This window comes from Dactylosporangium sp. NPDC049525 (assembly GCF_040676755.1).
Lineage (GTDB): Bacteria > Actinomycetota > Actinomycetes > Mycobacteriales > Micromonosporaceae > Dactylosporangium.
This window is the reverse complement of the sequence record NZ_JBFAPO010000028.1, coordinates 16,273-131,615: the sequence shown is the minus strand read 5'-3', so window position 1 is coordinate 131,615 and position 115,343 is coordinate 16,273. Positions and strand designations below refer to the sequence as shown.

At 69.6% G+C, this 115,343-nt stretch carries 108 protein-coding genes, 1 tRNA gene and 5 pseudogenes (1 of these 114 running past the window's edge); 49 read left to right on the top strand and 65 right to left on the bottom strand.

Annotation, left to right across the window (positions count from 1 at the left end):
- Window positions 1–1,133 (top strand): annotated as a pseudogene (locus tag AB0K00_RS33315) (IS701 family transposase); it begins 8 nt to the left of the window's first position.
- A gap of 416 nt (window positions 1,134–1,549) precedes the next feature.
- Here AB0K00_RS33315 and AB0K00_RS33310 read toward each other — a convergent pair.
- From AB0K00_RS33310 to AB0K00_RS33275, 8 genes are all read right to left on the bottom strand, one after another.
- Entirely contained in the window at window positions 1,550–1,777 is a 228-nt protein-coding gene (locus AB0K00_RS33310) for a hypothetical protein (RefSeq protein ID WP_363528545.1), read from the bottom strand.
- Window positions 1,778–1,901: 124 nt separating this feature from the next.
- Window positions 1,902–2,636: a GNAT family N-acetyltransferase gene (locus AB0K00_RS33305; protein WP_363528543.1), complete on the bottom strand. Its 735-nt coding sequence runs from the start codon at window positions 2,634–2,636 to the stop codon at window positions 1,902–1,904.
- An 86-nt stretch (window positions 2,637–2,722) separates the two neighbouring features.
- On the bottom strand, window positions 2,723–4,180 hold the full coding sequence (locus AB0K00_RS33300) for an APC family permease (RefSeq protein WP_363528562.1): 1,458 nt from the start codon (window positions 4,178–4,180) through the stop codon (window positions 2,723–2,725).
- Window positions 4,181–4,409: 229 nt separating this feature from the next.
- On the bottom strand, window positions 4,410–5,039 hold the full coding sequence (locus tag AB0K00_RS33295; protein WP_363528540.1) for a GPP34 family phosphoprotein: 630 nt from the start codon (window positions 5,037–5,039) through the stop codon (window positions 4,410–4,412).
- Entirely contained in the window at window positions 5,023–5,442 is a 420-nt protein-coding gene (locus AB0K00_RS33290) for a hypothetical protein (protein WP_363528537.1), read from the bottom strand. The genes AB0K00_RS33295 and AB0K00_RS33290 overlap by 17 nt, the downstream gene beginning before the upstream one ends.
- 458 nt (window positions 5,443–5,900) lie before the next feature.
- Window positions 5,901–6,752: a helix-turn-helix transcriptional regulator gene (locus tag AB0K00_RS33285; RefSeq protein ID WP_363528535.1), complete on the bottom strand. Its 852-nt coding sequence runs from the start codon at window positions 6,750–6,752 to the stop codon at window positions 5,901–5,903.
- 31 nt (window positions 6,753–6,783) lie between these two features.
- Complete coding sequence (locus tag AB0K00_RS33280) at window positions 6,784–7,302, bottom strand: DUF6879 family protein (protein WP_363528532.1); 519 nt, start codon at window positions 7,300–7,302, stop codon at window positions 6,784–6,786.
- Complete coding sequence (locus tag AB0K00_RS33275; RefSeq protein ID WP_363528529.1) at window positions 7,280–7,507, bottom strand: hypothetical protein; 228 nt, start codon at window positions 7,505–7,507, stop codon at window positions 7,280–7,282. Before AB0K00_RS33275 ends, AB0K00_RS33280 begins: the two co-directional genes overlap by 23 nt.
- Window positions 7,508–8,065: 558 nt before the next feature.
- On the opposite strand from AB0K00_RS33275, the pseudogene AB0K00_RS33270 reads away from it, so the two are divergent.
- A pseudogene (locus AB0K00_RS33270) lies at window positions 8,066–8,709 on the top strand (ATP-binding protein).
- Window positions 8,710–8,784: 75 nt separating this feature from the next.
- Here AB0K00_RS33270 and AB0K00_RS33265 read toward each other — a convergent pair.
- The 6 genes and pseudogenes from AB0K00_RS33265 to AB0K00_RS33240 all read right to left on the bottom strand — a co-directional run.
- Entirely contained in the window at window positions 8,785–9,300 is a 516-nt protein-coding gene (locus AB0K00_RS33265) for a DUF6879 family protein (RefSeq protein ID WP_363528526.1), read from the bottom strand.
- Window positions 9,301–9,358: 58 nt separating this feature from the next.
- Window positions 9,359–10,591, bottom strand: coding sequence for a BTAD domain-containing putative transcriptional regulator (locus AB0K00_RS33260; protein ID WP_363528523.1), 1,233 nt, complete (start codon window positions 10,589–10,591; stop codon window positions 9,359–9,361).
- A 110-nt stretch (window positions 10,592–10,701) separates the two neighbouring features.
- The gene (locus AB0K00_RS33255) at window positions 10,702–11,895 is read right to left on the bottom strand and encodes an acetylhydrolase (protein WP_363528520.1); all 1,194 of its coding nucleotides are present in this window, start codon (window positions 11,893–11,895) and stop codon (window positions 10,702–10,704) included.
- Between the two features lie 121 nt (window positions 11,896–12,016).
- Complete coding sequence (locus AB0K00_RS33250) at window positions 12,017–12,697, bottom strand: response regulator transcription factor (RefSeq protein WP_363528518.1); 681 nt, start codon at window positions 12,695–12,697, stop codon at window positions 12,017–12,019.
- Complete coding sequence (locus tag AB0K00_RS33245) at window positions 12,694–13,854, bottom strand: sensor histidine kinase (RefSeq protein ID WP_363528515.1); 1,161 nt, start codon at window positions 13,852–13,854, stop codon at window positions 12,694–12,696. The genes AB0K00_RS33250 and AB0K00_RS33245 overlap by 4 nt, the downstream gene beginning before the upstream one ends.
- Before the next feature lie 68 nt (window positions 13,855–13,922).
- Window positions 13,923–14,177, bottom strand: a pseudogene (locus AB0K00_RS33240) (transposase); the annotation flags it as partial.
- Between AB0K00_RS33240 and AB0K00_RS33235 the strand changes: the two are divergent.
- Entirely contained in the window at window positions 14,088–15,296 is a 1,209-nt protein-coding gene (locus tag AB0K00_RS33235) for an HAD family hydrolase (RefSeq protein ID WP_363528512.1), read from the top strand. The pseudogene AB0K00_RS33240 and the gene AB0K00_RS33235 overlap by 90 nt on opposite strands.
- 113 nt (window positions 15,297–15,409) lie before the next feature.
- Window positions 15,410–15,601: a hypothetical protein gene (locus AB0K00_RS33230; protein WP_363528511.1), complete on the top strand. Its 192-nt coding sequence runs from the start codon at window positions 15,410–15,412 to the stop codon at window positions 15,599–15,601.
- Between the two features lie 213 nt (window positions 15,602–15,814).
- On the opposite strand, the gene AB0K00_RS33225 is transcribed toward AB0K00_RS33230, so the two are convergent.
- From AB0K00_RS33225 to AB0K00_RS33205, 5 genes are all read right to left on the bottom strand, one after another.
- The gene (locus AB0K00_RS33225; RefSeq protein ID WP_363528508.1) at window positions 15,815–16,378 is read right to left on the bottom strand and encodes an SMI1/KNR4 family protein; all 564 of its coding nucleotides are present in this window, start codon (window positions 16,376–16,378) and stop codon (window positions 15,815–15,817) included.
- Between the two features lie 51 nt (window positions 16,379–16,429).
- Window positions 16,430–17,809, bottom strand: a complete 1,380-nt coding sequence (locus tag AB0K00_RS33220) for a hypothetical protein (protein ID WP_363528505.1) — start codon at window positions 17,807–17,809, stop codon at window positions 16,430–16,432.
- Window positions 17,810–17,858: 49 nt separating this feature from the next.
- Complete coding sequence (locus AB0K00_RS33215) at window positions 17,859–19,634, bottom strand: RICIN domain-containing protein (protein ID WP_363528502.1); 1,776 nt, start codon at window positions 19,632–19,634, stop codon at window positions 17,859–17,861.
- 312 nt (window positions 19,635–19,946) lie between these two features.
- The gene (locus AB0K00_RS33210) at window positions 19,947–20,447 is read right to left on the bottom strand and encodes a hypothetical protein (RefSeq protein WP_363528499.1); all 501 of its coding nucleotides are present in this window, start codon (window positions 20,445–20,447) and stop codon (window positions 19,947–19,949) included.
- The gene (locus AB0K00_RS33205; RefSeq protein ID WP_363528497.1) at window positions 20,444–20,638 is read right to left on the bottom strand and encodes a hypothetical protein; all 195 of its coding nucleotides are present in this window, start codon (window positions 20,636–20,638) and stop codon (window positions 20,444–20,446) included. The genes AB0K00_RS33210 and AB0K00_RS33205 overlap by 4 nt, the downstream gene beginning before the upstream one ends.
- Window positions 20,639–20,870: 232 nt before the next feature.
- Between AB0K00_RS33205 and AB0K00_RS33200 the strand changes: the two genes are divergently transcribed.
- Complete coding sequence (locus AB0K00_RS33200) at window positions 20,871–21,587, top strand: IS6 family transposase (RefSeq protein WP_363528494.1); 717 nt, start codon at window positions 20,871–20,873, stop codon at window positions 21,585–21,587.
- Window positions 21,588–21,858: 271 nt separating this feature from the next.
- On the opposite strand, the gene AB0K00_RS33195 is transcribed toward AB0K00_RS33200, so the two are convergent.
- Together AB0K00_RS33195 and AB0K00_RS33190 are read right to left on the bottom strand one after the other, a co-directional pair.
- Window positions 21,859–23,553 carry a hypothetical protein gene (locus AB0K00_RS33195; RefSeq protein WP_363528491.1) on the bottom strand — a complete coding sequence of 565 codons (1,695 nt, stop codon included), beginning with the start codon at window positions 23,551–23,553 and terminating at the stop codon, window positions 21,859–21,861.
- Between the two features lie 105 nt (window positions 23,554–23,658).
- Entirely contained in the window at window positions 23,659–23,850 is a 192-nt protein-coding gene (locus tag AB0K00_RS33190; RefSeq protein WP_363528488.1) for a hypothetical protein, read from the bottom strand.
- Window positions 23,851–24,009: 159 nt separating this feature from the next.
- Between AB0K00_RS33190 and AB0K00_RS33185 the strand changes: the two are divergent.
- A pseudogene (locus AB0K00_RS33185) lies at window positions 24,010–24,532 on the top strand (IS6 family transposase); the annotation flags it as partial.
- A 38-nt stretch (window positions 24,533–24,570) separates the two neighbouring features.
- Here AB0K00_RS33185 and AB0K00_RS33180 read toward each other — a convergent pair.
- The 16 genes and pseudogenes from AB0K00_RS33180 to AB0K00_RS33105 all read right to left on the bottom strand — a co-directional run bounded on the left by AB0K00_RS33180 (window position 24,571) and on the right by AB0K00_RS33105 (window position 43,077).
- Window positions 24,571–25,245 (bottom strand): site-specific integrase, encoded by a 675-nt coding sequence (locus tag AB0K00_RS33180; RefSeq protein WP_363528485.1) that lies wholly within the window; start codon window positions 25,243–25,245, stop codon window positions 24,571–24,573.
- A gap of 17 nt (window positions 25,246–25,262) precedes the next feature.
- Window positions 25,263–25,601, bottom strand: coding sequence for a hypothetical protein (locus AB0K00_RS33175; RefSeq protein ID WP_363528483.1), 339 nt, complete (start codon window positions 25,599–25,601; stop codon window positions 25,263–25,265).
- Window positions 25,602–25,656: 55 nt separating this feature from the next.
- A complete protein-coding gene (locus AB0K00_RS33170; protein ID WP_363528480.1) occupies window positions 25,657–26,067 on the bottom strand; it encodes a hypothetical protein in 411 nt (136 codons plus the stop codon).
- 497 nt (window positions 26,068–26,564) lie between these two features.
- Entirely contained in the window at window positions 26,565–27,293 is a 729-nt protein-coding gene (locus AB0K00_RS33165; protein WP_363528477.1) for an ABC transporter ATP-binding protein, read from the bottom strand.
- A 149-nt stretch (window positions 27,294–27,442) separates the two neighbouring features.
- Window positions 27,443–29,266, bottom strand: a complete 1,824-nt coding sequence (locus AB0K00_RS33160) for a hypothetical protein (RefSeq protein WP_363528474.1) — start codon at window positions 29,264–29,266, stop codon at window positions 27,443–27,445.
- Between the two features lie 446 nt (window positions 29,267–29,712).
- A pseudogene (locus tag AB0K00_RS33155) lies at window positions 29,713–29,932 on the bottom strand (ribonucleoside-diphosphate reductase); the annotation flags it as partial.
- Window positions 29,933–30,101: 169 nt separating this feature from the next.
- Window positions 30,102–31,565, bottom strand: a complete 1,464-nt coding sequence (locus AB0K00_RS33150; RefSeq protein WP_363528471.1) for a hypothetical protein — start codon at window positions 31,563–31,565, stop codon at window positions 30,102–30,104.
- 64 nt (window positions 31,566–31,629) lie between these two features.
- Window positions 31,630–32,604, bottom strand: a complete 975-nt coding sequence (locus AB0K00_RS33145) for a DUF4238 domain-containing protein (RefSeq protein ID WP_363528468.1) — start codon at window positions 32,602–32,604, stop codon at window positions 31,630–31,632.
- Between the two features lie 203 nt (window positions 32,605–32,807).
- Entirely contained in the window at window positions 32,808–36,134 is a 3,327-nt protein-coding gene (locus AB0K00_RS33140) for a hypothetical protein (protein ID WP_363528465.1), read from the bottom strand.
- Window positions 36,135–36,232: 98 nt separating this feature from the next.
- Window positions 36,233–38,098: a hypothetical protein gene (locus AB0K00_RS33135; RefSeq protein ID WP_363528462.1), complete on the bottom strand. Its 1,866-nt coding sequence runs from the start codon at window positions 38,096–38,098 to the stop codon at window positions 36,233–36,235.
- 42 nt (window positions 38,099–38,140) lie between these two features.
- On the bottom strand, window positions 38,141–39,826 hold the full coding sequence (locus AB0K00_RS33130; RefSeq protein ID WP_363528460.1) for a hypothetical protein: 1,686 nt from the start codon (window positions 39,824–39,826) through the stop codon (window positions 38,141–38,143).
- A gap of 545 nt (window positions 39,827–40,371) precedes the next feature.
- Window positions 40,372–41,400, bottom strand: coding sequence for a tyrosine-type recombinase/integrase (locus AB0K00_RS33125; protein ID WP_363528458.1), 1,029 nt, complete (start codon window positions 41,398–41,400; stop codon window positions 40,372–40,374).
- Window positions 41,390–41,857: a hypothetical protein gene (locus AB0K00_RS33120; RefSeq protein WP_363528455.1), complete on the bottom strand. Its 468-nt coding sequence runs from the start codon at window positions 41,855–41,857 to the stop codon at window positions 41,390–41,392. Before AB0K00_RS33120 ends, AB0K00_RS33125 begins: the two co-directional genes overlap by 11 nt.
- 126 nt (window positions 41,858–41,983) lie before the next feature.
- Window positions 41,984–42,066 (bottom strand) — tRNA-Leu (locus AB0K00_RS33115).
- 183 nt (window positions 42,067–42,249) lie between these two features.
- Complete coding sequence (locus tag AB0K00_RS33110; RefSeq protein WP_363528452.1) at window positions 42,250–42,396, bottom strand: GPGG-motif small membrane protein; 147 nt, start codon at window positions 42,394–42,396, stop codon at window positions 42,250–42,252.
- A gap of 39 nt (window positions 42,397–42,435) precedes the next feature.
- Window positions 42,436–43,077 (bottom strand): hemerythrin domain-containing protein, encoded by a 642-nt coding sequence (locus tag AB0K00_RS33105; RefSeq protein WP_363528449.1) that lies wholly within the window; start codon window positions 43,075–43,077, stop codon window positions 42,436–42,438.
- A gap of 143 nt (window positions 43,078–43,220) precedes the next feature.
- Between AB0K00_RS33105 and AB0K00_RS33100 the strand changes: the two genes are divergently transcribed.
- The 3 genes from AB0K00_RS33100 (at window position 43,221) to AB0K00_RS33090 (ending at window position 46,220) form a co-directional block, all read left to right on the top strand.
- Entirely contained in the window at window positions 43,221–44,045 is an 825-nt protein-coding gene (locus tag AB0K00_RS33100; protein WP_363528446.1) for an SGNH/GDSL hydrolase family protein, read from the top strand.
- Window positions 44,046–44,126: 81 nt separating this feature from the next.
- Window positions 44,127–45,428, top strand: a complete 1,302-nt coding sequence (locus AB0K00_RS33095; RefSeq protein ID WP_363528443.1) for a M20/M25/M40 family metallo-hydrolase — start codon at window positions 44,127–44,129, stop codon at window positions 45,426–45,428.
- Between the two features lie 60 nt (window positions 45,429–45,488).
- A complete protein-coding gene (locus AB0K00_RS33090; protein WP_363528441.1) occupies window positions 45,489–46,220 on the top strand; it encodes a hypothetical protein in 732 nt (243 codons plus the stop codon).
- Between the two features lie 348 nt (window positions 46,221–46,568).
- On the opposite strand, the gene AB0K00_RS33085 is transcribed toward AB0K00_RS33090, so the two are convergent.
- The 3 genes from AB0K00_RS33085 to AB0K00_RS33075 all read right to left on the bottom strand — a co-directional run bounded on the left by AB0K00_RS33085 (window position 46,569) and on the right by AB0K00_RS33075 (window position 48,792).
- A complete protein-coding gene (locus tag AB0K00_RS33085; RefSeq protein ID WP_363528438.1) occupies window positions 46,569–46,760 on the bottom strand; it encodes a DUF5703 family protein in 192 nt (63 codons plus the stop codon).
- A 12-nt stretch (window positions 46,761–46,772) separates the two neighbouring features.
- The gene (locus AB0K00_RS33080) at window positions 46,773–47,384 is read right to left on the bottom strand and encodes a hypothetical protein (protein WP_363528435.1); all 612 of its coding nucleotides are present in this window, start codon (window positions 47,382–47,384) and stop codon (window positions 46,773–46,775) included.
- Window positions 47,385–47,820: 436 nt separating this feature from the next.
- Window positions 47,821–48,792: an aldo/keto reductase gene (locus AB0K00_RS33075; protein ID WP_363528432.1), complete on the bottom strand. Its 972-nt coding sequence runs from the start codon at window positions 48,790–48,792 to the stop codon at window positions 47,821–47,823.
- Window positions 48,793–48,897: 105 nt separating this feature from the next.
- Between AB0K00_RS33075 and AB0K00_RS33070 the strand changes: the two genes are divergently transcribed.
- The 7 genes from AB0K00_RS33070 to AB0K00_RS33040 all read left to right on the top strand — a co-directional run bounded on the left by AB0K00_RS33070 (window position 48,898) and on the right by AB0K00_RS33040 (window position 56,289).
- On the top strand, window positions 48,898–49,941 hold the full coding sequence (locus AB0K00_RS33070) for an LLM class F420-dependent oxidoreductase (RefSeq protein ID WP_363528429.1): 1,044 nt from the start codon (window positions 48,898–48,900) through the stop codon (window positions 49,939–49,941).
- A 266-nt stretch (window positions 49,942–50,207) separates the two neighbouring features.
- Window positions 50,208–52,049, top strand: coding sequence for a hypothetical protein (locus tag AB0K00_RS33065; protein WP_363528426.1), 1,842 nt, complete (start codon window positions 50,208–50,210; stop codon window positions 52,047–52,049).
- 22 nt (window positions 52,050–52,071) lie between these two features.
- Window positions 52,072–52,770: a histidine phosphatase family protein gene (locus AB0K00_RS33060; protein ID WP_363528423.1), complete on the top strand. Its 699-nt coding sequence runs from the start codon at window positions 52,072–52,074 to the stop codon at window positions 52,768–52,770.
- A 120-nt stretch (window positions 52,771–52,890) separates the two neighbouring features.
- A complete protein-coding gene (locus AB0K00_RS33055; protein WP_363528421.1) occupies window positions 52,891–53,454 on the top strand; it encodes a DUF3090 domain-containing protein in 564 nt (187 codons plus the stop codon).
- 5 nt (window positions 53,455–53,459) lie between these two features.
- A complete protein-coding gene (locus AB0K00_RS33050) occupies window positions 53,460–54,263 on the top strand; it encodes an SCO1664 family protein (RefSeq protein WP_363528419.1) in 804 nt (267 codons plus the stop codon).
- A 74-nt stretch (window positions 54,264–54,337) separates the two neighbouring features.
- The gene (mshC, locus tag AB0K00_RS33045; protein ID WP_363528418.1) at window positions 54,338–55,588 is read left to right on the top strand and encodes a cysteine--1-D-myo-inosityl 2-amino-2-deoxy-alpha-D-glucopyranoside ligase; all 1,251 of its coding nucleotides are present in this window, start codon (window positions 54,338–54,340) and stop codon (window positions 55,586–55,588) included.
- 152 nt (window positions 55,589–55,740) lie between these two features.
- Window positions 55,741–56,289 carry an isochorismatase family protein gene (locus AB0K00_RS33040; protein ID WP_363528416.1) on the top strand — a complete coding sequence of 183 codons (549 nt, stop codon included), beginning with the start codon at window positions 55,741–55,743 and terminating at the stop codon, window positions 56,287–56,289.
- A 12-nt stretch (window positions 56,290–56,301) separates the two neighbouring features.
- On the opposite strand, the gene AB0K00_RS33035 is transcribed toward AB0K00_RS33040, so the two are convergent.
- Window positions 56,302–57,168 carry a LysR family transcriptional regulator gene (locus AB0K00_RS33035; RefSeq protein WP_363528413.1) on the bottom strand — a complete coding sequence of 289 codons (867 nt, stop codon included), beginning with the start codon at window positions 57,166–57,168 and terminating at the stop codon, window positions 56,302–56,304.
- A 71-nt stretch (window positions 57,169–57,239) separates the two neighbouring features.
- Here AB0K00_RS33035 and AB0K00_RS33030 point away from each other — a divergent pair, with 71 nt between their 5' ends.
- The 3 genes from AB0K00_RS33030 (at window position 57,240) to mctP (ending at window position 60,193) form a co-directional block, all read left to right on the top strand.
- On the top strand, window positions 57,240–58,163 hold the full coding sequence (locus AB0K00_RS33030) for a pyridoxal-phosphate dependent enzyme (protein WP_363528410.1): 924 nt from the start codon (window positions 57,240–57,242) through the stop codon (window positions 58,161–58,163).
- 140 nt (window positions 58,164–58,303) lie between these two features.
- The gene (locus AB0K00_RS33025) at window positions 58,304–58,525 is read left to right on the top strand and encodes a DUF3311 domain-containing protein (protein ID WP_033357190.1); all 222 of its coding nucleotides are present in this window, start codon (window positions 58,304–58,306) and stop codon (window positions 58,523–58,525) included.
- A gap of 6 nt (window positions 58,526–58,531) precedes the next feature.
- Window positions 58,532–60,193: a monocarboxylate uptake permease MctP gene (mctP, locus tag AB0K00_RS33020; protein WP_363528407.1), complete on the top strand. Its 1,662-nt coding sequence runs from the start codon at window positions 58,532–58,534 to the stop codon at window positions 60,191–60,193.
- An 8-nt stretch (window positions 60,194–60,201) separates the two neighbouring features.
- On the opposite strand, the gene AB0K00_RS33015 is transcribed toward mctP, so the two are convergent.
- The 4 genes from AB0K00_RS33015 to AB0K00_RS33000 form a co-directional block, all read right to left on the bottom strand.
- Window positions 60,202–60,627, bottom strand: a complete 426-nt coding sequence (locus AB0K00_RS33015; protein WP_363528404.1) for a MarR family winged helix-turn-helix transcriptional regulator — start codon at window positions 60,625–60,627, stop codon at window positions 60,202–60,204.
- 155 nt (window positions 60,628–60,782) lie between these two features.
- On the bottom strand, window positions 60,783–61,880 hold the full coding sequence (locus AB0K00_RS33010; protein WP_363528401.1) for a hypothetical protein: 1,098 nt from the start codon (window positions 61,878–61,880) through the stop codon (window positions 60,783–60,785).
- Window positions 61,816–62,406: a sigma-70 family RNA polymerase sigma factor gene (locus tag AB0K00_RS33005; protein ID WP_363528399.1), complete on the bottom strand. Its 591-nt coding sequence runs from the start codon at window positions 62,404–62,406 to the stop codon at window positions 61,816–61,818. Before AB0K00_RS33005 ends, AB0K00_RS33010 begins: the two co-directional genes overlap by 65 nt.
- Before the next feature lie 170 nt (window positions 62,407–62,576).
- Window positions 62,577–62,876 (bottom strand): hypothetical protein, encoded by a 300-nt coding sequence (locus tag AB0K00_RS33000; RefSeq protein ID WP_363528396.1) that lies wholly within the window; start codon window positions 62,874–62,876, stop codon window positions 62,577–62,579.
- A 305-nt stretch (window positions 62,877–63,181) separates the two neighbouring features.
- On the opposite strand from AB0K00_RS33000, the gene AB0K00_RS32995 reads away from it, so the two are divergent.
- Window positions 63,182–63,685, top strand: a complete 504-nt coding sequence (locus AB0K00_RS32995; protein ID WP_363528393.1) for a hypothetical protein — start codon at window positions 63,182–63,184, stop codon at window positions 63,683–63,685.
- Between the two features lie 189 nt (window positions 63,686–63,874).
- Here AB0K00_RS32995 and AB0K00_RS32990 read toward each other — a convergent pair whose 3' ends face one another.
- Window positions 63,875–64,669, bottom strand: coding sequence for a GntR family transcriptional regulator (locus AB0K00_RS32990; RefSeq protein WP_203846685.1), 795 nt, complete (start codon window positions 64,667–64,669; stop codon window positions 63,875–63,877).
- A 118-nt stretch (window positions 64,670–64,787) separates the two neighbouring features.
- On the opposite strand from AB0K00_RS32990, the gene AB0K00_RS32985 reads away from it, so the two are divergent.
- Entirely contained in the window at window positions 64,788–66,002 is a 1,215-nt protein-coding gene (locus AB0K00_RS32985) for a pyridoxal phosphate-dependent aminotransferase (RefSeq protein WP_363528390.1), read from the top strand.
- A gap of 469 nt (window positions 66,003–66,471) precedes the next feature.
- Here AB0K00_RS32985 and AB0K00_RS32980 read toward each other — a convergent pair whose 3' ends face one another.
- Window positions 66,472–67,356, bottom strand: coding sequence for a PAC2 family protein (locus AB0K00_RS32980; protein WP_363528387.1), 885 nt, complete (start codon window positions 67,354–67,356; stop codon window positions 66,472–66,474).
- An 87-nt stretch (window positions 67,357–67,443) separates the two neighbouring features.
- Between AB0K00_RS32980 and AB0K00_RS32975 the strand changes: the two genes are divergently transcribed.
- Window positions 67,444–68,994 (top strand): DUF2142 domain-containing protein, encoded by a 1,551-nt coding sequence (locus AB0K00_RS32975; protein ID WP_363528384.1) that lies wholly within the window; start codon window positions 67,444–67,446, stop codon window positions 68,992–68,994.
- Between the two features lie 754 nt (window positions 68,995–69,748).
- Here AB0K00_RS32975 and AB0K00_RS32970 read toward each other — a convergent pair.
- Window positions 69,749–71,449: a hypothetical protein gene (locus AB0K00_RS32970; protein ID WP_363528381.1), complete on the bottom strand. Its 1,701-nt coding sequence runs from the start codon at window positions 71,447–71,449 to the stop codon at window positions 69,749–69,751.
- Between the two features lie 107 nt (window positions 71,450–71,556).
- On the opposite strand from AB0K00_RS32970, the gene AB0K00_RS32965 reads away from it, so the two are divergent.
- Both AB0K00_RS32965 and AB0K00_RS32960 read left to right on the top strand, forming a co-directional pair.
- Window positions 71,557–72,519 (top strand): 2-dehydropantoate 2-reductase N-terminal domain-containing protein, encoded by a 963-nt coding sequence (locus tag AB0K00_RS32965; RefSeq protein WP_363528378.1) that lies wholly within the window; start codon window positions 71,557–71,559, stop codon window positions 72,517–72,519.
- 53 nt (window positions 72,520–72,572) lie between these two features.
- A complete protein-coding gene (locus AB0K00_RS32960; protein WP_363528559.1) occupies window positions 72,573–73,208 on the top strand; it encodes an HAD family phosphatase in 636 nt (211 codons plus the stop codon).
- Between the two features lie 40 nt (window positions 73,209–73,248).
- Here the strand turns inward: AB0K00_RS32960 and AB0K00_RS32955 are convergent, their stop codons facing one another.
- From AB0K00_RS32955 to AB0K00_RS32930, 6 genes are all read right to left on the bottom strand, one after another.
- Entirely contained in the window at window positions 73,249–75,804 is a 2,556-nt protein-coding gene (locus AB0K00_RS32955; protein ID WP_363528375.1) for an FtsX-like permease family protein, read from the bottom strand.
- A 2-nt stretch (window positions 75,805–75,806) separates the two neighbouring features.
- Entirely contained in the window at window positions 75,807–76,562 is a 756-nt protein-coding gene (locus AB0K00_RS32950; RefSeq protein ID WP_363528372.1) for an ABC transporter ATP-binding protein, read from the bottom strand.
- A gap of 223 nt (window positions 76,563–76,785) precedes the next feature.
- Window positions 76,786–79,335 (bottom strand): FtsX-like permease family protein, encoded by a 2,550-nt coding sequence (locus AB0K00_RS32945; protein ID WP_363528369.1) that lies wholly within the window; start codon window positions 79,333–79,335, stop codon window positions 76,786–76,788.
- A 3-nt stretch (window positions 79,336–79,338) separates the two neighbouring features.
- Entirely contained in the window at window positions 79,339–80,124 is a 786-nt protein-coding gene (locus AB0K00_RS32940; protein WP_363528366.1) for an ABC transporter ATP-binding protein, read from the bottom strand.
- A 104-nt stretch (window positions 80,125–80,228) separates the two neighbouring features.
- The gene (locus tag AB0K00_RS32935) at window positions 80,229–80,900 is read right to left on the bottom strand and encodes a response regulator transcription factor (RefSeq protein WP_363528363.1); all 672 of its coding nucleotides are present in this window, start codon (window positions 80,898–80,900) and stop codon (window positions 80,229–80,231) included.
- Complete coding sequence (locus tag AB0K00_RS32930; RefSeq protein ID WP_363528360.1) at window positions 80,897–82,105, bottom strand: sensor histidine kinase; 1,209 nt, start codon at window positions 82,103–82,105, stop codon at window positions 80,897–80,899. The genes AB0K00_RS32935 and AB0K00_RS32930 overlap by 4 nt, the downstream gene beginning before the upstream one ends.
- 126 nt (window positions 82,106–82,231) lie before the next feature.
- Between AB0K00_RS32930 and AB0K00_RS32925 the strand changes: the two genes are divergently transcribed.
- Window positions 82,232–82,426: a hypothetical protein gene (locus AB0K00_RS32925; RefSeq protein WP_363528357.1), complete on the top strand. Its 195-nt coding sequence runs from the start codon at window positions 82,232–82,234 to the stop codon at window positions 82,424–82,426.
- Window positions 82,427–82,829: 403 nt separating this feature from the next.
- Here AB0K00_RS32925 and AB0K00_RS32920 read toward each other — a convergent pair whose 3' ends face one another.
- The gene (locus AB0K00_RS32920) at window positions 82,830–83,684 is read right to left on the bottom strand and encodes a RecB family exonuclease (RefSeq protein ID WP_363528354.1); all 855 of its coding nucleotides are present in this window, start codon (window positions 83,682–83,684) and stop codon (window positions 82,830–82,832) included.
- A 169-nt stretch (window positions 83,685–83,853) separates the two neighbouring features.
- Here AB0K00_RS32920 and AB0K00_RS32915 point away from each other — a divergent pair, with 169 nt between their 5' ends.
- From AB0K00_RS32915 to AB0K00_RS32905, 3 genes are read left to right on the top strand one after another with little or no spacing between them, the layout of a single operon-like run.
- Complete coding sequence (locus AB0K00_RS32915; RefSeq protein WP_363528556.1) at window positions 83,854–84,966, top strand: site-2 protease family protein; 1,113 nt, start codon at window positions 83,854–83,856, stop codon at window positions 84,964–84,966.
- Window positions 84,963–85,898, top strand: coding sequence for a tRNA (adenine-N1)-methyltransferase (locus tag AB0K00_RS32910; protein ID WP_363528351.1), 936 nt, complete (start codon window positions 84,963–84,965; stop codon window positions 85,896–85,898). Before AB0K00_RS32915 ends, AB0K00_RS32910 begins: the two co-directional genes overlap by 4 nt.
- A complete protein-coding gene (locus AB0K00_RS32905; RefSeq protein ID WP_033362888.1) occupies window positions 85,876–86,445 on the top strand; it encodes a hypothetical protein in 570 nt (189 codons plus the stop codon). Before AB0K00_RS32910 ends, AB0K00_RS32905 begins: the two co-directional genes overlap by 23 nt.
- A gap of 4 nt (window positions 86,446–86,449) precedes the next feature.
- Here AB0K00_RS32905 and AB0K00_RS32900 read toward each other — a convergent pair whose 3' ends face one another.
- Window positions 86,450–86,725, bottom strand: coding sequence for a ferredoxin (locus AB0K00_RS32900; RefSeq protein WP_327010789.1), 276 nt, complete (start codon window positions 86,723–86,725; stop codon window positions 86,450–86,452).
- A 146-nt stretch (window positions 86,726–86,871) separates the two neighbouring features.
- On the opposite strand from AB0K00_RS32900, the gene arc reads away from it, so the two are divergent.
- Complete coding sequence (arc, locus tag AB0K00_RS32895; RefSeq protein WP_363528348.1) at window positions 86,872–88,638, top strand: proteasome ATPase; 1,767 nt, start codon at window positions 86,872–86,874, stop codon at window positions 88,636–88,638.
- 219 nt (window positions 88,639–88,857) lie between these two features.
- Here the strand turns inward: arc and AB0K00_RS32890 are convergent, their stop codons facing one another.
- The gene (locus AB0K00_RS32890; protein ID WP_363528345.1) at window positions 88,858–90,126 is read right to left on the bottom strand and encodes a condensation domain-containing protein; all 1,269 of its coding nucleotides are present in this window, start codon (window positions 90,124–90,126) and stop codon (window positions 88,858–88,860) included.
- A gap of 107 nt (window positions 90,127–90,233) precedes the next feature.
- Between AB0K00_RS32890 and dop the strand changes: the two genes are divergently transcribed.
- The 7 genes from dop (at window position 90,234) to AB0K00_RS32855 (ending at window position 95,647) form a co-directional block, all read left to right on the top strand.
- Window positions 90,234–91,751 (top strand): depupylase/deamidase Dop, encoded by a 1,518-nt coding sequence (gene dop, locus AB0K00_RS32885; RefSeq protein WP_363528342.1) that lies wholly within the window; start codon window positions 90,234–90,236, stop codon window positions 91,749–91,751.
- A gap of 46 nt (window positions 91,752–91,797) precedes the next feature.
- The gene (locus AB0K00_RS32880; RefSeq protein WP_327010792.1) at window positions 91,798–92,013 is read left to right on the top strand and encodes a ubiquitin-like protein Pup; all 216 of its coding nucleotides are present in this window, start codon (window positions 91,798–91,800) and stop codon (window positions 92,011–92,013) included.
- A 97-nt stretch (window positions 92,014–92,110) separates the two neighbouring features.
- Window positions 92,111–92,950: a proteasome subunit beta gene (prcB, locus tag AB0K00_RS32875; protein ID WP_363528338.1), complete on the top strand. Its 840-nt coding sequence runs from the start codon at window positions 92,111–92,113 to the stop codon at window positions 92,948–92,950.
- A gap of 48 nt (window positions 92,951–92,998) precedes the next feature.
- Complete coding sequence (gene prcA / locus AB0K00_RS32870) at window positions 92,999–93,868, top strand: proteasome subunit alpha (RefSeq protein WP_363528335.1); 870 nt, start codon at window positions 92,999–93,001, stop codon at window positions 93,866–93,868.
- Between the two features lie 290 nt (window positions 93,869–94,158).
- A complete protein-coding gene (locus tag AB0K00_RS32865) occupies window positions 94,159–94,800 on the top strand; it encodes a hypothetical protein (protein ID WP_363528332.1) in 642 nt (213 codons plus the stop codon).
- Between the two features lie 254 nt (window positions 94,801–95,054).
- Window positions 95,055–95,330: a hypothetical protein gene (locus tag AB0K00_RS32860; RefSeq protein WP_203846664.1), complete on the top strand. Its 276-nt coding sequence runs from the start codon at window positions 95,055–95,057 to the stop codon at window positions 95,328–95,330.
- A complete protein-coding gene (locus AB0K00_RS32855) occupies window positions 95,327–95,647 on the top strand; it encodes a hypothetical protein (RefSeq protein WP_327010795.1) in 321 nt (106 codons plus the stop codon). Before AB0K00_RS32860 ends, AB0K00_RS32855 begins: the two co-directional genes overlap by 4 nt.
- 404 nt (window positions 95,648–96,051) lie before the next feature.
- Here the strand turns inward: AB0K00_RS32855 and AB0K00_RS32850 are convergent, their stop codons facing one another.
- The 4 genes from AB0K00_RS32850 to rfbB are packed head-to-tail and all read right to left on the bottom strand — an operon-like array spanning window position 96,052 to window position 98,987.
- Entirely contained in the window at window positions 96,052–96,753 is a 702-nt protein-coding gene (locus tag AB0K00_RS32850; protein ID WP_363528328.1) for a glycosyltransferase family 2 protein, read from the bottom strand.
- Window positions 96,740–97,147: a DUF2304 domain-containing protein gene (locus AB0K00_RS32845; RefSeq protein ID WP_363528325.1), complete on the bottom strand. Its 408-nt coding sequence runs from the start codon at window positions 97,145–97,147 to the stop codon at window positions 96,740–96,742. Before AB0K00_RS32845 ends, AB0K00_RS32850 begins: the two co-directional genes overlap by 14 nt.
- Window positions 97,144–97,980: a dTDP-4-dehydrorhamnose reductase gene (rfbD, locus tag AB0K00_RS32840; RefSeq protein WP_363528322.1), complete on the bottom strand. Its 837-nt coding sequence runs from the start codon at window positions 97,978–97,980 to the stop codon at window positions 97,144–97,146. The genes AB0K00_RS32845 and rfbD overlap by 4 nt, the downstream gene beginning before the upstream one ends.
- 29 nt (window positions 97,981–98,009) lie before the next feature.
- The gene (gene rfbB, locus AB0K00_RS32835; RefSeq protein ID WP_363528319.1) at window positions 98,010–98,987 is read right to left on the bottom strand and encodes a dTDP-glucose 4,6-dehydratase; all 978 of its coding nucleotides are present in this window, start codon (window positions 98,985–98,987) and stop codon (window positions 98,010–98,012) included.
- A 73-nt stretch (window positions 98,988–99,060) separates the two neighbouring features.
- Between rfbB and rfbA the strand changes: the two genes are divergently transcribed.
- The 5 genes from rfbA (at window position 99,061) to AB0K00_RS32810 (ending at window position 102,824) form a co-directional block, all read left to right on the top strand.
- Window positions 99,061–99,930, top strand: coding sequence for a glucose-1-phosphate thymidylyltransferase RfbA (rfbA, locus tag AB0K00_RS32830; RefSeq protein WP_363528316.1), 870 nt, complete (start codon window positions 99,061–99,063; stop codon window positions 99,928–99,930).
- Window positions 99,931–99,994: 64 nt separating this feature from the next.
- Window positions 99,995–100,594: a dTDP-4-dehydrorhamnose 3,5-epimerase gene (rfbC, locus tag AB0K00_RS32825; protein WP_363528313.1), complete on the top strand. Its 600-nt coding sequence runs from the start codon at window positions 99,995–99,997 to the stop codon at window positions 100,592–100,594.
- A 49-nt stretch (window positions 100,595–100,643) separates the two neighbouring features.
- Window positions 100,644–102,002, top strand: coding sequence for a Pup--protein ligase (gene pafA, locus AB0K00_RS32820; protein WP_363528310.1), 1,359 nt, complete (start codon window positions 100,644–100,646; stop codon window positions 102,000–102,002).
- Window positions 102,003–102,027: 25 nt separating this feature from the next.
- Entirely contained in the window at window positions 102,028–102,243 is a 216-nt protein-coding gene (locus tag AB0K00_RS32815; protein WP_327010803.1) for a hypothetical protein, read from the top strand.
- Window positions 102,240–102,824: a hypothetical protein gene (locus tag AB0K00_RS32810; protein WP_363528307.1), complete on the top strand. Its 585-nt coding sequence runs from the start codon at window positions 102,240–102,242 to the stop codon at window positions 102,822–102,824. The genes AB0K00_RS32815 and AB0K00_RS32810 overlap by 4 nt, the downstream gene beginning before the upstream one ends.
- Here AB0K00_RS32810 and AB0K00_RS32805 read toward each other — a convergent pair.
- Entirely contained in the window at window positions 102,786–103,892 is a 1,107-nt protein-coding gene (locus AB0K00_RS32805) for a DUF3866 family protein (RefSeq protein ID WP_363528304.1), read from the bottom strand. The two genes, AB0K00_RS32810 and AB0K00_RS32805, sit on opposite strands and share 39 nt — an antisense overlap.
- Window positions 103,893–104,005: 113 nt before the next feature.
- On the opposite strand from AB0K00_RS32805, the gene AB0K00_RS32800 reads away from it, so the two are divergent.
- The 5 genes from AB0K00_RS32800 (at window position 104,006) to tatC (ending at window position 107,989) form a co-directional block, all read left to right on the top strand.
- Window positions 104,006–105,067: a WYL domain-containing protein gene (locus tag AB0K00_RS32800; protein ID WP_363528301.1), complete on the top strand. Its 1,062-nt coding sequence runs from the start codon at window positions 104,006–104,008 to the stop codon at window positions 105,065–105,067.
- Window positions 105,064–106,029: a WYL domain-containing protein gene (locus AB0K00_RS32795; RefSeq protein ID WP_363528298.1), complete on the top strand. Its 966-nt coding sequence runs from the start codon at window positions 105,064–105,066 to the stop codon at window positions 106,027–106,029. Before AB0K00_RS32800 ends, AB0K00_RS32795 begins: the two co-directional genes overlap by 4 nt.
- A gap of 195 nt (window positions 106,030–106,224) precedes the next feature.
- Complete coding sequence (locus tag AB0K00_RS32790) at window positions 106,225–106,515, top strand: hypothetical protein (RefSeq protein ID WP_363528295.1); 291 nt, start codon at window positions 106,225–106,227, stop codon at window positions 106,513–106,515.
- A 188-nt stretch (window positions 106,516–106,703) separates the two neighbouring features.
- On the top strand, window positions 106,704–106,970 hold the full coding sequence (gene tatA, locus AB0K00_RS32785; RefSeq protein ID WP_363528292.1) for a Sec-independent protein translocase subunit TatA: 267 nt from the start codon (window positions 106,704–106,706) through the stop codon (window positions 106,968–106,970).
- A gap of 77 nt (window positions 106,971–107,047) precedes the next feature.
- Window positions 107,048–107,989, top strand: a complete 942-nt coding sequence (gene tatC, locus AB0K00_RS32780) for a twin-arginine translocase subunit TatC (RefSeq protein WP_363528553.1) — start codon at window positions 107,048–107,050, stop codon at window positions 107,987–107,989.
- A 120-nt stretch (window positions 107,990–108,109) separates the two neighbouring features.
- On the opposite strand, the gene AB0K00_RS32775 is transcribed toward tatC, so the two are convergent.
- Window positions 108,110–108,667, bottom strand: coding sequence for a peptidase inhibitor family I36 protein (locus AB0K00_RS32775; protein WP_363528289.1), 558 nt, complete (start codon window positions 108,665–108,667; stop codon window positions 108,110–108,112).
- Between the two features lie 319 nt (window positions 108,668–108,986).
- Here AB0K00_RS32775 and AB0K00_RS32770 point away from each other — a divergent pair, with 319 nt between their 5' ends.
- Window positions 108,987–109,865 (top strand): YegS/Rv2252/BmrU family lipid kinase, encoded by an 879-nt coding sequence (locus tag AB0K00_RS32770; RefSeq protein WP_363528286.1) that lies wholly within the window; start codon window positions 108,987–108,989, stop codon window positions 109,863–109,865.
- Here the strand turns inward: AB0K00_RS32770 and AB0K00_RS32765 are convergent.
- Window positions 109,862–110,236: an Hsp20/alpha crystallin family protein gene (locus tag AB0K00_RS32765; protein ID WP_363528283.1), complete on the bottom strand. Its 375-nt coding sequence runs from the start codon at window positions 110,234–110,236 to the stop codon at window positions 109,862–109,864. The two genes, AB0K00_RS32770 and AB0K00_RS32765, sit on opposite strands and share 4 nt — an antisense overlap.
- 110 nt (window positions 110,237–110,346) lie before the next feature.
- The gene (locus tag AB0K00_RS32760) at window positions 110,347–111,087 is read right to left on the bottom strand and encodes an HAD-IA family hydrolase (RefSeq protein ID WP_363528280.1); all 741 of its coding nucleotides are present in this window, start codon (window positions 111,085–111,087) and stop codon (window positions 110,347–110,349) included.
- A 21-nt stretch (window positions 111,088–111,108) separates the two neighbouring features.
- On the opposite strand from AB0K00_RS32760, the gene AB0K00_RS32755 reads away from it, so the two are divergent.
- Both AB0K00_RS32755 and AB0K00_RS32750 read left to right on the top strand, forming a co-directional pair.
- On the top strand, window positions 111,109–113,829 hold the full coding sequence (locus AB0K00_RS32755; RefSeq protein ID WP_363528277.1) for a DEAD/DEAH box helicase: 2,721 nt from the start codon (window positions 111,109–111,111) through the stop codon (window positions 113,827–113,829).
- 99 nt (window positions 113,830–113,928) lie between these two features.
- A complete protein-coding gene (locus AB0K00_RS32750) occupies window positions 113,929–114,852 on the top strand; it encodes an MHYT domain-containing protein (protein ID WP_363528274.1) in 924 nt (307 codons plus the stop codon).
- Window positions 114,853–115,343: the final 491 nt, after the last annotated feature.

The window sequence follows — 115,343 nt, the reverse complement described above, 5'->3', positions numbered from 1 at the left end:
GCTCGCCCCGCGGTTCGGTCGGGTGGAACCGCGCCGGCAGGCGCGCAGCTATCTGCTCGGGCTGCTGTCGCCGCTGGCGGACAAGAATGGCTGGACCCTCGCGGAGGCGGCGGGCGACCGGACGCCGGACAAGATGCAGCGGTTGCTGAACGCGGCCTGCTGAGATGCCGATGCGGTCCGCAACGACCTGCACGGCTATGTCGCCGCGCAGGTCGGCGATCCGGCGGGGTGCTCATCGTCGATGAGACAGGGTTCCTGAAGAAGGGCATCAAGTCCGCCGGGGTCCAGCGGCAGTATTCCGGCACCGCCGGCAGGATCGAGAACTGCCAGCTGGGCGTATTCCTGGCCTACTCCAGTCCGCGTGGGCGGGTGCTGCTGGACCGGGAGTTGTATCTGCCCCGGACCTGGTGCGACGACCTGCCACGACGGCGGGAGGCCGGCATCGACGACGAGGTCCGCTTCGCGACCAAGCCGGCGCTGGGCCTGCGGATGCTCGCCCGCACGCTCGACGCCGGCCTGCCTGCGAAGTGGGTCACCGCCGACGAGGCATACGGCAAGGACAGCAAGTTCCGGCTCTGGCTGCAGCAGCGACACATCAGTTACGTCCTGGCCGTGGCCAGCAACCAGAAGGCCCCGACCGAACGCGGCAATGCCCGCGCAGATGTCCTGGCCGCAGCCGCGCCCGACCTGGCGTGGAAGCGACGCAGCTGCGGTGACGGGGTGAAAGGCCCACGGGTCTACGACCGGGCGGTCGCCACACTGCCGGACACCGGCACCGCCGAACACGACCACACCCGCTGGCTGCTGGTCCGCCGCAGCATCGCCAAGCCCACCGAACGGGCCTACTACCTGTGCTACGGCCCAGCCGACACCGACGACGAGGACCTGATCCGGGTTGCCGGGACCCGCTGGGCGATCGAGGAATGCTTCCAGACATCGAAGAACGAGACCGGTCTGGACCACTATCAGGTCCGCCGCTACGACGCCTGGTACCGCACATAACTCTCGTTATGGTGGCCCACGCGTTCCTCGCCATCACCGCCGCACAAGCCGAAAAGGGGGCAGCGAACCAGAACGGGACGGCCTCATCCGCCTCACCCTCGGCGAGGTCCGACGTCTCCTGGCACACCTGATCACGATCGTCCGGCCCGTTGATCATATCGATCGATGGTCACGATGGCGCCGCCGCCACCAATTCAGAGCCAAGACCAGCCACTACCAGCGAAGACCCGGTCTACTTGAAGTGCGGCTGGAGTACTAAGGGTGCCTTCGCGCCTACCGAGGCAACACCCATCGGACCAGGACCGCACCACCCTGACACACATCACGACAGCAGCGGGCATCACAGCGGCGCACTCCCGCCGCGGGCCGGATCGGCAAGCCAGCCACGCGCCCATCGCATCCACTGGCACGGATACGGGGACCAACCGCGCCCACGTGCTCAGGCAGCCCTCGCACATGCCGTCACGCTCGACGTGGACGGCGACGACCGTACGGGCCTCATCGGCCAGGTCCGACAGATCCGTCAGTTCCGGCGGTCTGATGTGGGTCATCGTTGCAACTCCTCCTGACGGCCGGGTGTGCCGTCGCTCAGGCGCGACGCCTCGGCCATGCCGCGTTCGGTGACCTCGAACCGTCGGTAGCTGCGCGACTCCTGGATAGTGCTGGTGGCGCGGACCAGCCCGGCCGCTCGCAGCGCATAGAGGTCGGCCAGCGGGTACGGGCGCTGACCGACCCACGTGTGTGCTTTGACGTAGGTGTTGCACGGGCCGGTCATCGCCAGCAGCAGCTCAGCCTGTGGGCCGGTGAGGCTCAGCCGGTGCCGGTGCCGGTGCCGGTGCCGGTGGGCGGCGTGCGCGCAGCGATTGCGATGGGCCGGTTAGGGGCGGGGTTGTCGTGTATCACGGTGCTGACGGTCCGGGTTCGGTTGCGGTGAGTTCCCAGCGTCGTTGTGCGCCTTGTGATCGAATTGGTGTGCCGGATTCCACCAGGAGTTTGTGTGCCAGGCCGTAGGAGATTCCGAGGTCCTCGGCGATGTCGCGGATCGATGCCCTGCTGCCGGTGTAGCGACTGACCACCTCGCTGGCCATCTGCCGGCGTTTCGCCTCCGACAACAGCATCCGCTCGCCGCGATGTCGTGGTTCGCGCCACATCGGCCATAGGCGTGGCCCTCCGTCGGGCAGGTCGATCGGGTCACCGAGATCGGAGTAGCGGTGCCGCAGGTAGAAGTCGCGGCTGGGCAGACTGGACGCCTCCAGGTAGGCGGGTATGCCGTCCTTGTCCAACCGCTGGTGACTCCAGTGCATCAGGGCGGTGCCGAGGCCGAAGGTCTGGTGGTCGGGGTGTACGGCCAGGAACGCCAGGTGGTGATGCACCGCTGACGGATGACGTGCCTCGAACGCGGCGTCCAGGGCTTTGAACTGGGCGGTGTACGGACCGCAGGCCAGCCACTGTCGCCGTTCGTAGTCCTCGATCTCCGGCAGTGGGGTGTCGAGGGGGAACCACACCGCTGTCCCACATCGATCCTGGGTCACCAGCAGGTATCCGTGCTGGATGGCGTGATCGACGAAGATCCGGAAGTTGGCGTACAGCACCCGCTCCCGCTCGACCGGGTCGGGCACCAGCCAGGCGGCCACGTCCAGGCTGTGAAATGCGGTGGCAATCAGGGCTGTGGCACGGTGCGCGTCGCCGCGCCGTGCCCTGACGATGAACGCTGGGGTGGTCATCGGGTCGGCCGCCCGATGATCGCGGGGCTGATGGGGGTGGTGTCGGTTCCGGGCCGCTCACCCGGCAGGGTCAACCCGAGCCCGGACGTGGCCGCCTTGGCGCCCAGACCGATGTTGGCGTACACGTGCGGGCGGACGATCTTCAGGATCAGCGCCCAGCCGACCCCGAGGACCGCGACGGCCAGGTACGTCGCCGGGATGGCCCAGCGCAGCGTGGAGTCGGGGGCGACGCCGAGCAGGACGTCGAAGTTTGCCGACGCCAGATATGCGATGACCGCCAGTGCAGCCGCCGCGAGCAGCGGGGCGATCAGCCGTCGCCAGACGGACTCCAGCGCCCGCTGCCGGGAGAAGTACGTGACCACGGCGATCGAGGTGGCTGTCACCAGCACCAGCACCCCGTACCCGCCGCTGGTGCCGGCGGTGAAGAACAGGTGCACGAGCGGGTCCCAGCCGGCCACCGCGTACAGCACGATGACGACCAGCCCGACCAGGCTCTGCAGCAGCGACCCGATCTTCGGCGCTCCGGAGCGGGAGGTGCTGCCCAGCCAGGCCGGCAGCACCTGTTCCCGGCCGAGCGCGAACGTGTAGCGGGCGATCAGGTTGTGGAACGAGATCATCGCTGCTATCAGGGAGGTCAGGAACAGTGCGTGGCCGATGTCGGCCGCCGGCCCGCCGAGCTGCGCGGCGGCCAGGTTGAACACCACCTCTGGACCCTGTTCCTGGGAGGCGGCCACGATCCGTTCTGGGCCGACGGCGACTGTCATCGCCCATGCCGAACAGGCGTACAGGGCGGCGATGAGTGCCACTGACGTGTACGTCGCCACTCGCACCGTCCGGCGGGCGTCCTTGGACTCCTCCGCGTACACCACCGCCGACTCGAACCCGACGAAGCCGAGCACGGCCATGGACAGCGCCGCACCCACCCCCGCAGCTGTCAGGTTGCTCGGTGCGAGGGTGTCGAAGCTGACCGCCCCGCCCGCCGGGTGGAGCAGGTTGGCGGCGTTGAACACGAGCATGACGGCGATCTCGGCGAGCAGCAGGACGGCCAGGACGGTGCCGTTCACGTCGACACGCAGCACGCCGAGGACGGCGACCAGCGTCCAGACCACAAGGGCGATCACCCACCATGCGATGTTGACGCCGAACCAGGCGCTGAACAGCGGTTTCGCGGCGGCGCCGATTGCCCCGTACAGCGCCACCTGCAACGCGTTGTAGGCGACCAGCGCCACCCACGCCGCTCCGACACCGAACGGGCGACCCAACCCCTGGGTGATGTAGGCGTAGAACGCGCCCGCATTCGCCACGTGCCGGGCCATCGCCACATACCCGACCGAGAACACCGCCAGGACCACCCCGACGACCAAGAACGCCAGCGGAATGCCGGTCACCCCGGTCACCGCGAAACCGGTCGTGACCAGGCCCGCCACCACCGTCAACGGCGCAGCCGCCGACATCACGAAGAACACCACCGACGGCACACCCAGCCGATTACGGGCCAGGGTCCGGGCAACCACATCGGATCGAGAGAACACGCCAGTCCGAGACATCACAACACTCCGCAAATCGATGGACAACAACGGAAATCGGAGGAAACGCTAGGAACCGCAAGGAAGCCACGAAACGACCAAGCACCGGGCAGGCGGCAGCCAGCACGCTCGGGTACGCGCGGATAAGACCGGTCGGTCAACGAGGGGCGAGAACGGCGTCACCCACAGCGGCCTCGACAAACGCCAGCAGGTGCAACAGCGACTGGTCCAGCCGCGCCACCTCGGCCGACAACCGGGCCACTCCGACCTCGCGGTGCTCCGGTTGCCACAACACCGCACCGATCAAGCCGGTGACCGAGACCAGGCCAGCCAACACGACATCCGGCACGTCGATCGGCTCCAGTGAGATCAGCCGCCCGGCCAGCCGGATCGGTCGCCACGCAACCGCATTGACGTCCGCCGGTAGCCACGACACCCGGACACGACCCAACCGGCGGCGCTCCACACGCCGCCATACCCCAGCCCGCGCCAACCGCTGCCCTACCGCATCCGTTGCGGTCTCAGCCAAGTACGCCAGCCAGGTCCGCACCTCACGGTGCTGCGGCTGGGTCAGCAACTGCGTCAACGTCTCATGCGCCAACGGATCTGCAGGCGGATCGCGGCGCACCACATAGACCTCACCGTCGTCGATGACGATCCGGCCGAACAGCACCAGCTCGCCCAGCAGCGCGCCCGCCAGCCCCAGCCCCAGCGCCCGAGGATGCAGTAGCGGCCGCCCGTTCCAGTCCTCGCGGGCGATGCAGAAGTACTCATCGGCCAGCAGCACCCTCGTGCCTCCCCTCGGATGACAAGGACCGGACACGGGCCGCATCCGTAGGTTCGGTACGCGGGTCCGGGTCCGGCAGGTTTCCTCTGAACCGGATGGCGAGGAGCTCGGCGTAGTGCAGCGCCGCGGCGGCAAGCGCCCGCGCTCCGGCGACCGCAGCTTGTGGGGAGGCGCCGGCACCCGGCTGGAAGATGATGAGGCTGTCCCTGTCGTAGACGGTGAGGACCAGCTCGCCGTCGTCTTCGACCTCGGGGGTGGCCTTCAGGTCCCGCAGGTCGATGTCGACGAGAACGGTCGGCTCGTATGCGCCGCGCGCCGCGGCGGGTTCGTTTTGCAGGTCCTCGGGGCGGAGGCGGATCCACGCCGGCGTGCCAAGGACGGTCGGCTGCTGCGGGGCGCTCACCACGGCGTGCCTGCCCTGGCCGCCGCGAAGCCGGCACGGACCACCACGAGCACGTAGGCGCGAGCAAGCCGCCAAGACTGGCACGGGTGCGGCTCGCCGCATGCAGCACAGTTGGTTCCACCGAGGATCAGGCTGTGCGTGTGACGCTCCTGCACTGCTGCATCGAGGTTCGTGAAGGACACCGCCAGTCCCTTCCGCAGGGTGGAGTGAGGGCAGCGGCCGAGCTGTGATCCGCTCTCGCAGCAGGGTGGCGCATCGACCGCTGCCCTCAGCTTTGGGGGGCGCGGCAGTGTGTTCAGCAGGCTACGAACTACTCGGCTGAGCGTCGCACCGCTGAACCTGTCACCGCCGCGTTCCGGTTTGCTCGCCCGGGGAACAACGCCCCGGACGTGCTGGTCACGCTATGGCGGTCAACGGATCGGTCTCAACGAGTGTGCTCGAAGTTGCTCCAAGCGCAGTTAGGCGTCGAGGGCCGCGATCGCCGCGATGATCAACGCGCGGGCCTGCGCGCCGTACACCGCGACCGCGGCCTGCTCGGCGAACACCCCGCCGTACATGGCCACCTCGGTCGGCTGCGTGATCGTCAGGTAGCCGGAGACCAGCTCGACGGCGACCTGCTCGTCGTCGAACATCCAGAAGCTCTCGATCGGCCAGGTCGTGCTGCGGTCTGCTGTTGCTGGAATGATCCCGAGCGACACCGACGGCAGGGAGCTGACCGCGAGCAGGTGACCGAGCTGGCCCGACATCGTCTCCGCGCCGCCGATCCGGGATCGGAGGACGCTCTCCTCGAGCACGATTGCGAAACGGTGGTCACCTTCGTAGATGACGCGTTGCCGGAGCTCGCGTACCGCGGTGGCTTCGTTGACATCGTCGGGCAAGTTGCGCCGGACCATGATTCCGGACAGGACCGCAGTGATGTACGGCCCGGTCTGAACGGGCCCTGGTACGACAAACGAGGAGTAGATCCGGAAGTTCCTGGTCCGTTCCCACAGTGGTGCGACGGACTCCTGGGCAAGGCGCAGACCCGTGCGTTCCAGCCGGCGCCATTCGATGAACATACCCTCGACGGCGCGGAGCGACGCGATGAGCTCGCTGATCTGTTCGGGGGCGTTGCAGTGCTCGCACCACGTTCGCAGGTCCTGCACGGTCGGGTTGGTCGTTCCGTGCTCGATCTTGCTGACCTTCGATGGGTGCCAGCCTGCGAGGTGTCCGAGGCGCCGCGCCGTGAGACCCGCTTCGGTGCGGATCTCACGGAGCCGGCCGCCGAGGGCCTGTTTGGCCTGCTGGACGCTGGAGGATCTGGTGGGCACGGGACGCTCTCGGTCTGGCTCGGGCTGTCAGTCAGGCGGGAGTATAGGCGTCGTGCGGGATTGCCCGTTCCCACACTGCGTGGAACGCCGCATCGCACAGTTTGGCGAGTGCGGGGTCTTCGGTCACTTCGGAACCGGTCCAGTTGCCGTCGCCGGCGAAGTGGTTGAGCATGACGACCCGCTCGTCGAACAGCCAGAAGTCGTTACCTGGCAGCGCCAGGTCGGATGCTTGCCTGCGCGGGAGCCAGCGCACCTGCTCGCCGGCGGCAATGTTCGCGAAGGTCCAGTCGTACTCGCAGCGGATGTAGTCGCTGATCGGCTCGGAGATGATCCGTGTTCGGCGGATGCCGACGCCTCGCGCTGCGGTGTCTGCGGTCAGCTGCCACCATGCGTCCCACCAGGAGTCGCGATCCGCTGGGTTGGGGCGTTCGCCGGCGAGCCAGGCTTGGAAGAGGGGGTCGTCGCGCATGTAGCCGTCACGGAGTTCGAGGTGGAGCGCTGACCGTTCGCAACTGCGGAGAAGGTCCTCAAGTGTTGGGTCCTTCGCCAACGTTCACCTCCGGGAAGAACTGCATCATGCGGCGGGGTAGCTCGATGACCGTTTCGTGGTCGGGTAGGTCCAGTTGGGCAAGCCGCTCGGGCTCGGTGACCTTCCACGACTGGACGATGTAGGTGTCCCGTTCGTCGTCGTAGTAGACGGTCGGTGACTGCCCCTGCATGCTTTCGGGGTCCTTGCCGAGAAACACTAGTGCCATCGTGGCCTCCTTCGCGCGGATCGTGCTCTGGTGTGCTTGGTCGAGTCTTGTCGACGACCGCCAACATCACAAGAAGGAGTGGCCACGTTGCGGCGAGTTAGCGCCTGATGTGCGCTGCCACCAAACCTCAACTTCGAACCTCAACCGTCGCCGGCCGACCCTTCGCCTCGATGACGTAGCTGCGGCCCTCCTTCGCATTCCTGGCCAGCGTGGGACCTCGATGGGCCAAAGAACATCGAGCACTGCACGGCCGTACGGTTCATGCGCCGAAGGCACTCCTGATTTCGCCTGGAAGAGGCAATCCCGTAGTTGCGGGCTTGCCGGCGATCCCCGGCCATCAAGCGAATCGCCCACGGAGACACCGCCAGCACGAGCGACCACTGCCTGACCCTGCGCCGACCCTGCGCCGACCACCGAACAGAGGACACCGATGACTGTCGTTGATGCCGGTCTGCACACCTGCCTGCGGACCCTGAAGATGTCCGGGATGCTCGAGACCCTCGACGCCCGCCTCGCCCAAGCCGCAACGGTGAACTCGGGCATCCGGAGTTCCTGTAGATGCTCTGCCACGAGGAGTTCACCCGCCGGGAGAACACCGCCATGCACCGGCGGGTCCGCCGGGCCCGGTTCGAGCAACTGTCCACACTGGAGGAATTCGAGTTTGGTGCCGCACCGAAACTCCCCGCCGCGCAGATCCGCGACCTCGCAGCGCTGCGCTGGCTGCACGCCGGCGAATCCGTCATCCTCTACGGCCCGGTCGGCGTCGGCAAAGCCACATCGCCCAAGCCCTCGGCCTACTCGCGATCCGGCAACAAGCCGAGGTCCGATTCACCAAAACCAGCCGCGCCCTGGCCGACCTCGCCGGCGGGCACGCCGACCGGACCTGGGCCCGGCGCCTCGCCGAACTCGTCCGCCCAGCCCTGCTCGTCCTCGACGACTTTGCCATGCGCGAACTCACCCCTCAACAAGCCGACGACCTCTACGAACTGCTATCAGAACGCGCCCACAACGGCCGCAGCGCCATCATCACCGCCAACCGCGCACCCCAGGACTGGTACCCGCTCTTCCCCGACCCCGTCGTCGCCGAATCACTCCTCGACCGGGTGATCAACAACAGCCACCAAGTCTTCATGAACGGACCCGGCTACCGACCCAAGCGTCCCAAAGGGGCCGCCAGCGGTCCCCGCACCAGCAACGAGTAGAAATACCTCGAGGGCCAACCCTGGGGAATTACGTAGTCAAACAGCCTGGGGGAATAACGAGATCGTCGACAAAGGTCAGCTGGGCCGGTATTGCCCATGGGGCACGGCGCGCTCCCACACTGCGTCGAACGCTGACGCGCACACCTTGACCACACCTGGGTCGGTGGTCATCTCGTGGCCTGTCGACCTTCCGTCTCCGTCGAAATGGCCGACGCGGACGAGGGTGTCGTCGAACAGCCAGAAGTCGTTGCCGGGCAGGGCGATGTCCGTTGCCTGCCGTCGCGGGAGCCACCTGATGTCTTCGCCGGCGGCGACGTTGGTGAACGTGCCGTCGTACTCGAACTGGATGTATTCGCTGACCGGTTCGGACACGATCCGGGCCCGGCGTACGGCGACGCCCCGGCCGGTCGTTTCGGCGATCAGGTCACACCACGGTCTCCACCAGGAGTCCCTGTCGGCTGGGTCGTCGCGGTGGCCGGCCTGCCAGGCGGTGAACATCGGGTCGGTGCGGTCGTATTGGTCGCGGGTCTCGAGGTGCAGCGCTGTCCGCTCGCAGGTACGCAGCAGGTCCTCAATGGTCGGGACTGCCACCGTTCACCTCCGGAAGAACTGGATCATGCGCACGGGAAACTCGATCACGGCCTCATGGTCAGGCAGGTCGAGCTGCGCCAGCCGTCCGGGGTCGGTGACCTTCCACCCCTGGAGAATGAGGTTGCCGGTCTCCTCGTCGAGGTAGGCGGTCGGCGTCGCGGGCGCTGTCCAGGATGATCAGCACCCGCTTGCCGGCCAGGCTGCTGCGGAACCTGCCGGCCCGCTCGTCCAGCCCGGCCGGGACCTGGTCGCTGGGCACCCTGAACGCGTGCAGAAAGCCGCGCAGCGCCTCCGCCGGGTCCGTGACCGCGCCACGGTGATCGAAGCCGCGCAGGTTGACGTACAGCTGACCGTCGGGGTACCGGTCGGCGACGCGGTGCGCCCAGTGCACGGCGAGGCTGGTCTTGCCGACGCCGGGCGGCCCGGACACGGCACACACGACCGTGCTCCGGGCCGCGACGGCGCCCTGCACCAGCGCGTCGAGCCGGACGAGGCTGTCGGCGTGGCCGGCGAACCCGCGCACCGCCAGCGGCAGCTGGGCCGGCACCACGGCGGCGTGCGGCGTTCCCGGGTCTCCGCGCAGGATGGCCGCCTCGAGGTCGCGGATGCCCTGCCCCGGGTCGAGGCCCAGATCGCCGGCGAGTGCCTGCCGCAGCCGCTGATACGCCGCGAGGGCGTCGGCGGGCCGCCCGGACCGGTAGAGCGCGGTCATCAGGTGCGCGTGCAACCCTTCGTCGAGCGGGTGGTCGCGCGCGAGCCGCTCGAGGTCCGGCACGAGCTGGGCGTGCTCGCCCAGCTGAAACCGGGTCTCGACCAGCGCCGACTGGGCGTGCAGCCGCAGCACCTCGAGCCGCTCGGCCTCGACGTCCAGCTGGGCCAGGCCCGCGACGTCGGCGAGCGCCCTGCCCCGCCACAGCGCGAGGGCGGCGCGCAGGCACCGCACCCGCTCGGCCGGCTCGGCCGCCTCGGTCCCTTGTCGGATCAGGCGCTCGGCGACCGTGACGTCGGTGGCGTCGTCGTCGAGGGCGAGCAGGTATCCGGGTGGGCGCGCCACGATCGTGTCCCGGCCGCCGAGCACCTGCCGCAGGTATGACACGTGCCGCTGCAACGTGTTGACCGCCGTGGCCGGCGGGTCCTCGCCCCACACGGTGCCGATCAGCCGGTCGGTGCTGACCACCGCGCCCCGGCCCACCGCCAGCGTCGCGAGCACCGCCTTGCGCCGCAGGCCCGGCACCTCCCGGAGCGCCCCGTCGCGTGTTACGTCGACCGGTCCCAGGAGCCTGACCTGCATGCTTTCCCCCATACCCGGCCGACGACTGGTCAGGGTATCGGCCGGCCCCGAGGGTGCCGGTCGGTGACCTGACACCCCTGGGCTGATTCCGGTCAGGCCGCGGCCGTGACTCAAGGGATGAAGGCGACCTCCGGGAAGGCCGGGCTGGGACGGTCCAACAGGTGTCCACGGTGCCGCAGGTGCAGATCGAAGAACGCCAGTGGGTGCGCCTGCTGGATGCGCACCGCACGGACCGGGTCGAGGGTACCGATCCAACCGGCGAGCTCCTCGTCGCTCATGCCGACGATCCGGGCGATCTGGGGCATCAGGGTCTGGTAGTCGCTGTAGGAGGTGTGGACCGCACCGGCGGCCTGGATGTTGCGCCGCCATCCGCGCAGGTGCGACCAGAACTCCGCGACGCTGGGCTCGGCAGCCCTGGTGAAAATGGCGGTCATCATCAGGTACGGGCGGTCCAGGTCGGTGGTGATCGTCGGCTGCATCGGGCCCTCGATGCCGAGTCCCGCCCTGACCCGCCGGTCGGCGTTCATGACCAGCGCGGTCGCGGTCGCGCCCTTCGACCAGCCGAACATGCCGATGCGATGCAGGTCGAGCGCGCCGCAGAGGCCGGCCGGCAGCGGACGGTGCCCGGCGTCCGGGTTGACCCCGGCGGCGAGGTACGCGATGCGGTCGAGGACGAACCGGATGTCGTCGGCGAAGTCCGCAGGCTCCAGCGGGAGGTCCGGGACGATGATGCGGCCGTCGGGGAACTCGCTGAACGCGTCGCCCGCGTGGTCCACCGTGACCACCACGTACCCGTGGCTGGCGAACTCTTGCACCACGACGGTGTTCTCGGCCCGGTGGCCGTGCGCGCCGTGCGAGAACACGACCACCGGCAGCCGCCCGGTCTGTCGCCGGACCGGGGCGCTCTCGTGCCCCGACGTCAGCGGCGCCGCGACGGCGTCCGGGTCGAAGCCGGACGAGGCCAGCAGCGTCCGCAGGAGCGCGGCCGTCATCCACGGCGCCCGTGGATGGCGGCCGACGTCCCCGGCGGGGTACCAGATGCTGGCCATCAGCTCGCGGCGCTCGCCGGACCGCGACGGGTTGACGAGGTGCAGCGGCACCGTGCCGACCGGGAACGGGCCGGTGGGTGCGGGCAGTGTCAGCCGGGGCGGACCGGCGGTGGCCGGAGCGTCGGTGGCCGGAGCCGCCCACGCAGTGTCCGCGAACCCGATCGGCACGGCGGCCGCGACGCTCAGCGCGGCCGTGATCGCTTGCCGGCGCGTCAGCCGCGCCCCATCGTTGTGTACCGCGTCCAATCCTGGCATGTGCCCTCCCGTGGTGTAGGAACTGTGCCATCACCATGTCGGGCGGGGGACGCCGCGTCGTCGGCCTGTGGGCTGCATCCGGGGGCGCCGGCGTCGTCCCGCAGGCGTAGTCCGGGCAGCATCACGGCACGAGCCCGACCTCGTAGGCGCGGATGACGAGCTGCACCCGGTCCCGGGCGTCCAGCTTGGTCAGCAGCCGGGCCACGTGCGCCTTCGCGGTGGCGGCGCTGATCGTCAGGTGCGCGGCGATCTCGTGGTTGGACATGCCCCGGCCGACCAGCGTGAGCACCTCGGTCTCGCGGGGCGTGACGCTGTCGGGCAGCCGGAGCCCCGCTGCCGCCGACCGCGGCGGTGCGTCCAGCTCGGCGAACGCCGCGATCAGCCGGCGGGTGACACCCGGCGCGATGAGGGCGTCCCCGGCGGCGACGACGCGGATCGCCTGCACGATGTGCTCGAGGGCCATGTCCTTGACGAGGAAGCCGCTGGCGCCGGCCCGCAGCGCGGCGTAGACGTGCTCGTCCTCGTCGAACGTGGTGAGGATCAGCACCCGCGCGGTGCCCGGGTCGGCCATGAGCTGCCGGGTCGCCTCGATCCCGTCCATGCCCGGCATCCGGATGTCCATCACGACCACGTCCGGGCGCACCGAACGGACCAGCCGGACCGCCTCCTCGCCGGTGCCGGCCTCGCCGACGAGGTCGATGCCCGGCAGGTCGGCGACGAGCACGCGCAACCCCGCCCGGATCAACGGCTGGTCGTCGACCAGGACCAGCCGGACCGCGGCGGCGTCGGGCACCTGCGTCATATCGCGGCAACGGTCGCCGGCAGGGGAAGGCGGGCCGCGACCCGGTAGCCACCCCCGGGGTGTGGCCCGGCGGTGAAGTCCCCGCGCAACAGCGTCGCCCGCTCCCGCATACCGATCAGCCCGAACCCGCCGGCGGCCACCGTGCCGGTCCCGGTGCCGGCCCCCTGATCCATGATCTCGACGGTCAGTTCGTCGGCGCCGTGCCCGATCGTCACCTGGCAGGCGTCGGTGCCGGCGTGCCGCACGACGTTGGTGACCGCCTCCTGGATGATCCGGAACGCGGCGAGGTCCAGGTCCGGCGGCAGCGGGCGGCGGGCCCCCTGCCAGCACACGTCGACGGTGACCCCGGCGTCGGCGGTGGCGGCGACGAGCCGGTCGAGGTCGACCAGTCCGGGCAACGGCTCCAGCGGCGGGGCGTGCTGCCCGCCGGCGGTCTCATTGCCGCGCAACGCCCCGACCGCGCGGCGCAGCCCGGCGAGGGTCGCACGGCTCGTCGTCTCGATCGCCCGCAGCGCATTGCGGGCCTCGTCCGGCCGCGCGTCGATCACCCGGGCGCCCATGCCCGCCTGGATCGCGATGATGCCGATGCTGTGCGCGACCATGTCGTGCAGCTCGCGGGCGATGCGCAGCCGTTCGGCGGTGATCGCCCGCGACGCCTCCTGCGCACGGACCGCCTCGGCGTTTGCCCGGCGTTCCCGGTTGCGGTTGCCGACCAGCCACGCGGCGAGCATGGCCATGACCACGGCCAGGGTGAACGACGGTGCGCTGGCCATCCGGCCGGCGGCGATGGCGCCGATCTCGGCGAGACCCGCCACGACCGCCGCCGCGATCGAGATCCGTGGGCGGCGGTGCGTCGCGATGTACCCGACGGTGAGGTCGATCGTGATGAACTGCAGGTACCGCACGTCGCGCAGGAACCCGAACTCCCACGACCACACGAACGCGGCGACAATCAGACAGCCGGTGAGCATGAGCGCGAGCGCGGTCACCGGCCGCCGGGCCAGCAGCACTAGCGGGATGACCACGACCAGCAGCGGCAGCGCATACCGCAGCCCGGGCAGGCCGAAGCTGTCCTCCCCGCCGTTCAACGTGGCCGTGGCCACCACCAGCGGGTAGGTGCCCAGCAGGAGCCACCTGAGCGGCGTGCGGAGGTTCACCTGTCCACCGTAGTTGCCGGGCTCCCCGGGGTCATCGACCGCCGGGCGTACGCCCACGGGCCTAGAGATCAGGTCAGAATGAGTTGGCGTAGGCAGATCACTGAGCAGGCAAGGCTGATCAGTGCTTCGTGGATGTCGGCGCGGCGTTCGGTGCGCAGGCGTAGCTTCTTGAATGCGTGCAGCCAGGCGATGGTGCGTTCGACGTACCAGCGGTGCTTGCCCAGTCCTGAGCCGTGGCCGGTGTTGCGGCGGGCGATGTGCGGGACGATGCCGCGGGCTCGGACGAGGCGGCGGTACTTGTCGTGGTCGTAGCCACGGTCGGCCGGCTCTCCGCGGTGGAGACGCTCGGCTCGACGACGGTGATCTGCACCGACAAGACCGGCACCCTCACCGAGAACCGGATGCGGGTCACCCAGCTGTGGCTGCCCGGGGCGGGGTACGACACCACGACCACCACCACTGTCGACGACACCCGCGCCAAGGCGCTCGCTGCTACTGCGGCGGCGTGCACCACCGCGCAGCCGCCGACCGAGGCGCAAACAGCCGGATCCGGTGACCCGACCGAGCTGGCATTACTGCGCCTCGCAGAGGAACTCCACGTCGCCGTCACGCCGGCCGGTCGCGACGCGGCCCGCCGCGCCGTTCTCCACTTCGACGCCCACCTCAAACGCATGTCGACCGTAAACAAGGACGCCGGGACGCTGGTCATCCGCACGAAAGGTGCCCTGGAGACTGTCCTGCCCTGCTGCGACCAGGTACTGGACCCGCAGGGGCGGCTCCAGCCGCTGGACGACGGCATCCGCCTGGACCTCCAGCACACCCTGGACCGGTACGCCGCCCGCGGTCTGCGGGTGCTCGCCGTCGCCGCCCGCACCCTGGACCACGGTCAGCACGTCCCTACCGACCGGCAACAGGCCGAGTCCGGGCTCACCCTGCTCGGACTGGTCGCGATGGTCGACCCGCCCCGCGCGGGCGTCGCCGCCGCGCACCGCGCCGGCATCCGCATCCACGTCATCACCGGCGACTACGGGCCCACCGCCGCGGAGATCGCCCGACAGGTCGGCCTCGGCCACGAGGGCCGCAGGATCGTCGCCGGCGACGAACTCGACCGGCTCACCGACAGTGAACTCGACACGATCCTCGTCGGCGGCGACGAGATCGTCTTCGCGCGGGTGTCCCCGGAGGCGAAGCTGCGCATCTGCGAGGCACTGCGGGCCCAGGGCGAGACCGTGGCGATGACCGGCGACGGCCCCCAACATCCCTATGCCGCTGAACCCGGACGTCCTGCGCCAGGCTCTCGGTGCCGCAGATCCTGCCGGTTCCGCCCTTGCCGGACTACTGGTCTTCCACGGTGTCCGCCCACGTCAGCTGCGAGATCTGCAGGTCGTCAACGTCCACGACGGTCGGCTACATATCGGCGGCCAGGTCATCCTCCTCGCTGACGGAGCGCACGCGAGGCTGTCGGGCTACCTCGACTATCGCGCGATCCGCTTGCCGAGCACCGCGAATCCGCGTGTCTTCATCAACCACATCACCGCGAACCAGCTCACGGCCCGTGACTTCCAAGTGGGTCAATGCGCGACTCGGCGTCGCTGCCCAACTGCTGCGCGAGGACCGCATCGTTGACGAGATCACCGCTACGGGAGGCGACCTGATGCGCGTCTGCTCCCTGTTTGGCATGACCGTCGACGGCGCCCAACGCTACGCCGCAGTCCTCAACCACCCGGAACTGTCCGCTGACCGTTGAACAGGTTGTCCCGTCCAGGTGACGGAGGAAGAAACTGTTTCGGCTGGCGCGCTGCAGGTTGAGCGCACGGCTCCCGCGGCGGCGAAGGCTTGATCGGCTGCACACTCGCCGTGCAGGGCTATCCAGGCGACGTCGGCGTCCTGGGCGATGCGGGCCGCACCGAGCATGCTGATGTGGGCGTCGTTGACGCCGGTACGCGGGCACCCTGCCTACTCAGTCGGCCGCGTAGGTCCACTGCAATGCCGGGATGTTCGGCACCCGTCGCCAGCGCTGGGCGAAGAGGGTGTCGGTGGTGAGGGCCCGCAAGAGGTCGTCGGCCCAGGCGTCGAGTGACGGCCATCCTCGTTCGGGCTCGGCGCCGTTCTCCGCGGACTTTACGAACACACGACCACCGTGTTGACCGGCGGTCTCCACCACGACGTGGTCGCCGCTGCCGTCGTACGCGATGGGGAACCAGTGGGGTTGCCAGTGGCGGTAGTCGGGGTCTTCGGCGAGCTGGTCGGCCTCGTAATCGTTGAGGATGGTCCAGGCGTCGATGGCGTCGGCCAACGGGAGAAAGTAGCGGGACGGGTAGATCTCGAAGCGGTCGACGGCCGCGACGGTCCCGTCGTGCCAGAGGTAGAGCCGCTGCACATCGGCGGGCAGCGTCCGGCCGAACATCGAGGCCGTGTGGTCGAGCCGTTCGAGCGTGGCCGCGGGCGCGAGCGTCGCGGCGATCGCGGGGGTATGCGCCCGTAGCCAGCGTTCGATCTGTACTAGCGCGATGGTGATGGACATGTTGCCTCCTGGGTGGATGGCGCCCGAACGGGCGCCATCCACGCTATTACGTCAGACCGGCGGCCCGTTGATGATCTCGACGTAGAACGGATCCTTGTCGAGGAGGTGGTCGTATTCGTAGAAGAGTCGCAGCCGGTTCCCGCCTGCTTCCCTGTTGTGGGACGCGTCGATGACCTCGACGGCGTAACTCCGTGCCGAGGCGTTGCCGCTGTTCTGCGCCTGCCGCCAGTAGTACCCGCTCTGATAGGTGGAGGAGAACGGGTACTCGTCGCACTCTCGTGACTCGCCGCCCGGCACGGCGGGGTCGGTGTAGTTGGGTCCCCAGTTCGCGATGCAGGTGTTGCGGATCTCGGTGCGGTTGTCCGATCCGTGTTTGTTGCGGGTCAATGGCTCGAAGTACCCGGTGATCGGCTGTGCGAAGTATCCGCCCGGCACGTACGTGCCGGGGGTTCCCGGCTTCGTCTGGGTGATCTGGCGCTGGGCCCGCCAGATGAACTGAGAGGACTGGCTGTAGGCGGGGTCGTTGTAGTCGAGCTGGTAGATGCCTGCCGTGCCGGTGAACATGCAGCCGGCGCCGCTGATGTAGGTGGCGTTGTCGCACCGGCCGATGGTGCCCTTGGTGGTGTACCGGTCGCCGTTCACCGGGGTGACGAACGTCGGGACGTAATTGAAGTGGCCGCGCATCTCGTCGCGGATCGCCTGGGGATCTGACGGCTTCGGGCTCAGGGTCACCGGCGAGTCGTGCTGCAGGTAGTGGTTGATCTGCTTCCACTCCGCGATCTTTTTGGTGTCGCCGTTCGGCCGGTCGCTGCCGCAGTTCGTGTTCTCACCGACGAAGCTGGTGCAGTTGATGCCCACGTTGAGGAGGGTCTCCTCGTGCGATTCCCCCCACGGGGTCCAGTCGTCGAAGTAGATGTCCCAGTCAAGGTTGCGGGCGGTGTGCAGGCCGCGTCCGATGATCACCGTCCGGGCCGTTGTGCCGCCGACCGGGGGGCCGCAGGTGGGGTTGCAATGCCGGTAGGTGACAGTGAGCCGGAACACGTGGCAGGCGGAGTAGTGGTTCTTGTAGTGCCACGGACCGCGGAACCCGGAGATCCATTTGGTGAGGCACTCGTCCCGGGTGATCCAGTCCTCGCCGGGATAGGCGAGGACGCTGAGGCCGGGGGCCGGCGGCCGGTACACGTGGGTCTTGATGGTCTTGCGCTGCTCGGCGAGGGCCTCCTCCGCGGTCTGGGTGGACCGCATGCTGCGCTTCGAGTCCTCCCGCCGCGGCTCGAGTCCGCTGTCGGCGAGTGTCCCGGCCAGCGGAGCGATCGAGATGACCGGGGTGACGGTGCTCGGTGCGGGGGCGGCCGCGGCGTGCCCCGCGCTGGTGAGCAGGAGGCCGGCGGCGACGGCGAGGGCCAGAGCTGGGCGGTGAAAACGGATCACCTGGCTGCTCCTTCGGTGGCTGGGGGAGGGACCGGGACGGCGGCAGGCTTCACTGCGCGCATCTCGATCCGAGGCAGACGTGCAGCAGCGCGCCCGTGGTGGCGTCGAAGATGACCGTGAAGCCGGCGTAGGTCGCTGCCGCCGACGTGGTGAACGGCTCCGCCGGACCGTCGCCGCTGACGATGTGCACCTGGTCGACGCCGATCCCGGCGACCGCGGGAAGGCTTGCGGCAGGGACGGTCTGCGCGCGGAGCCGGGTGAGGTCGCTCGTAGCCCGCGCTCCGCCGGAACCGGTGGCCATCACCCGCAGCGCCTCCCGACGCGCCTGGTCAAGGCTCAGTGCCGAAGTCCCGGGCACCTTCGGATGGCTGGTCACGGTCGGGCCGGCGTGGCAGACCTGCTTGGCTTCGACGCATGCGGCGAGCCCAGGCACCGTACTCAGACACGACGCGCCGGTACGGCGCATGCAGTCGGCCAGAGCCCGCTGGTCGACACCGTTGACGGTGCTGGCCGGCGCGGCAGTCGGCGAGGCAGCGATCGTGGCGGCGGCGGACGGCTTGCCCACGACGAGCGAGTCGACCGCGGTGCCGTCGCCGCTGCTGGCACCGGACGTCCCGACGGCCACCGTGAAGCACCACGGCTTCATGTTGGCGGCGTCCGCGCCGGTGGGCGATGCGACGCCGTAGCCGAAGTCGTCCCACGTCGGTGGTGCGTCGCAGGTCTTCGGCTCGCCCGTGGCGACCTCCCGGACGAACGGATACCGCGTGCCGGTGTCACCCGTCGCCAGCTGGAGTTCGTTGGCAAAGGGCGTGTTGATGGTCGCGGCCCGCAGGTAGCGGATCGCCAGCCCGGTGCGCACGTCCCGGACCGGTCCGCCGGTCTGGAGCCTGGTGCTGGTGAGCGGGTTGTAGTCGTAGTACAGGTCGTACTGGTCACCGGAACCGCTGGGCAGCACGAGGTACGAGTGGGGCATCCCGTCGGGGTCCGATGAGCCCGGAGCGATCCAGCTCGGCACGACCGAATAGGTGTACTGCCCCGCGTTCCACTCGGACCAGTACAGGTTGTACGTCACCGCGGCGCCGACCTGGCCGTTGTGATCAGCCCGCCAGCCGTACTCGACGCCGCCGCTGCCGTCGGCCCGCGCGAACGACACGGAGTTCTGCACGGTGTTCGAGAGCACCCATTGCGCCGGGTTCAGCCGCTTGAGGGCGACCGGTGTGTTGGCCCATGCCGCTACCACGCCGTGGACGTCCTCCTCCGCCCTGACGCACAGGTCGGTGTGGATCCACTCGCTGTCGCGGGTCCCGCAGTCGAACGCACCGGTTCGTCGCTGCCAGGACTGGCTCCACACGTACGCGCAGTCCCACAACTGCATCGCGACGCCCGTGCCGGTGCTGAAGTCCGGGATGTCCAGGCACCGTGAGGAAGCCACGTTCCACATTGCCAGTCCGTCCGGATTGGACTCCGGCGGCATCGCCCACAACTGCAGGCTCGAGTCGGAGCAGTCAGCCAGGACTACAGGCGCCCCGTTGTCCTCGCCCGACGCGGTGAGACACCGCCCGGACGCGACGTGCTCGACGCGGTAGGTGAAGTCGTAGACGTCGAACACCCGGACCAAGGACCAGCGCTGGCGATCGATGTCACCGCCCCGGACACCCGGCAGGTATTCAACGATCTCGACAGGCGACTGATTGCTCGTGCCGTCTCCACCGACGCCGAGCACCCTGGTGTCGTCAGTGTTGACGACGCCGATGGCGACGGGCATTTGCGCGGCGGCGGCCTGGGCCTTGGGCTGCCAGAACAGGCTGCCTGCCGCGAGTGTCACGATCGTTGCCGCGATGGTTGCGCTGCGTGTGAAACGCTTTTTGCGCAGGCGAATGCGAAGCACCGTGCCTCCCCCGTAAGGACGTCGATGCGGTCATGCGGTGGACATGGACGGCGGTCATCTTCGTCCACCGCGGCAGCAGTTATCGGTGACTACTTCGACCGCGGTGCGCATTGACGCTATCAAATATGCATATGCACGGTAACCCCACCGGGCAATCAAGGACATCCGTCACTACCGCCCGCCGCGGCACGGTGCGGCACGGCGTGTCGAAGTGCGGGACGGGCGAGGCCGCCTGGCGGGCTGTCGCGGTCAGCCGCCGCTGTCGTCGAGTTCGGCGCCTTCGGGGATGGTGTCGTCGTCACGGTCGATGACCCAGTCTGGGGGAGGGCGACGCGCGCGGGGGTGTCGGTGCGGCCGCGGCTGGTAGAGAATCCCGAGACGCTCCACAGTGGACCACCCAGTCCTCACGCGACATACGGATTCCGCAACCGAAGCGGCTACGCTGCCCCAGACACCCTTCCACCTTCGGTTCGACGCCGAGTTGGCTTCAGAATTCGCGAACTCATGGAGGATGTGGGTGAGCCAGGCGACCGGGGTGCCGTCGGCGGACACCACGTACCAGATGGTGTCGGGTCCGGCGGGGGTGCCGAGCGGCTGGTAGACGCTGGCGTGCAACCGCTGGGCGGCTTCAGGGGCGAGCGTGCCAGGCGGGACGGGGTTGAACGTGGTGCGGCGCAGGCGGCGTCCGGCGGTGACGTCGAGGCAGGCGCTGATCTGCTGCCACGCCTCGTCCTGGGTTGTGCGGGTCATCGGCGGGTCTCCTTCGTCAGCTGGAGGTCGGCTGGGACGGTGCTGCGCCAGGTGTGCGTCATCGGGTCCAGAACGTGCCGCCGGTCGACGGTGATGGCCAGCCCCCGGTCGTCGCGGTCGGCTTCGTCGTCGGCGCTGGTGACGTCGATGTGTAGGTCGCCGGTGCCGCTGAGCGGTTGAGTGACGGTCACGGTGTAGGGGGTCGGCGGTGACGGTGCCGGTGAGGAGCCCGTACCGGTCCTCGGTGATGTCGGCGGTGAAGTCCCACGTCTCGTTGAGCAGAGGCTGTCCGCTGGCGGTGACGAGCTGCATGAGCAGGGCGACGACGTCGGCGCCGGACGGGTCCGCGGTGCCGTTGAGAAAGGCGGTGAGCTCGTCGGGGTCCGTTGCATAAGTCGATGCCTGGGCAGGCAAGCTCGAACGGTGAAGCACTCGAACCGTCGGCGTCCAGCCCAGCCACCACGGTCGGCGTTCGCCGGGTTCCGGTTCCCGCCGGACGTCATCATGGTGGCTGTCCGGTTGTACCTCCGGTACAACCTCTCCTTCCGCGACGTCGAGGAACTGCTGATCGAGCGTGGTGTCGAGGTCGATCACGTCACCGTCTTCCGGTGGGTGCAGCGCTTCACGCCGCTGCTGGCTGACGCGGCCCGGTGGTGCCGGCACGCGCCCGGCGACAGGTGGTACGTCGATGAGACGTATGTGAAGGTCAATGGGGTCTGGCGGTATGTGTACCGGGCTGTGGACCAGGACGGTCAGGTCATCGATGTGCTCGTCTCGGCCCGCCGTGACGCCGCTGCAGCACGGCGGTTCCTGCGCCGGGCGCTGACCACGTTGAAAGTGCGTCCTACCGAGGTCGTCACGGACGTGGCGCCGGTGTACCCCGTGGTCCTCGACGAGCTGGTTCCCTCGGCGTGGCACGTCGAACGGCATGCCAACAACCGGATAGAGGCTGACCACAGCCAGCTTAAGCACCGGCTCAGACCGATGCGCGGCCTGCGGACCGACCGGACCGCGCAGACGATCATCGCTGGACTCGCGTTCATGCAGAATCTCCGCCGCGGCCACTACGAACTCGGGCTCGACGCCCCACGCGGGCTCCGCGTCGCCGAGGCGTTCACCGAACTCGCCGCCGCCATCTGACGAATGGCCGCGCCCACGGCAAACGCACCCCCTCCAGTCGGCGAACGCATCAGCGCCCGTTGAGCTGTTCGGCCAGCCGGCGGATCACCGCCTTCGGGTCCGACTCCCGATACAGGCGCACCGCGCGCTGGCGAAGGTCGTCGGGGGTACTTCTTTGGTGCTGGCACGGATCTTCCTCCCCATGGCCATCAGACCATGATCAAGAAGCTCCATGAAAGCGGGGGTGGCCCACCGCCGTCGCGTCGGCTGGCAACTACGGTAAGCAGCTGCCCTATCTGCTCCGACGATCCTGCGGGCCGTCAAGACCTGGAAGTCCCCAGCTGGTGACCTCAAGCGGTTCGTCCTCGCGGCCAGTCCACAGGCCGGGTATGTATGCCCGGAACGACTCACCGTTGGCCGGTCGAATCTTCATAATTGCTCCGTCCCCGCGGCCCGCTTCGAGTTCAGCCAGCAGGTCCAGCCGGTCGGCGATCTCGATCCGCGGATGGAAGTACGCGATCGATCCCATCTCCAGGTGCAGGCCGAAGATCTCCATGCTGATGTCGGCAGTCAGCCGCATGGTCGAGGTCTCGCGGCTGAGCATGTCGCGAAGGGTGTCGTTGATCGTGCCGTTCAACGTCACAGACCAGGCTTCGGTCGGCCGCCGCGCGACACAGTGACCCTCGATGAGCAACCGGGCGATCCTGAGATCGATGCGGTCATCGACGGAGATCTCGTCTGGGATGTGAAAATAGGTCTGGCAGTGGCGCTGAACGACGCTCAGGTCATCCGCCAGCAGCTCCGTAATTGCAAGGAGACGCCGCTGTTCGTCATCGGCAGCCGACGGGGCGTCGCGGTGGAAGGTGCCAGCCTGTTCCCCGTCGATTTCGAATTCCATCGAAGCGCTGTCCTGCAGGCTGCGATACATCGCGATCGTCTGCAGCACTGTGGCAGGCATGGCGCGGCTGAACCTGAAGTTGCCGTCCATGCGGGTCTGGTGATCGTTGCCGACAAGCATTTCGATTACGGCGGTGTTGTCGAACCTCAGCGTCAGCGAGCTCCCGAGGTGCCCCCTCCCGACCCGGGACACCATGCCCTGAAACGATGCGGTGCGGCGGCCGTCAGCGGCGATTGCGGTCAGTCGCGCTGCCACCTCGTGGTCGGCTGGCAGTTCTGCGGCGACAGCTTCGATCTCCAGATACCCGCCGGGTGCAGGCAGCCACGACGGTCCAGTATGAGTGAGGCGGCGCGTGACCTCCGGGGGAAGGACCAGCCGGTCGGCGGTGCCGAACCCGAGAACTCTTCGCACGACCGGCCGCAGGTCGGCGTGTTCAGGTCCTATTGCGTCAGCGCCTATCGTCAAGGTTATCGGGGAGAAGGCGTGTGCGTTCGGATGCTTCGCCTCGATTCGGTGGATGACCCCGTCCCCGTTGATCACCGTCCGGACTGCCCAGTGTGGGTCCAACGTATCCGCCACGTGCGCCAACGCCCGGTTTCGGGCTGTCAGGTCGACGAGTCCGCCGGCAAGGATCGCCGTCTCCTGCTGGAAGACGCTTGCCGCTTCTAGAAGCTGGTCTCGGGTGAAGTAGGCGAGTAGGTCACCGTGCCGAGCGAACCAGTTGTCGAGTTCCGCCCGGCCCAGAATTCGAGTCTTGACACCCTGATGATCCGCACCAAGGTCCCGGACAAACTGCTCCTCGCCTGGGGTGGGGTTGGTCGGGATCACCAACGTCCACTCGTCGGGTTGGTGCGTCATGGCTTCGCGGAACGACTTCGTGATCTGCCGACGTTGCGTTCGGCGTTCTGACCCGAACCCGTCACGGAAGTACTTCAGCTGAAAGATGCGCAACCGCTGGCCCTGCCGGACGACGACGTCACGGCCGCCGTCGCCACCCCGGCCGTCGTATGCCCGCACCTCGTCGTCCGGGCCGTCGTACAGTCGGCAGAGCAGAGCCTCAACACGTCGATCGAACTCTGGTTGAGTCAACTGGTCCCAGTTGATGGAGATAGCACCCCCCAATCACGTCGCCGGCATCATCTCATGCATGCGCGTCCGCACTGCAGGACGAGACCGGCGACATCCGGGCGCAGATCACTGGCCGGAAGCCCGGTGCTTCACGATCCGGTTCCAGTACGACTTGTGCGCCCGGCTGGTGTCGGACGTCACCGCTTCCGCGACCTGCGGCACGAAACTCAGGAAAGGCCGGGACAGGACCTGCGGGCGGTTGTCTGCCGCGCCGGCGACGAGGTCTTCCGAAGAGACGCCGAGTTTGGCGACAATCACCAGGCAGGATCGACTTCCGGCCGGGCAGGCATGTTGGGTCCGTTGCGTTGAGCGCTTCCTGGTCGGCAGGCTTGAACGGTGAAGGTCACGAACCGTCGGCGTCCGTCCCTGCCACCACGTTCGGCGTTCGCCGGATTCCGGTTCCCGCCCGACGTCGTCATGGTCGCCATCCGGCTGTACCTGCGCTACAACCGGTCCTACCGCGACGTTGAAGAACTCCTCCTCGAGCGTGGTGTCGAGGTCGACCACGTCACCGTCTTCCGGTGGGTTCAGCGGTTCACGCCGCTGCTGGCTGACGCGGCCCGGTTCTGCCGGCATGCACCCGGTGACAGGTGGTATTTCGACGAGACGCATGTCAAGGTGAGTGGTGCCTGGCGGTACGTGTACCGCGCCGTCGATCAACACGGCCAGGTCATCGACGTACTCGTCTCGGTCCGTCGGGACGCGGCCGCGGCACGCCGGTTCTTCCGCCGGGCGTTGAGCACGTTGAAGGTCACGCCCTCCGAGGTCGTCACCGACGCGGCGCCGGTGTATCCGGCGGTGCTGGACGAGCTGGTCCCGTCGGCGTGGCACCACGTCGAACGCCATGCCAACAACCGGATAGAGGCAGACTCACAGTCAGCTGAAGCACCGGCTCAGACCAATGCGCGGTCTACGGACCGACCGAACAGCGCAGACGATCATCGGCCGCTCGCTGGACGAGTGGCCACACCTCCGGGCTCACTGCAGCGGATGCTGCTCGCCGGTCAACGCGGCGAGCGCGGCGGCCACCTCGCTGAGCTTGGCCCGCACGTACCGGACGGTCGTACCGGCGTCACTGCCACCGTCGGCGTGCCCCGCATACGCTTGGGCGATCGCGTAGCCGAAGTTCCGCTCCACCCACTTCAGGGTCGTATGCCGCAGCCAGTGGATGCTGATCTGCTGCGTCGCCACCCACGGCAGGATGCCGCCCATCCGGGTGAACAGATGGTCATACCGCCGGCGGGTGACCGGGGTCCCGTTGCGGTAGCGCAGCAGCTGGCCATCGCGACGCCCGACGGCGCCTCGATCGTGCGCGTGCTGTTGCAGGTACTGCATCAGGGTGGGGGAGACCGGCTGCCAGCGTTCCGTCTCGCCCTTCTCCCGCAGCCGGACCAGGCACTGCTCCTCGTCCAGGTCGACGGGCCGCAACGCCAGCGCCCCGCCACGTCGGCACGCCGTCTCGGTGTGCAGGCGCAGCAGCAGCGCATCGAGCTCTGGGTCGTTGCCGCTGGATGCCGCGGCCGCGTTGAGCTCGGCGAGTTTCGCGTCGGCGAGCGCGCCGCGGGTGCTCGGCAGCCGCCGGGGTTTGGGGACCTTCAAGGCCGGGTTCTCGTCCTTGGTGAGGTAGCCGTCGGCGACGGCGTGGTTGTACACGCATCGCAGCGCCGCGATCAGGTTCTCCCCGTTCCGCAGCCGGAGCGGGCGTTGCGCCGTACGATCCTGTTGGCCTTGACGAACTCGACGAGGCTGCTGATGTCGGACGCTTTCACGTCGTCCATCCGCCGCTCACCCCACTGCTCCTCGATGCGGTTCCAGTAGCTGCTGTACGCCCGAAGCGTTCCCACCCCGACCGCGGCGCGGACCACCGGCAGATACTCCCGGAACGTCGGCACCACCGGCCGGACCATGGGCGACTGCAGCAGCTCCTCCGGCGACACGCCGAGCCGCGACAGCAGCAGCCGCACGGCGTCCAGGTCGGCGTCACGACCGGACACAGATGCGGCCGTCATGCGGCACCGTCCGCGAAGTGCGTCGCATGCCGCCCGGTGACCAGTTCCTCGACGATCACCGGCGGGTGCACGATGAGGAGACTGTCAGCGGGTCGGCCGCTAGCAGGACCCGGTCGCCGGCGCGCAGCCGGCACCAATGCCGAGCCGCTGCGGGCAGCTTCACGTGACCCAGGCGGCTGAGCCGGAAGATGCCGTGCTCGTCAGCCGCGACGACGATCAGGCCGGTGTACGCCTGGATGTGCAGTCGGGTAATTGCCGTCCAGCCCAGCGCTCGCGTCAGGGCGGCGTCTGCGACCCGACCGTTGGTGTCGACCGTCGCCAGGCCGAACCGCAGCGTGCCGGCCGGGCGCTGGGTGAGCCGTGCGAGGGGGAGTGGTCCGCGTGGCCGCATCGAGGCGGTCGTGATCGAAGGACGCGATGGTGGCAGCGCGGAGGGGATGACGGCAGGGATGGGGCCGACACTCATCGTGACCACCCGACCCGCACTGGTTCGGAACGGTCAGGAACTTGCGGCGGATACGCCGAAACCGGGTGCTCGATTGCGCTCGAACACGCGGCCCTCAGATGCAGCACATGTGCTGTGTTTTTGTGTCGAAGGGGGGACATTAACCCCCACCCATAGCATCCCTGCCCGAAGCAGGGATTCATGTGTTGAGACTATCGACGAAAGACAGCTTCTTCAAGTGGCTAACCCGTCACCCCGGTCGCGCTCCGATTAGCCCAAACGGCACCTTCCGCAGCCGCTCTCCGTGCCGTGAATGGGCTGCTCGGAGGTGGCCGCACCGACGGGACCAGGGAAGGTCCCGTCGGCGTGGCTCCGAATGGCTGTGCAATGCCACGAATGCAGTCAGCGCCCGGGCGGCGGTTGACAGGCTTGGCTGCCTCTTTTCCGCTTAGCTCAGTGCCCACTCGTTTGACGATTCGCTCGGTGCGTGGTGAAATCGCAGCGATGTTGCGCCGGTGCTATTCGGATCGGCGTGGTGCTGGCAGTTCGGGTCGCATACCGCCGTATTTGTGGAAGCGTCGCATGAATGCTTCTTCGCCGCCTTCGAGGACCTGACGGATGTGGGTGCGAATAGTCAGATCGTCGATGGAACCGTGGCTGGTGACGACCATGCCGGCGTTGGTTGCATCCAGGACGGCGACGAGCTCGGCGTCGCCCAGCATCGGGATGTTCGGGTTGTGCGTGGCGGCGATGATCTGGCGGTCGTGCCCGTCCGGCGGGAGGGCCTTCTGCTTGCGGATGATGGCGACGACGTCCTCGTAGATGAAGCTATTGTCGAGATCGTCCTCCGGCTGGTCGAGCAGCATCGGCTTACCGTCGACGGCGAAGATCAGCAACAGGATGGCGGTGGCGCGTTGTCCCGTGGACAGCTGGTCCAGGTCGCGGCTGCCCTGCTTGGTGCGCAGGCGCACGACGACGCGGTCGCGAGGTGCCATCGCTTCGAGTTCCGCGAGTCGGTCGGCTTCGGGGCCGGTGAGCCAGCTGTGGATCTTGCCGGCTTGTGCCGTCGTCAGGCCGAACCGAGCCGCGATGGCGTCGGCTCCCCGTTCGACCGTTGCGACGATCGTCGGCCCGTCGACACCTTCGAGGGAAGCGACGCCGGCGATCGCCGGCCCTTGGGCCCCTGAGCCGGCGAGCAGCGCTCGAAGGTCTGCAGCGAACTGCTCGCGGTCGCCGAGCGGCTCCACGACCACCTCCAGCCGCTGAGACAGCCGGGTGCTGATCAGGTCGGCCGCGTCCTGGCGAACCCGGCTCTGACTCTCGCGGGCCTTGGCGAGGTCGTCGAGGATCCCCTTGCGGGCCAGCGTCAGCTCCTCGATCTTGGGCAGCTTGCGCGTCAGCTTCTCGAGCTCGTCCTTGCACTGGTCGAGCTCGGCCGTGATGCGCAGGGTCGCGTCGCATCGAAGTTGTCGGCGTGCAGCAGCTGCTTGACCTCGTTGAGCTCGGCCGTCAACGCCTCGACCTGCGCTGCATGGGTGTCGCGCAAAGCCCTGATCTCGTCATGAGCGGCTCGGGCGACGTCGGCGACCTGTGCAGTGATTCCGCGGATCGCCTCGGCGGCGGTGGTCAGCACTGTCGCCGCCCGCTGCGTCAGATCGTCGTCGGTCTCCACAAGCTGATCGGCGAGCTCGACGAGATCTGCCTCGGCCTGAGTGAGGGAGCCGGACCACCAGTCGACGGAGCCCGTCTTCTCGCCGGCGGAGCCGAGGTGGCGGCCGATCGAGCCGTGGCGCCGATGTGTGGCGAGCTTCTGCAGCACGCCGTTGTCTTCATAGACCTGCAGTTCGTGCGCCAGCGCGTCGACGCGCTGCTCGATGTCCGGACGGCGCCCCTGTTCGATGCGGTGCTTGCGGAGCTCAGCGCTGTTCAGGGAGAGGTTGCGGCGGACCTCGGTGACCTTTGCTTCGGCGCGGTCCAGGTCGTCGCCGATGAGCTGGTCGAGCAGTTTCCGACGGAACTCCGGGCTCTTGCTGATCGTGTCGATCTCGCCCTGCAGCAGGACGATCGGCGTCTGGTTGGGACCGAAGGTGTCCTCCGGTGCGATGTTGATCTCGGCGCCGGTGTCGAGGTCGATCACGTGCGGTGGCTCGCCGAGCGCCCGCCGCACCTCGTACTGCTTCGGCTTGCCTGACTCGGTGTGCCGTTCGATACGCAGCCGGGCGGAGCCGCCGGAGCCGAGGGCGTGGTCGACCAGCCGCTGCCGATCCTTTGCGTCGCAGAACGGGGTGATGTCGAGGGCGTAGCGGATGGTTTCGAGGACGGCGGACTTTCCGGTGCCGCGGCCGCCGATGAGCGTGTTGAGGTGGGCATCCAGGGTCAGCTCGAGAGCGCCGAGGAAGCCGCGTCCCTCGATGTGGGCCGAGACGATCCGCCCGTTCCAGGGCGGGGACGGCTTGGTGGTCCGGACCCGTGTCTGCGGATCATGGAGGGCCAGGCGCATCGCGTCGAGGTCTGTGGCAGAAAGCTTGAGCCAGGTTCCGCGTGGGCTTCCGTCGCCCAGCGTCTTGCCGCCGACGTCCGCGAGTCGGCGGGGGTCACTGAACTCGACCATCGCGAGCTGGTCCCACCTGAATGCGACGCCGGTGCTTCGCAGCTTGCCCAGCACGCCCGAGGCGTGATCCACGCCGTCGAACTGGACCTCGGCGATCAGGTCGGCGGCTGGCTTCGGTCCCATCGCCTCGACGATGCCCTTGCGGTCTTCGGCATGGGCTGCGAACAGCAGGCACCCGAACCTATCCCGCAGGCGCCGCATCGCGTCACCGACCGGGATGCCGAGGTCAATCTCCGAATGGTCACGGCCGTTCCACAGCGGCTTGCCGGGCTCTCGGCTCAGGCCCCGCAGGCACTCGTTGATCTCCTGCGGATCCGTGTCGGCCGGGAACACCGCGAGGATGTGGACAGCGTTGCGGCCCACGTTCAAGTTGAGTTCGGCTCCGGGCAGCACCACGATGCCGTGCTGCGCGGCCGACTCCTTGATCAGGTCGAACCAGGGCTGGCGGATCCCGTGGTAGTCGGTGATCGCCGCCAGCTCGATGCCGACGTCGTGCAACCGCTGCGCGTACTGCTCGGCGAAGCGTCGTTGATCGGCAGGGTTGTCGTAGTCCACCCCGGCCAGTCCGGCGAAGCTTGATACACCCGGCGTGTGCAGGTGGAAGTCCACCCGGTGCCAGCGCGACCCGCCAACGGTTATCGATCACTTCCTCGTTCCGCGGGCAGGCAGGCGCCAACCCGCAAGGGGAAACGGCCGTGGCGGATCGAAGGGGTTGCTCCTATCCGAGGAGCTCGCCGTCCCGGCGTCGTCCGGCCGAAGATCCCGCCGAACTGATCGAAAAGCCTAGACGACCAAGCCCGAATACGGAAAGTGATAATGGCGGCTCTCGGAGATGATCTTATTCTGGATCGACTGACCAGGCATTTCTTGTCGCATTGAGGTTCGTCGTCGAGTCGTGATCTTCACAGCTTCATGTACTTGGAGTGACGTAATGGCAAATCAGCGGGTCGGTTGGTTAGCGCGGTTCCGCTGGACTGCTGGCCGGCGACCCTGTCCCGCGTTGCTCACGAAGGCGAAGGTCGACATGGCGGCGCGGGAGCCGAGGCTTGTTCGGATCAGAAATCGTCGTCGAACGCCGCGGTGCCGGTGACACCGACCTGGTACGCCGACACTCGGCGGTCGAAGAAGTTCGACAGCTCCTGCACGTTCTGCAGCTCCATGAACGCGGACGGGTAGCGGCGCGATGCCCAGTGTGGCGAGCCGTCGGTCGTGGACGTGCTGAAGGTATCCGCGCATGTCGGCCAGGGACATCCCGGAGATGCCGTGGCCGAGCAGCCGAATGCAGCCTGCGCACCCCGGCCCCGGTTGCCGCCCAGCCCGTCACCGCCTGACCGGCACGCAGCCGGGACCGCCACCCTCAACCCGTGGCGCCGTCCCGCCTGCGGCCGCCGTCCTCGGCTCCGAGGACTGACAGCACGCATCCAGGTTTGCCGCAGGCGCGTGGTCAGCCAGCTGATCGCGGGAGCGGATGAGGAAGCCACAGGTCGGGGGCCGTCACCCTCGGCAGCGCGGTCAGCCATTCGGCGAGCTCGGCGGGGCGCCGAGGCACGAAGGTCTCGATCGCCCGCAGCTCCTTCGAATGCTGCAGCGCGGCCCGCATGGCCTTGTCGGGGAACACTGCCTCGCAGTACGCATATGCGACCGACATCGCGTCGATGTCGACGATGTCGTTCACCGTCCACTTGTGCAGTGGATCCTTGTGGTACCTGGTCTTGATGCTGATCGCCACCTGCGCGTGGGGCATCGAACCCATGAACGCCCGCATCTGCTCGTCGGATGAGTCGAAGTCGGGCTTTCCGTCCCTGGTCCGGTCCATCCGCATCCGGGTGAACATGTCGATCCATTCATGCACGAACTCGCGAGCGCCTACGGCGTCCCGGAGCCGGCCGCGCCGCCACTTCGGGTGCTCGTTGAGCACCCGCACGGTGTCCAACTCCCATCGGACCCGATCCTCCTGGCTTTCGAGTGCCGCCTCGGGCCGGTAGCTCGGATCGGTTCGAAGCGCGGCGAGGTCTTCGTCAGATGGGCCGCGCAGCATGTCGTGCTCCATCTGGTAGTTCATCGTCGCCATGAGCGCGAAGAACTCGGCATCGGTCATCTGTGCGCGGATGGCGTCGGAGGCGTCGCCTCCGGCGCTGTTGCGGATCTTCATTCCGCCGACGAACCCGAACTCCTGTCCAAACGTCGGCCGGACAAGCGCGAAGCTCCTTGCGGAGATGTCTTCACCCATGATCTTTGCCATGCCGGCCTCGAGCTCAAGCTCCGCGATGACCGTGCGGCCCAGCAGATAGTTGTAATCGGACAGGGCTTCCAAAATGTCCGCGAGCACGCCGCGCTGCTTCGGGTCGGCGATCTTCAAGATCTCCCACTGGTGCTGCCCGCTGAGCGGGAACATAGCCCGCTGCTCGGCTTTTGCCAGCAGCGCGGCCTCATACAGGTCGGCGTAGCCTTGCGGCACGTTTGTGTCGCCCCGCAGGGTACGGGCGATGTAGATGATCGTGTTCAGGTCGAGGTACACGAGCGGAATGCGTGGCCGCATGACGTTCGCCCACACAAGATCCGCGGTCATAGGAGCTCTCAACTCGACGGTCACGATCACACCTTTCTGGGAACGCACCACAAGTCTGAACCCGGCAACCGGTGTTGAGCTCATGAATTTCACGTCGGTGTGGTATTGGCTGACATGATGGATGATCTTCCCGGTGAGCATGCCGCGCGCCACCACGGACCAGGTCTGGGTGGGCGCAGCCGTCCCAAGCGCGAGCTTGCTCCGTGCTGACGACCTGACTTTTCTGCCCAGCAGGCTCGGCTCGAAGGATAAACCCTGCACGCCGGCATGTACCTCGGCATCGGTTCCGTCATCAACGCCCCCAACACCGGCGACGTCGTCAAAGATCTTCAAATCCAAAGTTACTGGCTCGGCAACATTGTGGCCGCCGCCGAATCGTCAGTTGAGAGCAGGACTGCGCCGACTACCCGCCGTTGTCGCGCTTTGCCCCGCCTTGGTGCCGTCTGCGGAACTGTTCGCCCATGTCGATGAACCGCTGAATGTCGGGCAGATCGAGGTTGCCGAGGTGTGCGGGGCGGGTGGCCGGGAGCCAATCGGGCAGCTCGTCGCCAGGGTGCATGATGACGATCTCCTCCGCAGCCGCCCAGGCGTTGATCGCGAACGAGCGGTACAGCAACGTGCTCGGCTGCGAAAACTCGGTTGAGCCCGTCTGCATCTTCGGATAGATCGCCAGGCCGGTGGTGCGGTTGAGCGGCAAGCTGACCCGGTCTGCGGTGAGCATGCCGACGCCGGAGTCGTCATCGCGATCGCGCCACAGGTAGACCGGCTGATCGGAGGTGAACAGGCGATGCCGCCCGAATGTGACGACCTGCCACTGCGCCCGCGCGTAGTGGGCAGCCATGTGGGTGACCCCGTCGAACATTGTCTTCAAGTGGTTGCGCCGAGCGGTCGGCGGGTCGGAGAGGTCACCGCGGACCACGATGCGATCCCAGGCTGCCTCGATCGCGTCCGCGTCGGTGAGCTTGAGCCGGGAGGCGAGGCGCTGCTTACCACCGAGAGCGAGATCGGCCCGAAGCATGATCTTCTGCAGCCCGACCGAGTCGACGCGGGTTCCGCGGCCGCGCAGGTACTGCAGCACCACCCAGGATGCGACGTGATACCGCTGCTCGACGGACAGCTGTTCGTGCTGGGCGAGCGCTTGAAGCGGTGCGACGGCCGCCTGTTCGATCTCACCGATGAGCTTCTCGGCGAGGCTCTCGCGCTCGGCGTCGAGCCAATCGACCCTGTAGAAGTTGGCTTCGACGGCGACGTTCTTCACGTTTGTCGTGTATGCGGCCGGCGCCTCTCCGAAGCGGACCACCTTGACGTGATTGCCACGATCCGCGAAGCCCCGCAGGTAGAACTGCGGCACCTGGTGGTGTCGCTTCGGTTTGCTCATGCCCACTCCCATGTCCGCGGACAACAGTAGGCGAGCTGGACACACACCTGCGTGCTATTTCGCCGGGGTGAACGCACCACCGCAGGCCGGCCGGCAGAGCGGGACGGATATCCCGAACGCGGCAACGACCAGACTGCGCTTGAGCAGGCGTGCCGTCGGCGGGTGGCGGCCATGTCGATTGAGGCGAGCCGAAGCTGCCCGGATCAGGATGCCGCTGTGTTGCGCCTCTCGATCATCTGCCGGATCTGGTGGGATCGGTCGACGGTGAGCAGGCCGACAATGAAGCGGCTGGCAGGATCAGCGGCGAGGTCGTTGTACCGACGCGCAACCGACGCGCGAACCTTCGCCGACGGATCCCGCGCAAGGTGGACAGCAAGGGCTAGAGGTCTGGTCGTCGATCGCTCCCAGACGTTCATGGTCAGTGACCGGACGTCGGCCAGCCGGTGACTGGCGAGTTGCACCATGGCTGCGTCGGAGTCCGCAACTGTCGCGATCGCCCATGCGGCCGAGATGCAGTCGTGATCCCTGCTCGACCGCAACAGGGGTTCAGCGGCAGCGACAATTCGGTTCGGCAACGTCGCGTCATGACTCGCGGACACGTGAACCGCGTACATCTCTGCCGCGGCATCGACGGCTGCGGCCGGGAGGGTCTCGGGAGGGTTCGACCAACGGAAGCTCGCGAGCGGATCTGTGCTGAACGCGAGCGCGTCAAGCGGGTGCTGTTCGGTCTCGACGGCGAGGTCAACGAACGTGCTTGCGATCTGCAGTGCTGTGGCCGGATCAATGATCTCCCGCAGGAGCGATACCCCTCGGACCGCCTCCGCTCGTGCTTGGCCAGTCTCGTGCCGGTTGCCGGCCAGTGCGAGCAGTTTCGTCACTACTGCGTCTGCGAGCTGATGTACGTCACCATCGACGATGGCCGTCAGGGCTGCTCGTTCGTTGCTGGACATCACTGGCGCGTCGTGCAGTTCTGTGGCATCCAGGTTCAACGGCCCGTCATCGCCGTTTCCGTCCAGCACGAGCGCCTTCAGGAGGCGAGCGGCGTGGTCGTTCAGTTCGCTTATGCCGACGCTGTTGGTGGCGGTGGTCAGCGGTTTGGAGAGGATCCGGTATGCGTACCGACGTGCACTCCGTCGGGTCTCAATCGTTGCCACGCCCCAAGCGACGAGCGTCCTGACGGCGAGGCCGTCGTCTGCGGCGGCGTGCCGCCGGATGTCGTCGGTGAGCGGCGCGAGGACCTCGGGCAGTTTGCGGATGATGTTCCAAAGGTCGTCGTCGACGTACGGCAGCGCCAAGGCACGAGCGAACAGGTTCAGGACGCGGTCGGTATATCTGGAGTACCGCACGACCACGCGGCCTGCGATCAGCGCGGCTTGCTTCGTCTTGCGCGTGTTGGCGCTGAGGGCCGGTTGTGCGAGCTCTAGAAGGGGTTCGACATGCGGTTCATCCGCGCGGAAGGCGAAGGGCACTAGTGCGTCGAGCGCCGACTCGGCCGGGCCAAGGCCGGCGCTGTTGGGTTGCCAGAACGTGGTGGCGATCTCGATGAGAAGATCGAGCGTCTCGCCAACCCGGTCGTCCGGGATGAGGTCGTGCTGCTGAGCCAGCACGCGGATGGCGGCGGCTGCCGCCCACGGAGGGCCGGACCGGATAATCGATAGAACGTCGATCCATTCCTCGACGGCCTCAGCGCGTGATGCGGCGACCTTCCCGTCGCCACCAACGATGGCTGCCACGACGGCGAGCGTCGGTCGCGCTGCTTTGTCGAGAATGTCGGAGAACAGTCGTTGTGACCTTCGTACGCCGACGATGTATCCGCCGGCACGTTCCTCGAAGAGGCTGCGGCGCACACTGCGAATCGCAGTCTGCAGATGGCCGGCTTGCAGGTCCTCGATCGCGCCGTAGTACGCGTCGCTGCGGCCTTCGAGGAAGCTGGTGCTGTTGGGGATGCCGGCGTTGATGTCGGATACGCGCCCAAAGTCCAGATCGTGTGTGGTGGGTGCGGTCTGTTCAAGGCTGTGGAGGGCGCTTCGCGCATCGCCGCCGTGTCCGGCCTGGAGGGAGGCCATGAAGCTGCGCCGCCACTCGTCAACTGCTTCGGCCGCTCGTCCGGCGACAGCGTAGGCGCGTGCACACCGGGCATGTGCGATTGCTGCGGCGTGCTGTGGAAGTCGGCCGGCTCCGGCGTCGGTGACGATGGCCCGGTAGAGGGCTGTGACATCGACCTCGGTGTCATGCTGTCGTTGGCGATCGATCGTGGCATCGGCGATCGCGCAGCGGATCCGGCACCGCCAGGTGCGGTCCGGTGTGACCGTTCCAGCGTGCTGCCCGTGCAGCAGCAGCCGGTCCAGGAGGGCCTCTGCATCATCGGGCAGCTCGGTGCTGATCCATGAGGTGGGCGGGGATGTGGTGAACAGGCCGTCGGTGAGCGTCTGCTCAAGCGCGATGCAGGTGAAGATGCCGAAGTTGGCGTCTTCGGCTGCGCGTAGGACGTCGAGGGCGTCGACGAGTTGCCCGAGGTCGTGTCCGCCCCCGTGCCAGTCGCGCAGCGCATCGAGGGCGAGGGTGCGGGCGGTTCGAACCGGGTCGTCGGTGAGTCGCTCACGCCAGTCGCGCATGTCGCCGGGGTCGTGGACGTTGCCGCCGAGCAGGCGTTCGACGGCGATTGGCCACACGATGTCGAACGCCTCGGCCGCGTGGCCAGCGTTGAGCAGCATCACCGCGGCGCGATGTGCGTATGTGTCGGCGTGTCCGGTGTACCCCTCGCTACGCAGCACGTCGGCAACGGAGGCCAGGAGCTCGGCTCCTCGCTGTGGTGACGTTACCGCGATCTGTTGGGCGCGGTCAGGGGCACCGGCGAGGCCGCACTCCTCAAGGGGATCTTCAAGCAGGCCGTAGGGTGAAGGTGTCCCGGCCGGCTGCTGCGGTGGTGTGACACCGCAGAATGCGCGTGCCCACTCGGGACCGAAGATTGCGTGGACCAGGCCGCTTGCGTCGCGTAAGGCTCGGGACAGGTGTTCCGCGCCGATGATGTCAACAACAAGGCCGTGCTTGCGGTAGTGCTGCTGCAGGGCGATCACGCTGTCGGTGAGTGCCGTGTCACCTTCGATCTGGGCCGAGGTGACAAGGGCGAACCTGTCGGCATCGAATCGTCGTTTTGGTAGAACGCCGGTGTGCTCGTCAGGCGTGCCGGCATACACCTCGACAGCGGTGCGGATCTGCTTCGCGCTAATCGTCTCGAATCGCTTGGCCTGATAGACGACAGAGCTGCCATCGGCGTTGGTTCCAACGACGTCCAGACCGTACTGCCCTTGTCCGCGACGGCCGTAGAGGTGTACAGCCCGGAGCCCTTCAACAAGCCATGCGAACTCCGCGACGACCCGTTCGAAGACCTCCGGCGCCAACGCTCGCAGTGGCAACTCGACCTCCTGCACCGCTGGCGTTGGCAGCATGGCCGGTTGACGTGTGGCGAGTATGCGGGCGAGCGCGATCTGCTCGACCGCATCATCGTCCCAGGCGGATTCCGAAGCCATGACATCCTCTCGGCCGAGCCCAGGATTCTAACCCGTCGCGGCCGGGACACGGGCTATTTCAGTGTCCCCGGCTGCGTTCGCTTGCCTGACGTCGAGGTCTACCGCGGTGCTCGGCGATGCAGCTCCTCTGGAACGCGGGGATTGGTGAATCCGAAGTCCTCAGCGATCCATTCAAGAGCAGCAACTGCGTGCCGTGCGACGTCCGTTGGGTCGAGACCAACGGGGGTGGTGACTCCGGCGGCCAGCCGGCGGGTGTTCTGTGTCCGTGCTCGGCCGAATGGAGTGAGGTCGACCATGTCGAGCAGCCGGCGCGGCCGAGGATCTCCGCTGTGCTCCGGTCGCTCGTTCTGGATGTAGAACTCCAGGCGTGGGGCGCCGGCCGGCTCAGCGCCTGACGGGTCGTCGGTGCCAGCGAGCAGCAGCGCGGTGCTCGAGACCTGCCACGCGCTGGCGAAGAACGAGATGAGCTCGTCCAGTTGCACCGCAAGATTTGAAGGAACGGGCACAACATCGCCTTCGGCGGCAGCCGGCTGGACGGCGTCGAAGTCGATGCGGATCTCGGCAAGGACGGTTACGACCTGCGAGTAGGCGAGAGGAAGATCGATCTTGATGCCGGCACGGACGATCACTCGACCTGACTGATCCGCCAAGAGGTACCTGTACGTCGCTGAGCGTGCGTTGTTGCGGTGCTCGTCATCCACTTCGTGCCAGGCGTCGGACGATGGCGAAGCGCCATACCTCGTTCCGAATTGCCTGATGAGGTCGTCGAGGCCGGTAGCGGCTACAGCCAGCAGCATCTGCTCGCGCCGGGCTTCGGTGATCCGCAGTTTCGCGGGATGCAGAGGGAGCTCGCCGGCTACCGCCAACCGAAGATCCATTTTGGCCTGGTCGCCGTGCTCAGTTCGCCAGTCGGCATGTCGGCTTGCCTCGCTGTCGAAGACGACTTCGGTACGCCATAGGGGCAGGCCGTCGCGGCTGCGGACCAGCTCACCCTGATGGACGCGGTTGGTGCCGCGCCCCCATGTGGCGCCGACGAGGCGAACGCGCGTCCAGTTCGTGTCGATGAACCGCTGCTGACCTTCGTCGAGTGCGGGATAACCGATGGCGGCCACCCCGCCGCCTGAGCCGCCGATCCGCTGCCAGGCGTCCCACGCGTCGTGATCAACAACGACGGCCGGGTGGTCGAACGGTGCACAGATCACCGCGGCGGCACCGAGCGGGCCGCCTTCGAAGTGCTGCAGGACGCCGCCGCCCACTTCCTGCACTACGTCGAGTGCGTCGCCGAGTACCCGTCGGCCGCCGACCGCGTCGTAAGCTTGCTGGAACGGTCGTTCGTAGCCGGACTGTCCGGGCCGAAACTCTGGCCGGGCCGGTGTGCTGGTCGGTACCTGCACGGGTTGGGGACGTTCTCGCAGCTGGCGGATGAGCTCATGCATCACCTCGTTCGCGGTCGTCAGACCCGCGAACGCCTTGCGCAGTTCCGGGTAGAGATCGAGCAGGCGGCTGCACTGATCTGCGTCCCACACGGCGAGGTCGAGCAGTGGCAAACGAGCCAGGTACTCACGGACCAGCGCAGCGACTTTGTCCTTGCCGCCAGTGCCGGGCGTGCTTGACAGCGGGACGTTCGTGATGAAAACGAGGTACTGAGGCTGGCGACCGTCGCGCACCCTGCGTTTGGTCGGATCGGTCCACGCGTCCATCTCAGCGCGGACCTGCTGCAGAAACCAAGTTGCATTCTCGGTGGCGGTGCCGATGCGGGCCTTGTACTTCGTCTGCACGACGCCGTAGCCGTTCCAAGGCTCCGCGCTGCTGGGATACGGCACTTTACCGTCGAAGGTTGCCTCACGGCCGCCGTCGGGGCCATCGCCGAACACCTTCGTCCCCGGTCCGAACACGCACAGCGCGAGCGCTTGGCTCAGCTGTTCGAAGCCGTCTGCGCCGAGCCGGGCGAAGTCATCTGCCATAAGTCCATCATCGAACACCATCCTCAAGCAGGAGGTCGGCGGTCACTCGCTCGTCTCGTCTGGCCGTCGGGTGCATCGGTACGTGCGGTCCGGCGTGGTGAACGCATAGTGGGTGCGTCCTTCGCTGTGCGTCCGCGAAACCATGGTCGCGTCCGTCAACCAGACCACCATCGGATCCAACTCGATCCTCTGGCTGCCGATCTGGACTTCCAGCGGCAGCTCGACGGCGAAGGTCCCTTCGAGATCCTCGAAGTCCGTGCCCAGGTCGAACATCAGGACCTGATCGTCTGGAATAGTTTGAATGACCTCCTCGCCGCGCAACAGTCGCGCGGCGAAGTACCACCTGCTGACGTCGTCGTACGTCGTCTGGGCTAGATCAGGGACACGGATCGGTGTGCTGGTGTGCTGCTGGATCTCGGCGAGTACATCGAGCGTACGGCTCGTAAGTTTGAGCTCCCGGTCCAATTCGGCAGACCGAGGCAGCGCCCAGAGCGAATCCGGAACTCCCAGCTCGGGCGGCGTGTGGCGAACGCTGACACGTCCGATGTTGGGTGCGTGGCAATGGACCAGGAACTGCATCGCAGAGCGAACCGCAATGACCGGCGCGCCGCTCAGCTCGCCGATCTGCAGCACCCGGTTGGCCGTCTGCTCTACCAGATTGAAGCGGTCTTCGATGACGAACGCCTTGTTCACCTCCTCCAGAACGACACGGGTCCCGTCTTTCCCATCGCTCTTGTCCGTCCGGTCAAGGTCTGCGGCCCCCAGGACTGCGCCGCCAGGATCGACGATTTGGACGTGGAGGTTCGGGTTACCGCCGAGGCTGTCGCCGAGGCTCAGCATCCTTACCTGGGCGCGCTCGATTCGGCCGCCGAGGCCGCCCGGCGCGTCTACCTCGCCGTCGAACGCGCCCACCGGACTCGTCAGCGGAGTCCCAAAACTGACGAAGTCGCGGAGCGCTCCCTCAAAGTCGCTGCCCACCTCGGCGACGAATCTCCCGGAGACGGTGATCGGGCGCAGCTGGGCGGACGCGGCGCACCTGGCGATGATGTCAACGGCGACCCAGGGGCCATCGCCCGTGACGCCGTTCATCCAGGTCATAACAAGCATCGGTCGTTCGGCAGGAGCCGGAAAGCTTCCCGCGCCAAATCTGAGTTCGTACCGGTAGTGCGGATCTGTATCGAGCGTCGGAAGCGCCTTCTGGATACGAGACGCGACAGACGGGACGTCCAGCTTCTCGCCGCGGTCAACCGCGAACAGAGCAGAGACCGTTTCATACGCTTCCTGGATGCGGCCCCGACCGCCGTGTAGGTAGTAGTCGACGACGTCACCGTACTTTGCAGCGAGCTGCTCGACATAGGTCAGCCCATGCCACACGGCAGTGAGTCCGCGTGCCTCCCCGACCTCCTGGAGCCACTTCTCGGCCTCCGGGCTTGGGTCCCACGGTGTAACGAGATGCCATGACGTGACCTTCAGGCTCGCCCACCGGGGATCTTCCGTCAACGTCTTTAGGGACTCCTCGACCTCGTCCTTCTGCTTCTTGTTCAATGGTTCGCAGTAGCGTTTCACCTGGTAGACCTTGTCGCCCGAAAGCCTGTCCAGGATGTCGACGCCGCCATCGCCGCGCGACGGTGTGATGCGTACCGAGGTCGGATTTTCCCTGCTCACGAACATGGCGACGACTGCCTCGACATCGTTGCCCTCGAGGCGGGTCCACTCCACACGGCTCATACGCCAAGGATCGCCTACCACCAGGAGAGCTGGGATGGTCGACCGTCCGGCGTGTCGCGCCGGGGAGCCTCCGTGCTCTGCAGCCGTTCGCACGCCGCCCTGCCGAACCAACGTTCTGCCAAGAGGCTCTAGGGACTGCACGTTCACAGATCAAGTCCGTCGACCTGTTGTTCGTCGAGGCCGACGGTTTCGGCCGTCCTGGCGGCACCAGCCTCGGCGTGTGCGGGCAGGTACCGGTCGACGGCATCCGCGCGTGGTCGCGGCCGCGTGGCGTCGACAGCTCGCACCATCGCCGTAGCGGCCTTCAGCGCTTCGCGGAGTTTTTTCTGCTTTGCGGTGCGCGGCGTAAGCGCGGTGCGCCAACTCGGCTACAGCGGCTAGCCCGAGGTACCTAGTGGGCAGACTGTGTTCGTACACGGCTGTCCAGTTCGCGTGCTGTCCTTCGAGACGGGGCGGCGCATGATCTCGACCTGCGGCGCGTCCTCCGGCGCTTCCGCGGCGATCGCGGCGGGGTGTACCGCGACTTAGGCGTGTTCAAAGCTTCACTAGACCACCTGATGACCGTCGATGGCCTGCGCGAGCGGATGTGGCTGGCCGGTCATGGCGGCGAGGGCGGTGGCGATGGCTTGGAGGTCGGCGCGGATGTAGGTGGTGGTGGCTGGTCCGGTGGTGTCGGTGTGGCCGGCGTAGGCGCGGGCGGTGCCGTATCCGAAGTGCCGTTCGACCCAGGTCAGCGTGGTATGGCGTAGCCAGTGGGCGGTGATGCCCTGGGCGGCGACCCAGGGCAGGTGCCGGCCGATGCGGCGCCACAGCTCGTCGTAGCGGCGGCTGGTCAAGGCGCGACCGTTGCGGTACCGCAGCAGCGGGTCGGTGGGCAGGACGGCGCCGCGGGCGGCGGCGTGCTGGGTGAGGCTGGTGGCGAGGTCGAGGCTGATCGGCTGCCAGCGGACCGTGCCGCCCTTCTCGCGGAGTTGGAGGAGGCCGCGGTCGGCGTCGAGGTCCTGCAGCCGTAGGCCGAGGGCGCCGGCGCGCCGGCAGGCTGTTTCGGTGTGCAGGCGCAGCAGGAGTGCGTCGAGGATGGTGTCGTTGCCGGTGGTGCGGGCAACGAAGTTGATGTCGGTCAGTTCGGCTGGGGTGAGTGCCCGTCGGGTGGTGGGCAGTCGCCGGGGCTTGCGGACCCGGTGGGCTGGGCTGTCGGCGGCGTCGATAAGGCCGTCGGCGATGGCGACGTTGTAGAAGGCGCGGGCGGCGGCGATGAGCAGTTCGCCGGCGTGGCGACCACCCCGGCTGTTGCGCCGGGCTCTGGCGCTGCTGACGACGCGCCGCTGGAGTGCCTGGATGTCGCTCGCGGAGACGGCGTCGATCGTGAGGTCGCCCCAGGCTGTGGTCATGCGCTGCCAATAGCTGCGGTAGGCGCGCAGCGCGCCGGGACCGGCCGCGGCGAGGACCTGCGGGAGATACTCGTCGAAGGTCGGCAGCGTGGATCGGGCGTCGTTCTGCAGGTCGGCGAGGGTGACGCCGAGCTCAGCCAGGGCGGTCCAGGCGGCGTCGAGCCGAGCGCGGTCAGCTGCCATCGGCTGCGGCGGACCGGTCGACGAGGAGCCGTGCGACGGTGTGGGCCGGATGAATGAGGAGCAGGTCACGGCCGGGGTGGGCCAGGAGGACGACCAGGTCGCCGACGGCGAGGTGACACAGCTGCCGAGTCGCCGCCGGAACGCCCAGGAGACCCGTGGCGCCGATGGTGTGCCGTCCGGTCGGGTTGGAGGTCGCGGTGATGGCGCCATGCGCGATGTCGAACTGGATGCGGTGCCCGGGTGGCCAGCCCAGCAGGTGCAGCAGCGCGCGGGCCGAGACTCGGCCGGACGGGTCGAGCCGACCGACGTCCAGGTGCGCCTCGGCCTGGTCAGGGCCGGTGCGAGGTGCTGGCAGATGGGGCAGTGGTGGCCGTGGCGGGCGGGCGCGGGGGAGTGGCGCGGGGATGAGTGCCGCGATCATCTGCTCGACCGGGGCTAAATTGCTGCTGCGCGGCACGCGGGTCATCGTCGCCGCCGGGGCGCGGTCCGCACACGGCGAAACCCGACCGGGTGGTCACCCGCTCGGGTCTGCTGCTGGGATGCTATGGTCCCCACGATCTTGGTAAACATTTACCAAGACCAGTGTCGAAGGGGGGACTTGAACCCCCACGCCCTTGCGGGCACTAGCACCTCAAGCTAGCGCGTCTGCCATTCCGCCACTTCGACCTGCTGTGAACATCCTACCCGGTGACTTTCTCACCGCCCGGATGGCCGTCGGAGACATTACACGGTCCCGGAAGATCTTGGCGAATCGGGGGGTGTGACACGCGAAGGGCCCCGGCTGGGGGGTCGCCGGGGCCCTGTTGCGCGGGATGGCCGGAGGGGGAGCCGGTCATCCGTGTCGTGCGGCTATACGTTGAAGATGCTCACGCCGCCAGGGCCGACGAGCAGCGCCACGACGATGAGGATGATGCCCCACAGGATCTGGCGGCGCAGCAGGGCGGCGACGCCGGCGATACCGATGAGCAGCGCGATGATCCACAGAACAGTAGCCATGATGGTCTGTTACCTCCGGGGTGAGATTGATAAACGCGATCAGCTGGCGAGGTCCTCGGGCCAGGTGGTGCGGCGGGTGAGGACGTCGCGGATCTTGTCGACGACGGCTACGGCCGGGTCGACGAGCTTGTTGAGCGGCGGCGCTGAGGGGGTGCTCGGGTGGGGTCGGGTGGGTGCCGCGCCGCGGGCGATCTGGACCCGGTTGCCGAGCCGGACGAGCTCGGTGTCGGTGCACTGTTCGCGGAGACGGGGGAACACCTCCTCGCCGGTGCGGTGGTTGTGGTCGCGCACATGCGACGTGACCGCCTCCAGCGCCGCCTGGTACGACGAGTCCGCGGCAGGCGTCACGTGCAGCCGTTGCAGTGCCAGGAGCAGCTCCGCGTCTGCCGCCACCTCCTGTGAAGCGATCGGGTCGCCGTCGGGCAGGACCGCCTTGACCGTCGGGTAGAGGTACTGCTCCTCCGCCGACAGGTGCCGCGCCAGCGTTGCCACGAGCACGTCCTCGATGTCCCGCGCCTTGGCCTTCTCCTGCTCGCCGGGTGCGGTGAGCCGCTCGCACAGCGAAGCGAGCTCGCGGTGGTCCTCGTCGAGGAGGTCGAGCATGTTGTAGCCGCCGAAGTCGACGTCATCGTCTTCGATGCCCGGCACCGGTGGCAGTGGCGGCAGGGGTGCGGCGCTCACGAGGACCCTCCATCGATCGGTTTTGCTGGTGCCGCATCGGTACCCGACGTGCAAGTTCTTGAAACAGGTGGTTACCGGCCAGTACGCTGCCATGCATCACCTTCTATGGGAGGTCGGGGGGCCTGTCACGGAAAGGGGCCGCCATGTCCATCACCGGGCGGGGACTGACCGTCCTCGCCGCCACCCTGGCCGTGCTGCTCGGGACCGCCATCCCGGCACACGCCGCACCCGGGCCGCCACCCGGCTCCATCGCCAGCATGGGCGACTCCATCACCCGCGGCTTCAACGCGTGCGGATGGTTCGTCGACTGCCCGACCCGCTCGTTCAGCACGGGCAACAACTCCGCCGTCAATAGCCACTACCTGCGGATCCGGGCGAAGAACCCAGCCGTCGTCGGGTACAACGACGCCAGATCCGGGGCAAAGGTCGCCGACATGCCCGCACAGGCGGCGACGGCCGTGTCGCAGCATGTCGCCTACGTCACGATCCTCATCGGCGCGAACGACGCCTGCACCTCGTCGGAGTCGACGATGACCAGCGTCACTGCGTTCCGGGCGTCGCTGGACAGCGCCCTCGGCACGCTCAAGGCCGGCCTGCCCGCCGCGAACGTGCTGCTGATCAGCGTGCCCGACCTGAAACGGCTCTGGCAGGTCGGCAAGGACAGCTCCGGCGCGCGGACCGCCTGGGGGCTGTTCGGTGTCTGCCAGTCGATGCTGGCCAACCCGACGTCCACCGCCGCCGCCGACACCGCGCGCCGCGACCGGGTCCGGCAGCGGGTGATCGACTTCAACGCGCAGCTGGCGGCCGCGTGTACGGCATACGGCGCCAACTGCAAATACGACGGCGGGGCGGTGTTCGGCTACGCGTTCCAGCTGTCACAGATCTCGACGTGGGACTACTTCCACCCCAACGCGTCGGGGCAGGCGGTGCTCGCCTCGGTGAGCTACGGGGCCGGCTTCGGCTGGTGAGTGTGACGGTCCGGTGACGCAGCATGTCACGTCACCGGACCACCCGCCGAAATTGTCACAGCCGCCTGGTATGACTTCTCCATGGACGCCACCGACGAGGTCATCGAGCTCTGCCGCGACCTGCTGCGCATCGACACCACCAACACCGGCGACCTGGACACCAGCGCCGGGGAGCGGCTCGCCGCCGAATATGTCGCGGAGAAGCTGGCCGAGGTCGGTCTCGAGCCGCAGATCCACGAGAGCGCGCCCGGCCGGGCCAGCGTCGTCGCCCGGTTCGAGGGCAGCGACCCCGGCCGCGACGCGCTGCTGATCCACGGTCACCTCGACGTGGTCCCAGCCGACGCGTCGGAGTGGTCCGTCGACCCGTTCGGCGGCGAGATCAAGGACGGCTACCTGTGGGGCCGCGGCGCCGTCGACATGAAGGACTTCGACGCGATGATCCTCGCCCTGGTGCGGCAGATGCGCCGCGAGGGCCGCAAGCCCCCGCGCGACGTCGTGCTGGCGTTCGTCGCCGACGAGGAGGCCGGCAGCACCTATGGCGCCCAGTATCTGGTGGAGAAGCACCGGCACTACTTCGACGGGGTGACCGAGGCGATCGGCGAGGTCGGCGGGTTCTCCGTCAGCATCGGCGGCGACCAGCGCCTCTATCTCATCGAGACCGCGCAGAAGGGCATCGACTGGCTGCGCCTGCACGCCAAGGGCCGCCCCGGGCACGGTTCGATGATCAACGATGACAACGCGGTGACCGCGGTCGCCGAGGCCGTGGCCAGGGTCGGCCGGCACCGCTTCCCGGTGATCATGACGCCGACCGTGCGGACGTTCCTCGAGCAGGTCTCGGAGATCCTCGGCATCGAGCTCGACCTCGACGACCCCGAGCGGGCCGTGGAGAAGATCGGCCCGATCGCGATGATCATCGGCGCGACGCTGCGCAACACGGCCAACCCGACGCGCCTCGCCGCGGGGTACAAGGACAACGTGATCCCCGGGCGGGCGTCCGCCACCATCGACTGCCGCACCCTGCCCGGGCAGTCGGAGCTGTTCGAGCAGCAGCTGCGCGATCTCGTCGGCCCCGACATCGAGCTGGAATACATCCACCGTCAGGCCGCCCTCGAGACCACCTTCGACGGCGCGCTCGTCGAGGCCATGACGGCCGCGCTCAAGGCGGAGGACCCGGGCGCGCTGCCGGTGCCCTACATGCTCAGCGGCGGCACCGACGCCAAGCAGTTCGACAAGCTCGGCATCCGCTGCTTCGGCTTCTCACCCGTGCGCCTGCCCGCCGACCTGAACTTCGGCGCGTTGTTCCACGGCATTGACGAGCGCGTTCCCCTGGAGGGACTACAGTTCGGCGTGCGAGTCCTCGACAGGTTCCTGCAGCAGTCCTGATCAACCCGATCGTCCTGACGTTTCCGACACCGACAGCCACCAATCAGGGGGAGTCCCATCATGACCGACCGGCACGCGGAGCTTGACGCCGCGCTCGAGCGCGTGATCACGGCGGCCCGCGACCACCTTGCCGCGGTCAAGGCCGCCGACGGGCGGGCCGACGACGACGAGGTGTGGCGCGCCTACGTCGAGCTCAACAACGCCTCCAACGGCTATGACGAGCTCCTGCTCGACGCCTTCGGCGAGGTCACCCCGTGGGACGTCGAAGCCATCGACCCGGACGAGGCCGACCGCCAGTTCGGCGTCGGCATCGGCGGCGTCGACGGCACCGAGGCCGAAGACCCGCACCCGCAGATCATCTCGGTCCGGCAGCGCCGCGACTACCGGGTGCCGAGCGTCGCCGCCCTGCTGCGCCTGGCCGACGCCGCCCGCCGCACCAACCCCGGCGACGGCGACTCCGCCCCGGTCGAGACCGTCGGCGAAGCCGTCCTCGAGCTGATGCAGGCCGGCGACGGCTCCCTCGGCGCCCTGGACATCCCCGAGCTCGAGTCCCTCGACGGCGTGGTCGTCGTCGCCGAGGTGGCCACCCCGCTCGACCCCGAGGCGTATGAGGACAACGACGGCACCGGCCCGTTCGCCGTCGGTGACGAGGACCGGGTCGTGGACCGGCTCGACGAGCACGCGTTCGTCGACCTCGACGACGACGAAGACGAGGACGAGGAAGGTGTCGGCATCGACGCCGGCCTCAACGAAGCCCCCGGCCAGAGCTCCGAGGCCGCCGACCGCCGCTGACCATCGCCACGCTGACCGGCCCGTTCCCCGACGGGCCGGTTCGCTGCGGCGAGCCGGTGCCCTGACCTGCTGGTCGGCCCGGACCGCACTGCTCGTCGAGCGGTCGATCCGCTCATGCGTATCGTCGCTGCCCCGGCCTGAGGTCGGGGCAGCGTTCGTTCACCGGGTCACCAATGGTTGCCAGGCAGCGCGTCATCGGCTCCCACCGCAACGGCGGCCGGAGGTCAGTGCAGGGGGAGCGGGCCCTTCGGGGGAGGACACCGAAGAGTTCACCGGATGTGTACGTGCCCGTGCCTGGTCCTCGTGCGGTGACAGCGCGCACGATACGAGGAGACGGCAGTGCGGACCCTACGTGCTGAGGCCGGGCATGGTGTCGTTGGTGACCTTGCGGCGGAGCATGACCTGGCGGGTGCCGTCTGCGTAGAGGCGGACCCTGGCCAGCTCCCAGCCGCCGTATTCGGCCTGGATCGTCAGCTGTGCGTTGGCGGTGAGCCGGTCAACGTTCGACGGCAGCCGCAAAGGCACGTATTCGTAGTCCATGAACCGATATTGCTACGGCGAAATCCGCTGCACCAGACCCTCAGCCGACCCGGCGACCACGACCGTGCCGGTCAGGGCGTCGACCGCGACCGCGATCGGCAGGCGTGGTGTGGGGTGGCGGGTGACTTCGCGAGGGGTGCCGCCGGTCAGGTCGTAGCCCACCACCTCATTACGCTCGGTCACGGTCACCCACAGGGTGCGGCGGGTGGGGTCGTAGGCGGCGGCGTACGGGGAGCCGGGCACCGGAAAGCGTTGCCGCAGGATCAGCGGGCCCGTCTCGAACACGAGGAGCTCGCCGTCGCGGGCGTCGATGACCAGGAACCGGCCGGGGCCGCCGGTCGTGACACTGGCGGCACCGTCGCCGGCGCGGAGGCCTTCCCGGCGGGCGCCGGAGGTCGCGTCGAACACGGTGAGTGACGTCTGCGCGGGGTCCAGGACGGCGACGAGGTCATCGGTGACGGCGACGCCGCCGGGCTGGCCGCCGGGGTGCAGGGTGCGGGTGACGGCGCCGGTCGCCGAGAGGATGATCACGTCGCCGAGCGACGGCACGGCCACCGCGGTCCACCCCGACGGGTGCACGGCCAGCGCCCCACCGGCAGCAGGCAGCGACCACCGCGAAACCACAGGGGCACCCGAAGCCGGCGAAGAAGCCGCAGCCGACGAAGAAGCCGCAGCCGGCGACGAGGCAGAAGCCGGCGAGGGAGCCGCGACGGTCAGCACCGTGCTTCCGGACACGGCACGGAACCCGCCGTCCGGCAGCGCGACCACAGCCCGCACCGGATCCGGCACCGGCACCGACGCGACCCGACCCCCCGAGGCGTCCAGGATCACCAGCGCCGACGGCAGGCCCACAGCCGTACCCGAAGCCCCCACCGCCACCGCCGACGGCTGCCCACCCACCGGGACCACCGTCCCAGCGGGAGAGACCGACGGCGCCGGCGCCCAGGTAGGCGTGGGAACGGTCGCGTCCGGGTGGCGCACCGGCGCACCGGCGTCACACCCGGCCAGCACCGCCAGCAGGACCAACGACAACACAGCAGGACGGATCATGATCCGGCAATTATGTCTGGCGCTCCGGATAGCCCGACGTCGGAGCCGACACGTCGTCGAGCGCGGAGCGGATTTCGCGGGGCAGGTCGATCTCCTCGGTCTGCAGGGCGCCGAGCAGCTGCCCGACGGTGCGGGCGCCGAGGACGGGCGCGACCACGCCGGGGCGGTCGCGGACCCACGCGAGCGCGACCTCCAGGGGTGACACGCCGAGGCCGCCGGCGGCGGTGGCGACCGCCTCGACGATGCCGGCGCACCGGTCGTCGAGATACGGGGCGACGAACCGCTCGAAGTGCGGCGACGCGGCACGGGAGTCGGCGGGCACGCCACCGCGGTACTTGCCGGTGAGCACGCCCCGGCCGAGCGGTGACCACGGCAGCAGGCCGATGCCGAGTGCCGAGCAGGCGGGCACCACCTCACGCTCGATGCCGCGTTCGAGCAGCGAATACTCGACCTGCGTGGAGACCAGCGGGGCGCGGCCCGGCCACGCCGCCTGCCAGGTCGCGGCGCGGGCAGTCTGCCAGCCGGAGAAGTTCGACACACCGGCGTAGCGCGCGCGGCCGGTCTGCACCGCGGTGTCGAGGGCGCTGAGCGTCTCTTCGAGGGGGGTGTCGGGGTCGTACCCGTGCACCTGCCACAGGTCCACGTGGTCCGTGCCGAGCCGCTCCAGGGACGTGTCGAGGGCGCGCAGCAGGTGGCTGCGGGAGCCGTCGCGCCGGCGGGCCATGCCGGGTCGCAGGCCGGCCTTCGTGGCGATGACCAGCTCGTCGCGGGGGACCAGCCGGCCGACGAGCGCACCGATCACCGACTCCGCCTCACCGTCGGCGTAGACGTCGGCCGTGTCCAGCAGCGTGCCGCCCGCGTCGCGGAACGTCTTGAGCTGGGCGGCCGCGTCGTCGGCGTCGGTGTCACGGCCCCAGGTCATGGTGCCGAGGGCCAGCCGGGACACCGCCAGCCCGCTACGGCCGAGCGGTCGCTGCTGCATGCATGGAACGATACGGCCGGATCCCACCGAAGGCGGGTAGGTGGGCCCCCGGCTACCCTTGGTGCCGCCCCGTGCAGGGTCGCACGGGGGACCCTGGGAGGCATTGTGCGACTCGCGTTGAACCTCGGATATCTGGCCGCGTGGAATGAACCGGCCGGCCACCTGGCTCTCGCCCAGGAAGCCGACCGCCTCGGTTTCTCCTGCGTGTGGGTGGCGGAGGCGTACGGGTCGGACGCACCGTCGATGCTCGCCTGGTTCGCGGGGCAGACGGAGCGCATCGAGCTGGGCTCCGCGGTGTTCCAGATCCCGGCGCGCACGCCGGCGATGGCGGCGATGACCGCGGCCACGATCGACAAGCTGTCCGGCGGCCGGTTCCGGCTCGGCCTGGGCGTGTCGGGGCCCCAGGTGTCCGAAGGGTGGCACGGTGTCCGGTTCGGCAAGCCGCTGCAGCGCACCCGCGAGTACATCGACATCGTCAACCTCGCGCTGACCCGCAAGACCGTCGCCTACGACGGCCAGCACTACCAACTGCCGCTGCCCGACGGCCCCGGCAAGGCCCTGAAGCTGACGCTGCACCCGACCCGCGACCACGTCCCGGTGTACCTCGCCGCGGTCGGGCCGAAGAACCTCGAGCTCGCCGGTGAGATCGCCGACGGCTGGCTCGCGATCTTCTTCTCCCCTGAGTACGCGACCGAGTCGCTGAAGCCGATCGAGGCCGGCCGCGCCAAGATCGGCAAGACCATGGAGGGGTTCGAGGTGTGCGCCGGGGTGCCGGTGGTCATCGGCGACGACCCGCAGATGTGCGCCGAGCTGGTCCGGCAGTACGCGGCGCTGTACGTCGGCGGCATGGGCAGCCGCGAGCAGAACTTCTACAACGCACTGGCCACCCGGATGGGGTACGGCGACGCCGCCCGCGAGGTGCAGGACCTGTACCTGGCGAAGAAGCACCGCGAGGCGGCGGCCGCGATCCCGTTCGAGTTCATCGACCGGACCTCGCTGCTCGGACCCGTCGAACGCATCGCCGAGCGGCTCCAGGCCTACCAGGAGGCCGGCGTCACCGAGCTCGCCACGCTGATCTTCGGCGACCACGAATACGGCATCCAGACCATGCAGCAGCTGGCGCGGGCGTGGGAGATGGCAGGGTGTTGAACAGTTAGCCGGTTGGGCAGGGGCTTACAGAAGATCCCGGCGCATTAGAGTTTGGGGATGTTTGTTGGCCTCCTGCCATATCGAGCCGTAGGCCGTTTGGGCGGGTTGCGATGACATCGGTGGCGGCCTCGAGGTCATCGGCGTGGGTAGTGACGGCGACGGCGTCGTGCACCGCGTTCCGGGGTGTGCTGGAGGCGTCCGGACGGCAGTTGAACGCTGTGGGGTTGGCGCAGCGAGTTGGTTGGTTGTCGGCGATCGTCCGGGACATGACCATGCGCCTACTGGCGGAGCATTGGACCCCAGAGGGTCTGGCCCTACTCGCGGCCGGTGTCGGCGTGGACGACAGGAGGTTGCCGGGCAAGGGGTGGATGGCGATGCGCCGCCTCGGCTGGGCCAGCACCCCACCCAGTGCCGCAGGCGGGGGGCTGGTGGTCTCGGATCGGGTCCGGCGGATCGCGGAGGAGCACGCGGCGCGGTTGCTGCGCCGGGCCGTGCACCATGACGGCATCCTGCGCGCCGTGGTCGAGTCGTGGCCGGTGAACCCGGCTCGGCGGACCGTCATGGAGTGGCAGGCTTTGTGGGCGGCCGCATCGGACGGGGCCAGCAAGGTCGAGGTCCGAAGCCACACCCGCCAGGCGGTAAGGTTCCTTGCTGGGCACGGCCAGCTTCCCCGATCAGTCACGGAGGCGGAGGCGCCCCCGCACGTGTCGGGGCAGGTTCTGCTCGCCGCCGCCGACCGACAGCAGGTCACCCACGCCCGTAACCCTGCCGATCCGACCCGGCTCACGCTGCGGGTCCTGCTGCCAGCGGTGGAGCATCCGGTGTCGTACCGCGACTGGGAATGGGTGGTCCTGGACGCGGCAATCCCGGCCAGCGTGCCCGCGCGGGCGGCGCTGCTCGCCCCGACGCTGCGGGTGCGTGATGGTCGGGTCCGGGTGGACCTACCGTTCACCCGGAACGCACCGTTGGTAAGAGCGTCGGGGCATCGGCGGGCGGTCGGCGTGGACTGGGGTTACAACACCCTGCTCACAGCCACCACCGGCCGCCTCGGCGAAGACCGGCGCGGCCGGGCCAGGGTGTCCACCACCGGCAGACCCCTCACCTTCAACGCCGCCGGCGCCACCGCGAAACTGCTGCGGCTGCGCACCCAGCGAGAGCAGATCCGGACTCGCCTGGACCACTACAACCGGCTCCTCAACGGCCACCCAAACAGCGGAGCTGGCAGCTGCTCTGATGTGGCGCTGACTGCCAAGCGTGACGTCCTCGCCGTCGAACACGAGCGGGTGTGTGCGCGCATCCGGCACCTGGGCGGAGCCCTTGCCTGGACCGCCGCCCGCTGGACCGTCGAGCACGCACTCACCGAACACGCCACCGCGATCTACATCGAAGACCTCACTAGCATGGAAACTTGCGGCCTCAGCCGCGCGCTGCACCGGCGGCTCGGCGGACACATCCGCGGCCAGGTCTTCGACGCGCTCACCCACCTCGCCGCTGTCGAAGGCATCGCCGTCATCACCGTCCCAGCCCGGGGCACCTCCGCCGGCTGCCCCCGCTGTGGCCGACACACCGCTACCGCCGCCATAGCAGCGCCCGGGCGACGGGCCGGGTTCCGGCACGTTACAGCCCCCGACCGGCCCACCAGCCGAGGCCACAAATGGTCCGTCTGCGCGTGCGGGCTGTCCAGCGACCGCGACCACGCCGCCGCCGAACGCATCGCCGCTCGCGGCCTCCTCAGCCAGGCCCACACCCGACGGCACCGCAAATCCGGCCAGATCCGTACCGTGAAGACCGTCGACGGTCCGGTGCGGCGGCTGCCCAAGACCCGCCGCGACCAGAATGGCCCGGCAGGACGCACCAAATTCCCTCTCATGCCCCTGCGACGTGAGACTCCCGCCCCGGCAACCCAATCGGCTGTCGGTCAGCGTCCGGCGGGACGGACACCCCAGACCCTTAACATCAGCACCACCAGCACCACCGGGGGTCAGGTGCCGACCACGAACCTACGACACCGCCGCACCCGCGACCGGTACGCGAACCGAGGATTCCACCACCACGTGCGAGCAACGCCTCCACGTGCTGGAACAGTGCCCCGACGCAACCTTTCGTAGGCGTTCTGAGACGCTTGACCCTGTGACGACCCTTCTCCTACTCCGGCATGGCCGCACGACCACCAACGCCAGCGGGATCCTCGCCGGTCACCAGCCGGTCGGGCTCGACGAGGTCGGGCAGGCCCAGGCCCGCGCGGTCGGGGAGCGGCTCGCGGACGCGAAGCTCCCCCTCGCCGCGGTGGTCTCCAGCCCGTTGCCGCGCTGCCGGGAGACGCTGTCGCTGGCCCTGCCGGACTTCGCCGACGTCGCGGTCGACGAGGGCATCGTCGAGTGCCGGTACGGTGACTGGACCGGCCGCCCCCTGCAGGAGCTGGCCAAGGACCCGCTGTGGTTCAGGGTCCAGGCGCACCCGTCGGGGGTGGTGTTCCCGGGCGCCGACGGTGAGTCGATGGCCGCGATGTCGGCGCGGTCGGTCGCCGCGATCCGCGGGTGGGACGCCAAGCTCACCGAGTCGCACGGGCCGGAGGCGGTCTGGCTCGCCTGCAGCCACGGCGACATCATCAAGGCGATCGTCGCCGACGCCCTCGGCATGCACCTCGACCTGTTCCAGCGCATCGCGGTCGAGCCGGCATCGGTCACCGTCATCCGCTACACGCCGCTGCGCTCGTTCGTGCTGCGGCTCAACGACACCGGCGGCGACCTGGCACCGTTCGTGCCGAAGGTCGACGACGAACCGACGTCCGATGCCGCCGTCGGGGGCGGTTCGGGCGGTTCTGTGTGATCTTGACGCCTGCCGTAAGCACTTGCGTGCGCGTGCGGATAGAGTTTCTAGCATGAGCGGTCCGGAGCGTCGCGGAGGAGCCGGAAACCGGCGGCGCCGGAGCGCAGCGGAGGTGACGAAGTGAGCCACCAGGTTTATGCGTTCGAGCCGCCGGAGCGGTTCGTCGCGGGGACCGTGGGTGCGCCGGGGGAGCGGACCTTCTTCCTGCAGGCGCGCGGTGGGGGGCGGCTGGTCAGCGTCGCCCTGGAGAAGGTGCAGGTGACGCTCCTGGCGGAGAAGCTCGAGGAGCTCCTTCTGGAAGCGCAGCGCCGCTTCGGCGTCGACCTGCCCGAGACCGCCGCCCTCGACACCAGCGACAACGAACCACTCGACACCCCCCTCGACGAGGAGTTCCGGGTCGGCACCCTCGGCCTGGCCTTCGACGTCGACACCGCGACCGTGGTCATCGAGGCCATCGCCGTCGGTGACGAGGAGGTCGAGGAGGTCGAAGAAGAGGATGAGGACGAGCTCAGCACCGCCGACCGCGACCGGCTGCGGGTCCGGCTGACACCGCAGGCGACCCGCGCGTTCATCGACCGGGCCAAGCGGGTCGTGGCGTCCGGCCGGCCGCCGTGCCCGCTGTGCGGACAGCCGCTCGACGCCCGCGGGCACCTCTGCCCGCGCCACAACGGCTACCGCCGGTAGTCGCCGTGCCGGCACTGCCCCAGGACGAGGCGCTGGAGCTGCTCCGCCACGGCACTATGGAGCTCGAGGGCCGGCTGATGGACGCGTCGAACGCGACGCTGCGCGCCGTGATCACCCACGGCTCGACTGTCGCCCGGTGCGTGTACAAACCCGTCAGCGGCGAGCGCCCCCTGTGGGACTTCCCCGACGGCACCCTCGCCGGCCGGGAATATTCGGCCTGGCTGCTGTCGGAGGCCACCGGCTGGTCCGTGGTCCCGCCGACCGTCCTGCGCGACGGGCCCCTCGGCGCCGGCATGGTCCAGCTGTGGATCGACGACGAGGAGCAGTGTGACGACGCGATCCTCGGGTTCATCCCCGCGGCCAAGGTTCCCCGTGCCTGGAAACGGATCCTGACCGCTCGCGACGAGCGCGGCCGCCCGTTCGTCCTCGCCCACGACAACGACCCGCGGCTGGCCCGGATGGCGGTGTTCGACGCCGTCGCCAACAACGCCGACCGCAAGGGCGGGCACATCATCGACACCGTCGACGGCCGCGTCCACGGCGTCGACCACGGCATCTGCTTCCACGCCGAGGACAAGCTGCGCACCATCCTGTGGGGCTGGGCCGGCGACCCACTGCCCGACGAGGCCATCGAGGTGCTTGAAAAGCTGCGCGCCCAGTACACCGCGGGGCTCGCCGAGGCGCTGTCGGAGCACCTGACCGCCGCCGAGGTCGGCACCGTCGCGTTGCGCATCAACCAGCTGCTGCAGGCGAAGCGGTATCCGGCACCCGACGAGGACCGGCACGCGATCCCGTGGCCGCCAATGTGAAACTCTGTCTACGCTAGGTTCGTCACACCGGTTTCCCCCGTGTTTCGGCACCTCGCCGCAGATAGTCTTGGCGGATGGATTCATGGTCGGCACCGGCGGTGCCCACACTGCCCCGCACCGCTGCCGGGGCGGCCACGCTCGCCCTGTTCGACTCGGCGCGCCGCGAGATCGCGCCGGTCGACCTCGTGGGCAGGCCCGCCACCATGTATGTCTGCGGCATCACCCCGTATGACGCCACCCACCTCGGCCACGCCGCCACCATGATCGCCTTCGACCTGGCCAACCGGGTCTGGCGCGACGCCGGCCACGACGTCGACTACGTGCAGAACGTCACCGACGTCGACGACCCGCTGCTGGAGCGCGCCGCCCGCGACGGCGAGGACTGGGTCGTCCTCGCGATGCGCGAGACCGCCCTGTTCCGCGAGGACATGGAGGCGCTGCGGATCATCCCGCCGAAGCGCTACGTCGGCGCCGTCGAGTCGATCCCGCAGATCGCCCGCCAGGTGTCCGCGCTGATCACCAGCGGCCACGCCTACGTCCTGGAGGACGGCACCGGCGACGTCTACTTCAGCGTCGCGACGGCCCCCGGCTTCGGCGGCGAGTCCAACCTGTCCCGCACCGAGATGCTCCGCCTGGCCGCCGAGCGCGGCGGCGACCCGCAGCGCCCCGGCAAGCGCGACCCCCTCGACCCACTGCTGTGGCGCGGCCTGCGCGAGGGCGAGCCCGCCTGGGACGGCGGCGACCTCGGCCCCGGCCGCCCCGGCTGGCACATCGAGTGCACCGTCATCGCCCAGAGCCTCCTCGGCGACACCATCGACGTGCAGGGCGGCGGCAACGACCTGCTCTTCCCGCACCACGAGTGTTCCGCCGCGCACGCCGAGGCCCTCAGCGGCAAGGCACCGTTCGCCTCGCACTACGTGCACGCCGGCATGATCGGCCTCGACGGCGACAAGATGTCCAAGAGCAAGGGCAACCTCGTCTTCGTCTCCCGCCTGCGCGGTGACGGCGTCGACCCGATGGCGGTGCGCCTCGCCCTGCTCGCCGACCATTACCGCAACGACCGCCAGTGGACCGACGACGTCCTCAAGACCGGCCAGCAGCGGCTGTCGCGGTGGCGGGAGGCGGCGAAGGCCGGCATCGGCCCGTCCGGCATCGAGCTGCTCGAGCAGCTGCGCGAGCGGCTCGCCGACGACCTCGACGCCCCGGGCGCCCTCGCCGCGGTCGACGCGTGGGTCGACGCGACCCTCGCCGACGCCGGTGAGGACCGCGACGCCCCCGTCGTGATGCGGACCGCCGTCGACGCGCTGCTGGGCATCAAGCTGTAGGACCGCCTGCGGGGCTGGCATGGCGGGACTGACATGGAAGGATTGCGTGGGTGGGCCGGCCTGATCGCCGCGCCGGAGTCGTCGGACGCTCCAGGCCGCCACGGCGGAGGCCCGCCCGCCCACGCTCACGTCCACGAGCCCCAGGGGAGACCATGACCACGCTCGAGCACCGGCCCAACACCGCGCTCATCGTCGTCGACGTGCAGACCGGCGTCGTCGAGGCCGCCCACGACCGCGACACGGTCGTCGCCAACATCGCCGCCCTGGTCGAGAAGGCCCGCGGCGAGCACGTCCCGGTCGTGTGGGTCCAGCATTCCGACGACGGGCTCGTCCGCGGCGGCGACAGCTGGCAGATCGTGCCCGAGCTGTCGCCGCGCGAGACCGAGCCGCTGATCGAGAAGCGCTACGGCGACTCCTTCGAGGACACCACCCTCGAGCCGGTCCTGGCGGGCCTCGGCGTCGGCCGGCTCGTCGTCACCGGCGCGCAGACCGACGCGTGCATCCGGGCGACGCTGCACGGCGCCCTCGTCCGCGGCTACGACGCGACCCTCGTCAGCGACGCCCACACGACCGAGGACCTGACCGCGTGGGGCGCGCCGCCCCCGGCCCAGGTCATCGCGCACACCAACCTGTACTGGTCGCAGGAGAAGGCCCCCGGCCGCACCGCCGGCACGGTCGAGACGAAGGCCGTCACCTTCTAGCCGCGCCACCGGTCACGGGGTGTGCGCGGCCTGCAGGGCGTCGAGCAACGCCGAAGGCCCCGGAGGGTCCGGCGGGGTGCCGTACAGCGCGGCGCTGATGTGGCGGCCGCCCCCGGGAAGGGGCACCGTCCGTACACCTGCCGCCCGGTGTGCCCGCAGCGCCAGGTCGGGCAGGATCGTGACGCCGAGGCCGGCCGCGACCAGGGCCTGCACGGCGACATAGTCGTCGGTGGTGAACGCGATCTGCGGCACGAACCCCGCCGCCGCGCACCGCCGGACCAGGCTCGTGCGGCAGCGCTCGCAGCCGGCGATCCAGCGCTCCTCGGCGAGGCCGGCCAGGTCGCGGGTCTCCTCGGGCGCGGTGACGAGGTGCAGCGGCTCGTCGAACAGCGGCGTCAGCCGCACGCCCTCCTCGGCGGCCGGTTCCTCGAAGGAGAAGATCACTGCCAGGTCGACCTCACCGGCCTTCAGCAGGCGCAGCGCCGCCGGTGGCTCGGCCTCGACCAGGCTCAGCGCGACCCCCGGATGCGCGGCCGCGAACCGGGCCGCGGCAAGGGGTACGAACGATCCCAGCGCCGACGGGAACGCGGCGAGCCGCACCCGCCCCGCGGTGAGCCCGGTCAGCGACGTGAGCTCCGCCTCGGCCGCGTCGAGCCGCCCGAGGATCTCCTCCGCGCGCTCGGCGAGCAGCAGCCCGGCGGGCGTGAGCCGGACCCCGCGGCCGACCCGCTGCACCAGCCGTGCGCCGGTCTCCGCCTCGAGGCGGGCGAGGTGGTGGCTGACCGACGGCTGCGCGTAGTGCAGCGCTTCCGCGGCGGCGGTGACCGACCCGTGCCGGGCGACCGCGAGCAGCACCCGCAGGCGCGTCAGGTCAAGCATCGATCCCACCTATGGATTTCCAAGAAACTGTGCATTGGATTTATATATGGTACGGGGAGCAGGCTGAACGCATGCTCACCCTCAACGATGTGCTGCGTGCCCGCCGACTGCTCGCCGGGCACCTGCCGGCCACGCCCTCCTGGTCGTATCCGCTGCTGGACGAGGCCGCGGGCCGCAGCGTCGTGGTGAAGCACGAGAACGCGCAGCCGACCGGGGCGTTCAAGGTCCGCGGCGCGCTCAACCTCCTCGCCGGGCTCGACGCCGGGCAGCCCGTCGTCACGTACTCGACCGGCAACCACGCCCGGTCCGTCGCGTACGCCGCCCGCACCTTCGGCGTCCCCGCGCACATCGTGATGCCGGCCGGCGCCGCCGAGTTCAAGGTCCGCGCCGTGCGGGCCCTCGGCGCGACGGTGACACTGCACGGCAAGGACATGTCCGAGGCCGAGGCCTTTGCCGCGACCCTCGGCGGACGCCTGATCAGCCCCGGCGACGAGCCCGCCGTGATCGCCGGGGTCGGCACCGCCTACCTGGAGCTGTTCGAACGGCACCCGGACCTGGACACGGTCGTGGTGCCGGTCGGCAGCGGCACCGGCGCGGCCGCCGCCTGCCTCGTCGTCGCCGCCGTCGCACCCGGCTGCCGGGTGATCGGCGTGCAGTCCACCGCCGCGCCGGCCGCCCACGACTCGTGGCGGGCCGGCGCCTGCGTGCGCCGCGACAACCGCACCCGCGTCGACGGCCTCGCCACCGGCCGCGGGTTCGAGCTGCCGCAGTCGCTGCTGCGGGAGCGCCTCGCCGACTTCGTCCTCGTCGACGACGACGCCATCGACGCGGCCCGCGGCGCCCTCGCCGGCACCGCGCACACCCAGGCCGAGGGCGCCGGCGCCGCGGCCCTCGCCGCCGTGCTCGCCCGGCCCGACCTGATGGGGTCGGCGGTCGCCGTCATCCTGACCGGCGGCAACGCCACGGCAGCCGAGCTGGCCACCTCCCGAGTGTGACGTGGGACACCGTCCGGCGCGCGGAACCGACCGTTCGCCGATCCGTGCCCCCGCCGGTCAGCGGCCGGGCCTTTGATCAGGTTACGTCGATCTGCCGGGCCGTCCGCCAGGCCCGCACATCCGGCGTAAGGAGGTCTGCCGTGACCGGACCCGAAAGGCCCGACACCCCCCGGGCCGCGGACAAGAGCCCGTGGAACTGGCTGCTGTTCATACCGATCGTGCTGCCGCTGGTCACCGTCTGGTACAACGCCGACAGCCCCAGGCTGCTCGGGTTCCCACGGTTCTACTGGATGCAGCTGGCCATCATCGCCGTCGGCGTCGGCACCACGACGCTGGTCTACCAGATGACGAAGCGGCGGTGACCGGCGATGTGGCGTGACCATCAGCTCGAGATCGCGATCTTCGTCATCCTGTTCCTCGGTGTCAGCGCGATCGGCTTCGTCGCCGCCCGCTGGCGCCGCCCCACCGACCTCAACCACCTCGACGAGTGGGGCCTCGGCGGCCGCAGCTTCGGCGGCTGGATCACCTGGTTCCTCGTCGGCGGCGACCTGTACACCGCGTACACGTTCGTCGCGGTGCCCGCCCTGCTGTTCGCCGCCGGCGCCGCCGGGTTCTTCGCCGTGCCCTACACGGTGATCATCTACCCGCTGGTGTTCCTGGTCCTGGTGCGGCTGTGGTCGGTCTCGCACCGGCACGGGTTCGTGACACCGGCCGACTTCGTGCGCGCCCGGTTCCAGTCCCCGACCCTGGCGCTGCTCATCGCGATCACCGGGATCGTGGCGACGATGCCCTACATCGCGCTGCAGCTCGTCGGCATCGAGTCCGTCCTCAAGACGATGGGCGTCACCGGCTCCGGCGCCATCGCCAGGCACCTGCCGATCATCATCGCGTTCGCGATCCTCGCCGCCTACACCTACTCCAGCGGGCTGCGGGCACCGGCGCTCATCGCGTTCGTCAAGGACACCCTGATCTACATCGTCATCCTCGTCGCCGTGTTCTACCTGCCCTACAAGCTCGGCGGCTGGGGCGCGATCTTCGACGCCGCCGACGCGAAGTTCGACAAGTCCGCGGCGACGACCGACGGCATCCTGCTCAACGCCAACAACCAGCTCCAGTACATCACCCTCGCGCTGGGCTCGGCGCTGGCGCTGTTCCTCTACCCGCACAGCATCACCGGCGTCCTGGCCAGCAAGAACCGCGACGTGATCAAGCGCAACATGTCGGCGCTGCCCGCGTACTCGCTGCTGCTCGGCCTCATCGCCCTGCTCGGCTACGCCGCGATCGCCGCCAACATCACCCCGTTGACGAACCCGAACGGCACCAACGACAACAACACCGTCGTGCCGCTGCTGTTCGACAAGCTCTTCCCCGACTGGTTCGCCGGCGTCGCCTACGCCGCCATCGGCATCGGCGCCCTCGTCCCCGCCGCGATCATGTCGATCGCCGCGGCGAACCTGTTCACCCGCAACGTGTACCGCGAATACCTGCGCCGCGACGCCACCCCCTCGCAGGAGGCGACGGTGTCGAAGGTGACGTCGCTGCTGGTCAAGGTCGGCGCGCTGGTCTTCATCGTCTTCGTCGACCCGCAGTTCTCCATCGACCTGCAGCTCATCGGCGGCGTCATCATCCTGCAGACCCTGCCGGCGGTCGCGCTCGGCCTGTTCACCCGCTGGTTCCACCGCGGGGCGCTGATCGGCGGCTGGATCGCCGGGATGGGCCTCGGCATGTGGATGCTCTACCAGATCCCCAACGCCGCCACGAAACGCGCCCACTTCGGCAGCGCCGCGTTCCCGCTGAAGGAGTTCGGCTTCGACTCCACGAAGACGATCTACGTCGGTTTCGTCGCCGTCGCCGTCAACCTCGCCGTCGCCGCGCTGCTCACCGTGATCCTGCGGGCCACGTCAGTCGCCGACGGCGGCGACGACACCAGCCCGTCGGACTACTTCGCCGACGAGGGCGACCCGCGCGCCGAGAACGCCCACCCGGCCGGTACCCCCGTCAAGGAGATCGCCCCCGACCCGATCACGTGACGCCGCCGTCAGGGCAGCGTGTCCGCGAGCCTGGCCAGCAGGCCGTGCAACTGGTCGCGCTCATGCCCCGGCAGCCCACCGAGCAGCAGATCTTCCACGGCGTCGACCTGTTCGCGGAGCCTCGCGAGCAGGCCGGCGCCGTCGGCCGTCAACGTCAGCGTGTGCCGCCGCCGGTCCGCCGGGTCGACGGCCCGCTCCACCAGGCCGCGCCGCTGCAGCAGACCCACGACCGCGACCGTGTTGCGCGGGTCGACCCCGATCAGCTCACTCACCCGCTGCTGATGCGCCGGCCCCACGTGCCCGAGACTCATCAGCACCGCGAGGTGGTGCGGCGTGAGCTGATGCTCGGCCAGCATCCGCGCCCATCGGCGCCGCGACTCGGCCCCCAACCGGGCGAGCAGATAGCCGGTGCTCGCGTCGAGTCGCTCCTCCACGGCCATGACCATAAGCGACGAAGGTCATGACGCATGTTCATCCGACCGTCGGCTTTCCGCCGCTCTTCCGCTCGTCCTCAGACGGCCATCCACCGGATCCGGTGGATGGCCGTCGTCGGGGCACCGCTGCCGCTTGTCAGGGGGTGGCGGCTTTGTCAGGGAGTGACGGCGGTCCAGGTGCCGGCGTCCTGGACGTTGCCGAGCGTGATGCCCTCGAGGACCTTCTTCATCTCCGTGTCCGTCAGCCGCCCGCCGCTGCTGACCTGGAGGTTCACGCCGTTGTCCCACCGGTTGCAGAACCCGGCACCGCAGCTCAGCCCGGGCGACGCCTGCTGGTTGGAGTTCGCGGCCGGCACCACGAAGATCTGGAAGCTGCCGGGCGGGTCGTCGCCGTCCTCGCCGCCGAACGGCTCGGTGAGCCCGGTCGTCGGCAGCGCCGGGTTGCTGTACCGCAGCCCCGCGTAGTCCCCTTCCCGGGCGACGGCGATGCCGTTCAGGCCGGGCATGGCGTGCATCGCGACCTCGACGAGCTGGTACCCGGCCGGCACGTAGCTCAGCTTGACCGGCACCTTCGCCGGCGTCGGGGTGACGCCGGGCAGCCCGGCGGCCAGGTCCCGCAGGTCCTTCGCGGACGGGAACGCCGCGTCGTCGGAGCTGGCGCGAATCACCGCCCACGCATCCGTGGCGTACTGCCACGCCAAGGTCCGCCGCGCCGCCCAGCCGTGTTCCTGGTCGTTGACCTCGAGCCCCGGCCGCCCACCGACGGTCACCTGCTGCGCGCCGGCCAGCTTCGACGGGTCGTACGCGCCGGCCCGGTACACGGTCAGGTACGCGTACAGTTTCGGCCCGCCCGCCGCTGGCTCGTTCGGGTCGACGGGCTTGTCGTTGGTGGTCAGGCCGTCGGCGTACACCGAGGCGAGCTGGTACGCCGTCGACACGTCGATCGGCTTCTCCACCCGCAGCTTCCCGACCCGGTACCCGCCGAACGTGAACGTGAACGGCTCCGCCGTCGCCGACACGGGCTGCTGCGCCACCTCGACACCCGGCGCCGGCCCCGGCTTGGCGTTGAGCGCCGGCACCGCTACCGCGGCGGCCACCACCCCCAGCACCGCCACGGCACTCGCGCCGGCCGCCGCCCAGCCGAGCCGGCGCCGGCGCTGCACGCGCTGCCCCGACGCGAGGATCTCCTCAGCGCCGTACCGCAGCGGCGGTGGCTCTGACGTTGCCAGCTCCACCAGGTCCTGCATTCGCATGGGTCCACTCTCCGAGTTCTGACGGTTCATCCAAGACCACGCCTCCGGCGGCGAGCGCCGCCCGGAGATTCGCCAGACCTCTGGTCGTCTGGCTTCTGACCGATGCGGCCCGGATACCGAGCACCTCCGCGGCCTCCTCGGCCGTCATGCCGAGGTAGTACCGCAGCACCAGCACCGCCCGCTGCCGCACCGGAACGGCCTGCAACGCCACCCGCACGGTCAGTCGTTCGTCGGTGGCACCGCTGTGATCGCCCTGCGTGACGTCAGGCACCGTGTCCCCGGCCGCCCGTTCACGCCGCCACCAGGGCCGGCGCGTCTCGTCGATCGCCGCCCGCACCACCATGGTCTGCGCGTACAGGTCCGGCCGGTCCAGCCGTGACCAGCGCGGATACAGCTTCGTCAGGGCGTTGGCCACCGCGTCCTCCGCAGCGTGCCAGTCCCCGCATGTGACGTATGCCAGGTTCCGCAGCGCCGCCATCCGCGACGCCACGAACTCCCGGAACCCGTCCGGATCCTCTGCTTTCAACCGGCCGCTCCCTCCACCACGGATAGAACGGTCGCCGCCCACCCGAACGCTGCACGCCTGACGAGAATTTCTTTTCCGGACCCACATCCGCCGCCCCTCGGACGACCGTCTCTGCCACCCTCTCATGATCAAATGGCGAACCCGGTCATCACGCCGGCCACATCCGCCCTTCACCCAGCCCCCGCCATGACCGCGTTCCAGAACATTCCGGTCTTCCGGCCGCCCGGCAGAGGGGACGATCGGGCATGAAGACGGATCTCTGGCGGCGGTGCGCGGTCCGGTACCTGGTGCCGCAACTGCCCGGCTCGTGGGGAGCGGCCGATGCGCTGCTCCACCAGGAGCCGCTCGACTCGATCCTCTGCTGCGTCGTCATGCAGGCGTCGCGATCGGCGGACCAGTTCAGTCTGCGGCAGCACGTTCAGCTCCTTGCCGTCCCGGAGCAGTACATCGTCGGCCCGGGTGTCAGCCACAGCCGAACAACTCCGAACCGACCCGGCCGCCGCGATCCGCACGCTGCAGGCACAGGCCGAAGTCTCACGGAAGCACCTGCGCCTACCCCAGCCGAACTGACTTCGGCAACGTGCACACGGCCCGTGCGGTGGTGTCCAACGACGCCATTCACGCGGCCGGGTCCCGGCGCCGTTCACGCCCGACCCGACTCGCCAAGCCGCGTGCGGACCGGCCGAGATGCTCAGTGCTGACTCCGGGGCAGCCATGGATCACCGCGGGTCACCGCGGAACTGCGCGCCCAGGGCGTCGGGGTCAACCGCAACGGGTGGAACGGGTCATGGGCCGGCGCGGCAGCACCGGGCGGCACCTGCGTCGACGCGAACTCGGCGTCGATCGCCGCGGCTGCACATCCGAAGCCGACGCCCGCCGCGACGTGTTCCACTGGATCGCTTTCCACAACCACCGCCGACGCCATTCGGCCTTCGGCTGTCACAGCCCCGCCGACTGCGAACGAACCCTGGAATCGATGTCCCTGCAACAGATTGCGGCACAGCCAATGTTCATCGACATCTATCTTGCCTCATTGGCCCCCGACGTGGATCGAGACGACATCGAGGACGAACTCCAGGAGGTGGACGGATTCGACGTGGTGGGAGCCGGCGTCGGAGAGGACTTCGTCAACCTTGACGTTGAGGTCGACGACACCGTCCCGCGGGAGTGGGCGCTGGCCACCGTCGCCGAGATCCTCCGGAATCTCGGGTCACACGCCGGAGCCTACGTGCGGATGTCGGACACTGGCGAGCGCATCGAGATAGGCGACATCGCGTAGCAGCGGTCGGCTTCCCACGCTCGACCGATCGCGACAACACCCGCAGCCTGAACTCCACCCGGCACGTCGGACAAATGCGAGCCTGACCATTCGGAACAGCCGCCAGCCAGCTGAGGCTCGTCCTGCCACCCGCGCGAACCGCGCTGGTAACCGAGGGCGCGAACCGCGGACGGCTAACTGCGGGCGCGGCTAGCCGAGGGCGAGGTCGGGCTCGTCGGTCGGCAGGCCGGGCCGGACGGCCGGGATCTTGTACTCCTCAGTCAGTGACGTCATCGGCCCTGGCCACGCGGCCTGGGCGACCTCGATCGGCCGGTGCTCGGCGTCATACGCGATGTGCAGCAGCACCAGCACCGGGGTGTCGGGCCGGATCTGCAGCAGCTCGGCCTCCTCGCGGGTCGGGAGGCGGGCGCTGACCTGGTCCTTGGCGCTCGTATACCGCCGGCCCAGCTCCGCCTCGACCTCCTGATAGAGGGGGCGGTCGAACACGTCGGGGCGCTCGATCGAGGTGCCGCGCACATCCGCGGGGCGGAACCAGGAGGCGCCGACCTCGACCGGGGCGTCGCCGGTGCGGACGAGGTGACGGCGGACCAGCAGCGGCACGCCCACGTCGATGCCGAAGCCCTCGGCGACGTCGGCGGGGCAGGGCATGACGCCGACCTGCATCAGGTGCTGGCGGTAACGCGCGGCGAGCTCGGCGTGGTAGCCGCGCTCGGCACCATAGCGCCCGCGGGACAGCCGGTTCATCCGGCGCTTCGTGCCGCGCACGAACGTGCCCGAACCCGGACGGGTGATCAGCAGTCCTTCGATGCGCAGCTGGTCGATGGTCCGCTGGACGGTCTGCTTGGCGACCCCGAACTGCGTGGCAAGCGACGGGATCGACGGCAGCCGCTCGCCGGGTGCCCAGTCGCCACGGTGGATGCGGGCCCGGAGCTGCGCGGCGATCTGCCGGTGCGGGAACTCCGCCGCTCCAGGGTTGATGGTCATACCTCCAAGCCTAGCCTCCTAGGATGCTCGACGCAAGCGGACCCACGCCACACACGGGCGCGCCACATGATGGGAACTGGCTACTGAGATACGGGAGCGGGCCTCGTACTGTGGCTGCATGCAGGTGACTCAGTCCGCGAAGCTGGCAAACGTCTGTTACGACATCCGCGGACCGGTCATGGCCGCCGCCAAGCAGATGGAGGCCGAAGGCCATCACATCCTGAAGCTCAACATCGGCAACCCGGCGCCGTTCGGCTTCGAGGCGCCGGAGGAGATCCTCCAGGACGTCATCCTGAACCTGCCGTCCGCGCACGGCTACGGCGACTCCAAGGGCCTGTTGTCCGCCCGCCGCGCCGTCGTGCAGTACTACCAGCAGAAGCAGGTCTACGGCGTCGACATCGAGGACGTGTATCTCGGCAACGGCGTCTCCGAGCTCATCGTCATGGCGTTGCAGGCGCTGCTCGACAACGGCGACGAGGTGCTCATCCCCTCGCCCGACTACCCGTTGTGGACCGCCTCCGTCAGCCTCTGCGGCGGTCGCGCCGTGCACTACATCTGCGACGAGACGAACGACTGGATGCCCGACGTCGACGACATCGCCGCGAAGGTCACGCCGCGCACCAAAGCGATCGTCATCATCAACCCGAACAACCCGACCGGCGCCGTCTACTCGCGCGAGATGCTCGAGCGGATCACCGAGGTCGCCCGCCGCCACAACCTGCTGGTCTTCTCCGACGAGATCTACGACAAGATCCTCTACGACGACACCAAGCACGTCTCGACCTCCGCCGTTGCCCCGGACCTGCTCACGCTGACGTTCAACGGCCTGTCGAAGGCATACCGGGTGGCCGGCTTCCGCACCGGCTGGCTCGTGCTGTCGGGGCCGAAGCAGCACGCGACCAGCTACATCGAGGGCCTCGACATCCTCGCCAACATGCGGCTGTGCCCCAACGTGCCGACGCAGCACGCCGTGCAGACCGCGCTCGGCGGGTATCAGAGCATCAACGACCTGATCCTGCCCGGCGGCCGGCTGCTCGCCCAGCGCGACAAGGCCTGGCAGATGCTCAACGACATCCCGGGCGTGTCGTGCACCAAGCCGATGGGCGCGCTGTACATGTTCCCGCGCATCGACCCCGAGGTGCACCCGATCAAGGACGACCTGCAGTTCGCGCTCGACCTGCTCCGCAAGGAGAAGCTGATGGTCGTGCAGGGGACCGGCTTCAACTGGCACAATCCGGACCATTTCCGCATCGTGACCCTCCCGCGCGTGGCGGACCTCGAGGACGCGATCGGCCGCATCGGCCGGTTCCTCAGCACCTACCGGCAGGTCTGATCACTGTTTGACGAACAAGGGTGACTCGGGTCCGTCGTGGGCACGACCGTCGCTCCCGCCAGACACCGGGCCGGGGCCCAGCTATCGCTGGCCCTGGCCCTGCCAGGTCCGCGGCCAGCCACCCCGCCGCGACCTGCGGCCGGCGACAAGCCCGCGACCTGCGGCCGCGACCCAGCGCCGCCTGAAGTGGGAAGCCCAAGGGCGTCCTGAGACCGGCGCAGTGGTGCGCGGAGCGCACCGCGGCCGAAGGTCGCGTCGTGGGCTGGGCGGACGGGCCGCGGATGCGGGCCGGCCGCCAGGCCGCGGGCTTGTTCACGACCGCAGGTCGTGTCACCGCAACTGTCCGCGGAGGTGGCAGGGAGGCCGTTCACGGCCGACCGGTGGCTGACGGGAGCGGCGAAGCGCGCCCACGACGGACCGGAGCCATACGGATGATCCACCAGTCCGGCGGTGGCTGCGGGTCGGGTGGCTACCAGGCGCCGGTCGCGGACGGGCCGGCCTGGCCACCGCGGCGGCGCAGGTACTTCTCGAACTCCTGCGCGATCTCGTCGCCGGACAGCGGCTGCAGGCCGGCGTCGCCGGAGCGTTCCTCCAGCTCACGGACGTATTCGGCGAGCTCGGCGTCCTGCTCGGCGGCCTGCTTGAGCCGCTCCTCCCACTCCGAGGACTCCTTGGCCAGGTCGCCGGTGGGGACGGGCAGGTCGAGGACCTCCTCGACGCGGTGCAGCAGCGCGAGGGTGGCCTTCGGGCAGGGCGGGTTGTTCGCGTAGTGCGGGACGTGCACCCAGAACGAGACGGCGTCGAGGTCGGCGCGCACGCAGGCGTCGTGCAGGATGCCGACGATGCCGGTCGGGCCCTCGTAGCGGGTCGGGGTGAGGCCGAGGCGCTCGGTGGTGTCGATGGCGGTGGCGCCGCGCGGCGCGGAGCCGCTGACCGGCAGCGGCCTGGTGTACGGCACGTCCGCCAGCAGTGCGCCCAGCAGCACGATCCGGCTCACCTCGAGGCTGTGGCAGACCTCGAGGACCTGCTCGCAGAACGTGCGCCAGCGCATGCTCGGCTCGATGCCGCGGATGAGCACGATGTCGCGCTCCGCGTCGGGCGGGGTGGCCACCGAGAAGCGGGTGGTGGGCCACTCGATGCGGCGGGTCTCGCCCTCGGACATCATCACCGTCGGCCGGTTGACCTGGAAGTCGTAGAAGTCTTCGGGGTCGAGCGCGGCGATGGGCTCGGCGCCCCACTCCTGTTCGAGATGCTCGACGACGGCGGTCGACGCGTCGGCAGCGTCGTTCCACCCTTCGAACGCGGCAATCGCGACAGGGGAGCGCAGCACGGGCAGGCCGTCGAACTCGGTCACGGTCCCAGCCTACGTGGGTGACCGCCGGATGGCTTGCCGGCCGCGCCCGGGGTGTCAGTTTCCAAGATCACCTTGTACCATCCCGGGGTGCGTCGTTCTTGGCTGCTCGCCTTCCTCGCCTTCTTCCTCGTCTTCGCGGCGTGGGGCGTGGCTGCGCCGTTCGACGGACCGGCCGACGAGGTGCAGCACAGCATCCGCGCGGCCGGCGTCGGCTCGTTCGAACCCGGGCAGATCTTCGCCGAGCCACGCACCGTGCCGGACGCGTTCGGGCGCCCCGGCATGGGGGCCTACCAGCGGGTTCCCGTCGGCCTCGACGCGCACGCGGTCTGCTGGGGGTTCGACCCGACGAAGTCCGCGGCCTGCGAGAAGGGGCTCAGCGGCGGCCCGATGACCGAGGTGAGCACCAGCGCCGGCCGGTACAACCCGCTGTTCTACCTGGTCGTCGGCCCGCCGCTGCGGTGGATGCCCAACTGGGGCGGCCTGGTCGTTGCGCGCCTGCTCAACGGCGCCATGTGCGCCGCGCTGCTCGCCTCGGCGTTCCTGGCGCTGCGCCGCTGGTCCCGCTTCGGCCTGCCGGCCACCGCCCTGCTGTGCGTCGCCACCCCGATGCTCGCCCACCTGGCCGGCGGGGTGAACCCGAACGCCCTGGAGATCGCGGCCGGGATCGCGTTCTTCGCCGCGGGCATCCCGCTGTTCCTCGAGCCACCCGACCCGTTGAAACGGCCGCTGGTCACGCTGCTGGGAATCTCCTCGGTGCTGCTGCTGACGCTGCGCTCCGGCGGGCCGGCGTGGTTCGCGTTCGGCCTGCTCGCCCTGGCCGTGCCGCTGCGCTGGGCCTGGCTGAAGGAATGGTGGCAGGTCACCCGGGTCAAACTCTGGACCGCCGGCATCGTCGTGGCCGGGCTGCTGTCCGCGACCTGGATCGTCGTGATGCGCACCGGCGAGCTGGTCCCACCACCGCCCGGCCTGTGGGACTACACCACCGGCGAGGCGATCACGCAGTACATCGACAGCTGGTACCAGCTGCTCATCGGCATGATCGGCGTGGCCGGCTGGTTCGACACGAAACTCTGGAGCCCGTTCTACCTGATCTGGGCGATGCTCGTCGGCGGCGTCGTCATCCTGGGCGGCCTGGTCGGCGGCTGGGTCACCAAGTGGCGGTACCTGGTCTTCCTCACCGGCGGCGTGCTCCTGCCCGGCGTGCTGCAGGTCAGCCAGGCCAACGTGACCGGCTTCATCACCGGCGGCCGGTACATGCTGCCACTGCTCGCCGGGATGCCACTGCTGGCCGCCTGGGTGCTGGAGCGCAAGCTCTTCGACGCCGCGCAGGTCCGGTCCTTGGGCCGCACGTTCGTGCTGTTCCTGCTGCCGGTGCACTTCGCGCTGCTGGTGTTCGCGATGGTCCGCTGGCAGCGCGGGCTGGCCCCGGACGCGGGCCTCGGCTGGTTCAACCCCCTGGCCGGTGACTGGCACCCGCCGACCGGGTCGGTGCTGCCGCTGCTGCTCATGGTCGCAGGGCTGGCCGTGACCGCGGTGATGATGTGGCGTACGCCGTCGCCCGCCCCTGATGCCACCGCGTCGGCGGAAGTGGCGCCGCCAGCGGTGCCCGAGGCCGACCCGGAGCCGGCCGCTCTCTGACAGCATCTCGTCTCTGACAGCGTCTCGGCCGCGGCTTTTGCGGCGCAAATCGCACAAAAGCCTCATGGGCGGGTCGATCGACTCGGCGTTCGCACCTCGTTGCCGTGATGGTGGAACTTTGGTGGGCGCCCAGGCTCAGTGAGTTTCCACAGTCGCGGGAAGCTCACGAAGTGGCTCTTCGAGCATCGGGTGCCGTCGGTCGTCTCGGCGGTCGGGCGCGGGTGCTTGACGGATGCCATCCCCGGGTCCGTTCCCGGATTGGCGGTCGAGGATCGAAGTCGTCCCATGGTCGCCCGGCGACTGGTCGTCAGGACGCCACCCGGTCCTTCACAGATCGTGCGAGAGGTCGCGAGGGACGTGGCGGATTGTGCGGCAGGTCGTCCAGCCCACCGCGCTGCGTCGCGAGGGATCGTGCGGCAGGGCGTGAAGGTGCGACGGGGTTCAAGGTGGTGAGCGTGGCCGACCCCCAACACCCCGCCGACCGGGTCGATGCCGGCGCTGTTGATGGAGCCGACGCCGCCGAGCCCGAGGCAACGGAGCCGACCCCGCCGTGCCCGCGTCAACGGAGCCGACCCCGCCGAGCCCGAGACAACGGAGCCGACGATGCCGGTCGAGCCGCCGCCGTGCCCGCGTCAACGGAGCCGGCGTCAACGGAGCCGGCGCCGACGACCGAGCCGACGCCGAACCCAAGCCGACGCCGATACCGACGCCGACGGAGCTGGCTCCGGCGCGGGGTGGCGGCGGTGGCGGTGGTTCACCTCGCGGCGGCGGGCTCCGGGGTGACAGCGGGATCGCCGGCCGGATCGGCAGGGACCGGCGCGTCGCCGCGGCGGTGCAGCCAGTACAGCGCGCCCGCGAACGCCGCCGACGACACCAGGCTGACCGCGAGATACGCCCAGTGCAGATTGTGGCCCTTCCACACCGCGGCGACCCAGATCAGCGCCCAGTACGCCGCCTGCACCGCCAGCGCGATCCTGGTGACCCACTTCGGCAGGACGCTGAACAGCACGCCGAGGCCGGCGAAGAGCAGCAGCATCGTCGCGTAGGAACCCTGGTGCAGGTGGGTGGTGGCGGGGCCGTACATGAGCAGGATCCACAGCAGCAGGGACGCCCCGGCGATGCCGAAGACGAGGCGGAGCCGGTCGGGGTCGGCGGCCTCGCGGACCCGTTGGCGGCCGCGGCGGGTGAGCAGGGCGAGCCAGGCGATGCTGAACACGCCGAAGCACAGGATCAGGTAGCGGAACTCCTCGTCGCGCACGATGCCGGTGCGGCCCTTGCCGATGAGGTGGTACTGCACGTTCTGCACGCCGAGGACGGTGGTGAAGTTGGCCGTCTTGTTGGCGATCGTGCCGCTGACACCATCGTCGCCGTAACGGGTCCGCAGCAGCTCGCCGAGGGGCCGCTCGTCGGGGAACGGGATGCCGGCGAGGTGCATCTTCAGCAGCCGGTCGCCGGGCGGGTCATACAGTCGTTGGTATGCCTGCCACGGGGCGAACATCAGCAGCGCGGCGGCGACCGCGACCACGAGCGACGTCCACGACGGCCGGTGCTTGGGCAGCAGCAGCGCGATGCCGATCGGCACCAGGGTGAACACGACGCCGCCGTGCGCGACCATCGCGGCGCCCGCGGCGAGGCCGCCGATGACCCAGCTCCACGGGCCGCGGCGGTCGAAGAACCAGACGCCGCAGGTGAGCACGACCAGCGCCGCCGGCAGCAGCTTCGGCCAGGTGAAGACGGAGTTGAAGAAGAACAGGCCGGTGCAGGTGCACACGGCGGCGACGAGCGCGAACGCCCGCGTGGACACCTTCAGCGCCCGCAGCAGCCCCCACAGCGCCGGCAGCCACATGGCCTGCAGCAGGACGGTGAGCACCTCGTAGCTCATGATCCGCCACGACCTCGACTCGGTCAGCGGTGCCTGCAGCAGCTGCACGCCGGACTGCAGCGGCGGCCGGTCGCTGCCCTGCCAGTCCCAGGTGATCGTGCGGGGGTCGCCGTGGTGGATGTTGTCGGCGAAGATCTGCGGCAGGATGTTGTCGCCGGTGAACCCGTTGAGGTGGCAGAAGGCGTTGACCGACCCGGCGCCCGCGCCGACGGTGCAGGAGAACGTGATCGCGGTGTAGGCGAGCGTCAGCAGCAGCATCAGCGCCAGCGGCGCGGCGACGTCGAGCCGGAGCAGGGCGGCGCGCAGGTGCTGGCGCGCGGCGATCCAGGCGGCCGAGGCGAGCGCCGCGACGGCGAACACGACGACGGCCACGTTGCCGAGCCAGTGGGCGCCGAAGAACGCCCACAGCACCACATAGCCGGACACGCACCCGACCAGCCCGGCGACGGGAACCACCAGGAACGCGGGGACGCGGTCGCGGCCGGCGAGGAGCAGCCCGACGAGGAGCCCCGGCGCGAGCAGCCAGAGCGCCTGCACGAGCAGGAGCGGCACGAGGAAGACGCTGGAGTGCATAGTGCGGGGAATGTACCTGAACCGCGGCGGGTCATGGCGCCACCTCCACCGCTTCTCACCTTCCGTATCGGCGAACCGCACCAGAGGTAGCGAAATACGATGGGTCGATGCGATGGGTGATCTACGGCGCGGGCGCCGTCGGGGGAGTGGTCGCGGGGCGGCTCGCGGTCGCCGGGCACGACGTGGCGGTCATCGCCCGCGGTGCGCATCTGGAGGCGATCCGCCGCGACGGCCTGACGCTGCGCCAGCCGTCCGGCGACACCGTGGTCAAGCTCGACGCGTACGAACACCCTGCGGACACGCACAAGGACGTCGTCGTCCTCGGCATGAAGGGCATGGACACCGAGGCGGCACTCGTCGCCCTCGAAGGCTGGGACGGCCCGATCGTCTGCCTGCAGAACGGTGTTGCCAACGAACGCGCCGCCCTGCGCCACTTCGCCGACGTCTACGGCGTCCACGTCATCCTGCCCGCCAGCCATCTTGCCCCGGGTGTCGTCGTCGCCCACTGCGACCCGGTCCCCGGCATCCTGGACCTCGGCCGCTACCCGTCCGGCCTCGACACGACCGCCGAGCAGCTCGCCGCGGACCTCGAGTCCGCCGGGTTCGTGTCCCAGCCACGTGCGGACATCATGCGCTGGAAGTACCGCAAACTCCTGCTGAACCTCGGCAACGCGGTCGAGGCGCTGTGCGGGCGGGTCGACGGTCTCGACGCGGCGGCCGGACCCGTCCAGGCCGAGGGCGAGGCCGTGCTGCGCGCCGCGGGGATCGACGTGGCGTCCGCGGAGGAGGACCGGCAGCGCCGCGGCGACATCATGCGCTGGCCCGACGCCTCCGCGAGGGCCGGCGGCTCGTCGTGGCAGAGCCTCGCCCGCGGCACCGGCACCGTCGAGGCCGATTACCTCAACGGCGAGATCGTGCTGCTCGGCCGCCTGCACGGGGTGCCGACCCCGGCGAACGAGACCGCCCGGCGGCTGGTCCAGCGGGCCGCGCGGCGGGGCGAGCAGCCCGGCAGCATGACCCCGGCGGCATTTCTCGACGCGGTGACGTTGAGCACGATCGACGGGCGGTGACGGGATCTGCGGGCAGGATCCGTCAGGTGGCTTCTGACGACCGGCTCGCGGCCGTGCTCTTCGACATGGACGGCACTCTCGTGGACAGCGAGAAGGTCTGGTCCGTCGGCCTGACCGAGCTCGCCACGCACTACGGCGGTGAGCTGTCCGCGCAGGCCAGGCACGCGATGGTCGGCAGCAACATGACCGACTCGATGCGGCTGCTGCACGACGACCTCGGCCTGCCCGCGAGCATCAGCACCGACGCGAGCGTCGTGTGGCTGGAGACACGGGTGAAGGAGCTGTTCCACGGCGGCGTCGAGTGGCGTCCCGGTGCGAAGGAGCTGCTCGCGGCGTTGCGTTCGGAGGGTGTACCCCTGGCGCTCGTCACCGCCACGCACCGGCACCTGGTCGACGTGGCGTTGCTGACGATCGGCGCGGACAACTTCGACGCGGTCGTCGCCGGGGACGAGGTGGACCGGACCAAGCCGCACCCGATGCCGTACCTGACCGCGGCGCGGCTCGTCGGGGCGACCGCGCCGCAGTGCGTCGCCGTGGAGGACTCGCCCAACGGGGTGCGCAGCGCCCGCGCCGCCGGCTGCGCCGTCCTGGCCGTGCCGTGCGAGGTGGACCTCGACCCGGAAGGCGTCACGCTGGTCGGTTCGCTGCTCGACGTCGACGTCGCCTACCTGCGCAAGCTGATCGCATAGCCGAAGGGGGCGCCGAGGCGCCCCCTTCGCGGAACAACCGTCAGTCGTGCGAGATGGCCTGCAGCACGTTGACCCGCGAGGCGCGGATCGACGGCAGCACCGCCGCGACCACCCCGACCAGCGCGGCCAGCAGCAGGTACGTCGCCATCTGGCTCCACGGGAACGCCAGCTTCGTGAAGCCGTCGTCCTTCAGCGCCCGCACCACCGCGGCGCCGAGTCCGGTGCCGACGGCGAGGCCGAGCAGCGCGCCGAAGGTGGAGATGACGACCGCCTCGACGGTCACCATCCGCATCGTCTGCGCCCGGCGCATCCCGATCGCGCGGAGCAGGCCCAGTTCGCGGGTCCGTTCCAGCACCGACAGGGCGAGGGTGTTGACGATGCCGAGGACCGCGATGAGGATCGCGAGCGCGAGGAGCACCTGGATCATCAGCAGCAGCTGGTCGAACTGCGCGGCCTGCGCGTCGACGAACTCGGCCCGGTTCGCGACCGACACCTCGGGGTTGTCGACGAGCAGCTGGTCGACCTGCTTCTGGATCGCGTCGACCGCGGTGCCCTCGCTGACCCGTAGGTAGCCCCAGGACGGCTGCGCGGTGCGGAAGTCCTTGACCACGTCGCCGGAGACCACCAGGCCACCCATGACGTCGCTCTTCTGGTACAGCCCGACGATCTTCACCTGGTGCGGCTCACCCCTGGTGAACTGCATGGTCATCGTCGAGCCGAGCGTCAGGTTGCGCTTCTTCGCGGTCTCCACGTCGACGACGGCCTGGTTGTCACCGGTCCACTGCAGCGTTCCCTCGGTCGCCTGGAGCTTGAACATGCCCGCGTAGGCGGCCATGTCCGGCGTCGCCGAGATGCCCCGGCCCTCGCCGTCGACCTGCGCGAAGTCCCAGTACTCGCTGGCCGCGCTGGACACGCCCGTCAGCTTCGCCGCGGCCGACATCACGGCCGGGTCGAACTTCGCCGGGCCGTTGTCGTCGCCGTCACCGGAGATGATCAGGTCGACCGTCACCTGCGTCGACGCCTGCGACGACAGGCTCTGCTTCGCCGAGGCGAGGATGACGTTGACGCCGGTGATCAGGGCCAGGCCGACCATCAGCGCGGCCGCGGTGATCGCGGTGCGCCGCGGGTTGCGGCCGGAGTTGAGCCGGCCCAGCTTGCCCGGCACCGACCAGGAGAACAGCCGGCCGAGCAGCGACACCACCGGGCGGGCCAGCAGCGGCGTGAGCAGCGCGACCCCGATGAAGCTGACCAGGACACCGCCGAGGATCAGCCACAGGGTGTTGTCGCCCTGCCCGGCCAGGCCGAGGCCGAGCATCGTGCCGCCGGCCGCGCCGATGAGCGCGCCGCTGACGGTGAGCTTGGTGAGCGGCCGGTCCGGGGTGGCGACCTCCTGCAGCGCCGCGATCGGGGGGATCCGGGCGGCCCGCAGCGCCGGCAGGACCGCGGCGACGACCGTCACCAGCAGGCCGACCACGAAGGCGCTGATCACCGCGGCGGCGGGGACGCCGACGCTGGCGAGGGCGACGCCGCTGACGTTGCCGAACACCCAGGCGAGCAGGACACCGACGCCGATGCCGGCGGCCAGGCCCAGGACCGAGGCGATGAGACCGATCGCGACCGCCTCGATGATGACGGAGCCGAGCGTCTGGCCGCGGCTGCCGCCGAGGGCCCGCATCAGCGCCAGTTCACGCGTCCGCTGCGCGACGATGATCGAGAACGTGTTCAGGATGAGGAAGGTACCGACGAACAACGCGACACCGGCGAACCCGATGAGGACGTTGTTGAAGAACGCCAGGCCCTCCCGGAACTCCTTGGTCGTCTCGTCCGTCAGCTGCTGACCGGTCTTGACCTGGAACCCGGCGGCCTCGCCGCCGAGCGCGGCCGCGACGTCGTCGCGGAGCTTCTCGTGCGACACGCCCGCGGCGGCCTTCACGTTGATGCCGCTGTACACGTCCTTCTCGCCGAGCATCAGCTCCTGCGCGACCGGCGTGGTGAACAGCACCTCGAGGGAGCCGCCGAGGGAGTCGCGGTTGCCGCTGTAGCCGAAGATGCCGACGAGCTTGAAGACCTTCTTGCCGGGCTGGAGGGTGAGGACCCCGACGTCGTCGCCGACCTTGAGCCCACCGGCGGCCTTCGCTGTGGTCACGTTGACGACGATCTCGTTGTCGGCGGCCGGTGCGCGGCCCTCGCGCAGCTGCAGCAGGTCCGACGTGCCGGTCCAGTTCCCGCCGAGGCGCGGCGGGCCGAACGTGGTGACGACCTTGCCGTTCTTGCCGATGACCCGGGCACCGTCGGCGCTCGCGTCACCGGTGACGCTGGCGACGCCGGGCACCGCGCGGACCTTGTCCAGCGTCGCGGCCGGGATGTTGCCCTGCTGCGACGGGCCGAAGTCCTGGTCGCCGACCTTCGGCTTCTGCGTGACGTTGACGTCGGTGCCCTCGTACACGGAGGCGAACAGGCTGTCGAAGGAGCGGCCCATCGTGTCGGTGAGCACGAACGCCCCCGACACGAACATCACCCCCAGCACCACGGCGAGGCCCGACAGGACCAGCCGCAGCTTGCGGGAGAGCAGGCTCTTGAGTGTGGCGCGCAGCATCGTCAGACCGCCTTGTCGAGGCGCTTGAGACGGTCCAGGACGGCGTCGGCGGTCGGCGCGTACAGCTCGTCGACGACGTGCCCGTCGGCGAGGAAGATGACCCGGTCCGCGTACGAGGCCGCGTTCGGGTCGTGGGTGACCATGACGATCGTCTGCCCGAAGTCGCGGACCGAGTTGCGCAGGAACGACAGGACCTCCGCGCCGGAGCGCGAGTCGAGGTTGCCGGTCGGCTCGTCGGCGAAGATGACCTCCGGCCGCGACACCAGGGCCCGGGCGCACGCGACCCGCTGCTGCTGACCGCCGGACAGCTGGCTCGGGCGGTGCTTGAGCCGGTCCCGCAGCCCCACGGTGTCGATGACGGTGTTGAACCAGGCCGGGTCCGGCTTCCTGCCCGCGATCGACAGCGGCAGCAGGATGTTCTCCTCGGCGGTCAGCGTCGGCAGCAGGTTGAACTGCTGGAAGATGAACCCGACCTTGGTGCGGCGCAGGTTCGTCAGGCCCCGGTCCGACAGGCCGGAGATCTGCGTGTCGCCGATGTAGACCTCGCCGCGGGACACCGCGTCCAGGCCGGCGAGGCAGTGCATGAGCGTCGACTTGCCGGAGCCCGACGGGCCCATGATCGCGGTGAAGCGGCCCTTCTCGAGCTCCACCGACACGCCGCCGAGCGCGTTGACCTGCGCCTCGCCGGTGCCGTAGACCTTCCATACGTCGACCGCCTTCGCGGCCACCTCGGTGCGCGTCGCAACCGATGCAGTCATGATTCCCCCTGGTGAATGGTGTGCCTTCATCCTCGGGGCGGATCACGGCCGTCTCGTCCGCCCGCAGGGCGAGCTGACCACCGGTTTTTCGCAGGGGAATGGCCCGGAGCGGATCTCAGGGTCAACCCCTAGCCCGCATTCTCAGCGTTCACAGAAAGGTGCCCGGAAATGCGGATCGCCGGCCGGGGACGACCCCGACCGGCGACCTTTGTTGCGGGTTTGACTATTCGTATGCGATGGCGTTGAGCACGTTGAGCCGCACCGCGCGGATCGCGGGGATGAGCCCGGCGACCGCGCCGACGACGACCGCCCCGATGATGTAGGCGATCATGTACCCCCACGGCAGGGTGACCGCGCCGAAGCCGATCACCGACTTGAGGGCGGTGACCGTCGCCGCGCCGAGCCCGGCGCCCACGATGAGCCCGAGCACCGTGCCGAACAACGTGATCACCACGGACTCGATCGTCACCATCGACCACGTCTGCCGGCGTCGCAGCCCGATCGCCCGCAGCATGCCCAGCTCCCTGGTCCGCTCGATCACCGACAGCAGCAGCGTGTTGATGACCCCGAGCACCGAGATGCCCAGCGCGATGAACAGCAGCACCTGCACGATGATGAGGGCCACGTCGAACTGCTGCTGGCTGGAGCCGACGAGCTCCTCCTTGGTTTGCACACTGACCTCGGGGTTGTTCTTCAGCACCCCCTCGATCGCAGTCTTCGCGTCCTGCACCGCCACCCCGTCCTTCGCCTTCACCAGGGCCTGGATCGGCTGCGGGAACGCGAACCCGGTCTGCGCGTCGGTGTTGGAGACCACGACACCGTTGCCGTTGACGGTCGAGTTGGTGATGCCGACCAGCGTCAGCGTCTTCGTGCCGCCCTTGGCGAACGTCACCTGGATGGTGGTGCCCACCGTGTACTTGCGGTCCTTCGCCGTCTTCTCGTCCGTCGTGAACTCGCCGCTGTCGATGTGGTCGATGCGGCCCGCGACGGCGTGCAGCTTCAGCACCGTGATGACGGCCGGCACGTCGTCGTAGGCGAGCACGAAGTCCTGCTTGCCGTTCAGCGACACGGTGTCGTAGGTGACCGACGCCACCGTCTGCAGCTGCGGCAGCGCCTTGATCTGCTTGAGCTCGTCGGGCTGGATGATCGGCGGCACGTCGGACGTCTGCTGACCGTAGATGATCAGGTCGGCCTGCAGGTCCTTCTCCACCGACTCACCGATCGCGGTCGACAGCGACGCGAAGATCGTGCTGATCATCGTGATGATCGCGATGCCGACCATGACCGCGCCGGCCGTGATCGCCGTGCGCCGCGGGTTGCGCGACGAGTTGCGCCGGCCCAGCTTGCCCGGCACCGACCAGGAGAACACCGCGCCGAGCGCGGCGACCAGCGGCCGGCTGATCATCGGGGCGAGCAGCGCCACCCCGATCAGCGTCAGCAGCACCCCGCCGAACACCAGCAGCAGCGTCGCGTCGCCGGCACCCGCCAGACCCCACGACAGCGAGCCGATCCCGACCGCGGTGACGACCCCGCCGACGATGGTGATCCCGGTCAGCGGCTTGTCTGTGGCGGCCGCGTCCCGCATCGCCGCGATCGGCGCGACCCGGGCCGCCTTGATCGCCGGCAGCACCGCCGAGATCATCGTGACCAGGATGCCGATCGTGAACGACGTCACGATCGCCGCCACCGGCAGCCCGAGCCCCGCGGAGTCCATCTTCGCCAGGGACGTGAACGCGCTCGCCCCGAGCGCGCCGAGGCCCATGCCGACGAGGAACCCGAACAGCGACCCGACGATGCCGATGAGCAGCGCCTCGATCAGCACCGACCGGATGATCTGCCAGCGGCTCGCGCCCATCGCCCGCAGCAGCGCCAGCTCCTGCGTGCGCTGCGACACGATGATCGAGAACGTGTTCAGGATCAGGAACACCCCGACGAGCAACGCGATCGTGCCGAAGCCGAGGAAGAAGTAGTTGAAGTACTTCAACAGGCCGCGGATCGCCTCGCTGGACGCCTTGGACAGCTCGTCGCCGGTCTGCACCGAGTACGACGGGCCGAGCGCGGCCTTGATGTTGTCGCGCAGCTGGTTGTCGGAGACGCCGGAGGCGCCCTTCACCTCGACCACGTTGAACACACCGGTCTCGCCGAGCATCACCCGCTGGGCGGTGGCCTCCGTGAACAGCACCGTCGTCTCGCCGGCCAGGGAGTCGCGGTTGCCCCCGTACTGGATGACGCCGACGATCTTGTACGTCTTGCGGGCCTCGGCCCGGGCGATGATGTCGACCGAGTCACCGACGGCGAACTTGGCCTGCTTCGCCAGCCCGTTGTTGATGACGATCTCGTCCGCCGCCTCCGGCGCCCGGCCGGCGATCAGCTTCGTCAGCTCGTCCTCGCCCGTCCAGCTGCCGCCGAACTGCCCGGACTGGCTGATCACCACCTTGCCGTTCTTGCCGATGACCCGGGCGCCGGTGACGAACACCTGGCCCGTCGCCGACCGCACCCCGTCGATCTTCTTGATCCGCTCGACGTCCGAGGCCGGCACCGGCAGGATCGCGGCGCTGTTGCCGGAGGCTTCATTGGCCGTCGCCGACTTCGCCGACACCTGCACGTCGGTGGAGCTGTAGATGTTGGAGAACACCTGGTCGAACGTGCGGCCCAGCGTGTCGGTGAGCACCAGCGACCCCGACACGAACATCACCGACAGCACGACGGCGAGGGTCGACAGGATCAGCCGGAGCTTGCGCGCCAGCAGGCTCTTGAGCGTCGCGCGCAGCACGGCTCAGCCCGCCCGCGGCGCGTCGGCGGCGCTCTCGACCTTGGCGTCCAGCCCCTTGAGCTTGTCCAGCACCGCGTCCGCGGTCGGCGCCAGCAGCTCGTCGACGACCTGGCCGTCGGCGAGGAAGATGACCCGGTCCGCATACGAGGCCGCATTCGGGTCGTGGGTCACCATGACGATCGTCTGCCCGAACTCCCGCACCGAGTTGCGCAGGAACGACAGCACCTCAGCACCCGAACGCGAGTCGAGGTTGCCGGTCGGCTCGTCGGCGAAGATGACCTCCGGCCGCGACACCAGGGCCCGCGCGCACGCGACCCGCTGCTGCTGACCGCCGGACAGCTGGCTCGGGCGGTGCTTGAGCCGGTCCCGCAGCCCCACCGTGTCGATCACCGTGTCATACCACTTCGGGTCCGCCTTGCGCCCGGCGATCGACAGCGGCAGCAGGATGTTCTCCTCCGCCGTCAGCGTCGGCAGCAGGTTGAACTGCTGGAAGATGAACCCGACCTTGGTCCTGCGCAGGTTCGTCAGGTCACCGTCGGACATCCCCGTCAACCGGGTGTCGCCGATGAAGATCTCACCGCGCGTCACCGAGTCGAGCCCGGCGAGCGTGTGCATCAACGTCGACTTGCCGGACCCCGACGGGCCCATGATCGCGGTGAACTGCCCGCGTTCCAGCTCGACGCTCACCCCGTGCAGCGCGATGACCTGGGCCTCGCCGCTGCCGTACACCTTCCACACGTCCACCGCGCGGGCGGCGACCGCCTGCCCGGTCGTGACTGTCGTGGTCACGCTCGATCCCCCTCTGGTTTCGTGAATGTCCTCACGCTACGGGGTGATCGAGGGTGTGCCGTCCTCCCGGGGTGCCGGTCGGGGGTACTCCCTGGGAAGGATGGCTATGACCCCGGTCGGACCAGGCCGGTCTCGTACGCGAGAACGACGGCCTGGACCCGGTCGCGGAGACCGAGCTTCGTCAGTACGTGCCCCACGTGGGTCTTCACCGTCGTCTCGCTCACCGACAGCGCCCGCGCGATCTCCGCGTTGGACAACCCCCGGGCCAGATGGACGAGGACCTCCCGCTCCCGGTCCGTCAGCACCCGCAGGTCCCGCGGGGGAGCCGCGTCCGGGTCCGGCAGCGCGTCGGCGAACTTGTCCAGCAACCGCTTGAGGATCCGCGGCGCCACGACCGCCTCACCGGCCGCCACCGTCCGGATCGCCGTGACCAGGTCGTCGGCGGGTACGTCCTTGGCCAGGAACCCGCTCGCACCGGCCCGCAGCGCGCCCACCACGTATTCGTCGAGGTCGAACGTGGTCAGGATCAGCACCCGCACCGGCAGTTTCGCCTCGACGATCGCCCGCGTCGCGGCGACCCCGTCCATCCGCGGCATCCGGATGTCCATCAGCACCACGTCGGGCAGCAGGCGCCGGGCCAGCTCGATCGCCTCGACCCCGTCACCGGCCTCGGCGACGATGTCGAGGTCCGTCTCGCCGCCGAGCACCATCCGGAACCCGGTGCGCAACAGCGGCTGGTCGTCCACGAGCAGGAGCCGGATCGGCCTCGGGTTCAAGCTGGCTGCCTTTCCACGCTGTCGACGTGCTGTTCGATCGGGATCCTCGCGTGCACACGGTAGCCGCCGCCCGGCCGTGGACCGGTGCGCAGTGTCCCCCCGTACAACATCACGCGCTCCCGCATCCCCAGCAGCCCGTGCCCGATCGCGGCCGTGCCCAGCTGCGGCCCGCGGCCCGTGTCGCACACCTCGACCACCACGTCCTGCCGGCTGAACACCATCCTGACCTCGACCGTCGCCGCGCCGGCGTGCTTCAGCGCGTTCGTCAGCGCCTCCTGCACGATCCGGTAGATCGTCAGCGCGATGCCCGGGTCCAGCGGCCCCGGCACCCCCTCGACCTTGAGCCCCGCCTGCAGCCCCGCCTCGCGGATCTGCTCGACCAGGCCCTCCACGCCCGCCAGCCCGGGCTGCGGCGCGAGCTCACCGGCCGGCTCCGCCTCCGTGCGCAGCACCGTCAGCAGCCGCCGCATCTCCCGCAGCGCGGTGCGCCCCGTCTCCTCGATCGTCGCCAGGGCCTCGTCCGCGGCCGCCGGGTCCCGCTGCAGCATCCGCCGCGACCCGGTCGCGAGGACCCCCATCACGCTCACGTGGTGCGCGACGACGTCGTGCAGCTCCCGCGCGATGCGCCGCCGCTCGTCGGCGACCGCCTGCTCGGTCAGCGCCCGCTGGCTGGTCTCCGCGGTCCTGGCCCGGTCCTCCAGGGCCGCCACGTACGCCCGCCGGGTCGCCATCGTCCGCCCCACCGTGAAGCACACCGCGGCGCTCATCACGTTGAACAGCAGGAACACCCGCGGCTCCAGCGCATACGGCTCGTCCTGGGTGCGCCCCATCACGGTCGCGAGCACCATCCCCGGCGCCCAGATGAGCACCCCGGCCGCCACCGCCCGCTTCAGCGGCAGGTACGCCGCCGCCGTGTACGTCACGACAATGATCGAGAACCCGCCGCTGACCAGCGGGAAGACCCCCAGGAACGGCACCGTGATGTGCACCGCGGTGAACCACACGGCGACCCACAGCCACCGCCGGCGCACCACCACCGCCAGCAACCCGACCGTGTCGAACACCAGCTGCCAGCTCAGATGTCTCGTGCCGAACTCCCGCTGCGCGACCGCGGTCGCCACCGCGCTGACCACCGCGAGCACTACCGCGAGGGCGATGTCCTGCACCAACGGGTCCGCTCGGCGGCTCAGCACGCGCTTCAGCACGCTTCGAACGGTATCGGCTCGGCGACCCCACGGATTCGTCACCGCGTCCGAGGTCCACCTCATGCTTGAGGATGAGACGCCCCTACCGGCGTAGGCTCGCGAGGTCGGAGCCGGAGAGGAGCCGAAATGATCGAATTGCCAGACGGCGGCACGGAGGTCCGTTTCAGCTACCGGACCCATGCCAGCACGCAGAACGCGGTGGGCGTCATCGTCCGGGAACAGTCACTGCCGGTCGGCATGGCGATCGTGAACCCGAACGGCGTCACCTTGTTCATCCCGTGGCCCCAGATCACGTCCCTGGTGATCTCCTCCGGCACCTGACCTCACCGCGGCTTGCCGCCGAACGCGCAGGAAGCGGACGAAACGGGCTCCTCGGCCTGGCGCCGGCCGGGGTCGAGCCGCGCAACGCCGCCGCCGAGGTCCAGTCATCGATCGCGGCGTGCCGGCAGCCGACCGCATGCACGAAGCGGACGAAACGGGCCCCTTTGGCGTGCCGCCGCCCGGGCCGAACCGCCCGCGGACGCCAACACCCGGCGGATCTCCACAAGCCGGTGGGTCTCTGGTCCTCGGCGACCAGCAGTCAACCGGGTTGTCAGGTCGGTCGCGACGAGCGACGTGCGCACGTCGCGACCGATCAAAGTGCATCGGCGGAGACCGGCCAGAGGCAGCCCAGCGCGCACCGCCCGCACCACGAGACCGCCCTCCGGCAGCGGCCCGCCAGCGCCTACTCGTCCCGGCCCGTGGTGGGCTCAGGGTCCGTCGTCGTGGGCAGCGCGGCGACCGCGGCCGGCTCCGGGAACGGCGGCGGCGTCCCCCCGAACGCCGGGCACAGCGCCTGGTGCGCGCACCACCCGCACAGCCGGCTCGGCTGCGCCCGGAAGTCCCGCTCGGCGGTGGCCCGCTCGATCGCCTGCCACAGCGCCAGCAGCGTCCGCTCGAACCGCTCCAGCTCCTCCGCGTCCGGGGAGAAGTCGCAGACCTCACGGTCCTTCAGATACATCAGCCGCAGCACCCGGGGCACGACGCCACGGGTCCGCCACAGCACCAGGGCGTAGAACTTCAGCTGGAACATCGCCCGGGCCTCGAACGCCTCGCGGGGCGCCCCGCCGGTCTTGTAGTCCACGACCCGGATGTCGCCGGCGGGGGAGACGTCGAGGCGGTCGATGTAGCCTCGGATGACGAGCTTGCCGTCGACCTCGGCCTGGACGAACGCCTCCCGCTCGGCGGGCTCGAGCCGGTTGGGGTCCTCCACGGCGAAATAGCCGCCGAGCAGCTCGCGGCTCGACTCCAGGAACGCCTCCGTGTCCGCGAACAGCTCGGCGAGGCCCTCCTCGGTCTCCACCAGCCGCTGCCACTGCGGCGCGACGAGCGCGGCGGCACGCTCGGGGGTGCGGGAGCCGCTCGGCTCTTCGAACAGCGCCTCCAGGACGGCGTGCACGAGGGTGCCTCGCATCTGGTCGGGCGTCGGGCGCTCGGGCAGGCGGTCGATGCTGCGGAACCGATACAGCAGGGGGCACGTCTTGAAGTCGGCGGCGCGCGACGGCGACAAGGTAGGAAGCGTGGTGATGGTCTCCGTCATGCGTGGAAGGTTAGGGCACAGGTACGACAGTTTTCGCGGACCGGCGTCCCGGCGCGGACTACCCGTAGCATCATGGGCAATGGACGACTACCGCTCGGCTCCCGCGCCGGCGTCGTCGGCTGCCCGGACCCGGCCGCCTGAGCGCGGCTCCGGGATCCCCCTGGGTCGGCTGTTCGGCGTCCCGATCTTCCTCGCCCCGTCCTGGCTGCTGCTCGCCGCGCTGATCACGCTGACGTATAGCCAGTTCCTGACCTCGCGCCGGGAGGAGCTGCCGCTGAGCACCGGCTTCGCGGTCGGGTTCGGGTTCGTGGTGTGCCTGCTGGTGTCGGTGTTGCTGCACGAGCTGGGGCACGCCATCACCAGCCGGCACAGCGGCATCGGTGTGAGCGGTATCACTCTGGAGATGCTCGGCGGCTACACCGAGATGGAGCGGGAGGCGCCGCGGCCGGGCGTGGAGCTGTTCGTCTCGCTTGCCGGGCCGGTCGTGTCGCTGCTGCTGGGGCTGCTGTCCGGCGCGGCGGCGCTGGTCCTGCCGGAGGGCGGGATCGCCGAGACGTTCGCGTTCCAGCTGGCGTTGAGCAACATCGTGGTCGCCGTGTTCAACGCGCTGCCGGGCCTGCCGCTGGACGGCGGGCGGGCGCTGCAGGCGGTCGTGTGGAAGATCAGCGGCGATCCGAATCTCGGCCGCCGGGTCGCCGGCTGGTCCGGCCGGCTCGTCGCGGTCGCCACCGCCGGCACCGTGATCGTGCTGTTCATGCGGGGCGTCCTCGACGGCTACTTCGGGCTGATCTTCACGCTCCTTGTGAGCGTGACCATGTGGGTCGGCGCCGGCCAGGCGATCCGGCACGGGAAGGTGGCCGCGAGCCTGCCGCCGTTCAACGCCAGGGAGCTGGCCAGGCCGGTGGTCGCGGTCGCGGCCGCCACCCCGCTGGCCGAGGCGGAGCGCATCGCGACCGAGCGCGGCCAGCACCTCGCCGTCGTCGACGGCGCCGGGGCGATGCTCGGGTTCGTGCACGGCGCGTCGGCGCGGGCGGTGCCGCCTGAGCGGCGCCCCTGGGTGCCGATCGGCGACGTGACCCGCCGGCTGGACGAGCACCACGTCCTAGCAGGCGATCTGCGGGGCACCGACCTGCTGCACGCCATCCGTGACGACCCGGGCGGCGACTACCTGGTGGTCACGGGTGAGGATGTGCACGGCGTCCTGCGCGGCGCCGAGCTGCTCTCGCTCGTCGAAACACGCCGACCCGACGGCCGGCCCACCAGCAGAAGGAATCGCACGTGACTGTGTCCCTCGACCTGCCAGCGACCCGCAGGGGACCGTTCCAACCGGGTGACCGGGTCCAGTTGACCGACCCCAAGGGCCGGATGCACACGATCGTGCTCGAGGCGGGCAAGGAGTTCCACACCCACCGGGGCGCGCTGCCGCACGACGACCTGATCGGCGCGCCGGACGGCAGCGTCGTCACGTCCGCCGGCGGCACCGCGTATCTCGCGCTGCGGCCCCTGCTGTCGGACTACGTGCTGTCCATGCCCCGCGGCGCCCAGGTCATCTACCCGAAGGACGCCGCGCAGATCTGCGCGATGGGTGACATCTTCCCCGGCGCGCGGGTCCTGGAGGCGGGTGCCGGCTCCGGCGCGCTCACGTGCTCCCTGCTCAGGGCCGTGGGCACAACAGGCACAGTGACGTCCTACGAGATGCGAGAAGACTTCGCAGCCATCGCCCGGCGCAACGTCGAGTCCTTCCTCGGCGGCCCTGTCGAGGGGTGGACCTTGCGAGTAGGTGACGTAGCTGGCTGCGAAGATGTCGGTTTTGATCGGATAATCCTAGACATGCTGACCCCGTGGGAGATCCTGCCGCTCGTGTCGCGGGCGCTGATCCCCGGCGGGGTGTTCATCGGCTACGTGGCGACCACGCCACAGCTGTCGGAGCTGGTCGAGGCGTTGCGCGAGGACGGTGGCTACACCGAACCCCGCGCCTGGGAGAGTCTGGTGCGCGACTGGCACGTCGAGGGCCTCGCGGTGCGCCCCGATCACAGGATGATCGCGCACACGGCGTTCCTCGTCAGTGCCCGCAAGCTCGCACCTGGGGTGACGGCGCCGCCGCGGCGGCGCAAGCCGAGCAAGGGCGCCGAAGCATATGCGGCGCGGCGGCTGGCGGCCGCCGCGACCGCACGGGAGGAGGAGGCAAAGGATGAGCCGTCCGAGCTTCAGTGACCTACCTGCCGTTTTTCCGGACTGGTCGCCCTATCCGGATCTCGAGTCGGCGGCCAGGGCCTACCTGCGCGACCCCGACATCGCGCTGGACGCGATGGCAGGGGTGCTGCGGGGGCAGAGTGTGCTCGGTTTCACCCTCGAACGGTTCGTCAACGACGTCAACGGGGTCTGGCAGGAGGTCGTCGTCTGCGACGGCACCCGGCTCATCCTGTGGCACGGCGAGGACATCCCGCCCGAGGAGGCGCCGCCGGGCTCGATGACGTCGTCGCTGCGGGTGGTGGCGCTGTCCGCGGTGACCGAGGTCGGCTGCCGCCGGCGGCTCAGCCGCAACCCCAACGGGCACGCCCGGGTCGACAGCGTCGACGTCTACCTGCTGCTGACCTCGCTCGACGAGGCGAATGTCGCCGCGGAGGAGGCCGGGTCGGTGATCCGGCACGACGCGCTGCGCTTCGGCAAGACCCTCGACGACGGCGGCGCGGGGCAGATCGCCCGTTTGGAGGAGTTCGCCCGACTCGTCTCTTCTCTCGTGGGCAAGCCGATGCTGTGACGAATCAGTCGGCGTTGGGCCCGGCCACGGGCACGCCGTCGGCCGCCCGGTGCACGTGAATGCAGTCGCCGGGGCACTCCTTGGCGGCGTCGATGACCTCGAGCCGAAGGTGTTCTGGCACGTCGACACGGCTGCCAGGGGCCAACAGCAGCTCGCCGTCGGGCTGCTTCACGTAGGCCAGGCCATCGACGTCGAACTCGAAGACCTCAGGCGCATACTGCACACACAGGCCGTCGCCAGTGCACAGGTCCTGGTCAACCCACACCTCAAGAGCGCTCACGCTGCAACATTACAGGGCTGGTGGAAAAGGCCTCCAGGCCGCACGATTTGTAAAAGCCCTGTGGCGCACGGGTTCGAAGGGGCCCAGACCGGCGAACAGCAGTTAGTGTTAGAGCACAACGTTCAAAGCCCCCGGGGAGGTGGGACGTGGCACGCAGCGACGACGCGGAGACGCGCGCCGCACGATGGGAGAAGGACGCCCACGATCTCTCCACGCAGGTCGCCTTCCTCCAAGAGGAACTCGCCCTGGTGCGGCGCAAGCTGACGGAAACCCCGCGACACGTGCGACAGCTCGAAGAGCGGCTCGCCGCAGCGCAGGCGCAGATTGCCCGGCTGACCGAAAACAACGAGCGGCTCGTGGCCACCCTCAAGGAGGCCCGCGCCCAGATCGTGACGCTGAAGGAGGAAGTTGACCGCCTGGCACAGCCGCCGAGCGGTTACGGCGTCTTCCTCGCCCGCCACGAAGACGGCTCTGTAGACGTCTTCACCGGTGGGCGCAAGCTGCGCGTCGCGGTGTCCCCGGCCATCGAGGTCGAGGAGCTGCGCCGAGGCCAGGAGGTCCTGCTCAACGACGCCCTGAACATCGTCGACGCGCTCGGGTTCGAGCGTTCCGGCGAGGTCGTCATGTTGAAGGAGATCCTGGAAGGTGGTGACCGCGCACTCGTCATATCGCACGCCGACGAGGAGCGGATCGTCCACCTGGCCGACACCCTCGCCGACGCGCCCCTGCGCGCCGGTGACTCGCTCATGATCGAGCCCCGTTCGGCGTATGCCTACGAGCGGATCCCGAAGAGCGAGGTCGAGGAGCTGGTGCTGGAGGAGGTGCCCGACGTCGACTACACCGACATCGGTGGCCTCTTCTCGCAGATCGAGCAGATCCGCGACGCCGTGGAGCTGCCCTTCCTGCACGCGGAGCTGTTCCGCGAGCACCTGTTGCGCCCGCCGAAAGGCGTCCTGCTCTATGGCCCTCCCGGCTGTGGCAAGACGCTGATCGCCAAGGCGGTCGCCAACTCGCTGGCGAAGAAGATCGCCGAGCGGCGTGGCGAGGAGCGCAAGACCAGCTACTTCCTCAACATCAAGGGTCCCGAGCTGCTCAACAAGTATGTCGGCGAGACCGAGCGGCACATCCGGCTGATCTTCCAGCGCGCCCGTGAGAAGGCGAGCGAGGGCACCCCGGTCATCGTGTTCTTCGACGAGATGGACTCGGTGTTCCGCACCCGTGGCTCGGGGGTTTCCTCCGACGTCGAGAACACGATCGTGCCTCAGCTGCTGAGCGAGATCGACGGCGTCGAGGGCCTGGAAAACGTCATCGTCATCGGCGCATCCAACCGGGAAGACATGATCGACCCGGCGATCCTGCGCCCCGGCCGGCTCGATGTGAAGATCAAGATCGAGCGACCGGACGCCGAGGCGGCCAAGGACATCTTCTCCAAGTACATCCTCACCACAGTCCCGCTGCACAAGGACGACGTCGCCGAACACGGCAACTCGCCCGACGCGACGGTCGCGGCCATGATCGACGCGGTGGTCCTGCGGATGTACTCCGAGACCGAGGAGAACCGGTTCCTCGAGGTGACCTACGCCAACGGCGACAAGGAGGTCCTGTACTTCAAGGACTTCAACTCCGGCGCGATGATCCAGAACATCGTCGACCGGGCCAAGAAGATGGCGATCAAGGACTTCCTCCGCGACGGGCAGAAGGGCATGCGCCTCCAGCACCTGCTCGACTCCTGCGTTGACGAGTTCCGCGAGAACGAGGACCTGCCCAACACCACCAACCCCGACGACTGGGCCCGCATCTCCGGCAAGAAGGGCGAGCGGATCGTCTACATCCGCACGCTCGTCTCCGGCGGCAAGGGCGCGGAGGCCGGCCGGTCAATAGAGACCGCGACCAACACCGGCCAATATCTGTAGGACCGCGACACGAGCGGGCGGTGGCCTCCGGGCCGCCGCCCGCTTCGCGTTCCGCGAAGCAGAAGCAGGAGCCAGAAGGGCATGACTCGGGTCCGTCGTGGGCGCGACCGTCGCTCCCGCCAGACACCGGTCAGGCCTTGACGGCCTTCCCTGCCACCTCCGCGCACAGTCACCCTCCGCGGTCTGCGACCGCGCCGCGACCTTCGGCCGCGACACACCTCAGGCCCGCAGCGCGGCTTCAGCCAGGGTGGACTCGAGCGTCGTCAGTACCGAGGACGCCTCCGCCAACGACACATGGTGCGTGTCGGCATAGCAGGTCAGCACCGTCGCGCCCGGGGCGTCGTCGGCGTGCACGAAGACCCGGCTGGACGGGGTGTCCTTGAACGGCATCCAGTGCAGCGACCGGCGGGCGAGCGCCTGGCGCAGCGACCCCGCCACCACCGGCAGGTCCGGCCCGCGCCGGTCGTTGAGGTGGAAGTCGACCCGGAACTGCGGGCCGCGCTCGGCGGCGACCCGTGCCACCAGCGACTCCTTCCCTGCGGTGTCGTAATACGCGTGCTTGTACGCGGCCGTCGCCGCTCGGCGCGCTCCCTCCAGTACACCGGCGAAATCGGCATCCGAGACGTCCACGAGGCACAGTCCCGGCTGGGCGACCGGCGCCACGACCTCCGCGAGCCCGGAGCGGAACCGGTTGCTGGTCACCAGCAGCACCGGCACCGGGTCGACGCCCGCGCACCGGCGCACCGCGACCGCGAACGCCGCGAGCAGGGACGTGGCCGGGTCGGCGCCGGCCCGCTCCACCAGCATCCGGGTGGCGAGCGGGATCGCGGGGGAGACCAGGCGGCCCTTCCAGTGCCGGGGGCTCTCGCGCCGCCGCGACGCGACCGGCCACGGCGCTGGCATCACCCGCAGGACCCGCTCCCAGTGCCGCAACGCGCTGCGGCTCTGCCGGGCGCCCGCCTCCGACGCCTGCCAGCCGGCCTGCTCCAGCGGCTGCATCCCGGCGACCGGGTCCTGGACCCTCGCGGCGACCTCACGCAGCATCACCGCCGCGCCGGACCGGTCCATCGCGAGGTGCCAGATCACCGCGCACAGATGGGTGAGCCTGCCACGGTGGCGCACGACACCCATCCTGATCGGCCAGTCGCTGGTGAAGTCGACGGGTTCGCGGCGGTACCGCGCCAGCATGCCCGCCGCGTCCTCGTCGTCGGCGACCTCCAGGAAGGTCGTGCCGGCCGCCGCGACGACCTGCCGGGGCGATCCGTCCTCGGCGAACCGCAGGCGGGTCCGCAGCACCTGGTAGCGGCTCATCAGGTACTTCAGCTCACCGGCGACGTCCTCGACGGTCGTGCCGGCCGGCAGCGGGGTCACCCCACCGAGTGGGAGCTGCTCGCCGAACCTGCCCATCGACGCCCAGATGTCCTGCTGCCCCCATGACAGCGGCGCCTCGCCCGCGCCGGCACCCTCGAAAGCGACAGAGATCTGCATCCGTGGATGTTACGGGCAGCGACGTCTTCACAACAATCGGACATCAGGCAAACCTGGCGCGCCGCGGTGGAGGCAGACTGTCGTACCTTGCGACTAGGGTTGTGGGCATGAGTGTGCGGCGCGTGATGGGCACTGAGGTCGAATACGGCGTGTCTGTGCCCGGCCAGCCGGGAGCCAACCCGATGGTGACGTCATCCCAGGTGGTCAACGCTTATGGCGCACGGCCCGAGCTCACCAAGGGCGGCCGGGCCCGCTGGGACTACGAAGAGGAGTCCCCGCTGCGCGACGCGCGCGGGTTCACCTACTCCGGCGCCCTCTATGACCCCGCCGAGGCACTGGCGGACGAGGACCTCGGCCTGGCCAACGTCATACTGACCAACGGCGCCCGACTCTACGTCGACCACGCCCACCCCGAATACTCCACCCCGGAGTGCACCAACCCGCGCGACATCGTGCTGTGGGACAAGGCCGGCGAGCGGGTGATGGCCGAGGCGTCCCGCCGCGCGGCGACGATCCCGGGGACGCTGCCGATCCACCTGTACAAGAACAACACCGACAACAAGGGCGCCAGCTACGGCACGCACGAGAACTACCTCATGCGCCGGCAGACCCCGTTCGCCGACATCGTCATGCATCTCACCCCGTTCTTCGTCACCCGGCAGATCGTGTGCGGGGCGGGCCGGGTCGGCATCGGGCAGGACGGCTCCGGCCCCGGGTTCCAGATCTCCCAGCGCGCCGACTTCTTCGAGGTCGAGGTCGGCCTGGAGACGACGCTGAAGCGGCCGATCATCAACACCCGCGACGAGCCGCACTCCGACGCCGACAAGTACCGGCGCCTGCACGTCATCATCGGCGACGCCAACCTGTCGGAGATCTCCACCTACCTCAAGGTCGGCACCACCTCGCTCATCCTCGCCATGATCGAGGACAAGGCGCTGTCCGCCGACCTCGGCATCGCCGACCCGGTCAGCGAGCTCAAGGCGGTCAGCCACGACCCGTCCCTGCAGCACCTGATCCGCATGCGCGACGGCCGCCGGCTGACCGCCCTGGACATCCAGTGGGCGTTCTACGAGCGGGCCCGGGCCTTCGTGGACTCCCGGCAGGGCTCCGACGTCGACGCGCAGACCGCCGACGTGCTGGAGCGCTGGGAGAGCACGCTGGACCGGCTCGGACGCGACCCGATGCTGTGCGCCGGCGAGCTGGACTGGGTCGCCAAGCTCCGCCTCCTCGAGGGCTATCGCGAGCGCGAGTCGCTGGGCTGGTCCTCGCACAAGCTGCAGCTCGTGGACCTGCAGTATTCCGACGTCCGCGCCGAGAAGGGCCTCTATCAGCGGCTCGTCGCCCGCGGTTCGATGGCGACGCTGTTCACCGAGGACGAGATCCAGCGCGCGATCGTCGAGCCGCCGGATGACACCCGCGCCTACTTCCGCGGCCGGTGCCTGGCCAAATACCCCGCTGAGGTGGTTGCGGCGAGCTGGGACTCGGTCATCTTCGACGTGGGCCGGGAGTCGCTGGTGCGGGTGCCGATGATGGAGCCCGAACGAGGGACCAAGAAGCACGTCGGTGCACTGTTCGACAAATGCCCGAGCGCGAAGGATCTGCTGGAAGCGATCACTTCCGGGTAAGTTCGATGCAGCGGTTGTTTGGTGGTCCCCCCGAGGAGGATGAGACATGGCTACGAGGGATACGGGCGGGCAGTCCCAATCCGGTAAGTCCCGGCGCGACGAGGAAGAGGAAGTTGCCGCGCCCGAGGTCAACCCGGAGACAGCCGAGCGGGTCGAGCAGTTGGGTGAGGACGTCGACGACCTCCTCGACGAGATCGACTCGGTGCTCGAGGAGAACGCCGAAGAGTTCGTCCGCGGATACGTGCAAAAGGGCGGCCAGTAACCGTCACTGAGAAGGTCCCGTCGGTCCGGACGCATCCGGGCCGACGGGCGTATTGTTTGCCTCACCTACAGTCGATCATCCTGTGAAGGGAGCTCCGTTGCCGACGGGTCTTGACCACCTTGGGCGTCTGCCGGCCGCGTTCCACGCCGCGGGGACCTCGTCGTTCACCGAGTTCCTGTCGGCGGTCGCGCCCGAGATGCTCCCCGGTCGCCGGCCGTTGCCGCCGGGGATGGCCACAGACGTGAGCGCACACGCCACCACGATCGTCGCCATCACCTGCGCCGACGGTGTGCTCATGGGCGGCGACCGGCGCGCCACGATGGGCAACCTCATCGCCCAGCGGGACATCGAGAAGGTCTTCGCCGCCGACGCCTACTCGCTGGTCGGCATGGCCGGCACCGCGGGCTTCGGCCTGGAGATGCTGCGCCTGTTCCAGGTCGAGCTCGAGCACTACGAGAAGATCGAGGGCACGATGCTCTCCCTGGAGGGCAAGGCCAACCGCCTCGCCACCATGGTGCGCAACAACCTCGGCGCCGCCATGCAGGGCCTGGCCGTGGTGCCGCTGTTCGCCGGCTTCGACGTCGACGCCAAGTCCGTCGACAAGGCCGGCCGCATCTTCAGCTTCGACGTCGCCGGCGGCGTCTACGAGGAGCGCGGCTACGACTCGATCGGCTCCGGTTCGCTGTTCGCGAAGTCGTCCATGAAGAAGCGGTACAAGCCCGGCATCACCACCGCCGACGCCGTGAAGGTCGCCGTCGAGGCGCTCTACGACGCCGCCGACGACGACACCGCCACCGGCGGCCCCGACCTGCTGCGCGGCATCTTCCCGGTCATCATGACCGCGACCGTCGAGGGCACCCACCGCTTCACCGACGAGGAGACCCGCGCGGTCGCCGAGGCGGTCATCGCCGAGCGCGCCGACAACCCCGGCGCCTGAGCGCTCTGCCCTCTGCCCTAACACCAAAGCCGAAGGAGAACCCGCCCCGTGGCCATGCAGTTCTACGCCTCGCCCGAGCAGATCATGCGGGACCGCTCGGAATACGCGCGCAAGGGCATCGCGCGCGGTCGCAGCGTCGTGGTGCTCAGCTATGAGGGCGGCGTGCTCTTCGTCGCCGAGAACCTGTCGACCGCGCTGCACAAGGTCAGCGAGATCTACGACAAGATCGGCTTCGCCGCCGTCGGCCGCTACCCGGAGTTCGAGAACCTGCGCTCGGCCGGGGTCCGCCTCGCCGACCTGCACGGCTACTCCTACGGCCGGCGCGACGTCACCGGCCGGCAGGTCGCCAACATCTACGCCCGCACCCTCGGCGCGATCTTCACGCAGGAACAGAAGCCGTATGAGGTGGAGATCTGCGTCGCCGAGGTCGGCGCCACCGCCGAGGACGACGAGCTCTACCGCATCACGTACGACGGCTCCGTCCAGGACGAGCCCGGCCTCGTCACCATGGGCGGCCAGTCCGACACCATCTCCGGTGCCGTGAAGACCCGCTTCCGGGCCGATCAGACGCTCGCTGAGGCGCTGAAGCTCGCGGTCGAGGGTCTGAGCAGCGTGGGCGGCGAAAACGGCCAGCCGCGGAAGCTGGCGGCCAACCAGCTCGAGGTCGCGGTCCTGGACCGGCACCGCCAGGGGCGCACGTTCCGCCGCCTGACGGGGCTCGCCCTCACCGCGATCCTCGAGGACCCGGCGAAGGCCGCCACCCCCGAGGACGGCCTCGAGGACAAGCCGCAGCCTCCGGCGTCGCCGAACACTCCGGCGGACAACGCGAGCGGCCCCGCCCCTGCCGCCGAGGGCGACAAGCCCGCGGCCGAAGGTGACAAGCCAGCGGCCGAGGGCGACAAGCCCGCCGCCGAGTAGCCACCTTGCGGGGTGCCTGGTCGCCTCGCTGGGTGCTTGGTCGCGTGAAGCGTGGCGCTTGGTTGCGTGAAGCGCGGCGCGACAGCAACGAACGGACGACCGGCCGGGGTGCCAGCGCTCAGCTGCCCCCGGCCGCACCGTGCCCGGGTTTGCGTTGCCGGCGTTCGTGCGTTCCGCGGCGCCTGGTGTGCCAGCGCTCGGCCGCGACCGCTGTGCCGACGTTCGTGCGCTCTGCTGCGACCGGCGTGCCGGGGTTCGTGCGCTCCGCCGCGACCGGATACGTTCGGCGGATGAGTGACCGGCTGCCTAGCGGTGGCATCACCGTGGCGCCCGGCGACCTCGAGGCGCTCGAAGCCCGCTGGGCGCACTGCTGGACGCCGCCCGACATCGCCGACCGCCTGGCCGGCACCACCGCGACCTGGTACGTCGCCGCCGGCTGGGCACTGGACATGTTCCACGGTGAGCAGACCCGCGAGCACCACGACATCGAGATCGGCGTACCGGCCGGGCAGTTCCCGCAGATCCGCTCGCGCTTCTCCGAGCTCGCCGCCGACGCCGTCGACTCCTCCCGGATCTGGGAGTCGGCGGGCCCGGCGGTGCTGAGCGCCACCTGGCAGACCTGGCTGCGCGACCCGGCAACCGGAAACTACCTGCTCGACGTCTTCCGCGAACCGCACGACGGCGCGGTGTGGATCTGCCGCCGGGACGAGACGATCCGGCTGCCGTACGCCGAAATCATCCGGCACACCGCGGACGGGATCCCCTACCTGACGCCGGAGCTCGTGCTGCTCTTCAAGGCCAAGCACGTCCGCCCCAAGGACCAGGCCGACTTCGACGGCGTCCTGCCCTTGCTGGCCGAGTCCCAACGCGCGACGCTGTCCGGCCTGCTGGACCAGGTGCATCCGGGACATGCCTGGCTGGCCCGCTTGTAGCGTGTCTGGACGCCCCGGAGCACGTGTGCTCCGATGAGGGGTGGTCGCCCGCTACGACTGGTCGGACCCCGCGGTCAGAGGCCGTTGCTGTTCCTGCTGCATCGCGGCCCCATGGGTCGGCTGGTGTCACGCATGTACGCCACCACCCTGGACCGATACGCCCGGGAGGATCGCCACTGATCCGCGCCTGGCCCTAACGGCGTCATCGCGGCCGGATCGTGGACGAAGTCTGACGCGCGTCGTACATTGGAGGCATGCCGTACCGCTGGTGGCCGGCAACGCTCGCAGCACTCGTCGGGATCACTGACGCCGAGGTGCTCCAGGCGTTGAACGCCGAACGGCGACGCCCCCTTCCGGGCTTCGCCCTCGGCATCCCGGCCCTCAGCATCTGGGCACGCACCGACACGGGACGACCTCTCATCGTCGTCGTGAAGCAGGAAGGCCAGTTCAGCTGGGGCATCCTCGGAGCACGGGACATGACCCCCGACGAGCTCGCCGAGTATGAGAAGTGGGAGGCGAGCGCAGCATGAACACCGACCCGCTCACCGAGCAGCAGATGGACGCCATGGTCGCGGCCGTCGCCGCCGGAGAGTTCACGTTCGACCGGGCCGCGCCGGTCCCGGCACTGCCACCGAAGCCCGACGCGGAGGTCATGGCCGTCTATTCGATGCGCCTGCCGTCCGACGTGGCCCAGCGCCTCGCTGCGGTCGCGAAGAGCAAGGGCGTGAAGCCGTCGACGCTGATGCGGCAGTATGTCGAATGGTGCCTCGCCACGGAGGTCAGCGACCGCCCGATCTCCCTCACCGACGCGGTCCGCGCCCTCACCCAGCTACGCCCGGCCGCCTGAGCCGGCCGCAGCCGACAACGCCCGCGACCAGCAACGACGCCGTGCGCGACGGCCGATGGTCGCGGCCGGTAACTGCGCCGTGACGGCATCGGAGATCAATTTGTAGTGCCGGTGTAGGTTGCAAGTAAGCAGACCGCCGCAACGACGCCCGACGTGCTGCCGACAGCCGGGCCGCGACCAGAGCCGCTCCCCATCGACGGCTGAAGCGGGACCAGACAGCGGCGCACGCGCGAGACCAGACCGAGAGGCACGCCGGCGAGACCAGCGAGACCTGGCAGCGGCGCGCGAGCGATGGCTGACGCCGGGACCACGCAGATGGCTGACCGGCGGGGACCACCACAGCGGCCGCTCGCCACCCGGTGGCTGGAGAGCGGCCAGAAGCCGCCCCCAGCCACACAGACGCGTCAGGTGCGGATCAGAGCCAGGAGCAGGACGATGCCCGCCCGGCCGAGGTAGATCGTCGACTTCATCGGGGAGTTGCTCGGCGTGCCCGCCATCCGGGGGCGCATCGCCACCGGGATCTGCGTGATCTTGTAGCCGGAGCGGGCGACCCGCACCAGCACCTCGATCGTGTCGCCGAGGTACTCCGCCGGGTACCAGTGCGCGAAGAACTCGATCAGCCGGCGGTTGCAGGCCCGGTGGCCCGACGTGGTGTCGGTGAGCTTCGTCTTGGACAGCCGGGACAGCACCGCGGACAGCATCCGCATCGCCCACTTGCGGGGGCCGGTGACGCTGTAGCCGCCCTCGCCCGCGAACCGGGCGCCGATGACCAGGTCGTGCTCGTCGAGGGCGTCGACGAGCTTCGGGATGTACCGCGGGTCGTGCTGCCCGTCCGCGTCGACCTGGATCGCGACGTCGTAGCCGTGGTCGCGGGCGTAGCGGTACCCGGTGCGCATGGCGCCGCCGACGCCGAGGTTGAACGGCAGCCGGGCCACGATCGCGCCCGCGCCCGCGGCCCGCACGGCGGTGTCGTCGGCGGAGCCGTCGTCCACGACGATGATGTCGACGCCGGGCAGTTCGCCGTGGACCTCGACGACGACGTCGGCGATGGAGGCGGCCTCGTTCCACGCCGGAATGATGATCAGGACCTTCTTACCGTTGATCATCAGGAGCCCGTTCAGGAAGGTCCGACGAGACAGGGGCGGGCACCGCGGAGGAGTCGCGGGGGCGGCCGAGCTCGCTGCGCAGCAGCGCCAGGTCCTCGGCCAGGGTCCGGGTCTCCTCCTCCAGGCGGCTCACCTCCCAGCTGAGGTGCACCGTGACCAGCAGCAGGAACACGATGCCGAGGAAGAGCACGAGGCTCACCCCGGACGCGATCCCGATCGCCTCGGCCACGTTGTCCGTCAGCTTCGGGAAGAACGCCATCGGCAGGATCACGATGCTGACGACGAGCCAGAGGATCGCGTACTTCTCCTGCAGTTGCCGCCGCCGCAGCAGCTCAACCATGAAGACCAGGAGCGCGACGGCGGTCAGCCCTGTGACGACGGTCAGTTGTGTCACCCGGCACCCCCCAGGACGGCTGCGAACGCGGGGTCGTGCAGCGCCGCGGTCAGCATGGTATGCCAGTCCCGCATCGGCGCCATCCCCGCCGCCGCCCACCGCTCGTGGCCCAGCACGCTGTAGGAGGGCCGCGCGGCCGGTGTCACATAGGCCGCGCTCGTGGTCCGGCGGACCCGCGCAGGGTCGAGGCCAGACAGCGAGAACACCGCCTGCGCGAGGCCGTGCCACGTGGTCTGCCCCGACGCGGTGCCGTGATACACCCCTGCGGGGGCGTCCGAATCGGCCAAGGCGACCAACCGAACGGCCAGATCCCGTGACCAGGTCGGCTGACCCACCTGGTCGTCGACCACGTCCACGAACTCGCGGGTAGCGGCCAGGCGCAGCATCGTCTTGACGAAGTTGCGGCCCTGCGCGCCGTAGAGCCACGCGGTGCGCACCACGTACCCGGAATCCGGCAGGACCTCCCGAAGACTCTGTTCGCCGAAGAGCTTGCTGTGCCCGTAGGCGTTCAGCGGCGCGGTCGGCGCGTCCTCGGGATACGGCGACGTCCCGGCGCCGTCGAACACGTAATCCGTCGAAACGTGCACAAGTCGCGCACCATAAGCGCGGCATGCCTTGGCGAGCACCGTCACGCCGGCGCCGTTGACCGCGAGCGCGGACTCATACGCGGTCTCCGCGCCGTCCACATCGGTCCAGGCCGCCGCGTTGAACACCACGTCGTGACCGTTGACCAGTGCGTGGACCGCATGGGGGTCGGTGATGTCGAGGTCGGCACGCTTCGCCGCGGTAACGGAACGGCCGTCCAGCGCCGCGAGAAGGTCCTGACCGAGCATCCCGCCGGCGCCGGTGACCAGGTACCGCGTCACAGCGCCGCGCGCGTCTTGAGGGGCTCCCACCAGGAGCGGTTCTCCTTGTACCAGGCCACGGTCGCCGCGATCCCGTCCTCGAACGTGACCGCGGGCGTGTAGCCGAGCTCGTTGCTGATCTTTTCGTGGCTCAGCGAGTACCGCCGGTCGTGGCCCTTGCGGTCCTCGACGGGTCGCACCGCGGACCAGTCCCGGCCGGTCGCCGCCAGGAGGACCTCGGTGAGCTCCTTGTTGGTCAGCTCGCGGCCGCCGCCGATGTTGTAGACCTCGCCGGCGCGGCCCTTCTCCAGGGCCAGCTGGATGCCGGCGCAGTGGTCGGAGACGTGCAGCCAGTCGCGGATGTTGCCGCCGTCGCCGTACAGCGGGACCTGCTCGCCGTCGATGAGGTTCGTGACGAACAGCGGGATGACCTTCTCCGGGAACTGGTAGTGGCCGTAGTTGTTGGAGCAGCGGGTCACCACCACCTCCATCCCGTGGGTGCGGTGGTAGGCGAGCACCAGCAGGTCGGAGCCGGCCTTCGAGGCCGAGTACGGCGAGTTGGGCTGCAGCGGCCACTCCTCGGTCCAGGAGCCCTCGTCGATCGACCCGTACACCTCGTCGGTCGACACGTGCAGGAAGCGTCCCACGCCGGCCCGCCGCGCGGCGTCGAGCAGGACCTGGGTGCCGATGATGTTGGTGGTCACGAACGGCCCGGCGCCGAGGATCGACCGGTCGACGTGCGACTCGGCCGCGAAGTGCACCACCGCGTCGTGGCCGGGCATGAGCTGCTCGACCAGGTCGGTGTCGCAGATGTCGCCCTCGATGAATTCGACAGCGCCGGCCACAGGCGCCAGATTGTCCCGATTGCCGGAATAGGTGAGCTTGTCGAGCACGGTCACGGCCGCGCCGGCATAGGCCGGGTAACCGCCTCCGAGGAGGGTGCGGACGTAGTGGGAGCCGATGAACCCGGCACCGCCGGTGACGAGGATTCTCACGGGATCGGGAGTCTAGTCCACCCGGTGGGGCGCTGAGTCGACCGAGGGTCTGTACAACCCGTAAGGTGGCCGGGTGCGTGGCATCATCCTCGCCGGTGGCACCGGCTCCCGCCTCTGGCCGCTGACGAAAGCGGTGTCGAAGCAGCTCATGCCAGTCTTCGACAAACCGATGATCTACTACCCGTTGACCACGTTGGTGATGGCCGGGGTCCGCGAGATCCTCGTCATCACCACTCCGGAGGACCAGGAACAGTTCCAGCGGCTGCTCGGCGACGGCACCCAGTGGGGCCTCGAGATCAGTTACGCCGCGCAACCACGCCCCGAGGGGCTCGCCCAGGCGTTCATCATCGGCGCCGACTTCATCGGTGACGAGACCGTCGCCCTGGTGCTCGGCGACAACATCTTCCACGGCGCGCTGCTCGGGCAGCGCCTCGCCGACAACGTCGAGCTCAAGGGCGGGCGCGTCTTCGCCTACCCGGTGGCCAACCCGCAGGACTACGGCGTGGTGGAGTTCGACGCCGACGGCAAGGTGCTGTCGATCGAGGAGAAGCCGGCCCGGCCGAAGTCGCGTTACGCGGTGCCCGGGTTGTACTTCTACGACAACCGGGTGGTCCAGATCGCCCGGGAGCTCAAGCCCAGCGACCGCGGCGAGCTGGAGATCACCGCGGTCAACGCGGCCTACCTGGAGCGCGACGAGTTGCACGTCGCGATCCTGGATCGCGGCACGGCGTGGCTGGACACGGGTACGTTCAACACGATGGTCCAGGCCGCCGAGTTCGTCCGCGTGATCGAGGAGCGGCAGGGCCTCAAGATCGGTTGCGTGGAGGAGGTTGTGTGGCGTGCGGGCTTCATCGACGACGCACAGCTGCGGGCACTGGCCGAGCCGTTGCGCAAGAGTGGCTACGGCGAGTACCTGATCCATTTGCTCGATTGGGAAGCCTGAGCGCCACCCCCACAATGAGCCGACCGAGCAACACAACGACATCGCGACGGGTGGGGCCGCACACGTGAAGTTCCGACAGCTTTCGATCGCCGGTGCCTGGGAGATCACCCCGGTGCAGCGCGGCGATCCCCGTGGGCTGTTCCTGGAGTTCTACCGGTTCGAGCAGCTCAGCGCCGAGGTCGGCCACCCGCTGCGGCTGGCGCAGGGCAACCTGTCGGTGTCCGCGCGGGGGGTTGTGCGGGGCATCCACTTCGCCGACGTACCACCGGGCCAGGCCAAGTACGTCACCTGCACCAGGGGTGCCGTGCTCGACGTCGTCGTCGACATCCGGGTCGGATCCCCGACATTCGGCCGCTGGGAGGGCGTGCAGCTCGACGACGTCGACCGCCGGGCGCTCTACGTCAGCGAGGGCCTCGGGCACGGCTTCTGCGCGCTCACCGACGACGCCACCATCACCTACCTGTGCTCCGAGAGCTACAACCCGACGGGGGAGCACGGCATCCACCCGCTCGACCCGGAACTCGGCATCGTGTGGCCGACCGACGAGCCGCAGCTGTCCGCCCGGGACGCCGCGGCACCGTCGCTCGCGGAGATGCGCGAGGCGGGCCGGCTGCCGGACTTCACCACCTGCGAGGCGTACACGCGAAGCCTCACCACGCAATAGTCCGCGCGCAATAGGGTCGGATCGGCGTTCAGGCGGCTAATGTTCCTACATGGACCGGCGAATTTTCGGCCTTGAGACCGAATACGGGGTCACGTGCACCTATCGGGGACAGCGCCGCCTGTCACCCGACGAGGTCGCCCGCTATCTGTTCCGGCGCGTCGTTTCCTGGGGGCGTTCCAGCAACGTGTTCCTGCGAAACGGCGCGCGCCTCTATCTGGATGTCGGCTCCCACCCGGAATACGCGACGCCCGAGTGCGACTCGGTGCCCGACCTGGTCACCCACGACCGGGCCGGCGAGCGGATCCTCGAAGGCCTGCTGGTCGACGCTGAGCGCCGGCTGCACGACGAGGGGATCGCGGGCGAGATCTACCTGTTCAAGAACAACACCGACTCCGCCGGCAACTCGTATGGCTGCCACGAGAACTACCTGGTCAGCCGGCATGGCGAGTTCGGACGTCTCGCCGACATCCTGATCCCGTTCTTGGTCACCCGCCAGCTCATCTGCGGCGCCGGCAAGGTGCTGCAGACCCCGCGCGGCGCGGTCTACTGCCTGTCTCAGCGCGCCGAGCACATCTGGGAGGGCGTCTCCTCGGCGACCACCCGGTCCCGTCCGATCATCAACACCCGGGACGAGCCGCACGCCGACGCCGAGCGCTACCGGCGCCTGCACGTCATCGTCGGCGACTCCAACATGAACGAGGTCACCACCCTGCTCAAGGTCGGCACCGCCGACATCGTGCTGCGGATGATCGAGGCCGGCGTCGCCATGCGCGACCTGTCCCTGGAAAACCCGATCCGCGCGATCCGGGAGGTGTCCCACGACATCACCGGCCGCCGCCGGGTCCGCCTGGCCAGCGGCAAAGAGGTCAGCGCGCTGGAGATCCAGCAGGAGTATTACGACAAGGCCACCGAGTTCCTCGACCGGCGCGGCGCCGACGCGGCGACCAAGCGGGTCATGGAGCTGTGGGGCCGCGTCCTCAGCGCGGTGGAGAGCGGCAACCTCAAGGAGGTCGAGCGGGAGATCGACTGGGTGACCAAGCTCGGTCTCATCGAGCGTTACCAGCACAAGCACGACCTGCCGCTGTCACACCCGCGGGTCGCGCAGATGGACCTGGCGTATCACGACCTGCGCCGCGGCCGGGGCCTCTACGGCCTCCTGGAACGGCGCGAGAAGGTCGACCGGGTCGCCACCGACCTCGACATCTTCGAGGCGAAGGAAACCCCGCCGCAGACCACGCGGGCCCGCCTGCGCGGTGAGTTCATCCGGCACGCGCAGGAGCGCCGCCGCGACTTCACCGTCGACTGGGTCCACCTGAAGCTCAACGACCAGGCGCAGCGCACCGTGCTGTGCAAGGACCCGTTCCGGGCCTACGACGAGCGCGTCGACCGGCTGATCGCGAGTATGTGAACGTTGGGTTAGGCTGGCCGGCGCTATGGATGACATTCCCGCCGGCCAGCCCGCCCCCAAGCCCAAGGCGAGTGACAACCCGGACAAGCCGCGGTCCAACCGCCACGGTCGCCGGTTGCAGCGCATCCGCGAGGAGATCGAGCGCAACCGCACCGACGGCCCGGCCATCCCGACCTGGGTCCTCGCCCTCATCCTGGTGCTCATCATCGCCGCCGTGACCGCGCTGGCGGTGTTCTCGTGATGCTGAAACGCGCCGCGATCGGTGCGGCCGCCGTCCTGCTCCTTGCCGGCTGCACCGACGACGGGGAACGCCGCACGCCGATGCCCGTCGCCCCCACCACCTCCAGCGAGGCGCAGGCGCTGCCGCTGCCCTCGCCGAGCCTCCCGCCGGTGGTCAACTCCGACGGCTGCCAGGGCCTGGTCACCGCCGCCCAGGTGCAGAAGGCCAGCGGGCTGTCCGTGCAGGCCAGCGCCGGTGACGGCGCCGCCGCGGTCGCGCAGTACGGCCAGGCCGTGCAGAGCCTCGGCCTGAACGCCCGCGCCCGGATGTGCCCGTTCGGCAACGGCGGCGGCGACCAGGTCACGGTGGTCGCGCTGACGTTCCCCGACGCGGCCCAGTCGCAGAAGCTGTGGACGACGATCAAGTCCCTCGAGGCCGTCGGCGGCGTCGGTGAGGCCGCGCTCAGCGACAAGTCGAAGACGCTCCTCGCCCGTCGCGGCAAGGCGATCGTCGCGGTCTACCTGGTGGCCGCCGCCGCACCCGACGCCAACCACCTCAGCCAGCTACAGTCCGTCGCCAACGCCGCGCTCGCCAAGGCCTGACCCGGCGACCCGCCCCGCGGCGGCCGCGCTCAGGAAGTAGGCCCGGTCCTGCTCGTAGCCACGGCCCATCGTCGACAGCCGCACCGGCAGGGCCAGCAGCGCCGGCTCCAGATCCTGCGACGGGGCCGGCACGATCCTGTGCGGCGGGCAGATGTTCCGCAGCTTCCCGTGTACGTCCAGCGAAAGGTCCGCCGGCAGGTCCGACGGCACGACCAGGTCCGCCGGCGCGAGGGCGACCCGCCCGAACGCGGTCAGGCTGTGGTGCGACACCCCACGGTGCCGGGGTCGCGGGTCCGCGTCGGAGATGCGGGGCGCGGCGACCGGCTGGCCGCCCAGCGCCGCGACCGCGTTGACCGCCTCGCCCGCGGCGACCCCGGAGAAGCCCCACGACGTGCCGGTGCCCAGGTTGCCCGGGCCCTGCGTGACGATCGCCAGGTCGGCGCCGAGGCCGTGGCGGGCGGCGAGCAGGCCGCTGTGCACGTTCGTCGACTCCAGGTCGCCGCCGAACGCCTGGCCGGTGGTGACCGTGCCGGCGAGCATGGGGCGCAACGCGTCGAGGGTGCGGGAGAACCAGGCCGGCAGCGCGCCGCCGTCGGTCATCACGTACGCGACCCTGGCGGCGGGCCGGTCGGCGAGGATCCCGGCGAGGATGGCGGGCAGCGCCGAATGCAGGTCGGCGATCACCACCGGCATACCCGAAATGTCGGTCTTGTCGGCGAGCGCGGCGCGCAGCGGTGACGCCTCCTCGTCGGCGGCCAGGACGACCGCCTGCAACGGGGTGTAGCGCGCCTTGACCACGTGACCAGGCACGTCGACGTCGTCCGGCAGGCGATCCGGAATGGCGACGATCAACGCGTACCCCCCGGTGCCCAGGCCCAACGCCAGCGCGTTGACGTTGAGCAGTACCCGGTCACCGACCCGCGGCGTGCCCACCAGCGCCGGATAGGCCAGGGCCCGCACCTGCGCCGGATCGTCCGGCCGGCGCGCCTCGACGGCCACCTGGACCTCGACGCTGCCGTGCCACGAAGTGCGGGGCGCGACAACCGTCCCCCAGCGCCAGCGGATCATCGGGACAACCTATCGCGGCCCCCGCGGGTGCGTCCCGTGACGGTGCCGTGACGATCCGAACGGTCACCGCGTGGGCGACGCGGGACACGCGTTCGGGCTGGTAGGTTCGCTGCGTGTCGCGGACCCGAACCGAGCGCCTGGTCAATCTGGTGATCTGCCTGCTCTCGACACGCCGCTTCCTGACCGCCGGTCAGATCGCCTCCATCGTGCCCGGCTATGAGCACGACCCCGAGGACGAGCGCGACCACGAGGCGTTCCAGCGCAAGTTCGAGCGGGACAAGGCCGAGCTGCGCGAGCTCGGCGTGCCCCTGGAGATCGGCACGCCGTCGGTGTGGGACAACGAGCCCGGCTACCGCATCGCCCGCCGCGAATACGCGCTGCCCGACATCCCCCTGGCACCGGACGAAGCGGCCGCCGTCGGCATCGCCGCCCGCCTCTGGCAGCAGACCGGCCTCGCCGCCGCCGCGTCCTCGGGACTGGCGAAGCTGCGCGCCGGCGGCATCGACGTCGACCCGCACGCCACCCTCGGCGTCGAGGCCGTCGTCACCGTCGACCCCGCGTTCGAGCCGCTCACCGCCGCCGTCCGCGACCGGCAGGCGGTCACCTTCGACTACCACGTGCCCGAGCGCGACGCCGCCCGCACCCGCAAGCTGCAGCCGTGGGGCGTCGTGTGCTGGCGCGGCCGGTGGTATGTCGTCGGCCACGACCTGGAGCGCGGCGCCGAGCGCTGCTTCCGGCTGTCCCGGATCGTCAGCGGCATCCGCCGGGTCGGCCGGCGCGGGGCATACGAGCCGCCGAAGGTCGACCTGATCGCTTACGTCGCGAAGACCAGCGGCCCGGTCGAGCGCACCAGCCGCGCCACCGTCCTCGTGCGGCCCGGCCGCGCCGCGGGCGTGCGCCGCTGGGCGGAGACGTGCGTGCCCTCGCCCGAAGGCGACCGGCTCTCGCTGCGCTACGCCGACGTCGACTTCTTCGCCGGCTGGCTGGTCGGCTATGGCGCCGACGTCGTCGTGCTCGACCCGCCGGAGCTGCGCGAGGAGGTCGTCAAGCGGCTCAAGGCGATCGTCGCCGGCGCGCCCGGCGGTGCGGGCGAGCCTGGCGGTGCCGGCGAGCCCGGCGGCGCGGATGTTCCGGGCTTCGCCGACGTCCCCGGCCGGACCGAGGTGGCGGTGTGACCAACTCCGTCGACCGGCTCGGCCGGCTGCTCAACCTGGTGCCGTATCTGCAGGCCCGGCCCGGCATCACCCTGGCAGAGGCGGCCCAGGACCACGACATCACCGAGCGGCAGCTCCGCGACGACCTCGAGCTGCTGTGGCTGTGCGGCCTGCCCGGATACGGCCCAGGCGACCTCATCGACATGGCGTTCATCGGCGACGGCGTCACCGTCATGTACGACGCCGGCATCGACCGGCCGCTGCGCCTCACGCCCGACGAGGCCCTCGCGCTCATCGTCGCGCTGCGCATGCTCGCCGAGACCCCCGGCGTCGCCCAGCGCGACGGCGTCCACCGCGCCCTCGCCAAGATCGAGCACGCCGCCGGGGACCTCGCCGACGCGCCCGTCGCGGTCCGCCTCCCCGGCAACGCCGACCGCCTCGAAGAGCTCCGCGGTGCCGTCGAGCGCCGGCACGCGCTGCGGATCACGTATTACACGGCGACCCGCGACGAGACCTCCGAGCGCGTCGTCGACCCGATGCGGGTTCTCGTCGTCGGCCGCTGGGCCTATCTCGAGGCCTGGTGCCGCCGCGCCCTGGCGGTCCGGCTGTTCCGGGTCGACCGCATCGACGCCTCCACCGAGCTGGAGGAGCCCGCCCGCGTGCCCGTCCAGGCCCAGCCGACCGACACCCGCACCGGCACCCTGTTCCGCCCCACGCCGGACCTGCCGCTCGTCACGCTGCGGGTCGGCCGCGGCGCCCGGTGGATCACCGAGCAGTATCCGTGCGAGGAGGTCGTGCGCGGGCCGGGGGAGCACTGGACGGTGTCGCTGCGCGCCTCGGACCTCGACTGGGCCCGCAGGATGGTGCTCGGCCTCGGCGCCGAGGTGACCGTGGTGTCGCCGCCGGAGCTGGCCGCGTCGGTCGCCGACACGGCCCGGGCCGCACTGGCCGCCTACGACGCGCCGGTGCCCGCCCTGCCCTGAGCCCGTGCCCGTGCATCGCCCGGTGCGCCGGCCGCGTGCATCGCGCCGTGCGTCGTGCCGTGCACCGACCGGCAGCGCGCCGCGCCGTGCATCCGTGCCGTGCACTGGCCGAAGGTGCGCCGCGTCGCGCATCCGTGCCGTGCGCCCGCCGTGCGCCGCGCTGCCGGGTGGATCGCGGTGCACTAATGTCGTGGCGTGCTCTGGTGGATCTCGGGCGGCATCGTTCTGCTCTCACTCATCGTTCTCGGCGTCGCCGTGATGTCGACGGCGGCGCGAGTGCGTCAGTTCGGTAACACTGCGCTGTCGCTGCAGCGGCGGCTTCTCGACGGTGAGAAGCGACTGCAGCCCCACCTGGCCCGCCTGCAGCAGACCGCGGAGGCGATGCAGCCCCGCCTGGAGGCCATGCAGGAGCAGGCGCTGATCATCCAGGCGCGCCGCGGCGAGCTCGAAGACGCTGACCAGCGCTCCATCACCCGCAACAGTTAAGAAACCTGGCGGATCAACCGGGCAATTAACGCCTTTGTCCGGACGGATGGTTGACGATCGGACGGTCCAGCGTCGACACTCGTCAGGACTTCAGCGGCCGGACCCCTTCCCGCAACCCGGCCTCTGCCCGTCACCCGATGTCACCAGTACGATGGGTCGGGCAATACAAGACTGTGAGGTGGCTTCACATGGGTGCACTCAGGCCGTGGCACATCATTGTGCTCGTGGTGGTGCTGATCCTGCTCTTCGGCGCCAAGCGTCTGCCTGACGCGGCGCGGTCGTTGGGCCGTTCGTTGCGCATCATCAAGGCGGAGACCAAGGGTCTCGCCGACGACGACGTCGACGCCAAGGCGGAGGCGCAGTCGGGCCGGTCGCCGTTGTCGGGCACCATTGACGACAACCGGCCGTCGCCGACTCCGACCGTAGACCCGGTCAACCGCGTCAACGAGCGCTGAGGCGCCGTTCCGCCGTGAGTATCCTCGCCCGGCGCCGCAAGGAGCCGTCGCAGTTCGAACGCGCCGCAGACGGCTCCATGACTCTCATGGAGCACCTGCGCGAGCTGCGCACACGGCTCTTCAGGGCGTGCATCGCGATCCTGGTCGGCACCATCGTCGCGTGGTTCGTGGCGGAGCCGGTGCTGAACTTCATCCAGCAGCCCTATTGCGACCTGATGGCCAGCAAGGCGATTCAGCAGTCCGCCACACACGCACTGCCGGACGGCTACAAGTGCCCGTTCGTCCAGCTGGGCGTGACGGATGTGCTGGTCCTGAAGCTGAAGCTGTCGCTGTGGATCGGGTTGATCCTGGCCGGTCCGATCTGGCTCTACCAGCTCTGGGCGTTCATCGCGCCGGGCCTGCACCGGCACGAGCGCCGCTGGGCGTATCTGTTCGGCGGGCTCGCCGGCCCGCTGTTCGCCGCCGGCGCCTACCTGTCGTTCGTGGTCGTCTCCGAGGGCCTGATCTTCCTGCTCAACATGACCGGCCCGGACATCTCCACCACACTGGAGATCACGCGCTACGTCGACTTCGTTACCGGCATGATGCTGGTGTTCGGCCTGGCGTTCGAGTTCCCGCTCGGCGTCATGCTGGCCAACATCGCCGGCATCGTCACCGGCCGGAAGCTGCTGGGCTGGTGGCGGTTCGCGGTGTTCATCACGTTCGTCTTCGCCGCCATCGCCACCCCGACCGCCGACCCGTTCGGCATGACGGCACTGGCCCTGGCCCTGTCGACGCTCTACTTCGCCGCCGTCGGGTTCGCGCTGTTCAACGACCGCCGTCGCGGCCGTAACCGCCCGTCCTACGCGAACCTGGACGACGACGAGATCTCCTCTCTCGACGACTACGCTCCCGAGCCGGTCGCGGCCGCGACCGCGGTCGGTGGCTACGATCCGATCGAGCGCCCCACCCCGGTGGACGCCCCGGCCCCGATCGAACGCCCCCGCTCGCTCGACAGCCGCTACGACGACATCACCTGATCCAACCCCGCTCGACGGCCGCCGCACGCAGGCGGCCCACCGACCGCCACCGCGCCCGCCATGGTGAAAACCCGGCGGGCGCGGTGCTGTTTCCGGTCTGCTATTCAGCAACCGTCACTGTCACGGCCCACACGAGCCCTGAATACGGTTGACGTGGTTTGCCGCGTCGTCTGCCGTGGACGGCAGCGTCGACTTCTGCGACCAGTTGTTGACCCGGAACAACTCCACGTCGTGGATGTGCCCGTTGTTGGGGTTGCCCTGGTCGTAGTGATTGATGAAGATGATCTGGCTGCCGCTGCCGTTGTCGACCGAGCTGGTCCGGTCGGCCCATCCGTATGCTCCGAGGTCCTGCCAGCCGCAGGAGCTGAGCTTGCCTCGCGGATAGGTGAAGTTCGCACCGTCGTAGAAGCAGAACCAGTTCGACGGGCAGTCCGCCGCCGCCTGCACGGCCTGAATGGAATTCGGCAATGCGTAGGTCACGACGAACTGGCCGTTGTTGTAGGACACCTCGTTCGCGCTGATCTGCGTCCCACCCGGAGCCAGCTTCAGCTGGAGGTCGATCTTCCGCTGCAGCTGGGCCGCGGTGGTGGGCTGCTTGCTGAGCTCCGCCCGGATCTGGGCCACGCCGACCGGCTCGGCGCTGGCCGGCGATGCGCCCAGTGCGACGGCGGCCAGCACGGCAATTGCCGCCGTCCCGATTCGTGTCATTGCTTTCATGAGTTCCCCTCTACTCATCCGGAAACAATTGAAATCGACTGTAGTCAATAAAATGCAGATTGTGAACCCTTTGTGTTTCCGGTCACAGGGCATCGTGAATCTGTCAGTTTCGAATTCGATTCGTTCCATCGCCATTTTTTCATTGACCACTATCAAATGACTACTCGCCTGCTCTTCGCTGCCTGCGGCGGCATTGCGCGGTGCCGGCCGTGGTCGGAGCGCCGTGGCCTGCGCAGACGGGCCGCTGTGCGGGTGGGGATGAAGGCCCTAACATTCGTGCGTGAACATTGCGCTGCTTGCCAACCCAACCGCCGGTAAAGGGCGGCGGGCCGGATTGTTGCCTGAGGTGGTGGCGCGGCTCGAGGCCGGCGGGCACGCGGTCGACGTGGTCACCGCGACCAGTCGCGACGGCATGATCGAGCAGGGCAGGGCGGCGGTCGCCGGCGGGCGTGCCGTGGTGGCGATGGGCGGCGACGGCACTGTGCACCTCGGGCTGCAGGCGGTCGCGGGCACCGGGGCGGCGTTCGGGATCGTGCCCGCCGGGACCGGCAACGACTTCGCGGTCCGGCTCGGACTGCCCGACGACACGCTCCAGGCCGCCGACACGATCGCGCGCAGCACCACGACACGAGCAGTGGACCTGGCGAAGGTCACCGGCGGGGACGGCACGACGGCGTGGTTCGGGGCGGTCATGGCCGCCGGGTTCGACGCGTTCGTCAACGAGCGGGCCAACCGGATGCGCTGGCCCCGCGGGCCGCAGCGCTACAACCTCGCCATCGTCGCCGAACTCCTGGCGTTGCGCAGCCGTCGGTACACCATGAGCCTCGACAACGAACGGCGCGTCTTCGATTCGGTGCTGGTCGCGATCGGCAACACCGAGAGCTACGGCGGGGGATTCCGGATCGTGCCAGGTGCGGACCCGACCGACGGGCTGCTGGACGTGGTCGTCGCCGAACCGCTCAACCGGCGCACCCTGATGCGGCTGCGGCCGAAGGTGTTCAAGGGAACGCACGTGCTCGACCCGCGCGTGTCGACCTACCGGGCGAGGACCGTCGAACTGGCCGCCGAAGGGGTCACCGGATACGCCGACGGGGAGCGGATCTGCCCGCTCCCCGTGACGATCACCTGTGTCCCAGGCGCGCTGCGGCTGATCGCCTAAGCGGCGTTGTGGATCCGGACGGTCACGCCGTTCGCCGACGGGGTGGTCGACACGTCGGACTCGGTGACGCCGTCGGGCAGGGAGAAGCTGCGGCTGAACGAGCTGGAGCTCGAGGAGCTGGAGCTGAACGTCGCGCCGCCCTCGGAACGGTGCTCCGACGTGCTGGTGCCGCCGCCGCCCTTGATCGTCAGACGGCCGCCGGAGACCTGCACGTCGACGTCGGACGGGTCGACGCCGTCCACGGTGATGACGAGGTCGTCGCCTTCGGTGCTGGTGTTGACGGAGGCTGAGTGGGCGTGGGACGCGGCGTGGTCGACCTCGGACTCGATGCGGGCGAGTGCGTCCGACGGGTTCCAACGGTTCAACGGCATGATGATCCTCCGGAAGTCAACGGTCTGTGTCTCTGCACTGTCGCCGCCTGGCGGGGAGCCGACAAGCGCACAGGCGGTGTTGCGACAGTGGTTCCCACCGACGGCAACATTTAAAGCAGGCGCAACACCGCGCTGAGGCCGTGCACCTTGCCCGGGTCACTCTCAGGCAGGACAAGCACGCTGCAGCCCGCGGCGGCGGCACCCGCGTCGGCGGGGGAGTCGCCGACCATCAGCGTCCGCTCCGGGTCGGTGCGCAGCGCCGCGCACGCCTTCCAGAAGATCGCCGGATCCGGCTTGCAGCGGCCCTCCTCGTAGGACAGCACGAACGCGTCGACCAGGTCGGCGAAGCCCAGCTGGGCGGCCAGGTCACGCAGGTCGAACCCGATATTGGAGACCACCGCGACCGGCACGCCACGCGCCCGCAGCGCCTGGAGGGTGGGAATGGTGTCGGCGTACAACTGCCAGCCGTCGGCGATGAGCAGCCGGTCGTAAAGGGCTCCGGCCAGGTCGGCGTCCACGGTGGCGGCCAGCCCCGAATACGCGGCCCGATGTGCCTGCACGGACAGGTCCCGGTCGGCCCAGACCTCCGCGAGGTGCGCCGGCACCCGGTGCGGCTTCGGCCCGCCGGCCCGGCCCGCCGTGGTGAGCCGGTCGGCGAGCACCGTGGCCCGCCCCCGGTCCAGGGTCGTGCCGAGGCTCGACGCCGCTGACGTCACCCACCTGACGGGGTCCTCCACCTGCGCGATCGTCCCGTGGAAATCCAGGAGCACGGCCTCGACGGGCCGCCATGTACTTGGTGGTTCAGCGCTTTCCGGCACGCCAGCACGATACCCATGAGCGGATCCGGGCATCTTTCGCCTAGCCTTGGGGTCATGACCACCCCCGCCGAGCGGTACGAAGCGGCCCAAAGGCGGGCTCAGCGTCCTGCCCTGACCGAATTCGTCGAAGAGCTGGACTTCGTGCTCGACGAGTTCCAGGCCGACGCGTGCGACGCCCTGGAGCGCGGCACGGGTGTGCTGGTGTGCGCGCCGACCGGCGCCGGCAAGACCGTGGTCGGCGAGTTCGCGGTCCACCTGGCGTTGCGCCAGGGACGCAAGTGCTTCTACACGACACCCATCAAGGCGCTGTCGAACCAGAAGTACAACGACCTCGTCCAGCGCTACGGCGCCGAGCGCGTCGGCCTGCTCACCGGCGACAACGCGATCAACGGCGACGCGCCGGTCGTGGTGATGACCACCGAGGTCCTGCGCAACATGCTCTACGCCGGCTCGGCGACCCTGGAGGGCCTCTCCTTCGTCGTCATGGACGAGGTGCACTACCTCGCCGACCGGTTCCGCGGCGCGGTCTGGGAAGAGGTGATCATCCACCTGCCCGAGTCGGTGACCCTGGTCTCCCTCTCCGCGACCGTGTCCAACGCGGAGGAGTTCGCCGACTGGCTCGTCACCGTGCGCGGCGAGACCACGGTCGTGGTCAGCGAGCACCGGCCGGTCCCGCTGTGGCAGCACATGCTGATCGACCGGCGGATGTTCGACCTGTTCCACGACGCCGAGGCGGCACAGAAGCACGACGTGCACCCGGAGCTGCTGCGGTACCACCGCGAGATGCTGCGCCGCGCCGAACTGGCCGGCAACCGCAATGGCCGGCGCAAGGGCCCCTACCGCCCGGAGATCGTCGAACGCCTCGACCGGGAAGGGCTGCTGCCGGCCATCCTGTTCATCTTCAGCCGCGCCGGCTGCGACGCCGCCGTCCAGCAGTGCCTCGCCGGCGGGCTGCGGCTCACCGCACCCGACGAGCGGGTCGAGATCCGCACGATCGTCGAGTCCCGCACCAAGCACATCCCGAGCGAGGACCTGCAGGTGCTCGGCTACTGGGAGTGGCTCGACGGCCTCGAGCGGGGCCTCGCCGCACACCACGCCGGCATGCTGCCCGCGTTCAAGGAGGTCGTGGAGGAGCTGTTCGTCCGCGGCCTGGTGAAGGCCGTCTTCGCCACGGAGACCCTCGCCCTCGGCATCAACATGCCGGCCAGGTGCGTGGTCCTCGAACGGCTCGTCAAGTACAACGGCGAGGCGCACGTCGACCTGACCCCGGGGGAGTACACGCAGCTGACCGGCCGGGCCGGGCGCCGCGGCATCGACGTGGAGGGCCACGCGGTCGTGGTCTGGGCGCCGGAGCTGGACCCGCGGCACGTGGCGGGGCTCGCCTCCACCCGGACGTATCCGCTCAAGTCGAGCTTCCGCCCGTCGTACAACATGGCGGTGAACCTCGTCGGCAGCGTCGGTGTCCCCGCCGCGAGGGAGCTGCTCGAGAGCTCCTTCGCTCAGTTCCAGGCGGACCGGTCGGTGGTCGGCATGGCCCGGCAGGTGCAGCGCAACGTCGACACGATCGCCACCTACGGCGCGGAGACCGCCTGCCACCTCGGCGACTTCGACGAGTACTTCGCCTTCCGGGTCGCGATCGCCGAGCGCGAGCGCGCCATCGCCCGGCAGGGCGTCCAGCAGCGCCGCGCGGCGGCACTGGAGTCCCTGGAGCGGCTGCGCCCGGGCGACGTCATCCGGGTGCCCACCGGCCGCCGCGCCGGCCTCGCGATCATCATCGACCCGGGCGTCGGCGGCCGCGGCTTCGGCGAGCCCCGCCCGCTCGTGCTCACCGAGGACCGGTGGGCCGGCCGGATCTCCGGCGCCGACTTCACCGCGGCCGTCGAGTCGCTTGGCCGGGTCAGAGTTCCCAAACAGTTCAACTACCGCTCGGCCCAGGACCGCCGGGACCTCGCCGCGCAGCTGCGCCGCCTCGAGCTCGACCCGCCGGCGCGCAACCGCGGCCGTTCCCGCAACAGCGCCGCGCTGGAGGACAACGAGCTCGACCAGCTGCGCGCCGCGATGCGCCGGCACCCCTGCCACCAGTGCCCGGAGCGCGAGGAGCACGCCCGCTGGGCGGAGCGGCGGTGGCGCCTGGAGCGCGACACCGAGGCCCTGCGCGGCAAGGTCGCCAACCGCACCGGCTCGCTCGCCCGCACCTTCGACCGGGTCTGCGGCCTGCTCACCGACCGCGGATACCTCTCCGCCGGCGGCACCGTCACCGACGCCGGCCGGATGCTGGCCCGCATCTGGTCCGAGACCGATCTCCTCGTCGCCGAATGCCTGCGCCGCGGCGTGTGGGACAAGCTCGACGCCGCCGACCTCGCCGCCGCCGCCAGCGTCCTGGTCTACGAGGCCCGGCGCGAGTCCGACGACCGCGCCTCCATCCCGCGCGGCGAAGTCTCCGACGCCATCGACGCCACCCTGCGGCTGTGGTCCGACCTGCGCGAGGACGAGGACTCGCGGGGCCTGCAACTGACCCGGGAGCTGGACCTCGGCTTCGTCTGGCCGGTGTACCGGTGGGCCCGCGGCGAGTCGCTCACCAAAGTGCTCGGCAGCGTGCACGGCCTGGAGGGCGACATGCCCGCCGGCGACTTCGTCCGCTGGTCCAGGCAGGTCCTGGACCTGCTCGGCCAGCTCGCCGACGCCCCAGGCGCCTCCGACACCGTGCGGCGCACCGCCCGCCAGGCGATGGCCGCCATGACCCGCGGCGTCTTGGCCTACAGCGTCATGGCGTAGTCACACAGCGAGTTTTCACACGTCCGGATTAGAAAAATTTGTTTGGATCCGCAATGATGCTCTCGCCGGTGAGACGTTTCCGGCGCGGGAGGAATCATCGTGGGAGAGTTGCACCACTTCACGTACGGGCCGATCACCCCGATCTTCGCGTACGCGATGTCGTTCCTGGGTTCCCTCCTCGGCCTGGTGAGCACGGCACGGGCCCGTGCCGCCACCGACACGCGCCGCCGCGCCTGGCTGCTGATCCTGGCAGCCTGGGCGATCGGCGGCACCGGCATCTGGGTCATGCACTTCATGGCGATGATCGGCTTCAGTGTCACCGGCTCCCCGCTGCGCTATGACGTCGCCATGACCGTCGCGAGCTTCTTCATCGCCGTGATCACGGTCGGCATCGGCCTGTTCATCGTCGGCATGGGCAAGCCGTCGATCCTGAAGGTCCTCATCGGCGGCCCGATCACCGGCGTCTCCGTCGCCTTCATGCACTACACCGGCATGGCCGCGATGCAGATCAACGGCTCGTTCGACTACAAGAGCGACCTCTTCTACGGCTCCTACGCGATTGCTGTCGTCGCCGCGACCGTCGCGCTCTGGTTCACCGTCGTGGTCCGCGGCATCCCCGCCACGATCGCGGCGGCGGCGGTGATGGGCGTCGCCGTGTGCGGCATGCACTACACCGGCATGGCGGCCATGCACGTCAACATCACCACCGACAACCTGGCCACGGTCCCCGGCGTCGACGTCAACTGGTTCCTCGCCCCGATCGTCCTGTTCGTCCTGGTCGTGGTCATCGCCCTCGCCAGCGCCGTGATGGCCGTCCCCTCGGAGCGCGAGCAGGCCGAGGCCGCCGCCGTCCGCGACAAGATCGCCGCCGGCGAGGCCATGCGCACCGCCACGGCCGGCCCGGTCTTCGGCGGCGGCTCCAACAGCGCTCCGGCCGTCCCGGCCGCCCCGGGCACGGGCCAGGCGTTCTCGGCCCGCGCCGCCAACGGCATCGCCGACGCCCGCCGCCAACGCGGCCGCTGACCAGCCACCGCACCGGACCCACAGCACCCAGCCACCGCACTGCCGCCGACGGCCTTCCGCCCGGCGGCAGCGCTGTATCCAGCCCTGCCCGCACCCCGCCCTGTCGGTTGAAGGTGGCGTTTTGTGGTGATTTGTCACCACAAAACGTTCCGCCTAGGATCGCGCCCGACCTGTGCAAGGTCAAAGGGCAGCCCCGGCCGTCGGAACCGCCTGCCTTCGCGGTGCACGGACGGCGGTGGCAGCGGGCAACCGCCGATCATGCGAGAGGTGTCGAAGGTGTGATTGCTGGCGGGGATTGCCTCGCCGACGCCCGCGCCGGGCATGCTCGGGGTCGAACGTGAGATCCCCTGACACGCGCCCGGAACGCCGCTACATCCACCGGGCGTGGTGCGCGGACGGCGGTGGCAGCGGGCAACCGCCGATCATGCGAGAGGTGTCGAAGGTGTGATTGCTGGCGGGGATTGCCTCGCCGACGCCCGCGCCGGGCACGT

Coding starts and splice junctions, on each gene's coding strand:
- AB0K00_RS32920 (WP_363528354.1), bottom strand. CDS start 83,684: ATGACGGAGACCATCACCACGCTTCCTACCTTGTCGCCGTCGCGCGCC.
- AB0K00_RS33145 (WP_363528468.1), bottom strand. CDS start 32,604: ATGAGCAAACCGAAGCGACACCACCAGGTGCCGCAGTTCTACCTGCGG.
- AB0K00_RS33100 (WP_363528446.1), top strand. CDS start 43,221: ATGTCCATCACCGGGCGGGGACTGACCGTCCTCGCCGCCACCCTGGCC.
- AB0K00_RS33210 (WP_363528499.1), bottom strand. CDS start 20,447: ATGACCCGCACAACCCAGGACGAGGCGTGGCAGCAGATCAGCGCCTGC.
- AB0K00_RS33310 (WP_363528545.1), bottom strand. CDS start 1,777: ATGACCGGCCCGTGCAACACCTACGTCAAAGCACACACGTGGGTCGGT.
- AB0K00_RS32880 (WP_327010792.1), top strand. CDS start 91,798: ATGGCTACGAGGGATACGGGCGGGCAGTCCCAATCCGGTAAGTCCCGG.
- AB0K00_RS32865 (WP_363528332.1), top strand. CDS start 94,159: ATGAGTGACCGGCTGCCTAGCGGTGGCATCACCGTGGCGCCCGGCGAC.
- AB0K00_RS32805 (WP_363528304.1), bottom strand. CDS start 103,892: ATGATCCGCTGGCGCTGGGGGACGGTTGTCGCGCCCCGCACTTCGTGG.
- pafA (WP_363528310.1), top strand. CDS start 100,644: ATGGACCGGCGAATTTTCGGCCTTGAGACCGAATACGGGGTCACGTGC.
- mshC (WP_363528418.1), top strand. CDS start 54,338: ATGGATTCATGGTCGGCACCGGCGGTGCCCACACTGCCCCGCACCGCT.
- AB0K00_RS33225 (WP_363528508.1), bottom strand. CDS start 16,378: ATGTCCATCACCATCGCGCTAGTACAGATCGAACGCTGGCTACGGGCG.
- AB0K00_RS33300 (WP_363528562.1), bottom strand. CDS start 4,180: ATGTCGGCGGCTGCGCCGTTGACGGTGGTGGCGGGCCTGGTCACGACC.
- mctP (WP_363528407.1), top strand. CDS start 58,532: ATGTGGCGTGACCATCAGCTCGAGATCGCGATCTTCGTCATCCTGTTC.
- AB0K00_RS32860 (WP_203846664.1), top strand. CDS start 95,055: ATGCCGTACCGCTGGTGGCCGGCAACGCTCGCAGCACTCGTCGGGATC.
- AB0K00_RS33125 (WP_363528458.1), bottom strand. CDS start 41,400: ATGGCAGCTGACCGCGCTCGGCTCGACGCCGCCTGGACCGCCCTGGCT.
- AB0K00_RS32985 (WP_363528390.1), top strand. CDS start 64,788: ATGCAGGTGACTCAGTCCGCGAAGCTGGCAAACGTCTGTTACGACATC.
- AB0K00_RS32755 (WP_363528277.1), top strand. CDS start 111,109: ATGACCACCCCCGCCGAGCGGTACGAAGCGGCCCAAAGGCGGGCTCAG.
- AB0K00_RS32890 (WP_363528345.1), bottom strand. CDS start 90,126: ATGCAGATCTCTGTCGCTTTCGAGGGTGCCGGCGCGGGCGAGGCGCCG.
- AB0K00_RS32950 (WP_363528372.1), bottom strand. CDS start 76,562: ATGACTGCATCGGTTGCGACGCGCACCGAGGTGGCCGCGAAGGCGGTC.
- AB0K00_RS33135 (WP_363528462.1), bottom strand. CDS start 38,098: ATGGCAGATGACTTCGCCCGGCTCGGCGCAGACGGCTTCGAACAGCTG.
- AB0K00_RS33260 (WP_363528523.1), bottom strand. CDS start 10,591: ATGCAGGTCAGGCTCCTGGGACCGGTCGACGTAACACGCGACGGGGCG.
- AB0K00_RS33130 (WP_363528460.1), bottom strand. CDS start 39,826: ATGAGCCGTGTGGAGTGGACCCGCCTCGAGGGCAACGATGTCGAGGCA.
- tatC (WP_363528553.1), top strand. CDS start 107,048: ATGACTCTCATGGAGCACCTGCGCGAGCTGCGCACACGGCTCTTCAGG.
- AB0K00_RS33095 (WP_363528443.1), top strand. CDS start 44,127: ATGGACGCCACCGACGAGGTCATCGAGCTCTGCCGCGACCTGCTGCGC.
- AB0K00_RS33275 (WP_363528529.1), bottom strand. CDS start 7,507: ATGGCACTAGTGTTTCTCGGCAAGGACCCCGAAAGCATGCAGGGGCAG.
- rfbD (WP_363528322.1), bottom strand. CDS start 97,980: ATGCTCGGTCAGGACCTTCTCGCGGCGCTGGACGGCCGTTCCGTTACC.
- AB0K00_RS33110 (WP_363528452.1), bottom strand. CDS start 42,396: ATGGCTACTGTTCTGTGGATCATCGCGCTGCTCATCGGTATCGCCGGC.
- AB0K00_RS32990 (WP_203846685.1), bottom strand. CDS start 64,669: ATGACCATCAACCCTGGAGCGGCGGAGTTCCCGCACCGGCAGATCGCC.
- AB0K00_RS33065 (WP_363528426.1), top strand. CDS start 50,208: ATGACCATGCGCCTACTGGCGGAGCATTGGACCCCAGAGGGTCTGGCC.
- tatA (WP_363528292.1), top strand. CDS start 106,704: ATGGGTGCACTCAGGCCGTGGCACATCATTGTGCTCGTGGTGGTGCTG.
- AB0K00_RS33030 (WP_363528410.1), top strand. CDS start 57,240: ATGCTCACCCTCAACGATGTGCTGCGTGCCCGCCGACTGCTCGCCGGG.
- AB0K00_RS33175 (WP_363528483.1), bottom strand. CDS start 25,601: ATGACGGCCGCATCTGTGTCCGGTCGTGACGCCGACCTGGACGCCGTG.
- AB0K00_RS32905 (WP_033362888.1), top strand. CDS start 85,876: ATGAGCCGTCCGAGCTTCAGTGACCTACCTGCCGTTTTTCCGGACTGG.
- AB0K00_RS33255 (WP_363528520.1), bottom strand. CDS start 11,895: ATGCCAGGATTGGACGCGGTACACAACGATGGGGCGCGGCTGACGCGC.
- AB0K00_RS33090 (WP_363528441.1), top strand. CDS start 45,489: ATGACCGACCGGCACGCGGAGCTTGACGCCGCGCTCGAGCGCGTGATC.
- AB0K00_RS32965 (WP_363528378.1), top strand. CDS start 71,557: ATGCGATGGGTGATCTACGGCGCGGGCGCCGTCGGGGGAGTGGTCGCG.
- AB0K00_RS33170 (WP_363528480.1), bottom strand. CDS start 26,067: ATGAGTGTCGGCCCCATCCCTGCCGTCATCCCCTCCGCGCTGCCACCA.
- AB0K00_RS32925 (WP_363528357.1), top strand. CDS start 82,232: ATGATCGAATTGCCAGACGGCGGCACGGAGGTCCGTTTCAGCTACCGG.
- AB0K00_RS33040 (WP_363528416.1), top strand. CDS start 55,741: ATGACCACGCTCGAGCACCGGCCCAACACCGCGCTCATCGTCGTCGAC.
- AB0K00_RS33010 (WP_363528401.1), bottom strand. CDS start 61,880: ATGCGAATGCAGGACCTGGTGGAGCTGGCAACGTCAGAGCCACCGCCG.
- AB0K00_RS32815 (WP_327010803.1), top strand. CDS start 102,028: ATGGATGACATTCCCGCCGGCCAGCCCGCCCCCAAGCCCAAGGCGAGT.
- AB0K00_RS33140 (WP_363528465.1), bottom strand. CDS start 36,134: ATGGCTTCGGAATCCGCCTGGGACGATGATGCGGTCGAGCAGATCGCG.
- AB0K00_RS32850 (WP_363528328.1), bottom strand. CDS start 96,753: ATGATCAACGGTAAGAAGGTCCTGATCATCATTCCGGCGTGGAACGAG.
- dop (WP_363528342.1), top strand. CDS start 90,234: ATGAGTGTGCGGCGCGTGATGGGCACTGAGGTCGAATACGGCGTGTCT.
- AB0K00_RS33085 (WP_363528438.1), bottom strand. CDS start 46,760: ATGGACTACGAATACGTGCCTTTGCGGCTGCCGTCGAACGTTGACCGG.
- AB0K00_RS33250 (WP_363528518.1), bottom strand. CDS start 12,697: ATGACGCAGGTGCCCGACGCCGCCGCGGTCCGGCTGGTCCTGGTCGAC.
- AB0K00_RS32955 (WP_363528375.1), bottom strand. CDS start 75,804: ATGCTGCGCGCCACACTCAAGAGCCTGCTCTCCCGCAAGCTGCGGCTG.
- AB0K00_RS32765 (WP_363528283.1), bottom strand. CDS start 110,236: ATGCCGTTGAACCGTTGGAACCCGTCGGACGCACTCGCCCGCATCGAG.
- AB0K00_RS33075 (WP_363528432.1), bottom strand. CDS start 48,792: ATGCAGCAGCGACCGCTCGGCCGTAGCGGGCTGGCGGTGTCCCGGCTG.
- AB0K00_RS32760 (WP_363528280.1), bottom strand. CDS start 111,087: ATGCCCGGATCCGCTCATGGGTATCGTGCTGGCGTGCCGGAAAGCGCT.
- AB0K00_RS32970 (WP_363528381.1), bottom strand. CDS start 71,449: ATGCACTCCAGCGTCTTCCTCGTGCCGCTCCTGCTCGTGCAGGCGCTC.
- AB0K00_RS33035 (WP_363528413.1), bottom strand. CDS start 57,168: ATGCTTGACCTGACGCGCCTGCGGGTGCTGCTCGCGGTCGCCCGGCAC.
- AB0K00_RS32855 (WP_327010795.1), top strand. CDS start 95,327: ATGAACACCGACCCGCTCACCGAGCAGCAGATGGACGCCATGGTCGCG.